This window comes from Mesorhizobium huakuii (genome assembly GCF_014189455.1).
Lineage (GTDB): Bacteria > Pseudomonadota > Alphaproteobacteria > Rhizobiales > Rhizobiaceae > Mesorhizobium > Mesorhizobium huakuii_A.
In genome coordinates, this window is sequence record NZ_CP050296.1 from 287119 (window position 1) to 402461 (window position 115343).

Sequence of the window (115343 nt, forward strand, 5' to 3'; positions counted from 1 at the left end):
ATGCCGAGCAGCTGCAACGCGGCTTGCGCGTCGCCATCAGCGACAAGGTGCGCATCCCGCCGGCCTCGATCGATCCGGCGATCAAGAACTACCACTGGCTCGATCTGGTGCGCGGCCTCTACGACGCCTATGACCAAGGTGCCGAGACCGCGCTCCTCCTCGACTTCAACGGCAATGTCGCCGAAGGCCCGGGCTTCAACGTCTTTTGCGTCAAGGATGGCAAACTGTCGACGCCGGCCATCGGCGTGCTGCCCGGCATCACAAGGCGCACCGTCTTCGATCTCTGTAACGAGGAAGGTCTTGCCGCCACTGCGGCCGATGTCAGTGTCGCCGCGCTCAAGGCGGCCGACGAAGTCTTCATCACCTCGACCGCCGGTGGCATCATGCCGGTGACTGAGATCGATGGCGCGGCGATCGCTGATGGCAAGGTCGGTCCGCTAACCAGCCGGCTGATGGCGCTCTACTGGCAAAAGCACGACGACCCGGCGTGGTCGTCTCAGGTGAATTATCCCTGATCAAAGGGTGTCCGTTCAAAAAGATTCCGCCTCGCCTCTGGAAAATCACGGCATAGACCGTATATGCGCGAAAGCGGAGAAGCCTCCGCTTTCACCCAAAATCACGCCCGCAGGGGCAAGGATTCCACATCATGACAAACAAGGTTTGGTTCATCACCGGATCGTCGAAGGGTTTTGGCCGCGTCTGGGCCGAGGCCGCATTGGCGCGTGGCGACCGTGTTGCCGCGACCGCCCGTGACGCCGGCACGCTCGCCGATCTGGTCGAAAAATATGGCGACAACATCGCCGCGATCAAGCTCGACGTCACCGACAAGAAAGCCGTCGATGCCGCTGTCGCCGAGGCGAACAAGCGCTTTGGCCGGCTCGACGTCGTCATCAACAATGCCGGCTATGGCCATTTCGGCGCCATCGAGGAAGTCAGCGAGCAGGAAGCCCGCGACCAGATCGAAACCAATGTGTTCGGCGCTCTCTGGGTCACCCAGGCCGTGCTGCCGATCATGCGGGCGCAGCGCTCCGGCCACATCATCCAGATCTCGTCGATCGGCGGCGTCAATGCCTTCGCCTCGCTCGGCCTCTACCACGCCTCGAAATGGGCGCTGGAAGCCTTCAGTCAGTCGCTCAGCATCGAGGTTGGGGAATTCGGCATCCATGTCACGCTGGTTGAGCCGGGCGGCTTCTCCACCGACTGGTCCGGCGCCTCTGCCAAGGTCTCCAAGCCGATCGAGGCCTATGCGCCTGCCCACGCCAAGATGGCCGAGCGCCGCGCCAACTCTGTCGCCGGCGATCCCGAGGCGACCGGTCCGGCGATGCTGGCCATCGTCGACGCCGCCGAGCCGCCGCTGCGCGTGTTCTTCGGCGACGGCGGCCTGCCGATGATCCGCCAGGAATACGCCAACCGCCTCGCCACCTGGGACAAGTGGGACCACGTTTCCGTCATGGCGCAAGGCGCGAGGAAGAACCGTAAGGGCTGAGGCCCAGCGCTTCTGCTACGCCGCTCAGTGGGCGGCGTAGCCCATCGGCCACGAGGAGGGCCCGCGGCTACGCCTAATAAATCCACTGTTCCGGCACCCGCGCCGAAATCTCTTCGCCGGCGCTGATCGTTCCCGGCTTCTCGACCCAGGCAACGACACCGCGCAGCCGCTTCGCCACTTTCGGGAACAACAGCGCGCCGGCTTCGATGTCGGCCATCCCGGCATTTTCGGCGATCGATCGCCCGGCGATTCGGCATGGTCCGTTCTGGGCGTCGACCTTGAGCGTCACGCCGTCCTTGAAGAACAGCAGCGTGCCCGCCGGCAGCATCGACAGATGCGGCACGCCTTCGATCACCAGATTGGCGCCGATCCATTCCGGCTTGATCTCAGGCAAACCCATCCGCCCGGCGACGATGGCCAGTTCATCCGCAGCCACGATCGACAGCTGCCGCTCGTTGCGCATTTCGGTGCCACGCGGATACCAGGGTTCGCGCCCGCCCGAGCGCCGCGTCGATCCGGCGTGGAAATCGCCCGTTATGCCATCGAAGCCAAGCCGCAACTCCTCCACCGGGCGCGTCTGGAAATGATCCGCCGGCGCTACATAGAGCGCTGCCGCGCGGGCGGAAAGTTTCTTGGCCGGGATGATTTCGACCGGTTTCTCGGCCTCGGGGAAGAGATCCAGCATGGCGTTCCGTCCTTGAATCATGCTTCCCGTTTTTGCTCTTCGGCCGGCAAGACCGCAAGAGCGGTTTGGGCCAAAATGCGCAGCTCTTCGACCGATGCGCCGTCCCGCGCCTGGATCGACATGCCGTTCATGACGCCGGCGAGATATTTGGCGAAGCCTTCGACGAAGAGGCCTTCCGGCAGATCGCCCACTGCCCTCCCCCTGGCCAGCCGCTCGGCGATCGCCGCTTCACTCGCCTTGCGATAGGCCTTGAGCTCATCGGCAATGGCTTGCGCCTGCGGTGAGGCCGCCAGGGCACCGCTAACGAAAAGGCATCCGCCGGGCTTGCCGGGCCTGGAATAGGCCTCCGCCGCCCCCAGCAGCAACCGCCGGATCGCCTCGCGCGTCGGCACCGGCGCGCTCAGCGCGTCCAGCGCAAAGCCGATCTCCGTCTCGTGGTAGCGCGTCAGTGCCTTGCGGAACAAAGTCTCCTTGTCGGTGAAGGCGTTGTAGATCTGCGGCGGCGTCAGCCCCATCGCCTCGCGCAGCATGGCGAGCGACGTCGCCTCATAGCCATGCTCCCAGAACAGATGCATCGCCGCATCCAGCGCCCGGTCGGGGTCGAACGCGCGGGGACGACCACCCCTAGCCTTTTCCGAATTATCCATAGTGATCGATACGAAACCTGTTGACTTGCTCGGCGGACATAACGTAACAATTGATACGAAACATGGCAAGCCGGAAGACGATCTTCCGGCAAGGCCGTGCAGCCCGAGGACAAGGAGAGACCGAATGCCCATCACCGTGACCGCGCCGGAAGGCGTACTGACAGAGGCCGGAGAACGCGAGATCCTGCCGCGCCTCAGCGCCGCCCTCATCGAAGCCTCCGGCGCCACCGGCAATTCCTTCTTCACCGCGATTGTCGGCGGCACGGTCCACGTCCTGCCGCCCCGCCACATCTATGCCGGCGGCGCCAACAGGCCCGTCGTCATGGTGGAGTTGAAATTGCCCAATATCGGCCTTGGCTCTGTCGAAGCCCGCAGGGCCTTCATCGACGCCGCTTCCGGGATTGTCGCCGAACTCTGCGTGCCCGAGCACAGGCCCGAAAACACCTGGATCAACATCGTCAACGCGCCTGACGGCGGCTGGGGCATCGGTGACAGGCAATTTACGGGAGACGCGCTCGTCGCTGCCGCCATGGCCGCCGCGCACTGATGATGGGGAAAGAAAGGATGCGGCTCTCCCCTTCGCTGTTCTTCACCACCAATTGCGAGCCGGCACTGGCTTTCTACGAACAATGCGGCCTTGGCCGGGGAACCATCCTGCTGCGCTGGGGCGATAACGGCATGCCGGTGCGAACCGAAGCCATGCGCGGAAAGGTCCTGCATGCACGCTTCGAAGGTCCAGGCGTTCTGTTCCATGCCTCCGACAATGACGATGCGGAGCCGATGAAAGGCTCCGCCATGATGCTGGAGTTCGATAACCTCGCCGCCATGCAGGACCTCTTCTCCCGCATGGCCGCCGGTGGCCGCATCACCGTGCCCCTGGCGCGGCAATATTGGGGGAGCAGTTTTGGCATGCGGGTCGACGCCTATGGCGTGCAGTGGATGTTCAGTTGTTCGAGTGAATGAGGATCACGATCTTCTTACCGGAAATGGAATTGGTGCCGCATTGCCGCCGCGTCGGATCGCTTTCATGGCGGTCTGATGCATGTCGCCCAAAAGTGACCTCGGTTTTGGGAAAACGACATGCATAAAAAAGACCTGACACTGCGGAGGTTTCTCATGCGACCGGCGACGGTAATCGGGCTGCTCTGGCTGATTTGGGTGGTCACCTGGCTTGCGGCCGCCATGTGGGCTGATCCGGCTCAAAAACGCGCCACAATCGGAGCGGAGGTTCGTTATCGTATCTTCTGGCTGGCAGGCACCGTCCTGCTGTTCGTTCCGGCGCACGGCTACGAAGGCAGGTTGAGATTGTGGACGCCAACCCTGGCCGAGGCCTGGGTTTGCATTGCCTTGATCGCCATCGGCCTCATCTTCTCGTGGTGGGCGCGCATTCATCTGGGCAGGCTGTGGTCGGCCTCGGTCACCGCCAAGGCAGACCACCGTGTGGTCGATACAGGCCCTTATGGGCTGGTCAGGCATCCGATCTACACAGGATTGCTGCTGGCGCTTCTCGCCACCATGGCGGCGAAAGGCACGGTCTGGGGCATTGCAGGTGTCGCACTGCTCACCATCGGCATCATCATCAAGGCAAAGCTCGAGGAACGTTTCCTGCGCGGCGAACTTGGCACCGCCTATGACGATTACGCGCGGCGGGTGCCGATGCTGGTTCCCTTCACGCCGGCCTGACACGGCAAGCAGCGCTGCGACGCCAGCTCAGTCCGATTTTTTCGCCCCGCTGCCTTGCCGAAAATGGTCGACGCCACCGTCGATTTGAACCCAATCATGTTTCGACTGTTCGAAGACCGACCGGATGGGAGGCGGATATTTCGGGTCGGCCAGCGCGCCGACGGCAACGCCGATCATCGACGGCAGCCTGTCGGCCTTCCAATAGACCGTCGAGCCGCAGTTGGGACAAAAATAGCTATGGACCTTGCCGCCGCTTGCCGCATCGCGGGTGAATTCCTTCGGGGTTCCGGAGATGGCGACAGCCTCGGCCGGATAAAAGGCGCCGACGCCAAAGGGCGCGCCGGTTCTGCGCTGGCAGTCGAGACAATGGCAGGCGACAACCAGTTTTGAGGGTCCTGGAAGCGTCAGCGTGAGAGCGCCGCAACTGCATCGGGCATCAACCATTGGAAACTCTCCTTTCTGAAACGGGATCGCGTTGATTCAAGCCCGCCCCGACACAGGCTGTGTCGAGGGTCAGGTCAGGCTGAACGGGAGTGGAAGACGGGCGCTAAGCGGTCCAACTGGGGACGAAAGTCCGATTGGCCTTTCAGGCCAGAAGTTTCGAAATGCCCTGACGTGTGTTGAGATTCAGGTCAGGCCGAGCCGAAAACGATGGTTTTCGAGAACCGGAGCGGAGCGTACTCAAGTACGCGAGCACCGGAAGCGCAGAAAGCCTTCGTTTGCAGGCCGGCATCACCTGAATATCGGCGCACGTTAAAGCATTCTGATAAGCGCGCCGCCGATCGAATACCCCGCGCCAAAGGCGCAGATCAAGCCGAAATCGCCGGGCTTCATGTCGGCATGGTTTTCCGACAGTGCCACGATGGCGCCGGCACCCGCCGTGTTGCCCAGCCGCTCCAGCACCATCGGCGCACGGTCGTGATCGACATCGTGGCCGAAGGACAGTTTCAGGATCATCGCATTCATGCGCGCATTGGCCTGATGCAGCCAGAATCGCCGGACGGCCTGAGGGGTCAGCCCGTGCTCGGCCAGGAACTCGACGATGAATTTCTGGCCGGCGACGGTGACTTCCTTGAACACCTTGTTGCCGACCTGTTTGATCAGATTGCCTTCCAGATTGATCATGTAGGGATCATCCTGGGCGGTGCGGCTGTGGTAGCCGAGATTGGTGCGGATGTTGTTCGACATCTGCGTCCACAGGCGGGTGTCCAACACCTCGAAACGCCCCGGCCGTTTGTCGCCCTGGGCAAGTCCCTCCACCACCATCGACACCGAGGCGTCGCCGAAGATGAAATGCGTCTGCCGGTCGCGGAAATTGAGATGGCCGGTGATGATTTCCGGCGTCGTCACCAGGATGCGCTTGTGCGCGCCCGAGCGCACCAGATTGACCGCCATATGCAGCGCGGCCGCCGCGGACGAACAGCCAAGCCCCATGTCGAAGCCGGCGCCCTTTGTCCCCAACGCCTCCTGCATTTCGATGGCGATCGCCGGATAGGGACGCTGGTGATGCGAGGCCGAGCAGATGATGAGGTCGATCTGGGACGATTCAATTCCGGCATGGTCGAGCGCCTTCCTGGCCGAGGCGATGCCGAATTCGGCTTCCAGCGACAGTGCATCGTCCGGCCGCGCCGGAATGCGCGGCGTCATCCGGGTCGGGTCGAGAATACCTTCGCGCTCGATGACATGACGGGATTTCACACCCGAGGCATGGACGATGAAGGCGCTGTCGGATTTCTGCAGCAGCGCCTCGCCGGTGCGCTGCCGGCGCGCGTTCTCCGTGTCGACCCAGCTGTTGAAGCTCTCGACCAGCTCTTCGTTCGTGATGACAGCTTCAGGAATTTCAGCGCCGATGCCGCTGATGATGACGCGATGCATGTTTCAGTCTGTCCCATCCGCGGGCGTTGCGGCTTCATGTGGGCGCCGAAACGCTTCGGCGCAACACTTTTCTCATCCGGCCGGTTTACGCCGGCTTAAACCAAAGGTTTTGCCGGCTTGAATCCGATCTTACCAGGCGCACAATTTGGTGTTCGTCTGCGGGTTGTTCCAGCAGGCGCCGTCGTCGCGGCTGCGCACAAACTGTCCCGGCAACGGCACGTTGCGGCGGCCGAGATTGACATAACCATAGGCAAAGCCCGGCCCGTCGATCTCCAGCACATAGGTCGGGTAGCCCGGCGCCGAGATGCGGAAGCTGCCGGCATCGTCGATCGCAAGGTAGGTGCACGCGAAATAGCCGTCATCCGTGGTGAAGCAGCGCGCCCGCTTGGCCTCGGCCGAAACCGAGAATGCCAGAAGCGCTGCCGCGCACGCGCCGCCACCATAAAGCAATCTTTTCAAAGTCATCATCCACCCCCTGCCATCATGGCCATCATGGCGCCACGCGATGAGTTGGCCATGGCCGCGAAACCGGGTCAAGCAGCGGCAACCGGCCGCTGGCGAAGTGGGTAATTCTTTCCTAGCCGGCCCGCTTGGCGATAATGAAAATTCGCGGGAAACGCAGCAGCACCTTGCCATTCGCGGTCTTCGGATAGGCCTTGGCGATCTTGGCTGTGTAGTTGTCCAGGAACATCTTGCGCTCGTCGACATCGAGCGGATCGAGGAACGGCTTCAGCCCCGTCGACTTTACCCATTCGACGATCGCCTCGGCGTCGGCAAGCGGATGATTATAGGCCGTGTGCCAGATATCCAGCCGGTCGGAGAGTGGCGACAAGAGGTCGTAATAGAACGACACCGGCGGCAACGGTCCGCGCGCCGCGCCTGCCATCTTTGCGGCGAACGGCATTTCGGCGGCGGTCTCGCGCATCACCTGATGTGAAGGCTCAAGCAGATTGTCAGGCATCTGAACGGCCAGCGCGCCACCAGGGGCGAGAAAGCCCATCAGCCGCTGGAAGACTGCCGGATGCTCGGGCAGCCACTGGAACACCGCGTTGGCGAAGATCACATTGACCGGCTCGGCCGGCTGCCAAGTCGCCGCGTCCGCCAGGTCGAAGCTGACATTGGGCAGGCGCGCCCTCGCCTTCTCGATCATGTCGGGAGAGGTGTCGAACCCGCTCACCTGCGCATCCGGCCAGCGCTCGACCAAAAGCTCGGTCGAGTTGCCCGGCCCGCAGCCGATATCGACGACCCGGCGCGGAAAATCGACCGGCACTTGCGCGACGAGGTCACGCGCCGGCCGCGTGCGCTCGTCTTCGAATTTCAGATATTGGGCGGCGGACCAGTCGGGCTTTTGTGAAGCAGCGGTACTGTTCATCGATAGACCTCGCGACGGTTGCCCACTTCCACGACCAGGACGACAAGCCTGCTGTCATGGAACTGAGTGATGATCCTGTAGTCACCGACGCGAAAACGCCAAGTCTCTTCCTTGGTCGCGGTCAGGCGCTTAGCAAGCGCCCTCGGATTGGGATGCGTCGAAACTCTCTGATTTAAGAACTCCAGGATGCGTCGTTGATCTTTCGTCGAAAGCTGCTCGATGTCTCGCTCGGCGCGCCGGGTGAACTCGACGCGCCAAGTCATTCAGCGGCAGGCTTCTTGGCGCGCTCCTCGACTTCACGACGTTCAAGCTTGCGGATCATCTCCTTCAGCGGAATGCGAACACCGTCATCATCTTTCAGGCGTTCGTCCGCGATCTTGGCATCCTGCCAATCCTCGATGGCCTCGAGGATAGCATCCACTGCGACCTGATCGGCCGTTCGACCGCTGGCCTTGGCCATGTCGGCCAGAAGCTTCTCGGTCTTGGGCGGCAATTTGATTGTGATCATCGAAAGCTCCGTCAGCCCAATTTAGGTCAAACGACGATCCCTCGCAACGATCCTACCGCGTCAGCCTCTTGTAGGTCATGCGGTGCGGGTTGACGGCTTCGGGCCCGAGCCGGCGGATCTTGTCCTGCTCATAGTCCTCGAAATTGCCCTCGAACCATTCGACATGGCTGTCACCCTCGAAGGCGAGGATGTGGGTCGCCAGACGATCGAGGAACATGCGATCGTGCGAGATGATGACCGCGCAGCCGCCGAAATTTTCCAGCGCATCTTCGAGCGCGGCAAGCGTTTCCGTATCGAGATCGTTGGTCGGTTCGTCGAGCAGCAGCACATTGCCGCCGGTCTTCAGCATCTTGGCCAGGTGCACGCGGTTGCGCTGGCCGCCGGAGAGATTGCCGACCTTCTGCTGCTGGTCACCGCCGCGGAAGTTGAACGACGCGCAGTATGCACGCGTGTTGGCCTCGAACTTGCCGAGCTTGACCACTTCGGCGCCGCCCGAGATTTCTTCCCACACGGTCTTCGAAGGATCGAGCGCATCGCGGCTCTGGTCGACATAGCCGAGCTTGACCGTCTCGCCGACGCGGACGGTGCCGGCATCGGGCTTTTCCTGGCCGGTGATCATGCGGAACAGCGTCGTCTTGCCGGCGCCGTTCGGGCCGATGACACCGACGATGCCGCCCGGCGGCAGTTTGAATTCCAGGCCCTCGATCAGCAGCGTGTCGCCAAACCCCTTCGACAGGCCGTCGACCTCGATCACCACATTACCGAGCCGCTCGCCATGCGGAATGACGATCTGCGTGTCGGTCGGGCGGCGCTTGTCGGCTGCGTCCAGCAGGTCCTGGAAGGCCTGGATACGCGCCTTGGACTTGGTCTGCCGCGCCTTCGGGCTCGACTGGATCCACTCGCGCTCGCGGCCGATGGCGCGCTGTCGGGCGTCGTCCTCGCGGCCTTCCTGCTTGAGGCGCTTGGCCTTGGCTTCGAGATATTTGGTGTAGTTACCCTCATAGGGAATGCCGCGGCCACGATCGAGTTCGAGGATCCAGCCGGTGACGTTGTCGAGGAAGTAGCGATCGTGGGTGATGATCATCACGGCGCCGGGATAGGCGCGCAGATGCTTTTCCAGCCACGCCGTGGTTTCGGCGTCGAGATGGTTGGTCGGTTCGTCGAGCAGCAGAAGGTCGGGCTGGCGCAGCAGAAGCTGGCAGAGCGCGACGCGGCGACGCTCACCGCCCGAAAGCTTGGTGACGTCGGCATCCTTGGGCGGGCAGCCCAGCGCTTCCATCGCCATTTCGACCTGCTGTTCGAGATCCCACAGGTTCAGCCGGTCCATCTCGTCCTGGAGCTTGGCCGACTCGTCGGCCGTCTCGTCGGAATAGTTCATCATCAATTCGTTGTAGCGTTCGATGATGGCGGTCTTGGCGGCGACGCCTTCCATGATGTTCTCGAACACCGTCTTGCTCGCGTCGAGCGCCGGCTCCTGCGCCAGGTAGCCGACGGTGGCGCCTTCGGCGAGCCACGCCTCGCCGCTCCACTCCTTGTCGATGCCGGCCATGATCTTGAGGATCGTCGACTTGCCGGCGCCGTTGGGGCCGAGAATGCCGATCTTGGCATCGGGATAGAAGGACAGATGAACGTTCTCGAGCACCTTCTTGGTGCCATAGGCCTTGTTGAGGCCGGCCATGTGATAGATGAACTGGCGTGCCACGCGCGCTTTCCCTGAAAACTTGACTGGATTGTCGAATTGAATGGAGGTTGGCCGCTATGTAGGCGATGCGGCGACGAACGGCAATCGCTTTTGCCAGATCAAGCCGAACACACGGACAAGTGTGCGCTGACCGGCGAAGTTTTCCACCGGTCTCAAGGCGCGTTGAAATCCCTGGTTAACCCTTCCGCGTCACAACAGGATCGGGGTGGAATCGCTGGCTGGCCGCGATTCCGGTAGAGAAAGCGGATCGACGGCATTGCTGAACAGTTTCCTGCTCATTGCCGAAGCGGTCGTCTACTTCAGCGTCATGGTGACGCTTTTCCGCTTTCGCAAGCGCATTGGCCTCGGCGTCTTCGTCTGCGCGCTCGGCGTCATGCATTTCCTGGAGACCTATCTCGCCAGCGTCTTTTATGTCGCCTTGCCGTTCGGCATGGTCTCGCCGGGCTCGGCGGTGCTGTTTTCGGGCAAGCTGGTGATGCTCCTCCTGCTCTACATCAAGGAGGACGCCGCCACCGTGCGCCAGCCGATCTACGGCCTGCTGCTCGGCAATGCGCTGATGATCGGGCTGGTGCTGCTCTTGCGCCTGCACGTCATCGCTCCCCTCCCCGACGGCAAGCTTCCCGATATCGGCTTCATCGACGAGATGGGCTGGCTGATGGTGTGGGGCACGACGCTGCTCGTCATCGACGCCATCCTGATCATCCTGCTCTATGAGAAACTTGGGCGCCATCTACGCAAGGCTCAGTTCGCGCGCATCCTGACCTCGGTTGCCTGCGTGCTGACCTTCGACCAGGCCGGCTTCTTCACTGCTCTGCATTTCGTCGCCGGCGCGCCGATCGCGGTGTTCTTCGGCGGCTGGTTCGCCAAGATGGCGGCAGCGCTTACCTTCAGCGCCATGCTCGTGGCTTACCTGAAATGGTTCGAGGCCCGCGACATTGCGCTGCCGCGCGGGCTGACCGATATTTTCGAAACCCTGACCTATCGCGAGCGCTATGAAGCGCTGGTCGAACATGTCGGCCGCGACGGCCTGACCGGCCTGCTGCACCGCGGCCGCTTCGACGCCGACGGTGAAGCCGCCGTCGAGGTCAGCCTGCGCACGGCGAGACCCCTCAGCCTGCTGATCGTCGATGTCGATCATTTCAAGTCGATCAACGACCGTTTCGGCCATGCTGAAGGCGACAAGGTGCTGAAAGCGGTCGCAAGCCTGCTTCGCGAAGTGGCGAGCGCCGAAGACCAGGTGTTCCGGATCGGCGGCGAGGAATTCGCCATCCTCAGTTCACGTCCGCATTCGGTCGCCAGGCTGTTTGGCGAAAGCATCCGCCACGCTGTCAAGGCATCGACGGTGACCAGCCGCTTCGAGTTGACCGTCAGCGCCGGCGTTTCAACCGTCGGCGAAACGACACGCTGCCTTGCCGATTTGTTCGCGCTCGCCGACCAGCGCCTCTACAAGGCGAAGTCGACCGGACGCGATCGCGTAATCGGCGAGCCGGGCGGCCACGAGCCCGACACCGCCCTCGCCTGGACGAAGTCGGCGCAGTTCTAGTTCTGATCTAGGATTTTCTCTGTCGCGCAATACCTGTCAGCGTCGAGCCCGCCATCAGCGCGATCGCCAGCCATTTCAGCGCGGTGATGATCGGTCCCGCCTGGATGTCATAGGCGATGAACAGAAGAATGCCCGGCACCAGCAGTCCACACATGATCAGCATGATGCGGTTGATCTGCCAGGACACTTTTGCGGCCAACGCCTCATCGCCGGCACCGGGGACCAGCGCCGCGCGCACCGTCTTGCCGCCCACCAGCATGGCCGAGAGGCGCATCGAGATCGGCAGGCCGAGCCCGATGATGAGGAAGGCGCAGGCGGCCAGCAACAGCGAAAACTTCAGCGCGCTGGTTTCAGCCGGCACCGGAAACAGCAGCGTCGCCAGCGGCAGGAAGACGCCGAAAATGCCGAGTGCGGCTATGGCGATGAAGATCACCGCGTTGACGATGGTGAACAGCTGGTAGGTGCCGGTGCCGATCGGCTCGGACAGCGTGCGCATGCGTGCCCACTCGGCATCGCTATAGGAAAAGCCCGGCCACTCCATCCGGGCGTCGTTGATCGAAACCATGCCCTTGGCCCAGAAAGCCAGCCGCGCCAGCGCCCTGTTTGTCATGCCATTCATTGCCGCCCCCGTTCAATGATGCCGCGACAGCATAGCACCACTTCACTGGCCGGCGACAGCCGCGACGGCGTATCGAAAGCCCGCTGCGTCCTTACTGGAACCCGATCGCGTCAACGGTGCCGGTCGGGCAACCCGCCTTGTTGGTCGGCACAGAGGCCAGCAGCAGGTCCTTGAGCGAAGCGTTCGGGCCAATCGGGCCGGCTAGGCCGAGCGTCAGTTCGCCGATCAGCCGCCGGCCGTTCGAAGGGTCGATGACGCAGGATACCCGCACGCGATCCCCTGCCCCGGCGCCGAAAGCCTGATCGAAGGCGCCACGGATCTGGTCCGCCGTCAGCTTGCCGCCAATGGTCTTGACGAAGAGTTCGCGCACCGGCGAGGCGTTCACCTGTCGCATCAGGCCGAGCGCATCGGAAAAATACTCCTGCTGGCTCTTGCCGTAGCAGGTACCGTGCTTGATCCATTCATGCCGTTCCAACTGGGAGGCCGTGCCCGGCATCACCTGATCGAGCTCCTTGCGGGTGCCGGCGTCGAGATTGACCGGCGGCAGGTCCTTCCAGTGGGCCGGATTGTCGTTGGCCTTGTCGCCTGCGGCCACCTGGCAATAGAAATTGCCGTTCGGCTGCGGCCACAGGCCGTGCAAGGTGAAGTTGGTGGCATCGAACTCGTTCGGGCTCTGCGCCCTGCATTCGGTCTTGTTCGACTTGGTCTCGCAAAAAGCCGGCTGCCAGCTCAGCGCGAAGACATATTCGGGTTTTCCCGAGGCGGCAGGCTTGCCTTGTCCGCCAGGTGCCGCCGGCACCGTCGCGGCATTGCTGCCCGACAGATGGCCGCAAGTGACCTTTACCCAGCGGCGTTCCGGATCGGCGCCCGGCACCAGGATCAGATAATGCGTCGGCGTATCCTTGTTGCCGGCAAGCAGCTGGTAGCTCTGTCCGGCATCGGTCGAAACATTGCCGGGGTTCTTGCCGTTCTTGATGGCCTGCGTTGCCGGACAGGCGGCGTCGGCAACGAAGGTGCCGCTCATCTTGACGTCGGCATGCGCAGCATTGACCAGCGACACCGCCAGCATGGCCAATCCGAAAACGACACCAATGCGCATGAGAAATCCCCGGCTGAGAAAGTGGGCGACAGACTGCCTCTGTCTCCATGTCAGAATTGCGATATTTTGTTGGTCAAACGCAAGAGACATCGTCGCGCGAAGCAGCTGGTGTGGATTGACGCCAAACCGGCGCCGGCGCAAACAAAGCCAACAACGATAAATGGGGGAGATCGGGCTGCCATGCCTTTCAATCAACAACGCATGGTCCGCTCACCGACCGGCGCCGACCTCAACCTCTTCGTGAGAAATGCCGAAGTCCGGCCACGCGCCGTCGTCCAGATCAATCATGGCCTGGCCGAGCACGCCGCGCGCTATGCCCGCTTTGCCGATTTTCTCTCCGCGCGCGGCTTCCATGTCTATGTCCACGACCATCGCGGCCACGGCGCGACCAAGGCATCAGATGCACCGCTCGGGAGATTCGCCGATAGGGATGGCTCGACCAAGGTGATCGCCGATGTCGATGCCATCCACGATCTCATCGCCGGCGAATGCACGGACCTGCCGGTCATCCTCTTCGGCCATTCCATGGGCGCGTCGGTGGCGCTGAACTATCTTTTGGAACACTCGCCACGCGTCCATGCCGCCGCGATCTGGAACGGCAATTTCTCGCAAGGGCGGCTTGGGCAGGTGGCGCTCGGCATTCTCGCCTGGGAACGCATGCGGCTTGGTTCCGATGTCCCGTCACGCCTGCTGCCCAAACTCACCTTCCAGGCCTGGGGCAAGGCGGTGCCCAACCACCGCACGCCGTTCGACTGGTTGTCGCGCGACGAAGCGGAGGTAGCGCAATACATCGCCGATCCGCTGTGCGGCTGGGATGCCTCGGTGTCGATGTGGCAGGACGTGGTCTCGATGGCGCTGAACGGCGGCAAGGATGCCGGCTTTGCCGGCGTCCGGCGCGACCTTCCCGTCGCCATCGTCGGCGGCGAGAAAGACCCAGCTTCGGAATACGGCAAGGGCATCACCCATCTTGCCAACCGCATGCGCAGGATGGGCTTTTCGAATCTCGTTTCAAAGGTTTACGATGACACCCGCCACGAAAGCCTGAACGAGGTGAACCGCGACATCATCATGGATGATTTCGCCGCCTGGGCCGACAGCGTGTTGAAATAACGACCCGCATCCTTTCGAACCGGCCCGTTGGCCCACTGCAAGGGCCGTGACAGCCGCTGCCGGGCTTGATAGAGGCTCTGCTTTCGCAGCAATCACGGTGATTTATGGCCGAACCACCCCTGAAAGGCGTCCGCGTCGTCGAACTCGCCCGCATCCTTGCCGGGCCCTGGGCCGGGCAATTGCTTGCCGATCTCGGTGCCGATGTCATCAAGGTCGAAAGCCCAGATGGCGGCGACGACACCCGCAAATGGGGTCCGCCCTTCGTCATGAGCCATGACGGGGAGAACCTGTCCGCCGCCTACTACCATTCCTGCAATCGCGGCAAGCGTTCCATCGCCATTGATTTTTCGACGCCTAAGGGTGCCGAGACCATCCGCCGTCTGGTCGCCACATCGGACGTGCTGATCGAGAATTTCAAGCTCGGCGGGCTGAAGAAATACGGGCTCGACTATGACAGCCTGCGCAAGATCAACCCGCGCCTCGTCTATTGCTCGATCACCGGTTTCGGCCAGGACGGACCCTACGCGCCACGCGCCGGCTACGACTTCATCATCCAGGCCATGGCCGGCATGATGTCGATCACCGGCGAGGCCGGCCGCGAGCCGCAAAAGGCCGGCGTCGCCATCTCGGACATCTTTACCGGGCTCTATTCCGTCATCGCCATCCAGGCCGCGTTGCGCCATGCCGACCAGACCGGCGAAGGCCAGCATATCGACATGGCACTGTTCGACACGCAGATCTCGGCGCTCGGCAACCAGAACCTCAACTATCTCGTCTCCGGCAAGTCGCCGGTGCAGATGGGCAACGCGCATATGAACATCGCGCCTTACGAGGTGGTGCCGGTCCGGGACGGCCACATCATCCTGGCGGTCGGCAATGACGGTCAGTTCGCCAAATTCTGCGCCGCCGTCGGGCTCGATGAACTGTCGACCAATCCCGACTTCGCCACCAATCCGGCTCGGGTCGCCAACCGGGTGAAGCTGCGCGAGCACATGATCGAGGCGCTAAGCACGATCGATCGCGATCCGCTGCTGGCAAAGCTGGAAGCAGCAAGCGTGCCGGCGAGCCCGATCAACACGATCGGCCAGATGTTCGCCGACCCGCAGACCATCGCGCGCGGCATGCGGCTCGACCTCGACGACGGCCATGGCAATCTTCTGCCCTCGGTGCGCGCGCCGATGGTGATGTCGGGCACCCCGCTGGTCTATGAGCGCCCCTCGCCGCGACTGGGCGAACACACCGACGAAATCCTTGCCGAACTGGAGAAATCAGCGAAATGAAGACCGGTGGACAACTGATTGTCGACGCGCTGGAAGCGAACGGCACCGACCGCATCTTCTGCGTGCCCGGCGAATCCTACCTCGCGGTGCTCGACGCGTTGCATGACTCGGCGATCCGCACCATCGTCTGCCGCCAGGAAGGCGGTGCGGCGATGATGGCCGACTGCCAGGGTCGGCTGACCGGCAAGCCCGGCATCTGCTTCGTCACCCGCGGCCCCGGCGCCACCAACGCCTCGGCCGGCATCCACATCGCCATGCAGGATTCGGTTCCGCTCATCCTGTTCATCGGCCAGGTCGCCAGCCACGCCAAGGAGCGCGAGGCGTTCCAGGAGGTTGATTACAAGAAGTTCTTTGGCGACATCGCCAAATGGGTGGTCGAGATCGACGACGCCGCGCGCATCCCCGAATTCGTCACCCGCGCCTTCGCCGTGGCGACGTCGGGCCGGCCAGGCCCGGTCGTCATCTCGCTGCCCGAGGACATGCTGACCAGCGAGGTCGAGGCGCCGCAAGCCCTTCCCCACACGCCGGTCGAGACCTATCCCGGCGGGGCCGAACTCGACGCGCTGGAAATGCTGTTTAACGGCGCCAAGCGACCGTTCGTCATCCTCGGCGGCACGCGCTGGAATGAGGAAGCGGTCGCGCGGATGCGCGCCATATCGGAGGCATGGTCGCTCCCCGTCGGCTGCTCTTTCCGCCGCCAGATGCTGTTCGACCATCTTCATGCGAACTATGCCGGCGACGTCGGCATCGGCATCAACCCCAAGCTGGCGGCGCAGATCAAGGCGGCCGACGTCGTGTTGTTGATCGGCGGCCGCATGGGCGAGATGCCCTCCTCCGACTACACGCTGCTGAAAAGCCCCTACCCCGACCAGGCGCTGGTGCATGTCCACGCCGACGCCGGCGAGCTCGGCCGCGTCTACCGGCCCACGCTGGCGATCAACGCCTCGCCCGCCGCCTTCGTCGAGGCCTTTGCCAAGCGTAAGCCGGCCGGCACGCCGACCTGGGCAGCTGAGACGGCGAAAGCACATAGCGTCTATCTCGAATGGTCGACACCACCGCAGACAGGTCCGGGCGACGTGCAGATGGGCCCGATCATGGACTATCTGGAAAAGGTCTTGCCGGATGACGCCATCCTCGCCAACGGCGCCGGCAACTATGCCACCTGGGTGCATCGTTTCCACCGCTCGCGCCGCTTCGGCACGCAAGCGGCACCGACCTCCGGCTCGATGGGCTATGGCACGCCGGCGGCGGTCGCCGCCAAGGCGCTTTATCCGGATCGTACCGTGGTCGCCTTCGCCGGCGACGGCTGCTTCCTGATGAACGGCCAGGAGTTCGCCACCGCAGTGCAATATGACCTGCCGATCATCGTTGTCGTCGTCAACAACGGCATTTACGGCACCATCCGCATGCACCAAGAGCGCGAATACCCCGGCCGCGTCGTCGCCACCGATCTCAAAAACCCTGACTTCGCGGCATTGGCGCGCGCCTATGGCGGCCATGGCGAGACCGTCGAGAAGACGGCAGACTTCGCGCCGGCCTTCGAACGTGCCCGCGCCAGCGGCAAGCCCTCAATCGTCGAGATCAGGCTCGATCCCGAAGCGATCACGCCAACCCGGACGATGACGCAAATCCGCGACAAGGCCTGATCCAACCCAAAAAGGGGGCGGTCGCCCGCCCCCTTTTTGTCGACGCGGTTTGCGCTACTTCGCTGCCTCGATCTGGCGCGGATCTCGCCGTCCTTGTTGGCGGCGGTGTGGACGTTGACATAGTAGTTGCCGGCCGCCAGGTCGGCGGCTTGCGCATCCGTCAGCGTCGCCGACCCCTTGATCGGGCTCTTGAGTTTACCTTTGAACGGGATGACGGGGCCGGCATTCGCCCCCATCGCCGCCGGGCCATGAATATGCGCCGCCGTTGCCGGTCCGCTGAGGCCGGAATATTTGACGTCCCAGCTGAGCTTCTTCTTGGTGGTGTCGAAGGTGAGTGTGGCGGTGCCTTTGCCCTTGGTGGTGACGGGCGGACTCTGCTGGCTGCCATCGAGCGTCGCCTTGTATTTCACCACCTCGGCCATGGCCGGGGATGCGAGCAGGAAAGCGGTCGAAATGGCCAGCGCCGAAAATACCGGCAGGAAAGAATGTGTGCGCATGAAGAACCTCCGATTGGCTGTCGCATGGGTCACGGTCCCCCGACGCGCGCATGCTCCAACGCAACGGCTGGGCGGCGCAATGTTTCCCTGCACACGTTTTTGTGACCGGGAAAGCAAAAAGGGGCGATCGCCCGCCCCTTCCAGCTTCGAGAAGAGAGCCGTCAGACCGCCGCCAGCGCCTGCGTCAGGTCGGCGATCAGATCGTCCGGATGCTCGACACCGATCGACAGCCTGACCGTGGTCTCCAGCACGCCGATGCGCTGGCGCACGTCGAAGGGAATGCCGGAATGGGTCATGGCCGCCGGATGGCTGGCGAGCGATTCCGTGCCACCGAGGCTTACCGCCAGCTTGAAGATCTGCAAGGCGTTGAGAAAGGCGAAAGCCGCCTTCTGTCCGCCCCTGATGTCGAAGGAGAAGGTCGAGCCGGCGCCGCTGCATTGCCTGATGTAGGCGCGGCCCGCCGGTGTGTCCTCGCCCAGGAACGGCAGATAATGCACCTTCTCGACCTTGGCATGATCGCGCAGGAATTCGGCCACCAGGCGCGCATTGTCATTGGCCCGCTCCATCCGGATCGACAGCGTCTCCAGCGAGCGGCCGAGCATCCAGCAGGAATGCGGATCGAGCTGCGTGCCGATCGCGCCGCGCAGCGCCTTGATCGGCTTGGTGACCGCCTTGCTGCCCATGGCCGCACCCGCGATCAGGTCGGAATGGCCGCCGACATATTTGGTCAGCGAATAGACGGAAACATCGGCGCCATGCTCGATCGGCCGCTGGAACACCGGGCCGAGCAGCGTGTTGTCGCAGACGATGATCGGCGTCGTCCCTTGCTTGGAGCCGATCTCGTCGGCGATCATCCGCATCAGCGCGATATCGACCAGGCTGTTGGTCGGGTTCGATGGCGTCTCGATCAGGATGACCGAAACGCGCCCCTTCGCAACCGCGGCATCGGCGGCCGCCCGCACCGCCTTCTCGTCGACGCCGTCGGCGAAGCCGACAGCACCGATGCCGAAGCCGGACAGCGTGCGCGTCAAGAGCGTCTCGGTGCCGCCATAGAGCGGCTGCGAATGCAGGATGACGTCGCCCGGGCGGGCATAGGCGAGCAGTGTGGTGGCGATCGCCGACATGCCCGACGAGAACAGGATGCAGGCATCCGTCCCCTCATAGATCGCCAGCCGATCTTCGACGATCTCGCTGTTGGGATGGTTGAAGCGCGAATAGACCAGGCCTGACGCCGTACCGCTCGGCGGCTCCTTGCGGCCGGATGTGTAGTCGAAGAAGTCTCGCCCCTCTTCCGCCGATTTGAACACAAAGGTCGAGGTCAGGAACACCGGTGGCTTGACCGCGCCCTCCGAAAGCTGCGGGTCAAAACCATAGCTCAGCATCAGCGTCTCCGGATGGAGCTTGTGGTTGCCGATATGGGTTTTCGACGGGCGTGGCGCGGTCATGGCTTTTCCTGCGTTCGAGGGATGTCGCGCCGCAATTTATGCCATCCCGATCAGCCAGTCCTTGCTATTCTTGGGCTCGCGTGGCTGCATATCGGCAACAAACTGCCGAGAGAGAGCAAAAGTGCAGCAGAAGATAGCCGATGATTTCGACCTCAGGATTCTGCGCGAACTGCGAGCGGACGCCCGCATCACCAACAACGAGCTTGCCGAGCGCATTGGCCTGTCGCCGTCGCCCTGCCTGAGGCGAGTGCGACGACTGGAGGAGACCGGCGTCATCAGAGGTTACACCACGCTGGTCGATCCCGCCGCCTTCGGCTGGAGCATGGTCGCCATCGCCACCATCCGGCTCAGCCGCCAGAACGAGGACGAGATCGTGATGTTCGAGGAGGCAATCCGCGGCTGGGAAGAGGTGCTGGAGTGCCACCTCGTCACCGGCTCGCGCGACTATGTGCTGAAGGTGGTGACAGGCAGCCTCGAACAGTATGAGCGCTTCATCAAGGAGAAGATCGCGCGGCTGAAATGCGTCGCTTCGATCGAAACCAGCTTCGTCATGAACACCATAAAGGAACGGCGCCTCTGAGGGCGCCGTTCCATTTTACGTTTGAGCATGATCTTTGCGGGATCGCGCTCTGCAAGGTTTACTTGATCGCCTTGTCGGTGATCGCGGTGGTGTAGGCGCCTTTCGGCTCCTTGGTGATGATCTTCTGGTCGAGCAGCGCCTTGGCGGTACGCTCATAGGTCGCCGGATCGAGCTTGCCGTCGGCATTGTCGACCAGCTTGGCGATTTCGCTCATCATCCGCTTCTGGTGGTTCTCGTCCTGGCCGCCGCCGTCCATGACGATGCCTGCCGCTTCGTCATTGTTGTCGATGGCATATTTCCAGCCCTTCATCGAGGCGCGCACGAAGCGCACCATCTTGTCCTCGAAGGCCGGGTCCTTGAGCTTGTCTTCCGAGGCATAGAGCCCGTCCTCGAGCAGGTCGTTGCCCATCGCCGAATAGTTGAACACGGTCAGCTGTTCCGGCTTGTAGCCGGCATCGATCAGTTGCCAGTATTCATTGTAGGTCATGACCGAAATGCAATCCGCCTGCTTCTGGATCAGCGGCTGCACGTCAAAGCTCTGCTTCAAGACGGTGACGCCGTCCGGGCCGCCGTCGGTCTTGAGGCCAAGCTTGTTCATCCAGGCATAGAACGGATACTCGTTGCCGAAGAACCAGACGCCGAGCGTATGGCCCTTGAAGTCGGCTTCGGTCTTGATCGGGCCGTCCTTCGGGCAGACCAGCTCCATGCCGGCCTTCTTGAACGGCTGGGCGATGTTGACCAGCGGCACGCCCTTTTCGCGCGCAGCCAGCGCACCGCCCATCCAGTCGACGATGACGTCGGCGCCACCGCCGGCGATCACCTGCTCGGGCGCGATGTCGGGACCGCCCGGCTTGATATCGACGTCGAGACCCTCGGCCTCATAGAAACCCTTGGCCTTGGCGACATAGTAGCCGGCAAACTGGGCCTGCGTGACCCATTTCAGCTGCAACGTCACCTTGTCGGCGGCCATTGCCTGGAAAGCGGCCAGCGACATCGCACCGGCCAGAACGGGAATAACAAGTCTTTTCATCTTTTTACCCTCTGAAGTTAGCACCCTTAAACCCACCGCCCCTATCCACCACGGACAGAGGGATGCCAAAACGTGACGGCTCTTTCGACAAGAGCGACCACGCCATAAAAGACCGAACCCGCAAGTGCTGCAACTGCGATTTCGGCCCAGACCATGTCGATGTTCATCCGCCCGACCTCGGTCGAGATGCGGAAGCCCATGCCGACGACGGGCGTGCCGAAGAACTCGGCGACGATGGCGCCGATCAGCGCCAGCGTCGAGTTGATCTTCAGCGCGTTGAAGATAAAGGGAGCGGCGGCCGGCAGCCTGAGCTTGATCAGCGTCGGCCAGTAGCCCGAGGCATAGGTGCGCATCAGGTCGCGCTCCATATGGCCGGAGGCGGCCAGCCCGGCGACCGTGTTCACCAACATCGGGAAGAAGGTCATGATGATGACGACCGCCGCCTTGGACTGCCAGTCGAAGCCGAACCACATCACCATGATAGGCGCCACGCCGATGATCGGCAGCGCCGAAACCATATTGCCGATCGGCAGGAGCCCGCGCCGCAGGAACGGCACGCGGTCGGCAAGCACCGCGGTGATGAAGCCGGCGCCGCTGCCGACGACATAGCCGAAGATCACCGCCTTGAAGATGGTCTGCCGCACATCGGCGCCGAGCACCGGCAGCGAACCGGCAATGCGCGCGCCGATGGCGCTCGGCGGTGGCAACAGGATGAAGGGAATGCCGGCGCCCCGCGTCACCGCTTCCCAGATGATCAGGATCCAGGCGCCGAAGATGGCCGGGATAATGAGGCGCAGTGCGTTCCGGAACGAACTCGCCATCGGGCGAAGCCCCGACAGCACCGCCACGCAGCGCCAGCCAAGCAGCCAGGCAGCCGTGAGCAGCAGGAAGTACGGTGCCAATGCCGTGCCCTCGAACCCTGCGATGCCCGAGATCAGCAGCCAGGCAACGAGATGGGCACCGACAAACAGCACAACGGCCTCGGCAAGGGGCGGAATCCTGATCATCGAAACCAGCGCCGCAACGATCGCCAGGCCGAGCATCACGCCCTTGGTTCCGAGATAGGGATAGTTGATGCTGGCCGCCGGGTCTGCAAGCGCCGCCGCTTCCGGCTTCGACATGGCGCCGAGCGCGATTGCGATCACGCACAACACGATCGCCAGGGCGGCTTGCCAGGAAGGTTTCAGCCAGTTCATGCCGGCCTCCCGCCCATTGCGCGGTCGACGAGGCGGCCGGCAATGCCGACCACCATGACCAGAAGCGCCGCCACGATCGAACCGGCGACCAGCGCCGACCAGATATCGATGGACTGGCTGTAATAGGCGCCGGCGAGCAGCTTGGCGCCGATGCCGGCGACCGCGCCTGTCGGCAGCTCGCCAACGATGGCGCCGACCAGGCTTGCGGCCACCGCCACCTTCATCGAGGTGAACAGGAACGGCACCGAGGCCGGCACGCGCAATTTCCAGAAGGTCTGCGGGCCGCTGGCATTGTAGGTATGCATCAGGTCGAGATGCATGATCTCGGGCGAGCGCAGCCCCTTCACCATGCCGACGGTAACCGGGAAGAACGACAGATAGGTCGAGATCATCGCCTTCGGGATCAGCCCGGTAATGCCGATAGCCGCCAGCACGACGATGATCATCGGCGCCACCGCCAGGATCGGAATGGTCTGCGAGGCGATGATCCACGGCATCAGGCTGCGGTCGAGCGTCGCCACATGCACGATGCCGACGGCAATGATGATGCCGAGCGCGGTACCGAAGGCAAAGCCGAGCAGCGTCGACGACAGCGTCACCCAGGCATTGTAGACGAGGCTGCGGCTCGAAGTGATGGGCCGCAGGAAAGTGTTTTCGAAGAAGTTCACCGCCACCTGATGCGGCGCCGGCAGTGTCGGCTTCGGCTGCGCCAGCGTCTTGCCGATGAACTCGACGGCGCCGGGGGTTTCGTTGGCACGGGTGTCGAGATCGCGCTGGAACGGCGCATTGAGGATGACGGCGAAGACGTACCAGAGCACGACCACGCCAGCGAGGATCGAGGTGACGGGGACGAGCTTGTCGCGGAAGGAGTCCATCTAGCGGGCCGCCTCAATCATCATAGCTGTGCCCTGCCCGCAGACCGTCACGCACGCGCGCTGCGATCGCCAAAAACTCCGGCGTCTCGCGGATGTCGAGCGGGCGCTCCTTCGGCAGCGTCGATTCGATGATGTCGCTGACCCGGCCGGGCCGCGGCGACATCACCACGATCCGAGTCGACAGATACACGGCCTCCGGAATGGAGTGGGTGACAAAGCAGATGGTCTTGTTGGTGCGCGCCCACAGTTCCAGCAATTGCTCGTTGAGGTGGTCGCGCACGATCTCGTCCAGCGCGCCGAATGGTTCGTCCATCAGCAGGAGGTCGGCGTCGAAGGCGAGCGCGCGTGCGATCGAGGCGCGCTGCTGCATGCCGCCGGACAGCTGCCAGGGGTATTTCTTTTCGAAGCCCGACAGGTTGACGAGATCGAGCGTGCGCTTGATGCGTTCCGCCTGCTCTGCCCTCGACAGGCCCATGATCTCCAGCGGCAGGCCGACATTGCGCTCGATGGTGCGCCAGGGAAAAAGGGCCGCGGCCTGGAAGACATAGCCATAGGCGCGTTTCTCGCGCGCCTGTTCAGGCGTCATGCCGTTGACCGAGATCGTGCCTGATGTCGGCTTCTCCAGATCGGCGATGACGCGCAAAAGCGTGGTCTTGCCGCAACCCGACGGTCCGATGAAGGAGACGAACTCGCCCTTGCCGATCGTCAGGTCGACATTGGACAGCGCCTGGACGGGGCCGTCATTGGTCTGGAAGGTGAGGCCAAGTTTGCTTGCCGCGACGACGGCTGGCGAAATCCCTGTCATCGGCCGTTGCCTGCCTGTTCCCGCCACAGCGGCGGCGGCCGGAATCCGATTGCTTTTATCGCGATGTTGTTTTCCACTTACCCTGTCCCATTTGGCCCTGTCCCACTGACCTTGTCCCACTCAGATCGACGCCCGGAGTTCCCCGATGTCGCCCAAACCCACTTGTCATCTTATCCGCCCTGAAAGCACTTATGAAGGCAAGCAGGGATTGACCTATTTCGCCGGCATCGCCACGGAGTCGGTCGGCTCCTCCGGCATCTGCATGCATGTGCTCACCATGCCGCCCGGCGCCCGCGCCAAGGCGCATCTGCATGAGAACCATGAAACCGCGATCTACGTGCTCTCCGGCGAGGTCCATACCTGGTATGGCGACCGGCTCGAGCACCACATCGTCGTCAAGGCCGGCGACCTCTTCTACATTCCGGCCGGCGTGCCGCATCTGCCGGCCAATCTGAGCAACGCTCCCTCTTCGGCCGTCATTGCCCGCACCGATCCCAATGAACAGGAGAGCGTCGTCCTGCTGCCGGAACTGGATGCGCTGGTCGCCTGACGCTGACGGGATCGCGGTCATTTGCACCGCGAGACTTCCCCCATGACGTTGCCGTCCGCATCGGTGATCGTCAGCTTCTTGGCGTTCTTGGCACTGCGCTTGATGGTGAAATTGGTCGGCGCCTGTCCGTCTTCGCCTTCGGCCTCACATGTCGCCGTCACCACCAGCGATCCGTCAGCTTGCGCTTGCGTCTTCGTGAACGTGCAGGCGCTGGCGGCGGTGATCAATTCCTTGTCGGTCAAAAGCAGCATCTGATCGGCGGCGACTTCCTGGCCGTTGCGGTTGATGCAGCCATATTTATCGCCATAGGGCTTCGACAGGTCGATGCCTGCCGCGAATGCCTGACCGGCAGCCAAAACGACGACCATCGCAACAGACAGACTAAAACCACGCATGCTCATTCCCCCATTGCCCAACGTTAAGAACATGATTGCAGCGGCCCCAGTTCTTCCAGGCCGGGAATGGTGACGAAGAAACCATCCCCTCCCTTGTTGGTGACCACAACGGTTTCGATCGTCGTTCCCGCCTCGCCCTCGGCGGAACAGGTAGAACGCAGCGATTGCGGGCCTGGCACTGAGGTCAATTTCTGCTCGAACCGGCAACCGCTGCCATAGGTCTCGATGCCTTCCGCGGTCAGCAGGATATAGGCATCGCTGTCCTGATAACCGGCCTTTACGCCGGCACAGCCGACATCATTGCCCCAGGAGCCGGCCAGCACACCGGCCGCGGTCGCCGGACCACCGGCAACTGCCGCCAGGACCACCGGGATGAGCGCGGCCGAACGCGCCAAGCCTAGACCCCCGTCGCCGGGATACCGGTCCGTTCCACCTTGCGCGGCGCGGTGATGTCTTTCCAGGTCGACAGCGCCCGGTTGACTGCGGCGTTCGGCTCGCGGCCGACGAACTGGCCATGGCCGGGCTTGGCCTTCACCTCGGCTTCCTCGATCGACAGCTCGCCGCGCGAGAAGACGAAGCGCGGCAGGCCGGTCACTTCGAAGCCTTCGAAGACGTTGTAGTCGATGACAGACTGCTGCTTCTTCGAAGAAATCGTCTTCTTCCGCTTCGGGTCCCAGACGAGGATGTCGGCATCCGCGCCTTCAACGATGGCGCCCTTCTTCGGGTACATGTTGAGGATCTTGGCGATGTTGGTGGAGGTCACCGCGACGAACTCGTTCATCGTCAGCCGACCGGTGTTGACACCCGTGGTCCACAGCATTGGCAAGCGGTCCTCGAGGCCGCCGGTGCCGTTCGGGATCTTGGTGAAGTCGCCGATGCCGTTGCGCTTCTGCTTGGTGGTGAAGGCGCAGTGATCGGTCGCCACCACTTGCAGCGATCCAGCCTGCAGGCCGGCCCACAGTGAATCCTGGTGCAGCTTGTTGCGGAAGGGTGGGCTCATCACGCGCCGCGCCGCATGGTCCCAGTCCTTGTTGAAATACTCGGTCTCATCCAGCGTCAGGTGCTGGATCAGCGGCTCGCCGAACACCCGCATGCCCTTCTGCCGCGCCCGGCGGATGGCCTCGTGGGCTTGTTCGCAGGAGACATGCACAACATAGAGCGGCACGCCGGCCATGTCGGCGATCATGATGGCGCGATTTGTGGCCTCGCCTTCCACTTCCGGCGGCCGCGAATAGGCATGGCCTTCCGGGCCGTTGTTGCCGGCGGCCAGCAGCTTCTGCGACAAAGCGGCGACCACGTCGCCATTCTCCGCATGCACCAGCGGTAGCGCGCCAAGGTCGGCGCAGCGCTGGAACGACGCATACATCTCGTCGTCATCCACCATCAGCGCGCCCTTGTAGGCCATGAAGTGCTTGAACGAGGTGATGCCCTTGTCGACGACGGTGGCCATCTCATCAAACACCTGCTTGCCCCACCAGGTGATCGCCATGTGGAAGGAATAGTCGCAGGCAGCCTTGGTGGTCTTGTTGTCCCACATCTGCAAGGCCTCGAGCAGCGATTGCTGTGGCGACGGCAGGCAGAAATCGACCACCATCGTGGTGCCGCCGGCAAGGGCGGCCCGCGTACCGGATTCGAAATCGTCGGCCGAATAGGTGCCCATGAACGGCATTTCGAGATGGGTGTGCGGGTCGATGCCGCCGGGCATGACGTAGCAGCCGGTGGCGTCATATTCATGGTCGCCATGCAGGTCCGAGCCGATCGCAACGATCTTGCCGTGGCTGAACAGCACATCGGCCTTCCAGCTGCGGTCGGCGGTGACGACGGTGCCGTTCTTGATAACTTTGGTCATTTTCTGTTCCCTTGTTCTCTTCGCGCTTCTTTATGAGCGGCGTTTGGAATCTAGATGTCTAAGTTCACTCCACGATGACGGCCGTCTCCACCACCGCGTGGAACAGAACGTCAGCGCCAGCCGAGGCCCATTCCTTGGTGATCTCTTCGGCCTCGTTGTGTGACAACCCGTCAACACACGGGCACATCACCATGGCGGTCGGCGCGACGCGGTTGATCCAGCAGGCGTCGTGGCCGGCGCCCGAGACGATGTTGCGGTGGGTATAGCCGAGGCGGTCGGCGGCATCGCGGATGGCCTTGACGCAGCCCGCATCGAAAGTCACGGGATCGAAATGGCCGACCTGCTCGATCTTATACTGAATGTCGAGTGCCTCGCAGATCGTGTCGATGCCTTCGCGGATGCGGCCGTCCATGGCATCAAGCACTTCCTTCTCGGGCGAGCGGATGTCGATGGTGAAGACGGTGCGGCCGGCAATGATGTTGCGCGAGTTCGGGAACACTTCCATGTGGCCGACCGCGCCGACGGCATCGGGCTGATAGTCCATGGCGATCTCGTGCACCAGTTCGATCACGCGGGCCATGCCGAGCCCGGCATTGCGGCGCTTGGGCATCGGCGTCGAGCCGGTATGGGCTTCCTTGCCGGTCAGCGTCACCTGCAGCCATTTCAGGCCCTGGCCATGGGTGACGACGCCAATGTCGATGCCTTCGTCCTCGAGGATCGGCCCCTGCTCGATATGCAGTTCGAAGAAGGCGTGAATCTTGCGATCACCGACCTTCTCGGTGCCCTTCCAGCCGATGCGCTCGAGCTCCTCGCCGAATTTCTTGCCTTGCTTGTCGGTATGCTCGTAGACATCGGCCTGGTCGAGCACGCCGGCGAACACGCCCGACGCCATCATCGCCGGCGCGAAGCGCGCACCTTCCTCGTTCGTCCAGTTGGTGACGACGATCGGATGTTTTGTCTTGATGTCGAGATCGTTGAGCGAGCGCACGATCTCCAGGCCGCCAAGAACGCCGAGCACGCCGTCATATTTGCCGCCGGTCGGCTGCGTATCGAGATGGCTGCCGACATAGACCGGCGGGAGGGTTGGGTCCGTGCCTTCGCGGCGGGCAAACATCGTGCCCATCTCGTCGACGCCCATTTCCAGCCCGGCGGCATCGCACCAGCGCTTGAACAGATGCCGGCCCTCGCCATCCTCATCGGTCACGGTCTGGCGATTGTTGCCGCCGGCAATGCCGGGGCCGATCTTCGCCATTTCCATCAGCGAATCCCACAAACGGTCTGAATTGATTCGCAAATTCTCGCCGGGTGCGGCCATTCAAAACCTCTCCAATTGCGCGGCGTCCCCCTCCCCCTCGAGGGGAGGGTGGCCGCGAAGCGGTCGGGTGGGGTCGCCTGACATAAGCTCGACCTTCCCCTTGACCGCCTGCGCGACATGCCAAGCGCTGTTTATGACATCGGGCTCGTCAACGCGAAAGATATCGAAGCCGAGCGAACGCAGATAGGCATCGCGGACGGCGTCGTGCCGCTTGCCCCTTTCATACTCGTGCAGATCGCCATCCACCTCGACCACCAGCTTCACACCAAAGCAGGCGAAGTCGACGATGTACGGCCCGATCGGGCACTGGCGGCGAAACTTTATGCCGATCGATTTGAGATCGCGCAGCTCATACCAGAGCAGGGATTCACCCTTGGTCGCGTGAACTCGAAGCGCGCGCGCCTTCTGGCGCATTTCGTAGCTCACACGAGTGCGGGGCATCAGCGGCGGCCTCGCGGCAAAAGATCAGGTCGGCGTCCGGTCGCACCGACCCCACCCGACCGCTTCGCGGCCACCCTCCCCTCGAGGGGGAGGGATATCCGCGCCCAGATCATCAATCGATCGACCTCAGCACTTCACGCACATGGTCGATCAATTCGTTGATCTGGCCCTTGGTGATGATCAGCGGCGGCGACAGCGCGATGATGTCGCCGGTGGTGCGGATCAACGCGCCGCGCTCGAACGCCTTGACGAAGGCCGAGAAGGCCCGCTTGGTCGGGCTGCCGGCGATCGGCGCCAGTTCGATCGCACCGATCAGGCCAATGTTCCTGATGTCGATGACATGCGGCTCGCCCTTCAGCGAATGCAGCGCGTCTTCCCAATAGGGCGCCAGTTCCTCGCCACGGGTGAGCAGGCCCTCTTCCTTGTAGGTGTCGAGCGTGCCGAGTGCCGCCGCGCAAGCGATCGGATTGCCCGAATAGGTGTAGCCGTGGAAGAACTCGATCATGTGCTCGGGGCCAGTCATGAACGCGTCGTGGATTTCCTTCTTCACGAACACCGCGCCCATCGGGATGACGCCGTTGGAGACGCCCTTGGCGGTGGTCATGATGTCGGGCGTGACGCCGAAATAGTCGGCGGCGAACGGCGCTCCAAGACGGCCGAAACCGGTGATGACCTCATCGAAGATCAGCAGGATGCCGTGCTTGGTGCAGATTTCGCGCAGCTTTTGCAAATAGCCCTTGGGCGGCAGGATGACGCCGGTGGAGCCGGCGACCGGCTCGACGATGACAGCGGCGATGGTCGAGGCGTCATGCAATGTGACGATGCGCTCCAGCTCATTGGCGAGCTCCGCGCCATATTCCGGCACGCCCTTAGAGAAGGCGTTCTTCTCCGGCAGATGCGTGTGCGGCATGTGGTCGACGCCGCCGAGCAGCGTGCCGAACATCTTGCGGTTACTGACGATGCCGCCAACCGAGATGCCGCCGAAATTAACGCCGTGATAGCCGCGCTCGCGGCCGATCAGGCGGGTGCGCGCCCCCTCGCCCTTCATGCGGTGATAGGCGATCGCCATCTTCAGCGCGGTCTCGACCGATTCCCGAACCGGAATTGGTGAAGAAGACGTGGTCCATGCCCTTAGGCGCGAGGTCGACCAGGCGGTTGGCCAGTTCGAACACGATCGGATGGCCCATCTGGAAGGCCGGCGCATAGTCGAGTTCGGCGGCCTGATGCTGGATCGCCTCAGTGATCTTCGGCCGGCAGTGGCCGGCATTGACGCACCAGAGGCCGGCGGTGCCGTCGAGCACCTTGCGGCCATCGCTGGTGGTGTAATGCATGTCCTTGGCGGACACGAACATGCGTGGCGCCTGCTTGAACTGCCGGTTTGCCGTGAACGGCATCCAGAATGCGCTGAGATCGTTCGGCGTGACTTTCAGCCGGTTGGACATGACCAAGACTTCCCCTTGTAACCTGTTTCGGTGCGTCCAACGCTTGGTCTTTGCGCCGTTTTCATGCTACGCAAATTTTTGACCGATTGGACAAACGTTAGCACCGCCCTGTCGGCGGTCAAGGGATTACTAGCGGAAATGCGGCTCCTGAAGTGCGTTCCACAGCCCAGAGAAAAACTGGTCCAGAGAATTGGTCCAGATGCCCCTGAACGCGAGATTTGGCAACATGAGGGTTCGCAACGGTGAACACCGGCACGGAAGCGCCTCGCCGCACCCGCATCCAGCAGGAAAAGCGCGAGCTCATTCTGGAGGCGGCGCTCGAAGTGTTCTCCACCAACGGCTTCCGCGGCTCGACCATCGACCAGATCGCCGAAGCCGCCGGCATGTCGAAGCCGAACCTGCTCTATTACTTCCGCCGCAAGGAAGACATTCACGAGACGTTGATGCAGCGCCTGCTCGACACCTGGCTGGCGCCGCTGCGCGAGCTCGACGACATCGGCGACCCCATGACCGAACTCAGGAGCTACATCAGGCGCAAGCTCGAAATGGCGCGCGATTTTCCCCGCGAGAGCCGGCTCTTCGCCAATGAAATCCTGCAAGGCGCGCCACGCATCATGCCGCTGCTGGCCGGCGAACTGAAGACGCTGGTCGACGAGAAGGCCGCCGTCATCAAGGGCTGGATGCGTGCCGGCAAGATCGCCCGGACTGACCCCTGGCACCTGATCTTCTCAATCTGGGCAACCACGCAGCACTATGCCGATTTCGACGTCCAGGTCCGCGCCGTGCTCGGACCGAACCGCGGCGGCGACGGCCGCTTCGAGGACGCGGCACGGTTCCTGGAGCAACTGTTTCTTGAGGGGCTGAAGCCGAGGGGCTGACCCCTCTCAGGCGCTGCGCCGCTCGGCCGGCAGCGCGTCCAGCAGCTTCTGCAGCTTGGCGATCGAGTTGTGCTCGGCGAGCGGCGTGTAGACGATCAGCTTCATATCGGAGCCGTCATCGATCGACAGGCTCATATGCTCGAACACCATCGGGCCGGCGATCGGGTGGCGCAGATGCTTCATGCCGGACAAGCGGTGCACGACGTCGCGTTGCGGCCACCATTCCCGGAACTCCGGACTTGAGCGCATCATCAGCGCGATCAATCGCTCGAAATCCGGATCGCCGACATATCTGGCGCTCTCGGCGCGGAACGCGGCAAGGGTTGCACGCGCCAGCTGCTCCCAGTCGACCAGCAAATGCCGCCGGTGCGGATCGGTGAACACGCCGTGGATGATGTTGCGGGCGTCGCCCTCGAGCAGGCCATAATCGCCGAAAATGGCGACGGCCGCGTCATTCCAGGCCAGCACGTCCCAGCGCGGACCGACGACATAGGCGGGCTGCAGGACAAGGCTTTGCAACATATGCAGCAAGGGGCCTTCGACCTTTCCTGCCGCGATGCGCCGCCGCTCCGGCTGCTGGCGGCCGGCAAGCGTGAAGAGATGCCGTTTCTCGGCGGCGTCGAGGCGCAACGCCCCGCACAGCGCCGTCAGCACCTCCACGGAAGGCCGCACGTCCCTGCCCTGCTCCAGCCAGGTGTACCAGGTGGCGCCGACGCCTGCGATCATCGCCACCTCCTCGCGGCGCAGGCCTGGCGTGCGCCGCCTGAGGCCGGTCGTGATGCCGGTCGCCGAGGGCGTCAGCCTTTCGCGGCGTGAGCGCAGGAAAGCGCCGAGTTCGCGCCGGCGGCTGTCTTCAGCGGAATGAGAGGGAGCGTCCATGATGTCTATTATAGCAGTACTGATACCAGGATAAAGTTTGAACTGTTTGAGATCCGTGGGACGTCCCATCTTGCGTCTGGAGCAACAGACAGGAGGCTCCCGACATGGACCTGAAAGACAAGACAATCCTCATCACCGGCTCGACCGACGGCGTCGGCCGCGTCGTCGCGCAACGGCTGGGTGCCGCCGGCGCCCGCGTGCTGGTGCACGGCCGCGATGCCGCGCGTGGCAAGGCCGTGGCAGCCGAAATCGAGGCCGTCGGCGGCGGAGCCGAGTTCTTCGCCGCCGACCTCGCCTCGCTGGCCGAAATTCGCCGCCTTGCCGAGGCCGTGCGTGCCCGAACGGACCGGCTCGACATCCTCATCAACAATGCCGGCATCGGCACGGCAGGCGCCAAAAGACAGATCAGCGCCGATGGCTACGAACTGCGTTTCGCGGTCAACTATCTCGCCGGCTTCCTGCTGACCTCGGAACTTCTGCCGCTGCTGAAGGCGAGCGCACCAGCGCGTATCGTCAATGTCGCCTCGGCAGGCCAGCAGGCGATCGACTTTGGCGATGTCATGCTGACCCATGGCTATAGCGGCGTGCGTGCCTACTGCCAGAGCAAGCTGGCGCAGATCCTGTTCACCGTCGATCTGGCGGAGGAACTGAAAGGCACCGGCGTCACCGTCAATGCGCTGCATCCGGCGAGCTACATGGACACGACCATGGTCAGGCAGGCCGGCGTGACGCCATGGAGCTCTGTCGAAACCGGCGCCGACGCCATCGTTAATCTGGCGACCTCATCCGCGCTCGCAGGGCGCAGCGGCCTCTATTTCGACGGCCTGCGCGAATCCCGCGCCGATGCCCAGGCTTACGACGCCAGGGCAAGGCAACAATTGCGAAGCCTGAGCCTCGACCTTGTCGGCCCAGCCTCCCCAGAATCCAGGGAACAGCACTCATGACCAACACCACCGAACACACAGTCATCATCGGCGGCTCCTCCGGCATCGGCCTGGCAACCGCGCGCAAGCTGATTGGGCCCGGCATGAAGGTGACGATCACCGGCCGCAACCAGGACAAGCTCAACGGTGCCTGGAAAAGCCTCGGCGGCGCCGCCGACAAGGCCGCCTTCGATGCTTCGAAGCCGGACGAGGTGCGTCAGTTCTTCGAGCGTCTCGGCCCGTTCGACCACCTCGTCCTGGCGGCGAGCGGCGGCAAGGGCCTCGGCCCGTTCGCGACGCTCGACCTTGCCGATATCGGCAGCGGCGTCGAGGAGAAGGTGCGGCCGCAACTGTCCTGCCTGCAGGCCGCCTTGCCGACGCTCAACAAATCGGGGTCAGTAACCTTCATCTCGGCGGTGTCGGCTCAGGTCACCATGCCCGGCGTCGCCGGCATCGGCGCCGTCAACGGCATGCTGCTGACCGTGACGCCGATCCTGGCTGTCGAACTGAAGCCGCTGCGCGTCAACGTCGTCGCGCCTGGTGTGATCGATACGCCGTGGTGGGATTTTTTGCCTGAGGACCAGCGGCAGGCGGTTTTTGCCGAATATGCCGGCAAGACCCCTGTGGGCAGGATTGGCCGCGCCGAGGACGTCGCCTCGGCGATAGCCTTCCTCGTCTCCAACGGCTTCATGACCGGCCAGGTGCTGACCTGCGATGGTGGTCTGCGGTTCGCGGCGTGACCTCAGCCTTTAAACGGACTGCGCGATCAGCGTCAGGAAACCACCGCTCAGCGCGACATTGCCGACGAAGCCGTTGATGCGCGCCGCGCGGTCCGGGCCTTGATGATCCCAGAAATTGTGGACCATCGGCGTCGCTGCGATCAGGAACAGCACCAGCACCGCGCAGGCGATCGCGGTCCACAGCCCAGCGATCACCAAGGCGCCGGCAAGGATCTGCAGGACAATGCCGGCCCACAGCGCCAGCCGCGCCTGTGGCACGCCGCGCGCGGCCATCAGCCCGGTGAGGAAGGCCGCGTTCTGGATGTTGCGCAGGCCGGCGAAGACGAAAGCGCCGCCGAGCAACAGGCGGCCGAGAAACAAGAAGGTCGATGGTAAATCGGCAGGCATAAAACACTCCCCTTGAAAACAGTTGGAGCGCCACCTCCTCGACGGCGCTCCAAAACACATCAGGACAAGTCAGGCCGCCTTGGCGGCCGGCATCGGATGAATGGCCTGGAACGGGATGCACAGCCGGTTCCAGGTGTTGATCATGCCCAGCGCAACGGACAGCTTGACCAGTTCCTCTTCCGAGAAATGCTCGAGCGTGCGGGCGTAGAGTTCGCCCGACACGCCATTGTTGGCGATCAGGGTCACCGCCTCGGTCCAGGCGAAGGCGGCGCGCTCACGCGGGGAAAACAGCGGCGATTCCTTCCAGGCCGCGACAAGATAGAGCCGCTGTTCGGTCTCGCCATCGCGCCGCGCCTCGCGGCTGTGCATCTCGACGCAGTAGGAGCAGCCATTGATCTGCGAGGCCCTGAGCTTGATCAGGTGCAGCAGGCCGACCTCAAGCCCGCATTCGTCGACCGCCTTGTTGAGCGCCGACACCGCCTTCATGATCTCGGGCGCCTTGGCGAAAAATTGCAGTCTCGGCTTCATCGTCTTTCCTTTCACATCTGCTTTGGGGTTTGCGGGGTTGAATTGGGTTTCTGCGGCCGCTGGTGGCGCGCAACGAAGGCGCAGCTGGCGGCAAAGGATCTCGGATCGCCCTCTGCCGCGTAGTCCGCCACGATGTCGGACAGCTTTGTTTCGGCGAGCGCTGCCCGATAGGCCCGCTCCGCCTTCAGCATCGCGGCATTGATGCCGCAGGGTTTGACATAGGCCGAGGCATCGATCTTGACCGGGCCGTTGCGGCGGATTTCGCCGCAGCGAAACGCCGGTTCGCGCCCTTCGACCGCCAGCACGATGTCGAGCAGCGTGATGCGTTCGGCCGGCCGCGCCAGCCGGTAGCCGCCAGCCGGACCCGATACCGATTCCAGGATGCGCTCGGCGGTCAGCATGTTGAGATGCTTCAAGAGATAGCTCGGCGACAGTCCGAAGGCTTCGGCGAGCGCCGCACCTGGCATGGTGCTGTTGCCCTCGACGCTCGCCAGCGTAGCAGCACAGTGGATGGCAGCTTCAACGCCCTCGCCCAGCTTCATGATGATGCCGATCTCCTATTTATGGATATCTTTTATCGTGGATAATTTTTATCTGCAATAGGGAAATGCGGAAATGCACATGTTCGCGATGGCTTCACAGGACTTGGGTTCCTCGCACCCCGCAAAGCGGGGAGAGGTGGCCCGGCGAAGCCGGGACGGAGAGGGGGACGACCTTTGTGAAGTCAAAACCGGTGAGGAATCAGGCGCAAGCAAGATGAAAGGCGATCTGAAGCCTGGGTAAGCTCCCAGTCGTCCCGAAAGTCCCTCTCCGTCCCGGCTTCGCCGGGCCACCTCTCCCCACTCCGTGGGGCGAGGAACCCAAGTTCTGCCAAGCAGCCCTACCTGCGCTGGAGCAAGCCCTACTCCGCAGCCACCTTGGCCATCGGGTTGTTCGGGTGCGTCGTCCAGTTGGCGTAGACCGGCGACACCGGCTTGCCGGTGCGCTGGTCCATCACGCCGGCGGCCAGCGGCTCCATGGTGATGCAATTCTCGACCGGGCAGACATTGACGCAGAGGTTGCAGCCGACGCATTCGGCCTCGATCACCTCGAAATGCCTGACGCCGTCGACCATGCTGGTGATCGCCTGGTGCGAAGTGTCCTCGCAGGCGATGTGGCAGCGGCCGCATTTGATGCAGGCGTCCTGGTCGATACGCGCTTTGGCGACATAGTTGAGGTTGAGATACTGCCAGTCGGTGACGTTGGGCGTGGCGCGGCCGACAATGTCGTCGAGCGAGCGGTGGCCCTTCTCGTCCATCCAGTTTTCCAGGCCGGCGATCATCTCCTGCACGATCTTGAAACCGTAGGTCATCGCCGCCGTGCAGACCTGCACATTGCCGGCGCCGAGCGCCATGAATTCGGCCGCGTCACGCCAGGTGGTGATGCCGCCAATGCCGGAGATCGGCAGCCCATGCGTTTCCGGATCGCGCGCGATTTCGGCCACCATGTTCATGGCGATCGGCTTCACCGCCGGGCCACAGTAGCCGCCATGCGAACCCTTGCCGTCGATGGTCGGCTGAGGCGCGAAGCTGTCGAGATCGACACCGGTGATCGAATTGATGGTGTTGATCAGCGACACCGCGTCGGTGCCGCCGGCGAGTGCGGCGCGCGCCGGCTTGCGCACATCGGTGATGTTGGGTGTCAGCTTGGTGATGACGGGCATGCGGGTGTTGGCCTTGCACCAGCGCACCACCATTTCGATATATTCCGGCACCTGGCCGACGGCAGCGCCCATGCCTCGTTCCGACATGCCGTGCGGGCAGCCGAAATTAAGTTCGATGCCGTCGGCTTCCGTCTCCTCGACCACCGGCAGGATCGCCTTCCAGCTCTCCTCGACACAAGGCACCATCAGCGAAACGACGATGGCGCGGTCGGGCCAATCCTTCTTGACCTGTTTGATTTCGCGCAGATTGACCTGCAGGTCGCGGTCGGTGATCAGTTCGATGTTGTTGAGGCCGAGCAGGCGCCGGTCGGCGCCCCAGATCGCGCCGTAACGCGGGCCGTTGACGTTGACCACCGGCGGACCTTCCTCGCCCAGCGTCTTCCACACCACGCCGCCCCACCCCGCCTTGAAGGCGCGGACGACATTGTAGGCCTTGTCGGTCGGCGGTGCCGAGGCCAGCCAGAACGGATTTGGCGATTTGATGCCGACGAAATTGTTGCGGATGTCTGCCATGACAGGTCCCTTTCAGCCGAGACGAAGAAGCAGTTCAACGGGTGCGAGAATACCGCCTTCAAGCGCGGCGGTGATATTGGCGATCTTGGTGCGGGCATCTTCGCCCATGACCAGGCCGACGCCGGGCGCCGGCTTTTTCCTTCCGCCTGTGCGGCGGCCATCCGGGCACGTATCGCGGCGAAGAATTCGACGGCGAAAGCACCACGCTGCCTCTCGGCGACGACGGAGAAGCCGGAAGCCGTGGCCGCCGAGCGATAGTCGTCTGGCGTGGCGACAAAGGACATGGTCTCGTTGGAGGCCCATGGCACGGGATAGGTCAGCGCGCCGTCCTTAAGCCGCATCACATCGTAGACCGCAAAAACGCCGCCCGGCCTGAGCACGCGCGCGGCCTCGCTCATCAGCCTTGCCTTGTCGGGAAGGTTCATGCCGACATGCAGGATCATGGCCGCGTCAAAGCTGGCGTTGGCGAACGGCATGTCCAGCGCGCTGCCTTGCACGAACCGGACTTTGTCGGCAATTCCCACCCGCTTCGACAGGCTGGTCGCGACGTCGACATAGCTTTGCGTGAGATCGATGCCGGTGACATCGGCGCCGGCATGGTTGGCGGCAAAGCGGGCCGGACCACCCACCCCGGAACCAATGTCGAGCAGCCTGGCTCCGGGCTTCAAACCCATCTGGCCAAGCAGTTCCCTGGTGGCGGCGATACCGCCAATGTGGAATTCGTCGACCGCTTCAAGATCGCCGGCACGCAGATGGGCAATGTCCACGCCGGTATCGGCGAGCGCGGCAAGGATGCGCTGCTCGAGACCAGCTATGTCGTAGTGACGGGCGACGCCCGGTTCCACCGTGGCCATGATCCTTATCCCCGCGTCAGACTCCTGTGTATGCTCTCCGCCGCATCGCGCCCCTGCGCCACGGCCGAGACGGTCAGGTCGTCGCCACCAAAGATGCAGTCGCCGCCGGCCCAGACCTTGGCCAGCGATGTCCGCCCTTCCGCATCGACCTTGATGCGGCCGGCTTCGAGCTCGATCGCGGCGCCGCTGCCATTGAGGGCGGCCGGGACAAAGCTCTGGCCAATCGCCTTGAATACCTGGTCGGCAACCAGCGTCAGCGTCTCGCCGGTACCGGCGAGCTTGTCGCCGTTGAGCGCTGTGTATTCGAGTTCGATGCCTGACACCTTCCCGCCTTCGGCAATGACCCGCTTCGGCTGCAACCAGTGGCGGATGGTGACGCCGTTGGCGGCGGCCAGATCCTGCTCGAACCCGGAAGCGTTCATATGCTCCTGGCCGCGCCGGTAGCAGATCGTCACCTCCTCGGCGCCGAGGAGTTTTGATTGCACGGCCGCGTCGATCGCCGTCATGCCGCCGCCGATGACGACGACGCGGCGGCCGACCGGCAGGCCGGAGAGGTCGCTGGCCTGGCGCAGTTCGGCGATGAACTCCACCGCATTGGTGACGCCGGCGGCATCCTCGCCATCGGCGCGCAGCGCGTTGACGCCGCCAAGTCCCATGCCGAGGAACACCGCATCGTAATTGCGGATCAGGTCGGAGAGCTGGTAGTCGCGGCCGAGCGCCTTGCCGTTCTGGATGTCGATGCCGCCGATCGCCGTGACATAGTCGACCTCGGCCTGGGCGAAATTGTCGACGCTCTTATAGGCGGCGATGCCATATTCGTTGAGGCCGCCGGCCTTCGGCCGCGCTTCCAGTATGGTCACGTCATGACCATGGCGGGCGAGCCGGTGCGCGGCGGCAAGGCCGGCCGGGCCGGCGCCGACCACGGCGACCGTCTTTCCGGTCGGCTCCGGGCGTGGATAAAACTGCTTGTTCTCGGCCATCGCGACATCGGTGGCGTAGCGCTGCAGCCGCCCGATCTGCACCGGCTTGCCCTCCGCCACCTCACGCACGCAGACCTCTTCGCACAGCGTTTCGGTCGGGCAAACGCGGGCGCACATGCCGCCAAGGATGTTCTGGTCGAAAATGGTCTTGGCCGAGCCGATCGGGTTGCCGGTCGAGATCTGGCGGATGAACAGCGGAATGTCGATCGAGGTCGGGCACGCGTTCATGCACGGCGCGTCATAGCAGAAATAGCAGCGGTCGGATCCGACCAGCGCCTCGTGATGATCGAGCGGCGGATGCAGGTCGGAAAAATTGTCCGCGTACTGCTCGGCCGCAAGCCGGCCGCCGACGATACCTTCCTTGAACTGGCCTTCTGGCATTGTCAGTTCCCCATGTTTTCGTTTTGGGGAAGGCTAGCACGTTTTATTTTTTTATCAATTGGTCAATTTTCACCGCAAGCTGCTGAAAAGGCTCGATAAAAACATGATTTTTTCACTCATGTTATGCAGTGGACGGCTGCTCTTGCCGGACTGGATGGTCCTCGCCGACCGGCCGGCCATAAATAGCCCGCACCTCGTCCGCCACCAGTTGCTGCAGCCGCCACAGATTGCGGTCGTGGATGCCGAACGCTTCGAGATGGCTGACCGTGTTGTAGAGATATTCGGCGCCGGAGCCGATATGGCCACAGGCTCTGGCAAGCACGCTTGCCACTCTGTCCAGCGGCTGGCCGAGTGACGTTCCCCTGCCCTTCACGCCAACCCAGAAACCGAGCGCCCGCAGCGTGCCTTGCGCCGTATGCACAGGCAGCCACCGGACCGAGCTGACGCTCTCATGGTCGCTGATCTCACGCCGCAGCAGCCTTTCGATCTGGGCCGGCTTTTCGCCCTCCGGCAAGCGGTAGATCACCCCATTGCAGCGCCCGCCGCGCTCGAGCGCCATCATCAGCCCCGGCTGCGCGGCGCTGCCGCGCCAGCGCACCATGTCGAGGCAGAAGGAGCGATGCCAGCCGAAGGCCGTGGCGAGCCGCTGCTCGACCGATCTGAATTCCGGTTTCCAGATCAGCGAGCCGTAGGCGAACACCCAGAGCGGCCCCTCATCCGCGTCGCCGGAAAGCCGCAAGGCAAGGCTCTGGAAATCCCCGTCCTTCAACTCGGTCCAGCTTGGGTCCGGGCCGGGATCGGCCTCTTCCCTGTGACACAGTGCGACAAGCTCTGGCGTGAGCGACATAAGGCGCATGAACAACCCCCTTGCCGTACAAAAATCGAAAACCGCGGGCGCGCAACCGGGGAACGCATGTCATGGGCAGACATTATTGTCCGGGCGGTTGTCGGATTTCCGCCGCCAGGATCGTCCTGGGGTGGATCGGACAACGATCGATGCTTGAACGGTGAGGAGACCGACCATGCCGAAATCCCCGATGCCCTTCTTCTGGTACGAGCTGATGACAACAGACCTCGACGCCGCCGAGGCCTTCTACACCAAAATTGTCGGCTGGACGGCGCAGCCCTTCGACAAGGCGCCCGGCATGCCGCGCTACATCGTCATGAATGTCGGCGAACGCGGCGTCGGCGGCCTGATGACGATGCCCGAGGATGCCGCTAAGATGGGCATGCCACCCGCCTGGCTCGGTTATATCCACACCAAAGATGTTGATGCTTCGACCAAGGCACTGAAGGCTGCTGGCGGCGCTGTTCATCGCCAGCCCGACGACATTCCGGGCGTCGGCCGTTTTGCCGTCGTCACCGATCCGCAAGGCGCTACCTTCATGTTCCTGCAGCCCAACGGCCCCGACCAGCCCGTCGTGCCGGCCAGCACGCCTGGCCATATCGGCTGGCACGAGCTCTACACCAGCGATTGGAAGGCCGCGTTCGATTTCTATTCCGGCCAGTTCGGCTGGGCCAATGCCGGCGATTTCGACATGGGTCCGATGGGCACCTACCAGACTTTCACGGCCGGCCCCGAATCCGGCGGCGGCATCATGAACAAGCCGGCGCAAATCCCCGTCCCGGTGTGGCAGTTCTATTTCAACGTGCCGGCCATCGATGCGGCGGCCAAGCGCGTCACCGACAATGGTGGCAAGATCCTGATGGGGCCTATGGAGGTCCCCGGCGGCAGCTGGATCGTGCAGTGCCAGGACCCGCAAGGCGCGCATTTCGCGCTGATGGCGCCGGTGCGTTGACGGCAACACCGCTGGTTCGAAGCGACGGCCTTTCATCGCACCTCCGATGAAAGGCCGCATGCCTCTGCCTGGCCGTCTTATTCCGGCGTCAGCACCGCGACCTTCAGCTCAGCCTTCTTCGCACCACTGAACTGGACGGTGGCCGGTCCGGCCGCGAGCTTGAAGCGCACGCTCTTGCGGATGCCGGGGCAGGTTTTCACGCCGCTATAGCCCGCCGATTTCACCGCCTTGCCGTCCTGGATGACATCGATCCAGGCCTCGCCCGACAGGCTGATCTGAATGGCGCCTTCGGCCGGCACCTCCACGCTGGCGACGGCACCGAACGTGCCCTCCGCCGGCGCGCGCTCGGGCGGCAGCGTGAAACCGGCTTTCTCCGCCGGGACCAGTGCCAGATCCGCGGCAGCGCCCACCGCCAGCGTCGCTCCAGGCGGTGCTGCGGGCGCCGCGGCAAACAGCGCCTGTTCGCGCGTCACCGGCCATTTGAAGGCCTCGCAGCCGGCGTCCTCCGCCATGGCGAAGCTGGTGCCTGCAAGGAGTGCGAATAGGCTGATGACGGCTTTTTTCATGGCAAGGGAATCCACATGTTTAGGGTGCCCATGTCAATACAACCATAGCGATACAAATGCAACCCAAGCGAGAACAATATCAAAGAGCATACCGGTGAACATTTCCAATCACCGATTGTTGATGGCACGCCATGGGAAGTGAATGGTCCATCGCCGGGCAACAATCTATGGCCGGATCGGGAGGGTGAAAATGGAGTTTTAGATGAAGCTTTTCGAAGGGCTCTCCCGATACCGACCGCAGGCGCTCGGCGTGCTGCGCATCATGACCGCGCTGCAGTTTATCGAGCACGGCAGCCAGAAACTGTTCAACTTCCCCATCAGCGCCGAGCCTCACGCCCTCACTGGGCTGACGACAACCGCTGCTATCCTCGAATTCGCCGGCGGCATTCTCTTGGCTCTTGGCCTGTTCACGCGCCCGGTCGCGTTCCTCCTGGCCGGTGAAATGGCCATCGCCTATTTCATGGCGCACTACCCGCGCGACTTCTTCCCGGCCAACAATGGCGGCGACGCGGCAATCTCCTTCTGCTTCATCTTCCTCTATCTGGTCTTCGCCGGCGCCGGCGCCTTCGCGCTGGACAACCGCAGCAAGGCCTGATGCTCCATGCGGGGGTGAGCCCTCATCCCCGCATCCGTTCGAAATTCGCATCGAACAGCGGCGCCGCTTGAATGCGCGCCGCATGGCGCTTGCCCAGCAGCTCGATTTCGAAGCCGTCGCTCTCATCGGCGATCTCCTTCGGCACATAGCCGACGGCGACCGACTTTTTCGAATGGTGGGCATGGCCGCCCGACGTCACCCAGCCGCGCACCGCGCCACCGAACCAGATCGGTTCGTCGCCGATGACATCGGCATCATCGGTGTCGACAATGAAGCTGCGCAGCCGCAATTTGCCGCCTTGCTTGCGCTCGGCCAGTGCCGCCGCCTTGCCGATGAAATCCGCCTCCTTGCCATAGGCGACGAAGCGGTCGAGCCCGGCTTCCAGCGGCCCGTAGATCGGCCGGTATTCGCGCCCCCATGAGCCGTAGTTCTTCTCCAGCCTGAGCGCATTCAGAGCCCGCGAGCCGAACAGGCCGATGCCGAATTCTTCGCCCGCCGCCATCAGTGCATGATAAGCCGCGCGCTGATATTCCGGCGCCACCCAGATCTCGTAGCCGAGATCGCCGGTATAGCTGACGCGGCCGACCAGGCACGGCGCCATGCCGATATCCATCCTGGCCATCGCCATGAACGGAAATGCCGCGTTCGAAACATCCGCGCGGCTGACCTTGGCCAGCACTTCCCGCGCCTTCGGCCCGGCAATCGCAAGGCCCGTGAGTTTCGCGCCCAGCGCCTCGACATGGACCGAGCCGTCTCCAGGCAGATGCGCCTCGAACCAGCGCATGTGATATTGCTCGGCAATGCCGGAGCCGGCGAGGAACCAGCCATCGCTGCCCAGATTGGCCAGCGTGAAATCGCCGATCAGTCTGCCATCGTCCTTCAGCATCGGCGCCAGCGTCATGCGGCCGGGCTTCGGCAGTTTGCAAGCAAGCATGCGGTCGAGCCAGGCAGCAGCCCCCTCGCCCGTCACCTTGTATTTGGCGAAGCTCGAAATCTCCGCCAGGCCGACGCCGTCGCGAACCGTCGCGACCTCCCTGGCGACATGCGTGAAATCGCTGGAACGCCGCCAGGAGAACTCGTCCGTGATGCCTTCCGGTGCATACCAGAGCGGCACTTCCAGCCCATAGGCGACGCCCCATTGCGCGCCCTTGGCCGACAGAAGATCGTAGACCGGCGTCGTCTTCAACGGCCGGCCGGCGGGCAGTTCCTCATTGGGGAAGCGGATGGAAAAGCGCCTGGAATAGTTCTCGCGCACCTTGGCGTTGGTGTAAGCCATCGTCGCCCAGTCACCGTAGCGCGCCACATCCATCGCCCAGATGTCAGCGCCGGGGTCGCCCTCGATCATCCAGTTCGACAGTGCCAGGCCGACGCCGCCGCCCTGCGAAAAGCCGGCCATGACGCCGCAAGCGACCCAGAAGCCGGGAAGGCCGCGCACCGGCCCCACCAGCGGGTTGCCATCGGGCGCGAAGGTGAACGGCCCGTTTATGATCTGCTTGATGCCGGTGTGCTGGAAGGCCGGGAAATGCCGGAATCCGACTTCGAGCGACGGCGCGATACGGTCGATGTCAGGCTCGAGCAATTCATGGCCGAAATTCCATGGCGTCTGGTTTTCCGACCATGGCTTGTTGGCCTTCTCATAGGTGCCCATCAGCATGCCGCCGCGTTCCTGGCGCAGGTAAAGTTCGCCGTCGAAATCGACAGCGTGGATGATCTCCGTACCCGTCTTGGCGTTCCAGGCGGCGACTTCCGGCATGTCCTCGGTGATCAGGTACATGTGCTCCATGGCCAGCACCGGCAGTTCGAGCCCGACCATGCGGCCGACCTCGCGCGCCCACAGGCCGCCGGCATTGACGACATGTTCGGCCACCACCTCACCCTTGTTGGTGATGACGCGCCACATCCCGTCGGGCCGCCGCACAATGTCCTCGACCTTGGTGAAGCGCTCGACCTCGGCACCCAGTTTCCGCGCGGCCTTGGCATAGGCATGGGTGACGCCCGACGGATCGAGATGGCCGTCCTCCTTGTTCCTGACGGCGCCGACGAACTGCTTGGGATCGAGCAGCGGCATCAGCTCGGCCGCCTCTCTCGGTGAGATCACTTCCAGGTCGATGCCGAGATAGCGGCCCTTGGCGACGACACCGCGCAGCCAGTCCAGCCGCGCCTCGGTCGCGGCAAGCAGCACACCGCCGGTCAGGTGCACGCCGGTCGCCTGTCCCGACAGCTCCTCGATCTCCTTGTAGAGGCTGATCGTGTATTTCTGGAGCTTGGCGACGTTGGGGTCGCCATTGATCGTGTGCATGCCGCCAGCCGCGTGCCAGGTCGAGCCGGAGGTCAGCTCGTCGCGCTCCAGAAGCACCACGTCGGTCCAGCCATGGCGGGCGAGATGGAACAGCACGGAACACCCGACGACCCCGCCGCCAATGACCACGACCTTTGCATGCGATTTCATGGATTTTTCTCTGATATCAACGGATTGGGTGGGTGAGATGAATCGGGATGGGAGGTTTCACGGCTCCCCCTGCCCGATCGCTTCCTTGCGCCTGGCCATGTATGCCTCCAGCGCCTCGCGCACGGCGATATCCATCGCCGGCTCGACATAGTCTTCCAGCGCCTTCTTCCACAGCCGTGTCGCGCGCGCGGTCGCGTCGAGCCCCCCGGCCTCCTGCCAGGCCTCAAAATTCTGCCAGTTGGACAGCATCGGCTGGTAGAAGGCGGTGGCGTAACGTTCCAGCGTGTGCGGCTCGCCGAAGAAATGGCCGCCGGTCGGCACCGCGCCCAGCGCCTCGACGGCAAGCTCGGCCTCGTCGACCACGATCGGCCGCAGGAACTCCATCATGTGCTGGATCATCTCGACATCGATGATGAATTTTTCGAAGGACGCCGTTAGCCCGCCCTCCTGCCAGCCGGCGGCGTGGTAGACGAGGTTGCCATGGCCGAGCACGGCGCCCCACAGCGCCATCAGCGTCTCATAGGCGCCTTGCGCGTCCGCCGCGTTGGAAGCCGAGCCCGGCGTCGTCCGGTAGGGCAGCCCGTAGCGCCGCGCCAATTGCCCCGAGGCGATGTTGGCCTTGGTGTTTTCAGGCGTGCCGAAGGCCGGCGCGCCCGACTTCATGTCGACATTGGAGGTGAAGGCGCCATACATCACCGGCGCCCCCGGCCGCACCAGCTGCGTCAGCACGACGCCGAACAGCGCCTCGGCATTCTGCTGCGCCAGAGCACCCGCCAGCGTCACCGGGCTCATCGCCCCCATCAGCGTGAACGGCGTCACCGCCACCGACTGGCCGAACTCGGCCATGGTCATCAGCCCCTCGGCCATCATCTCGTCGAAGCGGCGCGGCGAGTTGACCGAGATGATGGTGGCGATGCCGGGATCGTCGCGCAGCTGGTCCAGCGTCAGCCCGCGCGCGATCGCCATCATCTCGATGCCGTCCAGCGCCCTGCCCCGGCCGATCGCCGAGACATGGAAGCTCTTATCGGTCAGCGTCAGATTGGTGAAGTAGGTGTCGAGATGGCGCGAATTGGCCGGCAGTTCAACCGGTGCGCAGACCTGGTTGCCGAGCATATGGACGCAGTTGAAATGCTGCGCCAGCCGGGTGAGATCGGCATAGTCGCGCAAGTTTCCGGCGCGGCGGCCGCGTTCCATGTCATGCACATTGGGCGGGCCGGCGACCAGCGTGAAATTGATGGTGTTGCCGCCAAGATGGATCGTGTTGGCCGGGTTGCGGGGTGTCAGCGTATAGTTGGACCGCGTCGTCTTCAGCGCCTCGGCGACCATGCCGCGATCGATGCGGACATTCGCCGAGGCGTGATCAACCACAGCACCCGCCTTCTCGAACAGCGACAGCGCGCGCGGGCTCATCACCTCGATGCCGAAATTCTCCAAAATATGCATCGACGCCTGGTGGATCGCCTCGATCTGATCTGGCGACAGCAACGCCATCGGCGGATAGGGATTGGTCACGCGCCTGTGCGGCAGTTGCGGGATGGGCGCTGGCCCCCGGTTGCTGGTGCGCTCGGCGCCGCGCTTGCGTCTTGGTTCGTTCATGCCAGGCATCAAAGCCTCGGCAAGCCGGATGAGCTGTCAGAAATGCGTCGTCTACAGGCGCGATTTTAGCCACGGCGGCATTTGTGCAATATCATTTTATAAAAATCGACACCAAGCGTCGCAATATCGATATGGCATTTCCCCAAGCGCCGACTCCGGCGAAGCGTTAACGGCGGCAGCAAGATTCCTTTTATGATTTCGGCCTATTGCTCATCCCATGCGTAGGTCGAGTTTTAGTAAAATTGTAGCGGTTGGCGTGTTGCTGGCATTGTCGGCCTGCGCGACCGCGCCCAGCCACATCAACAATGTCTGCGCCGTCTTCGACCAGAATGATGGCTGGTTCGACAATTGGCAGTCGGCGGCCGAACGCACAGAGCAGAAATATGGCGTGCCGGTGCCGGTGCTGATGGCGACGGTGCGCAAGGAATCCGGTTTCAAGAGCAATGCCCGGCCGCCACGCACCAAGCTGCTTGGCTTCATTCCGTGGAAGCACGTCTCGTCGGCCACCGGTTTCTCGCAGGCACTGGACGGCACCTGGTCGCAATATCAGCGCGAAACCGGCAATTGGGCGGCGCGGCGCACCAAGTTCGCCGACGCCGTCGATTTCGTCGGCTGGTATCATTCCAAGACAGCAGATACCTACGGCGTCGCCCGCAACGACACCTACAATCTCTACCTCGCCTACTATCTCGGCTGGACCGCCTATGGCCGGGGCAACCGGGGCGATGCCGGCGTACAGGGCTATGCAAGGGCGACGGAGAAGATGGCGCGGGACTATGCCGTTCAGTTGCAACAATGCAGCAACTGAACGCGCCTCGGCCTTAGCCTCTCAACTCGGCTTCTTGCCGCGCGGACGCTTGGGCGCGGCGGCCGTCGAGCCTGCATCCGTGACATGCGGCGCGTCTTCCGGCACGCCTTCGTGGGCTGCATGCTCCTTGTCGAACTTGATCACCGGTTCCATCTTCGCCAGCACGTCGTCGGCCAGCCAGCACAGGCTCATATGGCCGTCGCCGAGATGCTTGACCGGCGGCACCTTGGTTTCGCACAGATTGTCGGGCACCAGCTTCTTGTAGCCGCAGCGCGTCTGGAACGGACAGCCGGTCGGCGGGTTCATCGCCGAGGGGATATCGCCCTCCAGCACGATGTGCCGTTTGACCACGCTGGTGTCGGCGATCGGGATCGCCGACAACAGCGCCTCGGTATAGGGGTGATAGGGCGGCGCGAAGATCTGGTCGGTCGTGCCTTGCTCGACGATGTAGCCGAGATACATGACGACGACGCGGTCGGCGATGTAGCGCACGACCGACAAATCGTGGCTGATGAACAGCATCGTCGTCTTGTTCTTGCGCTGGATGTCCATCAACAGTTCGGTCACCGCCGCCTGCACCGACACGTCGAGTGCCGAGACCGGCTCGTCGGCCACCACCACCTTGGCATCGCCGGCAAAGGCACGCGCCACGCCGATGCGCTGCTTCTGGCCGCCGGACAGCTGGCGTGGCTTGCGCGTCTCGAAGGCGCGCGGCAGCTTCACCAGGTCGAGCAGTTCGAGCATGCGCTTGCGCCGGTCGGCGACCGTCTTGCCGACATTGAATTTCTCCAGCGTGCGGATGATCTGCGAGCCGACCGAATGGCTGGGGTTGAGCGTGTCGAACGGGTTCTGGAACACCATCTGGATCGACGACACAGTTTCGACGCTGCGGCTCTCGATGCCGGTCGATTGGATTTCCTTGTTGCCCAAAGTCACCGTGCCGGCACTTGCCGTCTCCAGTCCAAGCAGCACCTTGGCCAGCGTCGACTTTCCGCAGCCGGACTCGCCGACGATGGCGACGGTCTCGGATTCGCGCGCCATGAACGAAATGGTCTCGTTGGCCTTGACGACACGACCTTCGCTCGAGCCGAACACCTCGCTGCCGCCGACCTTGTAGTATTTCCGCAGATCCTCGATCTTGAGCACCGGCGCGCCGGGCACGACGCGCTCATTGACCTTCTTGGCGCCGGGCGGCAGCGCCTCCCAGTCGATCTCGTTGAAGCGCACGCAGCGCGAGAAATGGCCCTCGTGGCCGGCGACCTCGATCATCGGGATTTCGGCGGCGTTGCAGACGCCCTCGACGAAATGGTGGCAGCGCGGGCCGAAATTGCAGCCCTTCGGCCGCTCATGCGGCAGCGGCAATTGCCCGGGTATGGCAATCAGCGGCCGCGAGTTCTTGTCGGCGCCCGGCAGCGGGATCGAACGGAACAGCCCCTGCGTATAGGGATGGCGCATCCGGTCGAACACGTCCTTGATCTTGCCGGTCTCCACCGCCTCGCCCGAATACATCACCGTGATGCGGTCGCAGGTTTCCAGGATGAGGCCGAGATTGTGCGACACGAAGATCATCGACGTGCCGAACTTCTCGCCCAGCCCCTTGACCAGTTCGACGATACCCGCCTCCACCGTCACGTCGAGCGCCGTCGTCGGCTCGTCGAGCAGCAGCAGCGCCGGCTTCGACAGCAGCGCCATGGCGATGACGATGCGCTGCTGCTGGCCGCCCGAGAGCTGGTGCGGGTAGGAGCGCATCATGCGCTCGGGGTCGGGAAGCTTGACCGAGCGCACCATGTCGAGGGCGCGTTTGTAGGCCTCTTCCTTCGACACCTTGTCGTGGATGAGCGGCACTTCCATCAGCTGCTGGCCGACCTTCATCGCCGGATTGAGGCTGGCCATCGGCTCCTGGTAGATCATGGCGATCTTGTTGCCACGGATGGCGCGCAGCTCCTCGTCGGAGAGCTCGCCCATGTCCTTGCCCTGGAACTTGATCTTGCCGCCGACGATCTTTCCGATGTTGGAGAGGTCGCGCATGATGCCGAGCGACACGGTCGACTTGCCGCAGCCGGATTCCCCGACAATGCCCATCGCTTCGCCCGGCATGACCGTGCAGGAAAAATCCATGACGGCCGGTATCTCGCCCTTACGGGTGAAGAAGGAGATCGACAGGTTTTCGATCTCGATGATCGGTGCCGCGGGATTTCGAACTGCCTCGTTCATGGGTCGCTCCAATCCAATTTTACCAGATGCGGGCCGAAGCCCGTCAATCAATCTTTCATCGATTGCTCACGCAACGAGTCGGCCAACAGGTTGAGCCCCAGCACGAACGACATCAGCGCGATCGTCGGCGGCAGCGCCGGATGGATGAAGGAGCGCAGCAGCCGGCTGGCGTCCTTGATCGCCGTACCCCAGTCGGGGCTTTCCGGCGCCAGGCCGAGGCCGAAATAACCGAGCGTGCCGAGCAGGATCGTCGTGTAGCCGATGCGCAGGCAGGCATCGACGATCAGCGGTCCGCGCGCATTGGGCAGGATCTCCCACAGCATGATGTACCAGGGCGATTCACCGCGCGTCTGCGCCGCCGCCACATAGTCGCGCGTCTTGATGTCCATCACCAGGCCACGCACGATGCGGAACACGCCGGGACTGGAGGCAAACACCACCGCCACGAAGATGTTGAGCTGGTTGGGGTCGATGTGGACGATGTGCAGCGGGTCCCTGTCGAAGACAAGCCCGAGGTAGATCCAGCCGCCAATGATCAGCGTCAGGCCGAGCAGGATGTAGATCCGGTCCGGCCGGTTCTTGAAGCGTGTCCAGAACAGCACGCAGAAGAAGATGATCGGAAACAGGAAGAAGACGCCGGCCAGCGCATAGGGGATCGGCGTGTCCATGATCCCCGGCGTCACCAAGAGGTAGAACAACAGGATAACCGGGAAGGCCAGCACCAGATTGGCCAGGAACGACAGCACGGTGTCGATCTTGCCGCCGTAATAGCCGGCCGGCAGGCCGAGGGTGATGCCGACCATCAGCGCGAAGCCGGTCGCCGCAGGCGCGATGATCAGCACGATCTGGCTGCCATAGACCATGCGCGAGAACACGTCGCGCGCCAGCTTGTCGCCGCCGAACAGATAGACCAGCCCCGATTGCGGCTCGATGGCGCCGGGCAGCGTGTCCTTCATGACGGGCACCTGCGCCAGCGGATCGAAAGGCGAGATGGTCGATGCGAAGATCGCCGTGAACAGCCAGAACAGGCAGATGCCGACGCCGACGATGCCGACGCCGCTGTCGAACAATTGGCCGTAGAGCGCGAGCTTCTTCTTGTAGGTGAAGCTCGCCCCCATGACGATGACGAGCGCGATCCACACCGGCCAGAAGCGCGAAAGCACTTCGAGGATGATGGTAAAGGCGCCGATATATTGGACCTGCATCCGCTTCGTCCCCTACTGAACCCTGATACGCGGATTGAGAAACGCGTAGCCGACATCGGAAATGAGCTGCGTAATCAAGACGATGAACACCGAGACCAGCGAGCAGCCGAGCAAAAGGTCGATGTCGTTGTTGCCGGCAGCTTCGACCAGCGTGTAGCCGAAGCCCTGGTAGCGGAACATCACCTCGACGATGACGACACCGGTGAGCAGCCAGGGGAACTGCAGCATGATGACAGTGAAAGGCGCGATCAGCGCGTTGCGCAACGCATGCTTGACCACCACACTGCCGAAGGAGAGCCCCTTCAAGCGGGCGGTGCGGATATATTGCTGCGTCATAACCTCGACCATCGAGGCGCGCGTCATGCGCGCGATATAGCCGATACCGTAGATCGCCAGCGTCATCACCGGCAGCGTGAAGTTGTAGAAAGTGATGCCTTGGCTGGCGGACGCCGCCGACCCGTTCAGCCAGCCGAGCCATGAGGCGAAGATGACGGTGAAGATGACGCCCGACACATATTCAGGCGTCGCCGTCGAGGCGATGGAGGCAACGGACAGCACCCGGTCGGTCCGCGAACCCTCGCGCATGCCGGCCAGGATGCCGATCAGGAGCGAGATCGGAACCATGACCGCCAGCACCCAGAACATCAGGATGCCGGTCGCGCCAAGTGCCGGAAACAGCTTGGAGGCTACCGTCGCCTTGAATTTGGTCGAGCAGCCGAAATCGCCCTGCAGGACGCCGGCGAAGGTCGGCACCACGGGATCGTTGCAGAAGGTGAAGCGCTGCGCCGGCTTGCCGGTCGCCGGATCGGTCACCGGTTGCTTGGGCAGGACGCCGAGCCACTGGCCGTAACGGATGAAGAAATTCTGCCGGTAGCCATGTTCGACCAGCCAGCTCTCGAGCTGCTCGGCCGATGTGTGCATTTCGGTCTGGCTGATCGCCAGCTTTTTCAGATTGGGCTCGAGGTTGATCAGGAAGAAGACGATCATCGTCAGGCACAGCATCGTCAATGCCATGGTGCCGAGACGCCTGATAATGAAAGAAAGCATGGCGGCCCCCTGCCGACGGGGTTGGGGTTTGAGCCGGCTCCAAAGCCTTGTCCACCGTTACCGGCGGGCTGGCTGTCAGACAGGCCCTCGGATGCAATCAGTTCCTGATTTATTGCATGACCTTATCCGGGGAGTCCGCAATTTTTTTGCAGTGCACACTCGTGGCTTCAGATCGCTGCAAGAGAACGAGGGGAAAGGGGCAACGCCCCTTCCCCTTCGATCCGGATCAGGCCTGGTCGAGCCAGACCTTGCCGTAGTCGTGCTCATAGGTCGGATGCATCTTGTAGTTCTGCACCGCCTTGACCGAGTGGCTGAAGAGCTTGCGCCAGTACGGCTGGATGATGATGCCGGAATCCTGCAGGATCTGCTCGATATCCTTCATCATCTCCTTGCGCTTGGCGGCATCGGCGACCGAAAGCGCTGCGTTGAGCTTGGCATCCCAGTCGGGATTCGACCAGGCCGCCTCGTTCCAGGCTTCACCGGTGCGATAGGCAATGGCCAGAACCTGGACGCCGAGCGGGCGCATGTTCCAGTTGGTCATCGACAGCGGATACTTCGTCCAGTCGTTCCAGAACGTCGAACCCGGCAGCACGGTGCGCTTCACCTTGATGCCAGCGTCGCGCAACTGCGCGGCGATGGCGTCGCCGGTGTTCTTGTGCCAGTCCTCGTCGACGGTGATCAGTTCGTGCTCGAAGTCGGCCTGACCGGCTTCCGCCATCAGTGCCTTCGCCTTGGCCGGATCGCGCTTGATCTTCGGCAGCTCGAAATATTCCGGATGAATGGCGCAGACATGGTGGTTCTCGGCGACAGTGCCGGCATTGCCGTAGCCAAGCTGGAGAACGACGGCGTTGTCGACACCGAGCTGCAGCGCCTGACGCACCTTCTGGTTGTCATAGGGCTTGTTCTTGATGTTGGTGCGGCAGACGATGGTCGCCGCGGTCACCACTTCCGACTTCACCAGGTTCATGCCATCGAGGATCGACACATAGTCGGCCGAGGTCTCGAAGTTGGTGTGCACTTCGCCGGCTTCGAAGGCACTGACCATGGCAGCCGGATCGGTGCCGTAGTCGATGAACTCGATACCGTCGAGGAACACCTCGCCGTCCCACCACTTGTCGTCGGCACGGCGCTTGTAGACCACCTTCTGGCCGACATCGTAGGAGACGAGTTCGAACGGTCCGGTGCCGATCGGGCAGGATTTGAAATCGCCGCCCTTCTCATCGAAACTCTTGTGGACGATGAGACCGGGATAGTCGCACATGTTCGGAATGAGCGCGATGTCGGGCTTGGTGAGCTTCAGCACGACCGTGTGATCGTCCGGCTTGGTCACGGCGCTTTCGTCGAGCTTGTCGTCCTTGACCAGCGAGCCGAGACGGCCGGGCATGGAATTGCCTTCGGCCTTCTTGTCGGCCCAGCGCTTCAGGTTGAAGATGACGTCATCGGCGGTGAAGGGATCGCCGTTCGACCACGTCACGCCCTTGCGCACATGCAGCGTGTACTGCGTGGCGTCGTCATTGACGTCCCAGCTTTCCAGGAGATAGGGGCGGAACGTGTATTCGGTGGTGTACTTGACCAGCGGCTCGAGCGCCTGGCGCTCGGCATCCGCGATTTCCGACCAGTCGGCCTTGCGCGGATCCTTCGGATCCTTGATCCATTGCGCGACCTTCAGCGTGCCGCCCTTCTTGCCCTTCACGTCCTCTGCCTTGGCCGGCGTCGGATCGGCGAGGCCGAGCAGGCCGTAGGCCATGGCCGTCGAGGCGCCGAAGACGCTGGCCATGGCCAGGAATTCGCGGCGGTCCACATTGCCTGCCTTGGCTTCTTCGGCCATGGCCAGGATGTGATCCGGAACGCGATCGCCGTTACTCTTGTAGATCGTCATGACTTAACTCCCATTGTTGGCTTTCCGCCTTTTAACATTCCGCATCCAGGCCATGATGTCAAAGACAGCGTGGGATGGGAACATGTTAGCGAATGTGCAACTTTGGAAGGGGGGCGGTTCGCGTGATAACGACAGTCTTGACGCAAATTTGCTAGTGCGCCCAGATTTCGCCTAAATCTCTTTTAGGCGATTAAACTGAAACATTTACATCAGTTACGACAGCACCAGTCTCGGCCATGGTGAGGGCCAGCCCCTCAATATTCCTTTTCGTAGAAGATGCCGCCCTTGGCCTCGCCGGCGTCGGTCGCCTCGCCACGCAACTTGACGCCGCGCCCGACATTGAGGTCGATGGTCGCCTTGCCCGAACCTGGCTTGTCACCCTTCTGGATGGTCACATAGGTACGGTCGTTCAGGTATTTGCCGGCCGAGACCGCCGTGCCGCCCTGGCTGTCCGTGGTCACATCGAGATAGTCGACGCCGATGGCGCTGCGCAGGTTTTCAAGCAGCGAGGTCGATCCGCCAACGCCGGCCAGCTGCGCGGCGGCTTCGGCCAGTTGCGCGATCTGCAGCGGCGACAGGTTCGACATCGAGCGGCCAAAGATCAGTTGTGCCAGCACCTCGTCCTCAGGCAGCGCTGGCACCGAGGAGAAGGTGAATTTCGGATTGGTCGCCTCGCCCGACACCACGATGGTGACGGTAGCGCTGGTTGTCGTCGTGGTCGCGGTCAGGTTGAGGTAGGGCACCAGCGAGCCGGAGAAGCCGACGGTACCTTCCGTGAAGGTCAGCCGCTTGCCGAGGATCGACAGCCGCCCGCGCTGCAGGGTGAAGGTGCCGACCGCCTGCGGCGACGAGGCCGGGCCGGTCAGTTTGAGCGAACCGCCGAGTTCTGCATCGACGCCCCTGCCCTGGATGAAGATCTGGTTCGGCGCGTTGACGGTGACGTCGAGCGCAAGCCCGCTGCCGCCGCTCTTGCCTGACGTCGTCGCCGGACGCAGCGCCTTGTCCTGCGCCCTGACGGTGCCGGGCGCGTTCTTGTGCTTGACGTCCAGAGCCGAGAGCGAGCCGGGCAATTTATCCGGAACCGTGATGACGGTCTTGGCGAGATTGACGGTGCCGGCAATCACCGGTGCCGATGTCAGCGGCCCCTTGATCGTCAGGTCGCCGCCAAGATTGGCGGTCACTACGCGTCCATCCGTATAGCGCCCGTCGGTGAGCTTGATCGACAGGTCGGCCGGAAAACCTTGCGCCGGGTTGATGCCGACCGTGCCGCTGGCCGACAGGCTGCCGCGCGTCGACAATGTTCCGGTCAGCCGGTTGATCCGGGCGACGCCGCCGCTGATCGACACATCGGCCGTGAGATCGTTGACGGCCAGCCCCGAACGCGCATCGACCAGCCGCGCACCCGAGGTGCTGACGCTGCCGCCGATGACGGGCGATGTCGCCGGACCGCGCACCTGGACATTGACATTGGCCGTCCCCGTCAGCGCCAAGCCCTGCGCGGCCAGCTTCTGGCTGAGCATGCCGAATGGCACGGCGCCGTTGAAGTCGAGCACCAGCGCCGGCGTGCCCGCCGTCGTCACCGTGCCGCCGCCCTTGAGGCCGAGGCCCGCGCCATCGCCGACATTGGCGTTGAAGGTCAGCTTGTTGCCGGCAAAGGTGCCGGACGAGGACACGCTCACCGCGCCGACACCGGCACCGCGGGTTTGCGACGTCTGCACGCCCGCCGCGTCTATGTTGAAGGCAACTGCAGGGTTTGCCGGCGCGCCCGTCACCTTCACCGTGCCGGAAATCGAACCGGCGGCATCGAGCCCGGGCGAGAAACTGTTGGCAAGCGACATCGGCACCTTTGCCAGCGTCGCATTGATGTCGAGCGCCTGCCCGACCTTGCCGGTCACCGTCGCCGTGCCGCCGCCAAGGTTGAGCACCAGCCGGTCCAGCGTCGTCGTGCCGTTGGCGATGCTGACGGTCGAGGCCTGGGCGATGGCCGCCTTAATGCCCTGCACGGTCGCCTGGCCGGAAGCGAGCTCGATGGTGGTGGTGCCATTGGCCACCTTCACGCGACCAACCGCCTTGGCCGGAATGCCCTTGACGGTGGCGCCACCGGAAAAGCCGGTCCAGTCGCCGTCGCGCTTCAGATCGACATCGATACCGCTGATCACTGTGCCACCCGACGTGACGGTGTCGGCGCGGATCTTGCCCGAGATCACCGGTGCAGCGAGATAGTTGGCGATCAGCGCGTCGATGGAGACCGCCTTCGCCTGCAAGTCGCCGCGCGTGATCGAACCGGTGGCTGCCTTGATGGCGACCTGAGGTGCGGTGCCGTTCTTCGTGAAGGCGATCGTGCCGCGCACGTCGCCTTCGGCCTTTTCCAGTGCCAGTGCGGCGAGCGGGCCGATATCGGGCAGGTCGAGCGAGATGGTGCCCTCAGGCACGAATTTGTCGTCAAGCGCCAGATCGCCGGAAATCCGGTTCTTGCCCAGCGACAGCAGCAGGCCATTGATGGCGCTCTTGCCGTCCGCCGTTGCCAGCACGGCGCTGCCTTGCAAGGCCTGTCCCGCGACATTGCCGGTCAGTTGCACATTCGCCGCCGGGTTGGCGGCATCCGCCTTGCCCGTGGCGGTGAGCTTCAACCCGGTGATCTCGCGCTCAGCCACCAGCAGTCGATCGCTGTTGACCGTCAGCGACAGATCGGGGGCGATCGCCGGCCCCTGGGCATTCACTGTAAAGGCGATGGCGCCCTTGGCGTCTTTAGACAACAGCGAGACATCGGCGAGAGCGCCGGTGATGTCGGCAGCCAGCTTGTTGTCGGCAAGGCTCGCCTGCCCCTGTGCGGTCAGTGCGCCCGACACCAGCTTCAGCCCATCGACATTGATACTGCCATTGGGGTCGCGCTTCAGCGTGGCGCTGATCTGCGCGCGTTCGCCAAGCATGCCGCGCGCCGCCGCCGGCAAGGCCGATGACGGGGCATCCGCACTCAGCGTGAGATCGATGGCACCGTCGCGCAGCGAGACCTGGCCGGCGACCTGGCTGTTCAGCGCATCGCTCTTGAGCGAGCCGCTGTCGATGGCGACGCCGTCCGGCGTCAGCCGGGCGTTTAGCGCGGCCGTAACCTTGCCGGCGATCAGCGGCGCGATCGCGGCATTGTCGAGACCGACCTTGTCCACCGACACCGTACCGGAAACCGGTCCGGCACGGTTCTTGAGATCGAACGCGTCCGAATGCAGCGCCAAGGCAAGCCCGTCCACTCTCGCCGGGCTGGTGGCCACTGAAGGCAGGATCGCGGAGACATCCAGGCGGGCCTGCGTGCTCTCACCCGCCACCTTTGCCGACAAGGACTTGACCTCGATCTTGACCGGGCTCTCAGCACTGCCGACCGTCAGCGGCAGGCTGGGGCCGGATGAGGTGAGATCCACCGAAAAGTCGCTGGCGCCGTTCGGATTGATGGTACCGGAGGCCGTGCCGGAAATCTTGTCGCCGGTCAGCGTCGCATGGTCGAGGGCGACGCCGCCGGCCAAGGTATAGCTGCCGGCCGCATCGACTGCGAGCGGCCCGAGCCCGGCCTGGCGGGTCTGGCTGGTTTCGGCGCCGGCAAGCTGCGCATCGAACCGAACCTCCGGAGCAGCCGGCATTCCCTTCACTTGCGCCGTGCCGCCGAGCGTGCCCACTGCATCGAGGCCGGGCGCAAAATCATTGGCCAGGGCCGCCGGCAACGCGGAAAACTGTGCCGCGAGATCGAGCGTCTGGCCGGCGGTGCCCGACAGCATCACCGAACCGCCACCGACATCGAGCGCCAGTTTTTCGATGCTGGTCGTGCCATTGGCGATGGTCAGCGTCGAGGGTGCCGCGATTGCAGCCTTGATGCCGCGAACCGTGGCTTCGCCCGAGGCGATCTCAACGCTGGTGGTGCCCTGGGCGATCTTGACCCGGCCGGCGGCGGTCGCTGGAATACCCGCGATCGTCGCGCCGCCGGTGAAATTGGTCCAGTCGCCGTCGCGCTTCAGGTCGACGCCGATGCCGCTGATTTCGGTGGCGCCCGAGGTAACCGAGTCGGCCTTGATGGTGCCCGAGATCGCCGGCGCCTTGAGATAGTTGGCGATCAGCGCATTGACGGCGATCGTTTTGGCCGTCACCTCGCCGCGCGCAATCGAGGTGCTCTTCGCATCAATAGTGACGGACGGCGCGTCGCCCTCCTTGGCGAAGTTGATGGTGCCGTTGATGTCACCCGTCACCTGCTGGCCAGCGAGTGCCGCCAACTGGTCGATTGCCGGTGCCGCCAGCGTCAGCGTGCCGAGAGGCATGAACTTGTCATCGAGCGCCAGGTCGCCGGAAACCTTGTTGTCGCCCAGCGAAACGAGGAAACCGTTGATCGAGCGCTTGCCCTCGCTCGTCACCAGCGCCGCCTTGACGTCGAGCGGCTGGTCGTTGACGGTCCCGGTCAGCGAAACGTCAGCCGAGGGGCTGGCTATGTCGGCCTTGCCGCTTGCCGTCAGCTTGATCGCCTTCACCGTCCGGCCCGAGGCCGTCAGGCTGTCGCTGTCGGCTGAGACGGTGAAATCCGGAGCCGAGCGTGGGCCGCTTGCCGACAGGGCGAAATCGACACCGCCGGCAACCGGCACGCCGACCATCGGCGACAACACCGAAACGTCGCCCAGCGTGCCCTTGATGTCGGCCTGGATGTCGCTGCCTTGCGCGCTGGCGGTGCCGCTGGCGCTCAGCGAACCGGAGGTCAACGAGATCGAATTGGCGGCAAACGCCCCTTGCGGATCGCGGGTGGCGGCGGCCGAGAATTTCACCCGCTCGCCGAGCACCGAGCTGATCTGCGGTGGCAAAGCGGTCGATACCGCATCGGCATTCATCTTGAGCTGCATCGACAGATCGGCAAGCGCCACCGTCATGGTCAGCGAAGCGTTCAGCGCATCGGAGCGCAACGTGCCCTGGTCGATGGTGATGGCGTCCTTGCTCAGCGATCCCCCGAGGTCGACGTCGACCTTGCCGGTGATCAGCGGCGCCAGCGTCGCCACATCGGTCTTCAGGCCACCCGCGGTCAGCTTGACGGCAAACGGCCCGGCGCGGTTCTGGATGTCGAAGCCGTCGGAATGGATCTGTGCTGAAATATCGTTCAGCTGCGTGCCGCCCGCAACCACAGAAACCAGCGAAGCACCGATGTCGATGATCGGCGCCTTGCCGTCGCCAAAGGCGCGGGCGGTGATGTTCCGGATGACCACCGTGATCGGCTGTGCCGCATTGCCCACGGTGATCGGCACAGGGGCGCCTTTGGCGGCAATTTCAACCGACAGATCGCTGGCGCCGGCCGGGTCGGCGATGCCGGTCGCTGCGCCATGTATGGCATCGCTTTCGATGCTGGCCCGGTCGATGCTGACGCCGCCGGCCGATGTGGCGGTGCCGGCGACATCGAAACTGGTCTTGCCGGCAAAGAGCGGCCGCAAATTTTCCGGCAGGAAAGGCGCGAACTCACCGTCGCCCTTGGCCTCGAGGTGATTGCCCTTGTCGGTGAGTTGATGACGGCCCGTCAGCTGCGTAACGATCTTGCCATCGACCATGAATGTGGCGATGCCGTTCCAGTTGGCAAGCGGTCCCGTGCCCGAGACGGCTATGTCGACCGGCGGCGTATTGGGCAGCTTGAGCAGATTGGCGATGATGCCGCCTGCCGGCTCCGACGCCTTGAGGTCGAGGTCGAGCCTGTTGTCCGCCGGCGCAAAATGGATCTTGGCGTCAACATTGCCTTGCTTGCCGTCATGGCGGGTGACGTTGAGCGTCGTTTCGACCGCCAGCGGCGCGGCGTCGGCCTTGAGCATCCCCTTGGCAGCGAGTTCGGCGATGCCACTGCCGGCCAGCTGCTGGCCAAGGGCAATTTCCGGCAGGTCGATCTCTTTGATGTCGATGGAAACCGGCAGCGTCGTCGTGCCGCCCTGCGCCGGCGGCTGCGTGCCGGCCACCGGCAGACGTGCCAGTTCGATGCGCTCGGCCGCGATGCGGTCGGCGCTGAAGCTTTTCGACAAAAGCGAAAGCGGCGACCAGTCGACGGCCACCTTGCGCGCCACCAGCCACGCGCCCTGGCGGTCTTCCAGCACGACATGATCGACGCTGAGCGCGCCCGACCAGATGCCGTCAATGCCGCTGACGGTGACCTTTCGGTCGTCGTTCGAGGCCAGCCGCGAAATGATGCCGGCGAGATTGTCGCGTCCGCGCTCGGTCTTGGTCAGCACAACGAGTGCGCCGATCGCGCCCGCGACCACGATCAGCAGCGTATAAAGAACAATGCGAAGGATGCGCCGGACCGTCTTCATGTCAAAACGCCTGCCCGATGCCGGCATAGATGCCGAAATGCGGATCACTGGGATCGCGGTTGAGCGGCACGGCGGCATCAATGCGCAGCGGCCCGAACGGTGTGACGTAGCGCAGGCCGACACCGGCGCCGACCTTGACGTCGGAGAAATTGGGCATCGACCTGGTCGACACCGTGCCGGCATCGACGAACGGCACGATGCCGATCGTGTCGGTGACGGCGATGCGCATCTCGACCGAGGTCTCGAAGAAGGACAGGCCGCCGATCGGCTGGCCGGTGAAGTCTTTCGGGCCGATACCCTGATAGGCATAGCCGCGCACCGAACCGCCGCCGCCGGAATAGAAACGCCGGTCGGCCGGAACGTTCTCCAGCCCGGTGCCGACGATCGAACCGACGGCGACGCGCTCGGCCAGCACGAACTTCGAGGCCGTATCCAGCGACTGATAGGCCGATCCCTCGCCCTTCAGCTTGAGGAAGGCCGCGCCGCTCATAATGTCGTAGCTCGGCTCGGCATAGGCCAGCAGCCGGAAGCCCGTGGTCGGATTCAGCCGGTTGTCCCTGTTGTCGTAGACATATTGCAGCGGAATGCTGGCGATCAGATATTTGTGTTTGCCGAACGCATCCGTGATCCTGGAATAGTCGAGCGCCACTTCCGCCGAAACGGTCTGCTTCTTGTCGAGTTCATAGGACAGGCCGGTGCTGCCCTTGACCGAGAAATGGTCGTAGGCGTCCGGATGCTCGAGCACTGTCTTGACGCTGGCGAAGAACTTCGACGCCGGTCCGATCACGCCGGGTTTCTCGAACATGATGCCGGCATTGTAGTTCAGCTCGGACAGTTTGTTGTTGCCGATGCCGCTGATGGCACCGTCGATGCGCAGCTTTTCGGCGTGGCCGAACAGGTTGCGATGCCCCCAATAGCCTTCCAGGCCAAGGCCCTCGGTGTTCGAGAAGGTGCCGCCCAGCCCGAAATAGCGCGGCTTGCGCTCGCTGACCTGGACGCCGATCGGAATGTTGCCGTCGGCGTCGAGCTTGTCGGCTTCCTTGAACGTCACGCTGTTGAAGACCTCGAGTGCCAGCAGCCTGTCGCGCGCGTCGCTGATCTCCTGCGGTGAGTACTGCTTGCCGCGCTTCAGCCCGGTCATGTACTCGGTGAAGTCGCGGTCGACCTTCTCGGTGCCTTCCACCGTCGTCGCGCCATAGCCGGCGACCGGACCGGCTGCCACCGTCAGCGTCACGTCGAGCGTCGAGGTCGCGTGGTCGGCGACGATCTGCCGGTCGGTCACCTTGGCCAGCGGCCTGCCCTGCTCCTTCAGCGTCCGCACGATCAGCGCCTCGGCCTTGAGCACCGCGCCCGACCCGGCGTCGCCGCCTGATATCAGGCCATAATCGGCGCTCATCAGCCCGGCCGCGTCGCCTTCCAGCCTGATGTTGCCAAGCGTGAATTTAGGCCCGGCGGCGATGTTGATCGCCACCGGAATCGGCTGCGGACCCTTGAATTCAGCGTCCGGCGGCAATTCGTCGATCGGCTTGCCGTCGATGGTGATGGTCACCACGCCTTCGTAGCGGGCATCAGCGTAGAGGGCGGCGACCAGCTGTTCACGGTCGCTGCGCGCCTTTGCCATCAGCCCGAGCGAGCCCGAAACCGGGCGGTCCTCGTCGCCTTTCAGCGACGAGGCGTTTTCAAGCTTCTTGATAAGGTCCTTGTCGGCATCGGGCACGGTGATGGTCACGGCATAGCGCAGCGGGTCGACAATGTCGGCGTCCTCGTCGTTGGACGATCCCCACAGCTTGATGCCGAAAAGCTCGAAAGCAGCCGCAGGCTGCGATTCGGCAACCAGCACGGTCGCGCAAATCATGGCCAAAAGCAGGGCGCGCGGAAGAGCGCGCCCTGGCGCGGTCCCTCCTGACATCTGCTCTTCATGCGCCGGCATTAAGACAACCTAGGTTACAAAACTAAAATTGGAATGAAGTTCTGAAGCGCTCGTAAAGGGGCCACAATCCAATTGTCTGAAATAGGACGGGCTTGGAATTCACACCTTTTGCGTCGCCGCAAGAATGCGTGATCCCCTGTCCTATGGAGGTACTACCGGTCATTGGCCGGAAAGGAAACCGTTGGCAGGCGGAACCCTGCCGCGTCCTTGTGTTGACAAGCTTGACTGAAGCTTGAACATGCCTGGACGTCTGCAATTGTCTGGAGGGTGTTATGGCAATGCGCGCGGCTCGTGGTCTGTCGATCCTGATCCTTCTCTTCTTCGCCTGGGCCAATGTCTTAGCCTGGAACAGCGTCGCGCAAGCGGCCGAGGCCCGGCGAATCGCAACGACCGACAATTCCGATTATTTCGGCTTTGATCTCAGATCCGACCAGAATGTCACCCTCGACCAGTGCAAGACGACATGCCTTGGCGATCCGGCCTGCCGCGCCTTCACCTACAACACCAAGGCCAAATGGTGCTTTCTCAAATCCGACTACAACCAGTTGAAGCCCTTCAACGGAGCGGTTGCGGGCAAGATCGTCAACATCGACGGCGATCCCGATATCGGCGCCCCGCCGGAACTCGCCTTTTTCCCCAACTGGATGGCCGATCAGGCCCAGCAATACCGCAACAGGCTGCTTGGCCCGGCCTTTGACAAGCCGACCGAAGGCATGGCCGCCCTGATCGGCTCCGCCGAACAGGCCGTTCTGACAGGCGACCATCGCTCCGCCATGCAGAAATACGAGTCCGCGGTCTCGGCAATGCCCGACGATGGCCAGCTCTGGCTCAATTTGGCGCGCGAAACGCTGGCCGTGCAGCCTGCCACCAATACCTCCGAAGCGTCCACCTTCCCGATGAACGCCACTTCGGCCGCCTTCAACGCCTATAAGTTGCTGCGCACCACCAAGACGCGCGCCGACGTTCTGGCGCTGCTCGGCGCCGGCCTCGACAAGCGCGATCTCTACCGCCCGGCGCTGCAGGCCTATGAAGCCAGCCTTGCGCTGGTGACGTCGCCGGCCGTGCAGGCCGACTATGCCGATCTGAAGGCCCGCAAGGGTTTCCGTGTCATCGACCACAGTGTCGATGCCGACACCAGCGCGCCGCGCATTTGCGCGCAATTCTCCGAGGAACTGGTCAAAACCGGCGTCGACTATGCGCAGTTCGTGACCGTCGACAACGCGCCGCCGAAAGGCGTCGAGGCCAAGGACAAGCAGATCTGCGTCGAAGGGCTCGAACACGGCCAGCATTATGACGTCACCTTCCGCGCCGGCCTGCCGGCGGCCATCGGCGAAGTGACCGCCGCTCCGGTGGTGCTGTCGATCTATGTGCAGGACCGCGCGCCATCCGCCCGCTTCACCGGCGACAGCTTCGTGCTGCCGGCCGGCGCACGCCGTGGCATTCCGGTCGTCACCGTCAACATGAACGCCGCCGAAATGAAGCTCTACCGCATCGGCGATCGTTCGCTGGCGCAGCTTCTGTCGGGCTACCAGTTCCTGCACCAACTCGACAGCTATGACATCTCCAACATTTCCGAGCAGATGGGCGCGCCGGTCTGGAAGGGCCAGCTCGACATCGTCAACGACCTCAACAAGGAGGTCACCACCTCCTTCCCGGTCGATGAAGCGCTGCCGCAGCGCAAGCCCGGCGTCTATGTGCTGACCGCCCAGGCCGTCAACGACAAGAGCGACGATTACGGTTCGCTGGCCACACAGTGGTTCGTCGTCTCCGACATCGGCCTGTCGACCTATACCGGTCAGGACGGTCTCAATGTCTTTGCCCGTTCGCTGGGCTCGGCCAAGCCTATAGCCGGCGCCGAACTGACGCTGGTTGCCAGGAACAACGAGGTTCTCGGCACCGCGACGTCGGATGCCGACGGCCACGCCGTCTTCAATCCCGGCCTGACGCGGGGCGACGGCGGCATGGTGCCGGCCGTGCTGATGGCCAAGCAGGGCGACAATGATTTCGTCTTCCTCGACATGTCCAAGGCCGGTTTCGACCTGTCCGACCGCGGCGTCACCGGACGCGCGGCGCCCGGCGCGCTCGACGTCTATGCCTGGACCGAACGCGGCATCTATCGTGCCGGCGAGGATGTCCATGTTGCCGCCCTTGCCCGCGATGGCGCCGCCAAGGCGGTGGAGAATCTGCCGCTGACCTTCATCTTCTCTCGTCCCGACGGCGTCGAGGACCGCCGCATCGTCAGCGACGGCGCTTCAGCCGGTGGCCATGCCGTCGACCTGCCGCTCGAACCCAACGCGATGCGCGGCACCTGGTCGGTGTCGATCTACACCGATCCCAAGCAGCCGGCCGTCGCCACGCAGATGTTCCTGGTCGAGGATTTCGTGCCGGATCGCATCGAATTCGACATGAAGGCCGACAAGCAGGAGATCGAGCGCGGCGAAACCGCCAACATCAACATTGACGGCCGCTTCCTCTATGGCGCGCCGGCGGCGGGCCTGGCGCTGGAAGGCGAGTTGACGCTGTCGACGGCGCGCGACTGGGACCGCTTCCCCAACTTCTCCTTCGGCCTCGCCGACGAGCAGTCGGCGGAGCCCACGGTCACGCCACTCACCGACCTGCCCGTGGTTGGCGATGACGGCAAGGCGACCTTTCCGATCACTGTCGACCAGTTGCCCTCGACCACCAAGCTGGTCAACGGTAAGGTGACGGTGCGCATGCGCGAAACCGGTGGCCGCGCCATCGAGCGCTCGCTCAATATCGGCATCCGCCCGCAAGGCCATATGATCGGCATCCGTCCGGATTTCGCCGATGATGAAGTGCCGCAGGGCGGCACGGCCAAGTTCAGCCTGATCGCCGTCGATCCGGCCGGCAAGCGCGAGGCGCTGAAAGGCGCGCAGTGGACGCTGGTCAAGGTCGAACGCAATTACCAGTGGTACCGTAACAACAATTCCTGGAACTACGAGCCGGTCTCCTTGACCAAGTCGATCGCCAACGGCCAGATCGACCTTAGCGCCGATGGCGACGCCACCGTCTCCGTTCCGGTCGACTGGGGCCAGTACCGGCTCGAGGTCGAAACCTCGGACCCCGAAGGGCCTGCCACCAGCTATGAATTCGATGCCGGCTGGTATGTCGCCTCGACCACCACTGAAACGCCTGACGGCCTCGAGATCGCTCTCGACAAGGACAATTATGCCGCGGGCGAGGTGGCCAAGCTGAAAGTCTCGCCGCATTTTGCCGGCGAACTTCTGATCAATATCGGCTCCGACAAGCTGTTGAAGACCATCACGGCCACCGTGCCGGCCGGCGGCAGCACCGTCGACATCCCGGTCGGTGATGATTGGGGCGCCGGTGCCTATGTAACGGCAACCCTGTTCCGGCCGGGCGATGCGCAGGAAACACGCATGCCGGCCCGCGCCATCGGCGTGAAATGGCTGACGGTCGATCCGGGTGCCAAGAAGCTCGCGGTCACGCTGGCGCCGCCGGACAAAACGATGCCGCGCCAGCAGCTGTCGATCCCGGTTTCCGTGGTCGGCGTGCAGCCGGGCACCAACGCCTATGTCATGGTTGCCGCCGTCGATGTCGGCATCCTCAATCTGACCAACTATAAGGCGCCGGATCCGGAGAACTGGTTCTTCGGCCAGCGCATGCTGGGCATGGAGATCCGCGACATCTATGGCCGCCTGATCGACGGCTCGCTCGGCACCACCGGCAAGCTCAGGACCGGCGGTGACGGCGCCAACATGCAGGCGCAAGGCAGCCCGCCCACCGAAAAGCTGGTCGCCTTCTTCTCCGGCCCCGTCCAGCTCGACGCCGACGGCAAGGCACGGATCGACTTCGACATCCCGCAGTTCAACGGCACCGTGCGCGTCATGGCCGTCGCCTGGACCAAGGAAGCGGTCGGCCATGCCCAGTCCGACGTCATCGTGCGCGATCCCGTCGTCATCACCGCCGGCCTGCCGCGCTTCCTGGCGCCCGGCGATGCCGCCGTCATGCGGCTCGACGTGGCCGACACCGACGGCCCAGCCGGCGACTATGCCTTCTCGATCGACACGACAGGCGACCTGTCGACCGGCGACAAGCCCCTGCCCCAGAAGCTGACGCTCGCCCAGGGCAAGCGCCAGACGCTGACCGTGCCGCTGATCGCAAAGACGCCGGGCAATGCCTCGCTCACCATCAAGCTGGCGCATGCCGACGGCACCAAGGTTGAGCAGACGCTCTACGTGCCGGTGCGCCCGGCGCAATTGCCGGTCACCACGCGCCTTGTGGTCGACCTCAAGGGCAATGGCGGTGCGCTGCGCATTGACAAGGAGCTGCTGGCGGCAAGCCTGCTTGACGGCGCTTCCGTCAGTGTCGGCGTTTCGCAGGCGGCTGCCTTCGACGTGCCGTCACTGCTGATGACGCTCGACCGCTACCCCTATGGTTGCGCCGAGCAGACGACCAGCCGCGCCATGCCGCTTCTCTACGTCAATGAGATGGCCTCTGGCATCGGCATGGAAAGCGACCCCGACCTGCATGGCCGTATCCAGGATGCCATCTACAAGGTCTTGAGCTACCAGTCCTCGAGCGGCAGCTTCGGGCTGTGGGGTCCGGGTTCCGGCGATCTGTGGCTCGACGCCTATGTCAGCGAGTTCCTGACCAGGGCGCGCGAGCAGAAATACGACGTGCCGGCGCTGGCCATGAACCAGGCGCTGAGCAACCTGCAGAACTCGCTCGGCTACGACCAGAGCGTACAGGACCGCGGCAGCGAGATCGCCTACGCCCTCTATGTTCTCGCCCGCAACAAGAAGGCCTCGATCGGCGATCTGCGCTACTATGCCGACACCCAGCTCGAAGCCTTCTCGAGCCCGATGGCCGTCGCCCAGCTGGCGGCGAGCCTTGCGCTCTATGGCGACACACAGCGCTCGGAGGCAACGTTCAAGACCGCGCTGCAGCTCGCCAAGTCGCAAACCGACTACGACTGGTACCGCTCCGACTACGGCTCGGCGCTGCGTGACGGCGCTGCGATGCTGTCGCTGGCGGCGGAATCGAAGCCGGTTTCGTCGATCGTGCCGGAACTGATCAAGCTGGTGACCAGGGAACGCGCCGAAGTCCGCTGGACCAGCACCCAGGACGATTCCTGGATGCTGCTGGCGGCCCGCGCGCTGAAGGAAGGCAATGACTCGATAACGCTGACCGTCAATGGCGCGCCGCATTCGGGCGGCTATTCCAACCAGGTCAACGGCTCCGAATTGGTCGACAGCCCGCTCGAAATCGCCAACACCGGCAAGACCCCGCTGCAGGCCGTCGTCACCACCGTGGCGTCGCCGATCCAGCCCCTGCCGGCCGGCGGTGACGGCTTCACCATCGACCGCACCTACTACAAGCTCGATGGCACCGAAGCCAATGTGATGGAGGCAACCCAGAACGAACGCTATGTCGTCGTGCTCAAGGTCACCGAGCAGAACAGCTGGCCGTCGCGCCTGCTGGTCACCGACCTGTTGCCGGCCGGCTTCGAGATCGACAATCCCGGCCTGGTCTCCAGCGCGCAATTGACGAACTTCTCCTGGCTGGCACAGACCGACGCCGCCCATCTCGAATTCCGCGACGACCGTTTTGTCGCGGCATTCAACCCTGCCGACGGCGACCACGACCACAATCTGACGCTCGCCTATGTCGTGCGCGCCGTGACGCCGGGCACCTACGCCCATCCGGCGGCAACGGTGGAAGACATGTACCGGCCGCAATTTTCGGCCCGCACCGCCACCGGCATGATGGAGATCAAGGCGCCGTAAGGCGCCGATGGTGACCATCATGCAAATGGCGATTGCGCAGACGACAGCCCCCTTCTCCCCGTCACTATACGGGGAGAAGGTGCCGGCAGGTGGATGAAGGGCAGCGCCATGCTTTCAAGAAAATTCCTGCGCCGCGCCGCCATAACCGCAGCTTCCTGCGTAGGCCTCTTGGCTCTTTCCGCCGCCGCACTCTGGGAGCTCGACCGCGCCTTCCCGCCGCCCTTGCCTGCGGAACTCACGGTCTCCACCGAAGTCCAGGACCGCGACGGCCAGCTGTTGCGCGCCTTCGCCACACCGGACGGTTACTGGCGGCTCGAAACCCGGCTCGACCAGGTCGACAAGCAGTTCGTCGACATGCTGGTCACCTATGAGGACAAGCGCTTCTGGGATCATCAGGGCGTCGACGTGCTGGCGCTTGGCCGCGCGGCGGGCCAGCTCGTCACCAGCGGCCACATCGTCTCCGGCGGCTCGACCCTGTCGATGCAGCTTGCCCGCCTGATCGAGCCGCGCGAAAGCCGCAGCCTCGGCTCCAAGATCAAGCAGATGCTGCGCGCCATCCAGATCGAGCGGCGGCTGTCGAAGAATGAGATCCTCGAACGCTATCTCACGCTGGCGCCCTATGGCGGCAATCTGGAAGGGGTGCGCGCCGCTTCGCTTGCCTATTTCGGCAAGGAACCGAAGCGGCTCACCGTCTCCGAAGCCGCGCTGCTCGTCGCCTTGCCGCAATTGCCGGAAAAGCGCCGACCCGACCGCAACCTCGAAATCGCCCACGCCGCCCGCGACCGCGTGCTGACCCGCATGGTCTCGTCGGGCCTGATCGGCGAACGCGAGGCCGCACGCGCCGCCCTTGACGATGTGTCGGGCCTGCGCCGCACCTTGCCGGCGCTCGCCGCGCACGCCGCCTATGCAATGCTGCCCAGGGCCGTTCCCGGCCAGCCGCTCAAACTGACCATCCGCAAAAGCGTCCAGGAAGGCCTGGAACAGGTGGCGCGCGATGCTGCCACCAAGCTTGGGCCGCGTCTCTCCGTCGCCATGGTGCTGGCCGACTCGCGCACCGGCGACATTCTGGGCGAAGTCGGCTCGGCCAATTTCTTCGACGCCAGCCGCTCCGGCTGGATCGACATGACCAAGATCGTGCGTTCGCCCGGCTCAACGCTGAAGCCGTTCATCTATGGCCTTGCCTTCGAACAGGGACTGGTGGCGCAGGAAACACTGATCGAGGACAGCCCGGTCGATTTCGCCGGCTACCGGCCAAAGAATTTCGACATGGGCTACCAGGGCGATGTCTCGATTCGCCAGGCGCTGCAATTGTCGCTCAACGTGCCGGCGATCCGCGTGCTCGACGCGGTCGGCCCGGCGCGGCTGACGGCGCGCTTCCGCCAGGCCGGCGTCAACCCGATCCTGCCGATCAACGAAGCGCCGGGCCTGGCCATCGGCCTCGGCGGCGTTGGCGTCACGCTGCGCGACCTCGTCCAGCTCTATACGGGGCTCGCCAATGGCGGCAAAACGCACACGCTGCATGACGGCACCGAGCCGGCGAACGCCGAACGCACCACCGCCACCATCCTCAACGACCAGGCGAACTGGCAGATCATCGACATTCTCTCAGGAGTAAAACCGCCGGAAGGCGCCTTGCAGCGCGGGATCGCCTACAAGACCGGCACCTCTTACGGCTACCGCGACGCCTGGTCGGTCGGCTTCGACGGCCGCTATGTGCTTGGTGTCTGGGTCGGACGTCCCGACGCCAGCGCCGTGCCGGGTCTTTCCGGTTATGTCTCGGCCGCCCCGATCCTGTTCGAGGGCTTTGTCCGCTCGGGCCTGGCCACCGTGCCGCTGCCGGGCAAACCGCCCGGCGCCTTCACCCCCAAGCGCGAGGACCTGCCGGTGACGCTCGCCCGCTTCGGCGCCGGCGCCGATGGCCTGGTGCAGGCGACACCGACCGAACCCGCGCCAACCATCATCTTCCCGCCGGACGGCGCCCGCGTCGACCTTGCCACCAATTCCGCCGATGCCACGCCGCTGGTGCTGAAACTGCAAGGCGGCCGTGCGCCATTCCGCTGGCTTGCGAACGGCAAGCCGCTGGTTGGCCTCGACCGCCGCCGCACCGCGACCTGGCAACCGGACGGTGCCGGCTACTCGACGTTGACCGTGATCGACGCGGCCGGGCGCGCGGCCAGCGTGAAAGTGTTCGTTGAATAGAGTGCGCCAGGCGATTCTGCGCGTTGGCTTTTACGCGCTGACGGTTGCCGCTTCCGTCCCGCCAGCACATGCCACCCCCCTCCCCACCGGCTTCGTCCGCCTCGCCGATATCGCCACGTCGATCCGCCAGGACATGCGCTACGCCGGATCGGGCAATTTCCTGCACCGCAAGGTCAACGGCTATGACGCACCGGTCTGCATTCTCACCCTGCAGGCGGCGCAAGCTCTTGCCGGCGTCCAGCAGGCAATCGCCGCAAAAGGCCTGACACTGGTCGTATTCGACTGCTACCGCCCTGCCCGCGCCGTCGCCGACATGGGCGAATGGACACGCCAGGGCGGCCCGTCCGATCCGCAATGGTATCCCAGGGTCCGGCGTGGCGATCTCATCGCCAAGGGTTATGTCGGTGAACTGTCAACCCATTCGCGTGGCTCGACCGTCGACGTCGCGATTGCGCGGGTCGACAGTCCATCCGTCTCCAAACCCGCTTGCGGCGCCATCGACGCCGATACACTCGACTTCGGCACCGGTTTCGACTGTTTCGACCCGATGAGCGAGACCGCGCACCGCCCGCTCGGCAGTCAAGCGACAGCAAACCGCAAGCTGCTTGTCGAGGCCATGCTTGCCGGCGGTTTCAAGAACTATGCCCGTGAATGGTGGCATTTCACGCTTGGGCACGAGCCCTTTCCAAAACAGCGCTTCGATTTCCCGGTGAGCGCCGAGTAAATGCCGCACCAAGCCCCCACGACCTTGCCGCGGCACCGCGCATCCCTAGAGCGGGATGAATTTAGGTTGGTACATACCCGGCCTCGGTGAAGTAATTTCTGCATTCGGTTGAAGTGACGGTGCCGAGGATCTGACCGATGGCTTCGCAGACGGTCTCGACTGTTCGTCTGGCAGCCTTGCGCAGCCAATGCTTGAGCTTGGCGAAGAGCTTCTCGATGGGGTTCAGATCGGGCGAGTATTTGGGCAGCAAGAACAACCTGGCGCCGGCCGCGCGGATGGCGCGGCGCACGGCCTTGCCTTTATGTGAGCCGAGATTGTCCATGATGACGATGTCGCCGGGCTTGAGGACTGGGACGAGAACCTTGTCGACATAGAGCTGAAAACGCTCGCCGTTGATCGGTCCGTCGATGAGCCATGGTGCATCGACGCAGTCATGACGCAGCGCCGCCAGGAAGGTCATTGTCTTCCAATGGCCGTGCGGCACCTTGGCCTTGATCCTCTCGCCGCGCGGCGCCCATCCCCTGAGCGGTGCCATGTTGGTTTTGGTCCATGTCTCGTCGATGAACACCAGACGGGAAGGATCGATGCGGTCCTGATACTTTGCCCACTGTGTCCGCCTGCGCGCCACATCCGGGCGATCCTGCTCAGCCGCGATCAGCGTCTTTTTTGTGACTGAGCTTCTCGGCGTGGACGAACTCCCACACCGAGCGGTAGTCGACCGCAAGGCCGCGCTCGGCCAGCTCGATCACAAGACCGCGCAGCGTAAAATCCGTGGCCCGGCAGCGCACCAGAAGCCAGTCCCGATGCTCACCGGCAATCTTCTTCGGCCGGTGCCCACCCATCTTGCCGGGTGCAAGGCTGCTCGTTTCGCGCAAGCGGCGCACCCACCTGATGACGGTGCTGATACCAACTCCATAGCGCACCGAGGCCTGCCGTCGCGACAGCCCCTCCCGCTCAACCGACGCAACAACCCGTTCGCGAAGATCCATCGAATAAGGCTTGCCCATCCTTACCAACCTCCTTGCCTAGCAAGAAGGTTGAATCAGATTTGCCACCCTAGGGGAATCCCTTCGATTCAGCCTCAATTCATCCCGCTCTAGATAGGGCATCGAATCCGCGCATCGCGCCGGCGAGGAAAATATTTCCCGATGCGGCGGAAGATCGTCCAAGATTTTCTTCAGGAGGGCAAAAAAGGCAACATTCGATGCATCTAATTTCTATCAATTCGCTAGATTTGGCGCGGGTTCAACGGAGGCAGAAATGACCAAACCTCATTTCAGGAAACTGCTCGGCGCACTGGTCGCCACATCTGTCCAGTTCGGCACGCTCGGTTTCGCGTTCGCCGACACCACCATACTCAACGTGTCCTACGATCCGACGCGTGAGCTCTACAAGGCCTATGACGAGGCTTTCGCCGCGCACTGGAAGGCCGAGACCGGCGAGACGGTGACCATCCAGCAGTCGCATGGCGGATCGGGCGCCCAGGCCCGCGCCGTAATCGACGGCCTCGACGCCGATGTGGTAACGCTGGCGCTCGAGGGCGACATCAACGCCATCGTCTCGAAGTCGAAGAAGATCAATCCCGACTGGCGCAAGAAATTCGAAAACAATTCAGCGCCTTACACCTCGACCATCATCTTCCTGGTGCGCAAGGGCAACCCCAAGGGCATCCACGACTGGAACGACCTGATCAAGGACGGCACCCAGGTGATCACGCCCAACCCGAAGACCTCCGGCGGCGCCCGCTGGAACTATCTCGCGGCCTGGGCCTATGCCAACGCCAACGATGGTGGCGACGAGGCCAAGACCAAGGAATTTGTCGGCAAGCTCTACGCCAATGCTCCGGTTCTCGACACCGGCGCGCGCGGCTCGACCGTCACCTTCGCGCAAAGGGAATCGGCGACGTGCTGATCGGCTGGGAAAACGACGCCTATCTGGCACTCAACGAATTCGGCGCCGATAATTTCGAGATCGTCTATCCGCCGACATCGATCCTGGCCGAGCCGCCGGTGGCGGTCGTCGACGCCAATGTCGATGCCAAGGGAACACGCAAGGTGGCCGAAGCCTATCTCGGCTGGCTCTATTCCAAGGAAGGCCAGACGATTATCGCCAAGAACCACTATCGTCCGGCCAAGCCTGAACTCGTGGCCCCGGCCGATCTGCCCAAGACCCCCGATATCAAGCTGATCTCCATCGACGACCCGCTTTTCGGCGGCTGGAAGAAGGCACAGCCTTATCATTTCGGCGACGGTGGTATATTCGACCAGATCTATAAGCCGGCCCAGTGAGGTTCGGTAACCCTGAAGAAGCCCGCGAATGGGCTTCTTCAGCCAAGTCTGGTTGAGTAAGAAGGGACGATCCAGAACTCCATGACCACAGCACCCGCGCAGGCGGGGTGGCGATTCAGACAGCCGAGTGTCATTCCGGGTTTCGGATTGACGCTCGGCTTCTCGCTTGCCTACCTCACCCTCATTATCCTCATTCCGCTGTCCGGGCTGGTCTGGCGCTCGGCGTCTCTCGGCTGGGCTGAATTCTGGGCGATCGCCAGCGACCGCCGCACCCTCAATGCGCTGGAAATCAGCTTCGGCACCGCCTTCCTCGCGGCGGCCTTCAATGTCGTCTTCGGCACGCTGGTCGCCTGGGTGCTGGTGCGCTACCGCTTTCCCGGCCGCCGCATTGTCGATGCCATGGTCGACCTGCCCTTCGCCCTGCCGACCGCGGTGGCCGGCATTGCGCTCACCACGCTCTATGCGCCGAACGGCTGGATCGGCAAGTTGCTGATGCCGCTCGGCATCAAGGTCGCCTACACGCCGCTCGGCATCGTCGTGGCGCTCGTCTTCATCGGCCTGCCCTTCGTCGTGCGCACCGTGCAGCCGATCATGGAGGAGATCGACAAGGAGGTGGAGGAAGCGGCCGCCACGCTTGGCGCCAGCCGCTTCCAGATCGTCACCCGCGTGCTGTTCCCGGGCCTGGCGCCGGCCATCATCACCGGCTTTTCGCTGGCCTTTGCGCGCGGCGTCGGTGAATACGGCTCGGTCATCTTCATCGCCGGCAATCTGCCCTACAAATCCGAGATCGCGCCGCTTTTGATCGTCATCCGGCTGGAGGAATACAACTATCCGGCGGCGACCGCGATCGCGGCGATCATGCTGGCGCTGTCGTTCGTCATGCTTCTGGTCGTCAATCTCGTGCAGACATGGAGCCGCAAGCGCTATGGCTGATCCCGAAATCAAATCCTACGAACCCTACCATGAGAGCCGCTCGGCGGCGGTGACCGAGAGCCGTCCCGCACAGGCCGTGTTGATGGCCATTGCTTTCGTCTTCCTCGGCGTCTTCCTGCTTTTGCCGCTGATCATCGTCTTCCACGAGGCGCTGGCGAAAGGCGTCGGTGCCTATACGCAAGCGCTGGGCGAGCCGGACGCACGTTCGGCCATCCACCTGACACTGCTTGTCGCCGCGATCTCGGTGCCGCTCAATGTCATCTTCGGCATCTCCGCCGCCTGGGCGATCGCCAAGTTCGAATTCAAGGGCAAGGCGTTCCTGACCACGCTGATCGACCTGCCCTTCTCGGTTTCGCCGGTCATTTCAGGCCTGGTCTATGTACTGCTGTTCGGCGCACAAGGGTTGCTCGGCGAGTGGCTGAAGGGACATGGCATCCAGATCCTGTTCGCGGTGCCGGGCATTGTGCTCGCCACCGTCTTCGTCACCTTCCCCTTCGTCGCCCGCGAACTGATCCCGCTGATGCAGGAACAGGGCAATGGCGATGAGGAGGCAGCGCTTTCGCTCGGCGCCAATGGCTGGCAGACCTTCTGGTATGTGACGCTGCCCAACGTCAAATGGGGTCTGCTCTACGGCGTGCTCCTGTGCAACGCGCGCGCCATGGGCGAATTCGGCGCGGTTTCGGTGGTGTCGGGCCATATACGCGGCCTGACCAACACCATGCCGCTGCATGTCGAAATCCTCTACAATGAGTACAACGCCGTCGGCGCTTTTGCCGTCGCTTCCTTGCTTGCCGGGCTGGCGCTGGTCACGCTGGTCTTGAAAACACTGCTCGAGATGCGCTACGGCGCCGAGCTTGCCGCGACGCGCGGACATTGACAGAGGGATTTGTATGGAAGTTCGCGTTGCCAACGTGCGCAAAGAGTTCGAGCGGTTTCCGGCGCTCCATGACGTGTCGCTCGACATCAAGTCGGGCGAACTGATCGCCCTGCTAGGGCCGTCCGGCTCCGGCAAAACGACGCTGCTCAGGCTGATCGCCGGGCTGGAGCGGCCGACGCGGGGAAAAATCTTCTTCGGCGACGAGGACGCTTCGCAGAAGTCGATCCAGGAGCGCAATGTCGGCTTCGTCTTCCAGCATTACGCGCTGTTCCGGCACATGACGGTGGCCGACAATATCGGCTTCGGCCTGAAAGTCCGGCACGGGTCCTCGCGGCCGCCGGCGGCAGAAATCCGCCGCCGCGCCTCCGAGCTTCTCGATCTCGTCCAGCTTTCGGGGCTGGAGAAACGCTATCCTGCACAGCTCTCCGGTGGCCAGCGCCAGCGTGTCGCGCTCGCCCGCGCCATGGCCATCGAACCCAAGGTGCTTTTGCTCGACGAGCCATTCGGCGCGCTCGATGCGCAGGTGCGCCGCGAATTGCGCCGCTGGCTGCGCGAGATCCATGACCGCACCGGGCACACCACCGTCTTCGTCACCCATGACCAGGAAGAAGCGCTGGAGCTTGCCGACCGCGTCGTGGTGATGAGCCAGGGCCGCATCGAGCAGGTTGGCACCGCGGACGACATTTACGACACGCCGAACTCGCCGTTCGTCTATGGCTTCATCGGCGAATCGAGCTCGCTTCCGGTCAAGGTCGAGAATGGCGAGATCTGGCTCGCCGATCGCCCGATCGGGCTGTCGGCGCCGCACGCACCCGAGGGCGACGCGACGCTCTACTTCCGCCCGCACGATGTCGAACTGCTCGACGGCTGCAGCGGCTGCATCGCCGGCACGGTCGCCGCCAGCCGCCGCGTCGCCGGAACACGGCGCGTCGAACTCGAGATCGGCGGCGAGCGCCAGCGGGTCGAGATCGAACTGCCGGTGGATCACCCCGCGGCGCAGAAAAGCCGGGTGGCGTTCCGCCCGGGGCGTTGGAAGCTGTTTCCGGCGGCGCAAGACCACGGGTGATCTTGGTGTGCCAAAAGGACATCTCGGTCCGATAGCAGTGACCTACCCTTTCACCAGCCCTTTCAACGACAGCACCAAGGTCATCGGATTTTTCGGCGAAGCCGCAAAGCCGTAGTGCTCATAAAAGGCTTTCGCCTCGTCCGATATGGCATGAACAAAAATGCCGCGAATCCCGAGGATCATCGCGGCATTGCCAGCGCGCAGGACGGCGTCTTGCAGCAGCGCTGCACCCAGCCCCTTCCCTTGCCAGCCCGCGTCCACGGCAAGACGCCCGAGCACAACCATTGGGATGGGATCCGGCATGTTGCGGCGGATGGAGCCAGGCGCCTCCGCAAGATCAAGCCCACCTGAAGACAGGCAGTAATAGCCGACAACGCGCGGGCCTTCCGCCACCACGTAGGTCCGCGACGCGCCACCGACCTGGTTGGCCCGTGCCCTGCGGCGAAGCCATTGGTCGAGGCTTTCCGTACCGCTTTGGAAAAGTTCGAGATCGTGGTTTTCGGCCAGGGGCGTGGGCGCCGAAAGCATCAGTCCTGCCATGGCTTGGGCGCGTTCATAAGGCGCGCAAAACCTTCCCCGCTTGGCGGTTCATCAAGGATGTCGAGATAATGCCGGTAACTCTCGGGATCCACCTTGATCAGGGTTTGGTCGAGCAGCGTGTCCTCGGCTGCACGGTAGGCGGCATCGATCATGAAGTCGGAACGGGTTTTCCCGCGTAATTTCGCGGCACGGTCAATCAGTATGCGTATATCCTCTCGGATGCGCAGATTGACAGGCTTGGCATGGGTCTCAGGGACGGCCTTTGTCATGGAAGACTCCTTTCCAACACCATAGCACTCCGCATACACAATGTGTATCTCCTTTGCCAAGGAGGGACTGAAGGGGTCGGCGAGACAGAGTGACTCCAGTTGAAAGAAAATCCTACGATCCGCCTGTTCGAGCAACGGTTTTTCTAGCAAGGAGCGCCAAGCTCTCGACCCCATACCTCGTCGCGCACCACACGCCACGGCTATGGTCTGGGCATAAACGCATTGCATCCGGAGCCTTTTTCATGAAGCGATTTTTTCTCGGTGTTGCCACGGTTGCCGGCCTGTTCCTCGCATCCTCCCAAGCCTGGTCGGCCGACAAGCTGCTCAACGCCTCCTATGACGTCGGCCGCGAACTGTTCGTCCAGGTCAACAAGGCTTTCGTCGCCGGGCATCCGGGTGTGAGCGTCGACCAGTCTCATGCCGGCACCTCGGCGCAGGCGCGCGCCATCGCCGAGGGCCTCGGCGCCGATGTCGTCACTTTCAACCAGGTCACCGACATCGATTTCCTGGTCAAGAAAGGGTTCGTCTCCGCCGACTGGCAGAAGGACTTTCCCAACAACGCCTCGCCCTTCTATTCGCTGCCTTCGTTCCTTGTCCGCGCCGGCAATCCCAAGCACATCAAGGACTGGAACGATCTGGTGCGCGACGACGTGCAGGTGATCTTCCCCAACCCGAAAACCTCGGGCAATGCGCGCTACACCTATCTGGCCGCCACCGCCTACGCCAAGGAAGCCTTCAAGGGCGATGACGCCAAGGTGAAGGAGTTCATCACCAAGCTGTTCAACAATGTGCCGATCTTCGACACCGGCGGTCGCGCCGCGACCACCACCTTCGTGCAGCGCGAGATCGGCGACGTGCTGATCACCTTCGAATCCGAGACGCGCGGCATCCGCAAGGAGTATGGCGACAACAAGTTCGAGCAGGTCACGCCCTCGGTCAGCCTGCTCGCCGAATTCCCGGTGGCGATCGTCGACAAGGTCGCCGACGAGCACGGCACGCGCGCTCTGGCCAAGACCTATCTCGATTTCCTCTACACGCCCGAAGGCCAGGACATCCTCGCCCAGAACGGCAACCGGGTGCGCGACGCAGCCGTCGCCGCCAAATACAAGGCTGACTTCCCGGACGTGCGTCTGCTGACGGTGGAAGATGTCTTCGGCGGCTGGGACAAGATCCAGAAAGAGCATTTCGCCGCCGGCGGCCTGCTCGACCAGGCCTATGGCAGCCGCTGACGGCTACAGCATACAAAGAACGGGTAAGGGAAAGCCGGCTATGAGCCGGCTTTCTTCGTTTTTGCCATCGGCCATGACAAATACGGCGCTATCCCCGCAAAACGTTACAAAGAATCAACGCGTTTGTGCCTAACGTGCCATTTGGCGTCTTGTTTTCGCGAAATGCCATGGCGCGGCGAAACCGTCATTATTTGCACACAAACAGCCGCCAGATGCGGGGTGGTTGGGGCTTCAACGGGTTGACTCGGGCATGCTGACAAAAAAGGCAAATACGGCCTCAAGGCCCTCGTGCATCTGTCTGGCCTACCGGCGGGCCAATTGGCCTTCGTCAACGACATCGCCGTCGCCAACAACATCCCGAAGAAATTCCTCGATGCCATCCTCGGCGAATTGCGCAATGCCGGCTTCGTCCTGAGCCGCAAGGGCAAGGAAGGCGGCTATCGGCTCGCCCGCCCGGCCTCCGAGATCAAGATCGGCCATGTCGTGCGCGTGCTGGACGGGCCGCTGGCGCCGATACCCTGTGCCAGCCGCACGCAGTACCAGCGCTGCGAGGATTGCGACGAGGCGACCTGTCAGGTCCGGCACATGATGCTGGAAGTGCGCCAGGCGATCGCCGAGGTGCTGGATAACAGAAGCCTCGCCGCCATGCGCGATGCCGACAACGACGATTTTCCGGTCGAGTTGTCGTCGCAAATCTGAGCCTCTGCGTGGCGCTCGGCGTCGCAAGGTTGCACGGTCCATGCCAACGCAGTAAAGCGGTCTTGGACAACAGGCTGGACCGATGAGGCTGTCGTGGTTCGCAAAATCCCGCAACCACAAGCCGCCATCCGCGGCCACCTTCCGCAGTGAAATCATCGCCGACATTCTCGTTCCGGAACGGGCAGAGGATGTACGCTTCTTCAGCCGCAAAATCGTCCACCCCGGCAGGGTGCGCCGGTTCTCGAACCAGGACCTGCGCGAAAGCCTGCTGGCCGCCTTCTATCTTGTGGTCGCGGCTTCGGTTCCGGTGCGCTGGTGGGCGTCGATCTGCGATCGGATGTCCAGGCTTCGCCTGAAACGCCATATGCGCAAGCAATTTCCTGGCTACGCTGCCGCGACGCGCGCAGTGCTTGGCGGCAGCATCGACGCGCGCAAGCTGTTCGAGGCATTGCTCGCGGCGCGCCACCGCCGTCGGCTGCAGCTTGCCGCACACCTCGCCGGCTTCCGATGGGCCCCGACAATCCGGCTGGAGGGACAGGAGGAATTGCAGGCTGCCTTGCAGCACGGCCACGGCGCCATCGTCTGGTGCGACCAGTTCACCTCGCAGACCATCATCGGCAAGCGCGCCCTGCACGAGGCGGGCATCGAGGCACATCAGGTGAGTGTCAATTCCCACGGCGTCTCGGAATCGATGTTCGGCCTGCGTTTCCTGAACCCACCGCTGGTCAAGGTCGAGAACCGCTACCTCAAGAGCCGCATCGTCTTCGAGCGCGACGACGCCTATCAGGTCACCATCCGCATTCAGAAGATCCTGAAGCGCAATGGCGTGGTGCTGATGACCAACACCATCCATGCAGGCTCGACCTTTACCGAGGTCGCGATCGGCGAAAGCGGCTGGACGCATCTTGCGTCGGCGCCAGCGAATTTCGCCGCAAGGGGCAGAGCGGCGCTCTTTGCCATGTCGACCTTCGAGACCGTTCCCTTCCGCGAATACCGGGCCGTCATCAGCCCGGAATTGTTGCCGGCTGAAGCGGAGACGGGATGGGATGGCGCCAAGGACATGGTGCTGCAGGCACGCTATATCCTGCTCAAGCGCGACCGGCTGCTCGAGGCGCTGAAACTGTTTCCCGAACAGATGCTGATCTGGTCCAGCAGTCGAAGGCTGACGGAAGCCTCGGACCATACGATGACAGGCGACGATACCGGCTCATGACCTGGCCAGCCGCCGGATCGCGTCGGCAATGGCATCGGCAACCGGACGCGTCGCATCGATTGTCAGGGCCCGCTCATCCCTTCCTGGCGGCTCCAGGATGGCGAACTGGCTGTCAACCAGGCTTGCCGGCATGAAATGGCCCTTGCGGCTGGCGACCCGCTCACGCGCCGTCGCTGGGTCGATCTCCAGATAGAGGAAGACGATGTCAGGGCAAAAACCGCGCAGGCGTTCGCGATAGCTGCGCTTCAGCGCCGAGCAGGCCGCGACCACGCCCTGTCCTTCGCCAACCGATGCCGCGATGCGCTCGCCGATCGCATCGAGCCAACCCATCCGCAACTGGTCGGTGAGCGGCTCGCCGCTCGCCATGCGGGCGACATTCTCGGGCGGGTGGAGCCGGTCGCCTTCGATGAAGACGGCGCCCATAGCAGCCGCCAGCGCGATGCCGACGGCGGACTTGCCGCAGCCGGCGACGCCCATCACCACAATGGCCGGAGGCACTGAGCCGGGAGCGCCTGTCGGCGCCTGTACTGCTTCTTCGTCCACAGTCAGCGGCTTGCCGGCGCGCGGCCGTAGAGCAGCAGCATGGCGACGATGACAACGCCATAGATGATCTGCCGCCCCGCCTCCGGCATCTGCATGACCGACAGGATGGATTGCAGCAGCGTGATCAGGATGACACCGGCGACGGTGCCGAGATAGGAGCCGCGCCCGCCGAGGATTGAGGTGCCGCCGAGCACCACGGCGGCGATGGACGGCAAGAGATAGGCATCGCCCATCGACTGCGCCGCCTTCGAGGCATAGCCGGCCAGAAGCACGCCCCCAAAGGCCGAGAGCCCGCCGGAGACGGCAAAGGCGATCATCACCACACGTCTTGTGTCGATGCCGGAGAGATAGGCGGCGCGCTCGCGGTTGCCGATGCCGTAGACGGTGCGGCCGAAACCGGTGCGGGTCAGCACGAACACCATTGCCGCGCCGATCAGGGCCCAGATGATGACGGCGTTGGGCACGCCGGGAATAGCAAAACCGGTGGCGAGGTAGCGCATGGCGCCAGTGGCCGAATCCTGCGGGGAGAAGCCGCCGGTGTAGACCACCATCAGCCCTTGCGCGACGGCATTGGTGGCGAGCGTGATGATCATCGAGGGAATGCGCAGATAGGCGACGCCGATGCCGTTGACGATGCCGATCAGCACGCCGCAGAAGATGCCGAACGGGATAGCCAACACCACCCCGGCCGGACCGTAAGCGGCCGCCGCGCAGGCCATCATCGCGCCGGCCGCCACCGACCATGGCACCGACAGATCGATCTGGCCGAGCAGCACGACCAGCATCATGCCGGTGGCGACGACACCGAGGAACGAGGCGACCTTGAGCTGCTGCAGCAGATACTCAGGCGACAGGAAGCTTCTGGAATAGAGGCTGCCGAGGAACAGCAACAGCACGATGCAGGCGAATGCGGTCAGCACCGCCGGGTCGGCGCGGCGGATGAATTTCGGCATGCGGCCGGCAATGCCGCCGTCGCTCTTCCCAACAATCGGCGTCGTTTCGCTCACAGGAACCACTCCAGCCGGTTGCGGACCCGAAACAGGGCGAAGGCGCCGAGGCTGACCGCGACCAGCAGGATAACGCCCTGGAACAGCGGCTGCCAGAGCGGATCGAAGTCGAACACGAACAGCAGGTCGCCAATGGTGCGGAAGGCGAGCGCGCCGAAGATGGCGCCGATGGCGCTGCCCTTGCCGCCAAACAGCGAGACACCGCCCAGCACCACGGCGGCGATCGAAAACAGCGTGTAGGCGTTGCCGCTGGCATAGGCCGCGTCGCCCGTATAGGTGAAGAAGGTGAGGAACAGCCCGCCGATCGCCGCCAGCAGCCCGGCCAGCGTGTAGGCGGCGAATTTGCCGCGCCTGATCGGAACGCCCGACATATAAGCCGCCGTCTCCGACGACCCCGCCGCGTAGGCAGCCCGGCCGAGCACCGAGCGGCTGAACGGCACCCAGATCACCAGCACGATGGCGAGCAGCACGACGAGGCTCGCCGGCACCACATCGAAGACGCGGCCGGTCATCGCGTCGGCCAGATCCTCATTGACCGAACCGCCCGGGAAGGGCCGCAGCAAAAGGCCGATGCCGTAATAGACGGCCCCGGTGGCGATGGTGGCGACGATCGGCTGCAGCCGGCCGTAGATGACGATGGCGCCGTTGATGGCGCCGCAGAGAAGACCGACCGCCAGCACGGCGATGACGCCGAGCGTCGTCTGCATCGGCGTGCCCACCACCAGCCAGGAGGCCAGGCAGTTGGTGAGGAGAAAAATCATGCCGACGGACAGGTCGATGCCGGCGGTGATCACCACCAGCGTCTGTGCCATGGCGACGAAGGCGAGCAGCACGCCCTTGTTCGCCGCCGTTTGCACCACATTGGCGGTGAAGCCGGCCGGATGGTTCGAGGTGTAGATGACGAACATGACGATGAAGATGCCGAGCGCCAGCAGCGTTCCGCGCTGCTCGGCCAGCCAATAGCGCCAATCCTTCACGCGTCTGCTCCCAGGCCCACCGGGCTCTCCTCGCCATGGATGTTGAGCGCGCTTGATATCAGCGCCCGCTCGGTGATCTCGGTGCCGACCAGCTCGCGCTTGACGGCGCCGTCATAGAGCACCAGCACGCGGTCGCAGCAACCGATCAACTCGTCATAGTCGGTTGAATAGAACAGGATCGCCGCACCGGCATCCGCCAGCTTGCGCATCAGTTGGTAGAGTTCCTGCTTGGTGCCGACATCGATGCCGCGCGTCGGATCGTTGAGCAAGATGATGCGCGGCTGGCGCATCAGCCATTTGGCGATCACCACCTTCTGCTGGTTGCCGCCCGACAGTGCGCCGACCGGAATGTCGAGACCCGCCGTCTTGATGGCCAGCAGGCCGACCATGTCGTCGATCAGCCGCTGTTCGGCGGCGCGGTCGATGATGCCGCCTTTGGACAGCCGGTCGAGCGCGGCGAAGGACAGGTTTTCGCGCACCGTCATCGGCAGCATCAACCCTTCGGTCTTGCGGTCCTCCGGGATCAGCGCCATGCCGATGTCATCATGCCGCGCCTTAGAGGGACTGCTGATCGTCACCGGCTTGCCATCGATCAGCACCTCGCCGGAAAGGCCGCGCAGCACGCCGAAGAAAGCGAGCAGCAATTCGCGCTGTCCCTGGCCGTCGAGACCGCCGAGGCCGACCACCTCGCCCGCCCTGACGGTCAGCGAGATGTTGTCCAGCCGGTCGGTCCACGAGAGCTTGCGGGCTTCAAGCCTGGGTGCGGCTGTCGCTGGCACGGCCGCCGGCTTGGGCGGGAAGATGTGGCTGTATTCGCGGCCGATCATCAGCTCGACCACCTCATTGTCGCTCTTCGAGCCGGCCTTGTAGCTGGCGACGTTGCGGCCGTTGCGGAACACCGTGCACTGATCGGCAAGCTCGGCGATCTCGTTCATGCGATGCGAGATGTAGAGCAGTGCCAGTCCTTCCCTGCGCAACCGCTTCAGCACACCAAAAATGTTCGAGACATCCGCCGCGGTGAGCGCGGACGTCGCCTCGTCGAGAATAAGGATACGCGGCTTTCTGGCCAGCGCCTTGGCGATCTCAACCATCTGCCGGCGCGACAAGGGCAAGTCCTTGACCAACGCCAGCGGGTGGATGTCGCCCGCGCCCGCGCGGGCAAGCGCTTCCTCCGCGATGCGGCGCTGCGCCTTGCGGTCGATCATGCCGAAGCGTTTGGGCGGGTCTGATATGACGATGTTATCGGCGACGCTGAGTTCGGGAACCAGCGACAGTTCCTGGAAGATGCAGACGATGCCTGCCTTGTTGGAGGCAGCCGGCGAAGCGAAGGTCACCTCGCGGCCATCCAGCATCATGCGGCCTTCGTCGGCCGCGACGACGCCCGCCATCACCTTGATCAGCGTCGATTTGCCGGCGCCGTTTTCGCCAAGGATGGCGTGAATGCTGCCGGACGTGACGACAAGCTCCGCCTTTTCCAGCGCCCGCACGCCACCGTAGCGCTTGGATATGCCTTCCATCTGGAAGAGCGGAACCGCAGCGTCCATAGGCCCTCCCGAGGCACTTTGACGACCAGAGATATCGAGTGGCCGGCGCCGTGGGGGATCCCACGGCGCCGGGAGTGCAGCCTACTGGTCCGCCTTGGTCTGCCCCATGATTTCCTGCGCGGTGAAATTGATGCCGCAGGTCGGGAAGGAATTACCGACGAAGAAATTGTCGGACTGGTCGGGGAAGAAATCCTGACCGGCCTTGAAGTTCGGATCCTCGACGATCGCCAGCGGCAGCTTGACCGACTGCGGGACGACATTGCCTTCAAGCGCTGCGATCGCCGTCTTGATGGCAACCGCCACCTGCGCCGGGCCGGTACCGGCTGACGAGCATTTCAACCCATCGGCCGCGTGGGCCGCGCAGAACTTGCGGAAGCCGTTCTCGGTCTCGCCGCCGAATGGCACGAACGGATGCTTGGCATCGATCATCGCCTGCACGATGCCGGTGTCACCGCCTTGTCCGGTGACGCCGTCGAAGGGGCCGTTGGTGGCGATCGCATCGGCCGAAGCCTTTTGCGCAACCCCGTCGTCCCACTTGCCGACGACCTCGGTGACCGCCCATTTCTTGCCGGACGCATCGAGAACTTCGTGGATGCCGTTGTGGCGGTCTGTGTCGACCGATGTGCCGGCAACGCCGCGCACCTCGAGCACCTTGCCGCCATTCGGCACATGGGTGACCAGCCACTTACCCCACAGCTCGCCAAGACCCTTCTGGTCGACATTGACGTTGATGGCGTCCTTGGTGTCGAGAATGTTGTCGAAGGCAACCAGCACGACGCCGGCTTCCTTGGCGCGCTTGATCACCGGCCCGAAGGCGGTCGGGTTCTGCGCGTTGACGACGATGGCATCATAGCCGGAATCAATGAAGTTGTTGATCGCCGAAATCTGCGCCGGCACGTCTTCGCCGGTCGAGACGACCTTGAATTCCTTCAGCTTCGCCGCGACATCCTTCTGCGCCGCATAGGCCTTCGCGGTCTGCACCATCTGGATACGCCAGGTGTTGGCGATGTAGCCGTTGGCGAGCGCAATGCGGTATGGGCCCGCCTTCTTGGGGAACTTGAAGAACAGCGTGTCCGCGGCCCAGGGTGCGAAGCAATCCGGCTCGGCAGCCGGGCCCTTGACAATTTCAGGGCCTGCGGCAATCGCCGACGAGCTCAACATGACGAATGCAGTGGCGGCAACGATGCCACCAACAAGTGACTTGATCATCGATAGTCCTCCCGATTGCAGTTCTGATTGTCGGTTCAGTTTTGTGGAATTTCCGCGTTTCTGGGCGGCTCCTCCGCCTTGCCCAGTCACGTCTGCCAGGTGCCGAAGACCTCCGCGATCCCTCCCCTTGCCGCTCCCCTTCAGCCGGGTGAAATCTATCATATTATCCATAATAAACAAGCTTGAGCTGTTGCTTATGTATAATAAACAGACCTAGCGCATAAATGGCGATACCCGCGCCGCGAAAATGGTAGCGCTACCATGACGTTGTGTAAAGCGCCATTTACAAGCCTTCTCGAAGGCGTGTTCAGCGGGCTGTGCTCTCGCGGCGCTTGAGCTCGAAGCCGAGGTCGACGATCCGCTGTTCCGGCCTGTCGCCGGCGATCGCCGCCAGCGCCATGGCGACCGCGCGCCGGCCGATTTCGTAGCGGTAGGTGCGGATGCTGGTGATCGAGGGAAAGGCCACCTGCATCATGTCGAGGTCGTTGAAACCGACGATGCCGATCGTCTTCGGCACGTCGATCGAGGCCCGATGGCATTCGAACAGCACGCCGAGCGCGATGTCGTCATTGTTGCAGAACACGCCGTCGAGCGTCGGCATTTTGGCCAGCGCGTCGCGGAACAATTCGCGGCCGAGCGGCACGCTGGACAGGACCGGCGTGGTGGTGACCAGGCGCGGGTCGAACAGGCCGGCTTTCTCCATCGCCGCGCGGTAGCCGGCAAGGCGCCGCTGCGAGCGCGGATCCATGCGCGCGCCGATGAAGCCGATCCGCCGGTAGCCCGCCTCGATCAGATGTTCGGTCGCCGTCCTGCCGCCGTCGAAATGCGAGAAGCCGACCAGCATGTCGACGGGATCGGGCCCGGTCTCCATCACCTGCACCACCGGGCAACCGGCATTCTCCAGCAGTTTTCGCGAGGTTGGCGTCTGGTCGATGCCGGCGACGATCAGCGCTGCCGGCCGCTGCGAGCCGAACACCTGTAAGAGCCGCTCTTCCTCGAGGCCGGAATAGTGCGTGTTGCCGAGCTGGATGCGGAACGGGCTGTCCGACAGGCTGTCATAGATGCCGCGCACCACCTCGGCGAAGACATTGTTGGTGAGCGAAGGCACCAGCACGCCGAACACCTCGGCACGCGCCGAGGCCAGCGCCCGCGCATTGGGGTCCGGCACATAGCCGAGCTCATCGACGGCGGCCTGGATCTGGCGGCGCAAATCCTGGCTGACGCGCTCCGGCTCGCGCAGCGCGCGCGAGACAGTGATGGCGCCGACGCCGGCCTTGCGCGCGACGTCCGCTATGGTCGGGCGGCCGCCGCCCCGGCGCGAGCGCGGCTTGATCAAGGCCACCGCCCCTGCGCGTGGCCGCCGAAGCGCGTCGGCAATACGATTATCTGAGCTTTCGCCATCTCACCGGCCCGTTGCCGCACCCCATGGCCTCTGGGGTCGCGCAGTGCCTGCCTATTGTCAAGCCGAGGTGTCTCAGGCTGCCACGACGGCCCGGTGCCTTGCCTTCCACATGAACAGCCCGACAGCCAGTATGTTCAGCAAATTCCACGCGATACCGTTGAGGAAGGCAGCGGCATAGGAACCGGTCAGGTCGTAGATCCAGCCCGACATCCAGCCACCTATCGCCATGCCGAAGATCGTTGCCATCATGACGATGCCGATGCGCTGGCCGGCTTCCTTGGCGGGCAGATACTCGCGCACGATGATCGCGTAGCAAGGCACGATGCCGCCTTGCGACAGGCCGAAGACCAGCGACACGACATAGAGCGAGGCGAGCCCGTCAAACGGGATGTAAAACAGCACCGACAGGCATTGCAGCACCGAGCCGATGACCAGGGTTTTCGCGCCGCCGATGCGATCAGCGATGAAGCCCGAGGCAAGCCGGCTGACGACACCCGCCGCCATCATGATCGACAGCATGTCGGCGCCATGCGCCATGCCGTAGCCCAGATCCATGCAATAGGCGACGATGTGCACCTGCGGCATCGACATCGCCACGCAGCAGCCGAGCCCGGCGATGACCAGCAGCACCTGTAACGCCGCCGGCGACATGGGAATAGGCTGCACCGACCGGCTTCCCGGCGAGCCGGCGGCCGCGGCCTCCGGCGCGCCGCGCCGCAACATCAACACCAGCGGCACCATGGTGACCAGGCAGAAGATGCCGATCGCGGCATAGGTGAAGCGCCAGCCTTCCGCCTTGATCAGCGTCGGCATGATGGTCGGCCAGAGCGCCCCGGCGAGGTAATTGCCGGCGGCCGCCGCCGTGACGGCGACGCCGCGCCGGCGGTTGAACCAGTGCGAGATGTCGGCGATCAGCGGCCCGAAGATCACCGACGTGCCGACACCGATCAGCACCCCCTGGGCAAGGGTGAATTGCAGGATCGAGGTCGACAACGCGGCAAGCAGCAGGCCCGCCGAGAGCGCCACCGAGGAGATCAGCGCCGGGATCCAATAGCCCATGCGATCGATGGCGCGGCCGACCAGAACATTGCCGGCGGCGAAGCCTACCATGGTCGCCGTGTAAGGCATGGATGCCGCGGCGCGGTCGACGCCGAATTCCGCCTGCACGGCGGGCAGCACCACGACGACGGCCCACATGCCGACCGCCCCGATCGTCGCCAGCACCATCGAGATGGCGAGCCGCGTCCAGGCATAGGAGCTGTCGATGCCGGAGCTCGGCCGGCTCAAATCGGGTCGGGTCAAAGGCGTTTTCCTGTCGGCGGCTACGAAAACCGGCCGCCGTTTGCGCCAATATCGGCGCATTCTGAGCGCGCAGCAACGCCACAGCCGGCAAATCCGTGGCTCCAGACCCGAAGTATGTGCAATGACCTTCCGCCGGGATTTGCGCGCCAATAGCCAGAGCAATCGTGCTGCTGGCTGATCAGCTGTCTAGCGCGACTTGATCACGTGGTCGGTGTTGGCCAGCAATTTCCGCACCGCGGCGCGCGCGGCGTCCGGGCGCTGCAGCCGGATGTTCTTCTCGATCGCCTCATGCAGCTTCTGCGCATGATTGAGGTCGTCGACCGCCCGCGTCGTAAAGGCGAACAGGTGGTCGAAAGCGGATTCGATCAGCACGCCGAGCGGCACCAGAAGATCGTTGCCGGAGGCCCGCAGGATGGCGAGGTGGAAGCGCGTGTCGGCGCGCGTGCGCTCCTGCAGGCTGGCCGCCTCCCCCATCTCGCGGCAAGCCTGGCTGATCTCGGCCATCTGCTCGTCGGTCCGCCGCAGGGCGGCGAAGGCGGTCGCTTCCGGTTCGATGATGTGGCGGAACTCCTGCACCGTCTTCAGGAACACCTCGCGGTCGGGCGACGTCGCGTACCAGGCGAGCACGTCGCGGTCGAGCAGGTTCCAGCGCTCCTTTGGCTCGACCCAGCTGCCGATCTTGGGACGTGAAGCCAAAAGGCTCTTGGCCATCAGCATCTTGATTGCTTCGCGCACCGCCGAGCGGCTGACGCTGAAGGTTTCCGACCATTTCGCCTCATTGGGCAGGATGGTGCCGGGCGGATAGTCGCCGCGCACGATCCGCAGGCCAATTTCGCTGGCCAGCGAGGTGTGCACGCTGGCGCCGGGAATGCGTGCGGCGTCGGGTCGACGAACGCCAGCCTGGCGCTCGCCGGATGCCGGCTTCTTCGGCGGTTTTTCCTTGTTCGGCTTTGCGTCCCGCATACGCTTCAGAAAGGCCGGTTTGCGGAAGCTGTCAAGCACCACGGGGCGGTTGGGCCGCAAAGCGCGCCGCTATGCACAAGCCAGCCTCATTTAGCCGCTTGCTCAGGCGGTTTTTACATATTTGCGCCAGCTGTGCTCCGGGCGGAAGCCGAGCATGTCGCGCGCCTTGCGGTTCGACAGCAGCGTCTCGTATTCGCCGAGTTCGGCCTTGACCGGCACGTTGGGATAAAACCGCTTCAGGAGTTCGGCCGTCGGCAGGTCGGACGAGGTGTCGTCATTGGCGGCGTTGAACACCTGGTAGCCGAGCCCATCCTTTTCAACGGCGCGCAGCGTGATCTGGCCGAGGTCGCGCGCGTCGACATAGCTCCAGGCGATGCGCTTGCGGAAACCGGGATCGGCGAACCATTTCGGAAACAGCGAATACTCATGCGGCTCGATGACATTGCCGATGCGAAGCGCGTAGATGTCGGTGCCGTTGCGTTGCGCGAAGGCGCGCGCGGTCTTCTCGTTGACGATCTTCGACAGCGCATAGCTGTCCATCGGGTCGACGTCATACTCCTCGTCGAGCGGGAAATATTTGGGGTCGCGCGGTTCGTTGGCGAACACCAGTCCGTAGGTCGTCTCGCTCGAGGCGACGATCACCTTGGGGATGCCGAGCTTCACCGCGGCCTCGATAACGTTGTAGGTGCCCATCGCATTGATGCGGAACACCTCATTGTCAGGCGTGATCATGATGCGCGGGATGGCGGCGAAATGCACCACCGCATCCACCGGCTGCGGGCGCAGCGACGGATCGAACTCATGCAGGCCCATATAGCTTGACAGCGCGTTGAACACCTGCCCGCTGTCGGTGATGTCGGTGATCAGCGTGCGCACCTTGGGATTGTCGAGCGGCTTGGTGTCGATGTTGAGCACCTGGCAGCCCTGCTCGACAAGATATTGCACGACGTGACGCCCAGCCTTGCCGCTGCCGCCGGTGAACATGATCCGCTTCGTCATTCTGGTCTCCACAACAGGCTCTGGAATAACCGTCTATTGTCAGACAATATTGCTTTCTGCAACCGCATATGGCTAAAACGCCAGTGCAATTATCGATAATCCGGGATAGGACGACGACATGAACACCACCACCGCGCGCGAAAAGATCGGCTTCATCGGCCTTGGCCTGATGGGGCATGGCATCGCCAAGAATATCGTCGACAAGGGCTATCCGCTGACATTCCTTGGCCGCAAGAACCGCAAACCCGCGGAGGATCTCCTTGGCCGCGGCGCCAAGGAGGCCGCCACCTCGCGCGATGTCGCGGCAGCGTCCGACATCGTCTTCATCTGCGTCACCGGCTCGCGCGAAGTGGAGGCGATCATTCGTGGCCCCGGCGGCCTCAAGGAAGGCTTGAAAAAAGGCTCGGTCGTCGTCGACTGCTCGACCTCGGATCCGGTCTCGACCGTGGCGCTTGCGGCCGAACTCAAGGCGCTGGGCATCGACTATGTCGACGCGCCGCTGAGCCGTACGCCGAAGGAGGCCTGGGAAGGCACGCTCGACGCCATGGTCGGCGCGCCAGACGCCCTCTTCGCCAGGGTCAAGCCGGTGATCGAAACGTGGGCCGGCCGCATCGTCCATATCGGCGACACCGGCGACGGCCACCGCATGAAACTGCTCAACAATTTCATCTCGCTCGGCTACGCCGCTATCTATTCCGAGGCCTTGGCTTTGGCCGAAAAGGTCGGCATCTCGCCGCCGCGTTTCGACAGTGTCATCCGCAACGGCCGCATGGATTGCGGCTTCTACCAGACCTTCATGCGCTGGACGCTGGAAGGCGACCGCGACGCCCATAAATTCACCATCGCCAACGCTTTCAAGGACTTGACCTATCTGGAATCCATGGCGGGTGCCGCCGGCATCGCCAACCCGCTCGGCAACGCCACCAAGAATTCCTTCGCCGGCGCCCATGCCACCGGTCCGGCCGAGCAGTTCGTACCGATGCTGGCAACGCATATCGCCAAGGTTAACGGCGTCGACCTGATGCCGACCAAGGATGGCAAGAAGCAGACGATTTAAGGCTCAAACTCTTTGTTTTGACGCAATTCCCAAGAGAAGCGTTTCACACTTCTCCTGGAATTGCTCTGGCGGCCGGACGGCTTACCGCCGCCGGCTTCCGATCCCCTCATCGGTATCGGCGAGCAGCTTGTGCACGGCGTTGCGCGCGGCCGCCGGCCTTTGCAGGCGGATGTTCTTCTCGATCGCCTCGTGCAGCTTCTGCGCCCGGTTCTGGTCGCCGACCTGGCGTGTCGTGAAGACGAAGAGATGGTCGAGTGCCGACTCGATCAGCACGCCGAGCGGCACCAAAAGGTCGTTGCCCGAGGCCCGCAGGATGGCGAGGTGAAAGCGGGTGTCGGCGCGGATGCGTTCCGGCAGGTTCGCCGCCTCGCCCATCTCGCGGCAGGCGAGGCTGATCTCGGCCATCTGCTCGTCGCTGCGCCGCATGGCGGCAAAGGCGGAGGCTTCCGGTTCGATGATGTGGCGGAATTCCTGCACGGTGCGCAGGAAGGCTTCGCGGTCGGGCGCGGTCGCGTACCAGGCCAGCACGTCGCGGTCGAGCAGGTTCCAGCGCTCCTTCGGCTCGACCCAGCTGCCGATCTTGGGGCGTGACGCCAAAAGGCTCTTGGCCATCAGCATCTTCATCGCCTCGCGCACCGCCGAGCGGCTGACATTGAAGGTTTCGGCCCATTTGGCCTCGTTGGGCAGGATGCTGCCGGGCGGATAGTCGCCGCGCACGATCCGCAGACCAATCTCGCTGGCGAGCGAAGCATGAACGCTGGATCCGGGAAAGTGTACCGCATCCGCCCTGCGCACTACCCCCGGATCGCGGTTGGCTTGCGCCTTGGCCCGGCTGGCTTGTTTCTTTGCCTTCTCGTCCGGCATTCACGTTCCAGTAGGTCGGCCGTCCGTCACCCGGATTGATCCGGAGCTGCACGGCGCCGATCCCGTTGCCGAAATCCAACCACGGACGCGTCAAGGCCGGAGCCTGTTGCCCCTCGCCACAGCGTCTTGTCCAGGAATTCAAAGGGACGGGGCGCCCGCTGCCGAGCGCCCCGAAATCATCAAGCTTACTTCTGGATGCAGGTGTCGACCGTGTCCTTGGTGCATTCGTCGAGGCCGGTGAACACCGGATCGGCGACCTTGGTACCCTTGATGAGATCGATCATCACAGAAGGCGCCTTGTAGCCCATTTCGAAGGGCCGCTGGCCAACCAGCGCGGTGACAAGGCCATCCTTGGCGATCGCCACTTCGTCGCCGATCGTGTCGGCGGCGCCGATGACGAAGTCGTTCTTGGCTATCCGGTCCTTGAGCGGCCCGAACAGATCGCGATAGGGCTGCGGCGCGCCGAACAGCGGCCAGCCGCCCATGATGCCGAAGGCATCGAGCTTGGGATTGGCGGCGAGGATGTCGGTCATCGCCTGCACGCCCTTGGCACCGTCATCATTGGTGAACACCGGACAGCCGGCAACTTCCGTCCAGCCGCCTTCGCCGGCAAGTGCAGCGAGGCCTTCCTTGCCCGACAGTGCGTCGCGCATGCCCTGGGCACGGCGCAGGATGTTGTCGGCTGCGGGATTGCCCTCGATGGTGCAGATCGTGCCGCCATTCGGCTTGCCCTTCTTGATATACTCGCCGATCTTGTGACCCATCAGATAGTTGTCGGTGCCGAGATAGGTTTTGCGAAGTGCTGCATCTTCCTTGCTGAGGTCGGCGTCGACGGTCATGATCGGGATCGTCGGATTGGCGGTCTTGATCGTCTGCGCGATCAGCGGCGCGTTGGACGGTGAAATCGCCATCGCCACCGTGTCGGCCTTGCTCAGCATATCCTGGACGATCTGTGCCTCGCCGGCCTCGTCGGAAGTCGACGCCGGACCGGTGTAGAAGCACTCATATTCCGAGCTGGCGTTTTCCTTGTTCCATTTCTCGCAGCCCTGATGGATGGCTTCGAAGAATGGATTGTCGAGACCTTTCACCACGATGACGAGCTGCTTCTTGGCCAAAGCCGGCCCGGCGCCCAGCGCCATGGCGGCGACGGCGGCGAGCAATACTGTTTTCCTCATGTCAGTCCTCCCTTGGAAACAGACGGGCACGGCGTGCCCGCCACACAAATCGACCTGATGCGAAATGGCAGAGCCAACGCTCGTGCCGCCAGGCATGGCCGATAAGCATTTTCAGATGCGACCGGACCGGCAACGAGCCGGAACGGCCGATGACCTCCCGCCGGTCCCGCTGCAACGACGGCTTGGGACCAGGTATCTTTCTCCGACCATCAACTAATAACGGCGCGGCGCCAACGTCAATTGCTATTTGTCCTACAAAACGGATTTTTCGGAACCGCATGTCACTATTCGTCTGACAAATAGCCTATTTCGACAATTGACGCATGCGCGAGCATTCGCGTAAATGCCGCTCAACGTTGCTTCCGGGAGGAATGGGGAGCACGATATTAGAGCTGCGACCTGGAACAGGCAGGCAGCAAGGCATGGGGAGGCTATAGGCTGGTGGCGGTTCTCGAACTCACCAATATCTCGAAGCATTTTGGCGCCATCCAGGCGGTCAACGACGTGTCGCTGTCGATCGAACCCGGCCAGGTCGTCGGCCTGATGGGCGACAATGGCGCGGGCAAGTCGACGCTGGTCAAGATGATCGCCGGTAATTTCCACGCGAGCCATGGCACCATGCGCATGGATGGCAAGGAATTGATCCTGAACAAGCCGTCGGAAGCCCGCCAGCACGGCATCGAGATCGTCCACCAGGATCTTGCGCTCTGCAACAATCTGACGGCCGCCGCCAATGTCTATCTCGGCCGCGAGCTGCGGCGCGGCGTCGGCCCGTTCCGCATCCTCGACTATGCCGCGATGTACAAGCGCGCCGGCCAGCTCTTTGCCGAATTGAAATCCGAGACCCGCCCGCGCGATCTCGTCAAGCAGATGTCGGGCGGCCAGCGCCAGGCGGTTGCGATCGCGCGGACTATGCTGTCGCAGGCCAAGATCGTGCTGATGGACGAACCGACGGCGGCGATCTCGGTCAGGCAGGTCGCCGAAGTGCTCAACCTGATCCGCCATCTGCGCGACCAGGGCATCGCGGTTGTGCTGATCAGCCACCGCATGCCCGACGTGTTCGACGTCGCCGACCGCGTCATCGTCATGCGGCGCGGACGCAAGGTCGCCGACAAGGCAATCGCCTCGAGCTCGCCCGAGGAAGTCACCGGGCTCATCACTGGCGCCATCGAGCAGGTCTCGTAAGCGCGGCTAATTTCACCAGGCTGGCGCGTATCGCAGCCGGCAGGAAAGGTCGATAATGGCAGTCACCCTTGACCAGACGATCGCACAGAAGCAGCACAGTTTCCTGTCGCGGCTGTTCTCCACCCAGACCTTCTGGGTGGTGATAGCCGTCATCCTCGCCTGCATTTTCCTGTCGTTCGCCACCGACGCCTTCGCAACGTCGAAGAACCTCTACAACATCACCCGCAACATCACCTTTGTTGCCATCATCGCGCTCGGCATGACCTTCGTCATCATCACCGGCGGCATCGACCTGTCGGTCGGCTCGGTTCTGTGCCTGTCGTCCATGGTGCTGGCCGTTACCATGCATGCCGGCTACTCGATCGAAATCGGCATCCTGGCCTCGATCGCCACCGCGCTCGCCATCGGCGCCTTCAACGGCGTTCTGATCGCCTATCTCGGCTTCCCGCCCTTCGTGGTGACGCTAGGCATGCTGTCGATTGCCCGCAGCCTGGCCATGGTCGCCTCCAACAACACGGTCGTCTTCCAGTTCGGGCCGGATCACGACAAGTTGCTGGCGCTCGGCGGCGGCGCCTGGGTGTTCGGTATCGCCAATCCCGTGCTCTACATGATCCTGCTGGCGCTGATCACCGGCTTCATCCTGCGCTGGACCAAATTCGGCCGGCACATCTTCGCCATTGGCGGCAATGAGCACGCCGCCACCCTGACCGGTGTTCCGGTGAAGCAGATCAAGGTCGCCGTCTACATGATCTCGGCGCTGTCGGCCGGCATTGCCGGCATCATCCAGACCGGCTGGCTGGGCGCCGTCACCACCAATCTCGGCACGGGCATGGAGCTGCAGGTCATCGCCGCCACCGTCATCGGCGGCGCGAATCTCGCCGGCGGCGTCGGCACCGCCTTCGGCGCCATTGTCGGCGCGGCCCTCATCGAGGTGATCCGCAACAGCCTTGGCCTGCTTGGCATCAACGCCTTCTGGCAGGGCGTGTTCATCGGCGGCGCCATCCTGCTGGCGGTGCTGTTCGATCGCATTCGCAATTTCAGGCGCAGCGACTGATCGGGTTTGCACCGAAGCGCTATTCGTTCCGGTGCCTATCGCTCAGTCTGAAAATCGGCAGAAGCGGTCCGCCATGGCTACCGGCCAACAGCCGATGTCTTGACGGAAACTGGAAACCGGCCGCACAATCCTCGATGCAGGCGAAGGGAGGCCAGTCGTCTGCGGGAGGATATACCCATGACGGACGCGATCAGGCTCTACTGGGGCCGGTTCGGACATGTTTCTGTCCTGAATGTCGCAAGCGACTTCGTCACCCATGCCCATGTCGAGGCACATCTGATCATCTGGCTCGAAGGCACCGCCGGCGAGATGACCATCGGCCGCGAGACGGTCCGGCTTGGACCATGCACCGCCGCCGGCATCAACTCCTTCCAGCCGCACAGCCACGTCCTGTCGCAAAACGGCAGGCCGGGCCTGTTCCTTGCCTTCTACATCGATCCCGACTGGGCGCGCCGCCGCCGCGACCTGCCCTCTTCCGCGCCACTGTTTGCCCAGGCCGCGATCACGCTAGAGCCGTGGCTGCACCAGGCCGCCGCCAGCCTGCTCGACCATCTGACAGACAATGAAAGCGTCGATGATGTCGCCAATTACGAGATCGAGCGCTTTATCGATTCGGTGCTCGATGCCGCCGATGCCTCGGCGCCGCAGGAAGCCCGCACCCGCATCAACACCATGCAGGATTTCCGCGTCCGCAAGGCGATCCAGCTGATGAAGGCCAATGTCTGTGAGCGCATCTCCTTCGACGACGTGGCGCGCAGCGTCGGCCTGTCGCGGCCGCATTTCTTCGCGCTGTTCAAGGAACAGACCAATCTGACGCCCAACGTCTACTGGAACACGCTGCGCATGGAGGAAGCGGTGCGGCAGTTGCAATGGTCGCAGGAGCCGCTGATTTCGGTCGCCTGCAATCTCGGCTTCACCACGCAGGGCAATTTCTCGCGTTTCTTCCGCGACCATGTCGGCGTGCCGCCGACGCTCTACCGCGAAGCCGCGCGGGCGAATGCCTGAGCCGGCCCGCCGGGCCCGCTTTTTCAGACTCCTTGATACGCCCACAAGACGCTTTGATAAGCGCCGCCGTGACCGGCGCCCTACCCTTGCCGCAACGATCATTCGCAAGGGAACGTCCTATGGCAAACGTCACCATCTCCAGCGTCATCGACGCGCCGGTCGAAAAGGTCTGGGCGCGCATACGCGACTTCAACGGCCTGCCGGGCTGGCATCCGCGCATGGTCGAAAGCCATATCGAGGACGGCAAGGACGCCGCGACGATCGGCTGCGTGCGCAATTTCGAGCTGATCACCGGCGCGCGGCTGCGCGAAAAACTGCTCGACTTCTCCGATGACAATTTCCTCGTCAGCTATTCCATCCTGGAAACGCCGCAGCCGTTGACCAACCACAAGGCGACGCTGCAATTGCGCCGCGTCACCGACGGCGACCGCACCTATGCCGAATGGACCGCCAGCTTCGATGCGGCACCCGAAGAAGCCGACAAGATCGCCGCCGGCATGGGCGCCAATGTCTTCCAGGGCGGCTTCAACGCCCTGAAGAGCCATTTTGCCGGCCAGAGCTGAATCGGGCTTCAGAATAGGAGCGTTCCATGGCGCTTGCCCTCCAGACATTCCCGACCGTGAAGGACGCCAATTCGGCGCTGAAGGCGGCCGGCACCCGCTATCTCGGCGGCGGCACGCTGGTTATCCGCGCGGCCAATGAAGGCGATGTCTCGGTCTCCAGCCTTGTCAGGTCGACCGACCCGGCTTTGTCGGCCATCGCGGTCGCCGGCGGCAAGGTCCGCATCGGCGCTTCGGTGACGATGGCGGCCATCGCCCGTCTTCCCGACCTCGGCGCGCTCGCCAAGGCCGCACGCGCTGTCGGCGGCCCGGCGATCCGCAACATGGCGACCGTCGGCGGCAATCTGTTCGCGCCCGCACCCTATGGCGATTTCGCCGTGGCCTTGCTGGCGCTCGACGCCACGATCAGCACCGATGATGGCGAACTACCCATCGAGACTTTTCTGGCCAAGCGGGACGGCAGCCGCGTCATCGTCACGTCCGTCAGCTTCACGCTGCCGAAGGCTGACGGCTTCCGCTTCCTGAAAGTGTCGCGGGTCAAGCCCAAGGGCGTCTCGATGCTCAGCATCGCCGCCGTTCTGGAGCGGGCGGCCGATGGCACCGTGTCTTCGGCGCGGATCGCGCTTGGCTGCATGGCTGACCGGCCGATACGGGCCAGGGCGGCGGAAAAGGCGATCGAGGGAAAGACGCTTGACCGGGACGGCATCGCACCGGCGCTGGCCGCCGCCACCGAAGGCATCGCGCCCATCACCGATCCGATCGCCAGCGCCTGGTACCGCGCTGAAGTCCTGCCGGTCCATCTCGGCCGGCTGCTGCTGACCTGAAATCACCCGTTGGGGGCGCGCGTCTGTCCGATCCGTCGGACAGGCGCGCAAGGGAGGAAACATGGCGAAGGTCCCGGTCCAGTTCACGCTCAACGGCTCGGAAAAAGCCGAATTCATCGACAGCGGCACGACGCTGCTCAACGCTCTGCGCGACAAGATCGGCGACACCTCGCCGAAAGGTGGCTGCCACCAGGGCACTTGCGGCGCCTGCTCCGTCATCATCGACGGTGAGCTCCGCTTGTCCTGCCTGACGCTGGCTGAAACTTGCAACGGGACAACAATCACCACGACGTCGGGACTGTCGGAAAGTGGCGTGCTGCATCCGCTGCAGCGCGCCTTCCTCGACACATTCGCCACGCAATGCGGCTTCTGCACGCCGGGCATGATCATGGCGGCCAAGGTGCTGCTCGACCACACGCCCAACCCGAGCCGCGATGAAGTTGTCGAGGCGCTGTCGGGCAACATCTGCCGCTGCACCGGCTACGAGCCGATCATCCAGGCGGTGCTGCTAGCCGCCCGCGCCAATTCGCAGAACGCGGCCTGAGGGGGAAGCAACATGGAACTGCGCAAGAACTACTTCGCCGATGTCCGCAAGGACGATCTGCACGAGGTCGGCCAGCCCCGGCCCCGCTCGGACTCGCCCGGCCATGTCACCGGCAAAACAGCCTTTTTCGCCGACCGCAACTTTCCCGGCATGCTGCACCTGAAGATGGTGCGCAGCCCGCACCACCATGCCCGCATCCGCTCCATCGACACGTCGGAGGCCGAGAAGCATCCGGGGGTGGTCAAGGTGCTGACGGCCAAGGACGTGCCGCACAATGTCTACACCATCCTGATCCTGATCCAGATTGGACCGGAGGACGAGACGGTGCTGGCCGACGGCAAGGTGCGCTGGAAGGGCGAGGCCGTGGTGGCGGTGCTGGCCGAAACCGAGCGCGCCGCGCAAGAGGCCGCCGCCAAGGTCAAAGTCGACTATGAAGTGCTGCCGGCCGTCTTCGACATGGAGGAAGCGCTGAAACCCGGCGCGCCTTTGGTCAACGAATATCACGGCCAGAACTATTATCTCTATGACAGCGGCGAGTGCCGCAAGGTGCGTTTTGGTGATGTCGAGGCGGGCTTTGCCGGCGCTGACCACATCCTCGAACAGAGCTATCAGTCCTCGCCGATCGAGCATGCGCCGACCGAGACCACCGGCTGCGTGGTGGCACCCGAGGGCAATGACCGCTTCACCTGCTACACCAACACGCAGGCGATGTTCTTCACCCTCGACAACACCTCGATCATCCTGCAGATGCCGGGCAGCAAGCTGCATTTCGTCGGCGGCACGGTGGGCGGCGGCTTTGGCGGCAAGGTCGACGTCATCGTCGAGCCGATCGCCATTCTCGGCGCCAAGCTCACCGGCCGCCCGGTGTCCTTCATCTACAGCCGCGAGGAGGAGATGCAGATCTCTTCGCCCCGCGCCGCCGAAAAGGTGGTCATCAAGGACGGCGTGATGAAGGATGGCCGCATCGTCGCCCGAAAAGTCACCGGCTACACCGATGCCGGCGCCTATTCGCGCCACTCGCCCTATGGCGCGCAGAAGGGCGCCGGGCACTATCCCGGCCCCTACACCATCCCCAATGTCTGGATCGACACCTACTGCGTCTACACCAACCGCACGCCGTCCTCGGCCATGCGCGGCTTCGGCGTCACCATCAGCGATTTCGCGCTGGAGGTGCAGATGGACAAGCTGGCGCGGCTGATCGGCATGGATCCGCTCGAATTCCGCTTCATCAACGCCTATCGCGACGGCGACATGAAGGCGCATCGCCAGCCAACGGAAGGGGCAGCACTGATCGAATGCATGCAGGAAGCCTCGCGCGCCGCCAACTGGCCGGTGGCGGAAAAGTATATGGCGATGTCCTCCTACAAGAAGGGAGCCTGATATGGCGATCCGGCGTGGACGCGGCGTTGCCGCGATCAACTATCCCACCGGCATGAATCTCGGCGGCGATCCGACCCAGGCCCTGGTGCATTCGACGCCGACCGGCAATTTCATGGTGACGCTGTCCTCGGTCGATCTCGGCCAGGGCATGAAGCAGATCATGGCGCAGATCTGCGCCGAGACGATCGGCGTGCCTACCGACCGCGTCGTCGTCGACACCGCCGACACCGACACAGGTCCACACTGCATGGGCACCTTCGCCTCGCGCGGCACCCACCGCGCCGGCAACGCCGTCATCCAGGCCGCCAGGGAAGCGCGCCAGGTGATGCTGGAAGTGGCGGCGGAAGAGCTGGAGGTCAACGCATCCGACCTCGAGACCGATGGCCAGGGCAACATTCTGGTCAAGGGCGCGCCGCAAAAATCGATCTCGATCTTCGATGTCGCGCTGTCGGCGCATTTCAAGCGCGGCCGCTCCATATCAGGCCGCGGCATGTTCCTGATCCCGCGCTCCTATCCCGAGAAGGAAACCGGCGCGATGAAGCCGTCGACCTGCTACGCGCATGCCTGCACCGTGGCCGAAGTCGAGGTCGATGACGAGACCGGCGAGGTCACCGTGCTGACGATCAAGAACGTATTCGAGATCGGCCGCGCCCTGAACCCGAAAATGGTCGAGCAGCAACTGGTCGGCGGCTCGTGGATGGGCATCAGCCATGCGCTCTACGAGACCACAGAGCCCTACTACCCCAACCGCGACCATGGCGGCACCGACTTCAACCAATATCTGATGCCGGGTCCGGGCGATCTCGCCGAGACCGAGATCATCGTCCTGGAGCGGCCATCGGCTGATGGCCCCTACGGTGCCAAGGGCCCAGGCGAAATGTGCGCCAACCCGCAAATACCGGCGGTCGCCAACGCCGTCTTCGACGCGGTCGGCGTGCGCATCGACACGCTGCCGATCACGCCCGAGCGCATCCTGCGCGCGCTCAAGGCGCAAGCGGCGAACTGAGAGACGAGATGCCTGGAGTGAATGCAGAGACTGTCGCGACCTCGCCCGAGGCGGTGGCGCAGCATCTCGCCGCCTCGCGCTATCTGGCCGATGACAGCCTGGCGACCGCCATCTTCCTGGCGATACGGCTCGGCAAGCCGCTGCTGCTCGAAGGCGCGCCGGGCGTCGGCAAGACGGAAGCGGCCAAGGCGATCGCCGAACTCCTCGGCCGCGATCTGGTGCGGTTGCAATGCTACGAAGGCATCGATGCCGCGCATGCGCTCTACGAATGGAACTACCAGCGCCAGTTGCTCGCCATCCGTCATGCCGGCGAGCATGAAATCGACATCTACGACGACCGTTTTCTCATCGCCCGGCCGCTGCTGCAGGTGCTGAAGGCACCGGAGCAGCGGGTGCTGCTGGTCGACGAGATCGACCGTTCCGACCATGAATTCGAGGCGCTGCTTCTGGAGTTCCTGTCCGATTTCCAGATCAGCATTCCCGAGCGCGGCACCATCCGCGCCGCCGCACAGCCGATCGTCATCCTGACCTCGAACCGCACCCGCGAGCTCGCCGAGGCCCTGCGCCGGCGCTGCGTCTACCACTGGATCGGCTATCCCGATGCCGAGCGCGAGGCCGCCATCATCATGCTGCGCGCTGGCGATGTGGCGCAGGCCACCGCGCGCGCCGTGGCGGCAGCCGTGCAGACCATCCGCGCCCGCCCGCTGGCCAAGCCGCCCGGCATCGCCGAAGCGGTCGAATGGGCCAATGCCGCGACCATCCTCGAAAAAGGCGGCAGCCCGTGGCCGGAAGCCTTCCGCCGCGCCATCGGTGTGCTGATCAAGGACGAGGAGGACTTGTCCTACATCGCGCCGGAGCTTGGCCGGATTGTCGAGGAGGCGCTGGCGTGAGCCGGGACGTCAATGACCCCTTCTCCCCGTTTACGGGGAGAAGGTGCCCCGAAGGGGCGGATGAGGGGCAGCGCCATCATGGGCAGAAGGTGGCGCCGCCCCTCACCTGCCTGCCGGCATCCTCTCCCCGTAAACGGGGCGAGGAGAGCCTACCTCCGGCCGCCGCGCCGTTCCTGGGTTTTGCCAGGCTGTTGCGCCGCCACGCCTTCGCCATCGCCCCCGAACAAGTCTCCTGCTTCATGCAAGCGGTAACACTGCTCGGCCCCCGCTCCATGGCCGACATCCGCGAGGCCGCGCTCGCAACGCTCGCACCGCCGCCCGACCGCCGCGGCGAATTCGAAGCGCATTTCCAGAGCCATTTCTACGGCAACACTTCAGCCGTGGTCGCAGGCGACGCCGATGAGGAAACCCGCATCAAGGATGATGGCGGCACCGACGACGAGCGCATCGAAGCCGAGCACAGCCAGGAAGGCGGCGAGCTATCCTCCGCCCTGGAGCAATTGAGCACCCGCGATTTCCAGCGCGGGGACGACAGGCTGACCGCCTTTCGCCGCAAGCTTTCGTCGGCCTTGCCCGCCCGCCGCTCCTTCCGCACCGTGCGCACCCCTTCGCGCGGCAAGCTCGATTTGCGCCGCTCGCTGCGCGAAATCGTCAGCGCCGATGGCGACGTCCCGTCGCCGTTGCTGCGCCGGCGCCAAACCGTGCCGCGCAAGCTGCTGCTCTTGATCGACGTCTCCGGTTCGATGAAGCTGCACACGGCCAATTACCTCCGGCTGGCGCATGCCGCCGTGCAAGGTGCCGACCGCGCAGAGATCTTCACCTTCGGCACACGGCTGACCCGCATCACCTCCGCGCTGCGCATCCGCGACCGCGACCAGGCACTGGCCCACGCAGCCGCACAGGTCGACGACTGGGACGGCGGCACCCGCATGGGACCGACACTGCTCGCCTTCCTCTCCGTTCCGCGATTTTCCGCCTTCGCGCGCGGTGCCGCGGTGGTCATCCTGTCCGACGCTCTCGAGCGCGGCGATCATGCCGAGTTGGAGATTGCGATGCGCCGGCTTAGCGCACGCGCCTTCCGGCTGTCGCTCGCCACACCTCTGGCTGGCGATCCACGCTTCCGGCCGGCCACCGCGGCGCTTCGCGCCATCCTGCCTGACCTCGACGATCTGGTCGACGGCTCCTCGCTCGCCGGCCTCACCGATTTCATCCTGTCGCTCGCCCGCCCTGCCCCCGCGGCATCGACAATCTGGAAAAGGGTATCGTGATGCAGAAAGCCATCGACGCGCATTTCCACATCTGGCGCCAGAAGGACCAGCCCTGGCTGGTCGGGCCGATGGTGCCGCGCATCTTCGGTCCCTACGAACCGATCCGCCGCGACTATCCGATTGGGGAATTCCTCGAAGACCAGAAGGACGCCGGCGTCGAGAAGGCCGTCTATGTCCAGACCAACTGGGCCAAGGAGGATTTCGAGAAGGAAGTCGCCTTCCTGCAGAAGACGGCTGACGAGACCGGCTGGCCGCATGCCATCGTCGGCTATGCCGACATGACGGTCGACGATTTCAGGCCGCAGATCGACAGGCTGAAAAGATATCCACTGCTGCGCGGGGTGCGCATGCAGTTGCACTGGCACGAAACGCCGGCCTTCCGCTTCGCCGCCTCGGCGGATCAGGTCATCGACCCCAAGGTGCGCGCCAATGTCGCCAGGTTGAAGGACTATGGCCTGTCCTTCGACCTGCAGCTCTTCCCCGCCCAGATGAAGGATGGGCTGACGCTGGTCGGCGAGAACCCGCAAACCAATTTCATCCTCACCCATGCCGGCATGCTGACCGGCATGGAACCGGAAGCCACCGAAGCCTGGAAGGCCGGACTGCGCACGCTGTCGGCAGCGCCCAATTTCTACGCCAAGCTCTCCGGTCTCGGCACCTTCGTCCACCGCAACGATCCGGCTCTGATCGCCTATATCGTCGACAACGCGATCGACATCCTGGGCTCGAACCATCTGATGTTCGGCTCGAACTTCCCGATCGAGAAGCTCTGGACCAGCCACGCCGAACTGATCAAGGCGCACCGCAATGCGGTGGCAAAGCACGGCGCGGCCGCCGAGGCCGATATCTTCTGGAACACGGCGGAGCGGGTCTACAGGCCGATGTAGCGCTCTTTTCCCTTCTCCCCTTGTGGGAGAAGGTGGATCGGCGCGCAGCGCCGAGACGGTTGAGGGGTGTTCCAGCGGAGTGAGGCGTTGGTGCTTTCTGGAGCACCCCTCATCCGTCGCCTTCGGCGACACCTTCTCCCACAAGGGGAGAAGGGAAGACCCGCAATGAGACGCCGTTACTGCGTCGGCAGCATGCCCTCGACATCGCTGGCTGCGTCATTGAGCGCTTCCTTGGGCGAGGCCGACTGGTCGACGATACGCGACAGATTGTCGACGATGGTCTGCGTTACCTTGACCCCGTTGGTGCCCGGGAAGGCATACCACGGAACCATCAGCGGCATCTGGCTGAGACCGGCCTGGAACAGCGGGTTCTTCTTGTAGAAATCGCCGAGATAGTCGGGAGATTTTGCCGCGAGCTCGTTGTTGGGAACATAGCCGGTGCCCGGCACGACGACCGAAGCGCCATAGGGGCCGGCCGCGAATTTCGCGAACTTCCAGGCCGCCTCCTGCTTGGCCGCGTCCTTGGTCAGGATGACCACGGCATTGCCGCCGGTCGGCAGATGGCCGTTGACCGGATCGATCAGCGGGATCTTGGCGGTGCGCAGCGTGAACTTGTCGCCGACATTCTTGATCGTGTTGACCAGCGCACCCGTGGTCTGGAATTCGAAGCCGACCTTGCCGGCCGCGAAAGCCTGCTCGCCCGCCGGCTTGGTGAAGACCGGCATGCCGCCCTCCTTCACCATCCGCTCGAGGATCTCGACCGCTTTCTCGCCTTCCGGTCCGTTGAAGGCGACCTTGCTTTCGTCCTCGTTCAGCATCTTGCCGCCGGCGCCGAACAAAAGCGCCGAGAACATCCAGTCGTCGCCCTGCCAGCGGAAGTCGATGCCGTCGACGCCGTTGCCGAGCGCCTTGATCTTGCCGCCGAGCGCGATGACCTCATCCCAGGTCTTGGGCGGATTGTCGGGTCGCCGCCGGCCGCTTTCACCAGGTCGGCGTTGTAGTACATGATCGGGTTGGAGGTGGCGAAGGCGAGGCCAACCTGCTTGCCGTTGACCTGCGCCAGCTTCAGGATCGTGTCGGAGAAGCCGAGCTCCGCCATATTGCCTTCCTTCTTGACCAGCGGGCCGAGATCGACGGCAACGTCGCGCTCATTGAGCATGCGCAGGCGGTTGAGGCCGATGAAGGTGATGTCGGGCATCTCGTCGGTGCCGGCCTGGCGAAGAATGGTCTGGATGCCTTCTTCATAGGTCGCCGACGGGCTGGCGAACTGGATCTTGATGTCGGGATTTTCCTCCATGAACTTCTTCGAGATCGTGTCCATCACGTTCTTGAAGAAGCCGGGCATCGGGTAGTGAACCGTCAGCGTCGTCTCGGCATAGGCCGGGAGAGCCGTCGCCAGCGACACCGCCGCCGCAGCAAGAATCCTGGAAATATGCTTCATTGGTCGTGCTCGTTGTTGGTCCGGTCAGCCTTTGAGACCGGTCATGGTGATGCCCTCGACGAAGCGCTTCTGCGCGAGCAGAAAGGCGGCGACGAGAGGAAGGGTGATGATCAGCGTGGCGGCCATCAGCGCGCCGTAGTCGTCGCCCGCTTCGGCGGCCCGGAAATACATCAGGCCGAGCGGCGGCGTGGCGTAGGCCTGCTTGCTGACGACGATCAGCGGCCAGTAGAGGTCGTTCCAGTGCGCAACGACGGAAAAGATGGCGAAGGCGGTGACCGCCGGCCAGGCATTGGGCACGATGACGCGCGCGACAATGCCGAGTTCTGACATGCCGTCGAGCCGCGCCGCATGCAGCAGATCGTCGGGCATGGCACGGAAGAACTGCAGGAACATGAAGATCGCGAACACCGAAATGGTGAAGGGCGCGACCAGCGAGGTGTAGCTGTTGAGCAGCGACATCCGGTCGAAGGCGACATAAAGCGGCAGCGCCGTTGCGTGGATCGGCACCAGCAGGCCGAGCATGACCAGCACCATCATCAGCCGCGCGGCGCGGAACTTCAGCTTGGCCATCGCGTAGGCGCAAGGGATCGCGACCACGACCTGGAAGAAGAAGATCAGGCCGCAGACGACGACGCCGTTCCACAGCAGCGTTGCCATCGGCACCTTGGCAAACGCCTTGGCGAAATTCTCGGCGAAGTAGAAATGCTGCGGGACGAGCGACAGCGACGAGGTGAAGATGTCGCTCTGCGTCTTGCCCGCCGTCGAGATCATGAAGATGTAGGGCGCAAGGATCATCAGCGCGCCGAGCGAAAGCAGCGCGAAGCGGATGATGCGGCCGGCCGGAATGCTCGTCATGTGTAGTGCACCCGCCGGTCGAGCACGCGGTATTGCAGGAGCATCAGCACGACCAGGATCGCCAGGAAGACGACCGTCATCGCCGAGGCGTAGCCGACGCGCAGATAGACGAAGCCTTCCTGGTAGATGGTGAAAAGCAGCACTTCGGAGGCCTTGTTGGGGCCGCCATCGGTCAGCATCTTCACCGTTTCGAAGACCTTCACCGCATTGGTGATGCTGATGGTGACGACGAACAGCGTCGTCGGTCCGAGCATCGGCCAGGTGACCAGGAAGAACCGGTCGAGCGCCGATTTCGCGCCGTCGACATGAGCGGCGGCATAGAGCTCGCGCGGGATCGCCGTCAGCCCCGCCAGGAACAGCACCATGTTGAAGCCGACCGACTGCCAGATGCCGATGATCGACAGGCTGTAAAGCACGGTGTTCGACGCGCCGAGCCAGTTCGGGCCGGGAATGCCGGCCAGCGAAAGCAGCGCGTTGAGCGGCCCGATCGTCGGGTGGAAGATGTATTGCCAGACCGTCGCCATGGCGACAATCAGCGAGGCGACGGGCAGGAAATAGACGGTGCGGAAAAAGCCGCGCGCCCGCCCCTCGCCTTCGATCAGCAGGGCAACCCCCAGGCCAAGCACGATCGAGACCGGCGCGACGATCGCCGTGTAGACCGATGTGTTCCATAGCGACCGGCGGAAGGTGCGGTCGTTCAGGAGATGCGCGTAATTCTCGAAGCCGACAAAGCGGAACTTGCCGTAGCCGAGTTCGAAATCGGTGAAGCCGAGGAAGATGACGGCAGTCACCGGCAAGAGCACGAACAGCAGCAACAGCACGATGGCCGGCGCCGCCAGCAGCCAGGCGGTCCGGTCCTCGCTGCGCGCACGAAGTGCGGCGGCGCTCGCCACATTGCCCGCCAGCGCGACGCTAGACATAGGCCGGCTCCTGCCGCGCGCCCGCCGCGATGCGCAGACGCTTTCCCTCCGGCCCGAAGACCATCGCCTGTTCAGAGGCCAGAAGGACACCCACCTTCATTCCCGCGATCAGGTCCCGCGCCTCATGCGGCACCAGCTTGGCGATGACGCTGTCGCCGGAGGCATCGAGGCGGCAATGCGCAATGACTTCCGAACCGAGGAATTCGAGGCGCTCAATCCGCCCGGCAAGGCCACTGCGCCCGCTGGGGGACAGTTTGACGAATTCCGGCCGGATGCCGAGGCTGACCGGGCCGTTCGCCACCTTCTCTAGCAAAGCCAGTCGGATGCTTTCGAAGCCGACGCGGCCGTTTTCGGCCTGCGCCTGGATGATGTTGATCCGCGGCTGGCCGACGAAACGCGCGACCTCGATATGGGCCGGGTCGTTGTAGATCACCTCGGGTGCCGCGAGCTGCAGCAGATTGCCGCCGATCATCACCGCCACCCGGTCGGCCATCGAAAGCGCCTCGGCCTGGTCGTGCGTCACATAGAGCGTAGGCACGCCGGCGCGGCGGTGCAGTTCGACGATCTCGCCACGGGCATGGACGCGCAGATTGGCATCGAGATTGGAGAGCGGCTCATCCATCAGGAAGATGCTGGGGTGGCGCACCATGGCGCGCGCCAGTGCCACGCGCTGCCGCTGGCCGCCCGACATCTGCCCCGGCTTGCGGTCAAGCAGGTGGTCGATCTTGAGCAGACCCGCCATCTCGCGGACATCGCGCGCGATAGCGCTGCGGATCTCCCTCTGACCGGGCAGCAGCGAGCCGACCAGCGGCAGGCGCTGCGACCGGCTCAGCCGTTTCATGGCGAGCGGCACGGCGATGTTTTGTCCTGCCGTCAAATGCGGATAGAGCGCGTAGGACTGGAACACCATGGCAATGTTGCGGTCGGCCGCGGCAACCGGCGACATGTCCTTGCCGCCGACGAAGATGTCGCCGCTGTCGGCATGGTCGAGCCCCGCCAGGATGCGCAGCAAGGTGCTCTTGCCGCATCCGGAAGGGCCGACGAGTGCGATGAATTCGCCGGCTTCGACATCGAGGCTGACGCCATTCAGAATGGCGTTGCCGCCGAAGGATTTTTTCAGGCCGCGAAGCGACAGCGCGCTCATGACGCGACCCGCTTTCGAACCTTGTGCGCCTCGTGCGGATAGACCTCCTCGACCACGTCATCGAGGACGTAAGCCGTCATGCCGGGGATGGCGACGATCTCGCTGGCGACGGTGTCGCCGAATTGATGGATCACGGCGCCAAGCAGCCGCTCGCCCGGCATCTCGCGCTCCATGTCGCCGACCACGAAGGCGGCCGACGGACCCCATATCAGCGACGTGTTTTCGTATTTGCCTTGCCAGGCCCGGTGCAGGTGGCCGCTTGCAAACAGCGCGACGTCGTGAGCGGCGATCAGATCGTAAAGGCGTTGGCGCTGCGCCGGCCTGACGCTCCAGTAGCCGGTATCGCCCTCGCCGGGCGCATCGACGAACAGCGGCTTGTGGGCAAAGAGCACGGTGCGCCGGCCGCCGCGGTTTTCCAGAGCCCTCCGCAGCCAGTCGAACTGCGCCTCCTCCTCGGCATCGTCAAAACCCATCAGCAGACTGTCGAGCCCGATGAGACGCCAGTTCCCGGCGTCCTCCATCCAGTAATCGGGGCCGACAAGCCGGCGCCAGCGCTCGAGGCGTCCGGCATTGACCGGCTGCAGCGAGCCCGGCAGATGGCCGACATCGTGATTGCCGGGCACCAGCAGCATCGGCGTGGAGACTTCCCGCATCAGATCCATGCAGAAGGTGATGTCGTCATCCTTGTCGGCACCGTCGACGCTGAGGTCGCCGGTATGGATGACAAGGTCGGCGCCGCTCTGCTCGATCCAGTCGGCCAGCGGCTGCCAATTGCCGTTGAAGTGCGGCTTGGTCGGGCTGAAATGGGTGTCTGTGATCTGAACGATTTTCATGCCGGCTCCACCATGCGAGCCGCGCCCCCAGGCGAGCGGCATCGCATGGGGCTTCCTTAGTGCCGTTCCATGTCACTTCCTTAACAGCGACTGGGATAAATTGTGCAATTGCGGGCAACGGTCACCGAAGAGTGCAAGCGGCCACCGTCGCAGCGCATAAAGCATTTAAATATCAGATATTTACCGTCGTTCTGCGACACATCGGCCGCACTCACAATCTTGTGACGGCGCGCGAAAAGCTCACTTCACCTCGAATTGCTGATCGACCGGGATCTGCATGGCCGTCACCAGATGGTTGGTCTGGCCGGCGAGCCCGATGATCGACACCAGCTCGCCATGTTGGGCGTCGGTCATGCCCTTGGCCCGCGCTGCCGCCGTGTGCGAATGGACGCAGTAGGAACAGCCGTTGGCGGTCGACACCGCGATGTAGATCATTTCCTTGGTCAACGGATCGATGGCACTGTCGGCAACCATCACCGCCTTGAGCTGCTCCCACACCCGCCTCAGCGACACCGGATCATTGGCCAGCCCGCGCCAGAAATTGTTGACGAAATCGGATTTTCGCGTTGCCTTGATATCGTCGAACACGGCCTTCACCGCCGGGATTTTTTCGACCTCTGCATCGCTGAGGAGTCTTGTGGTGGCCATGGCGTTTTCCTTCGTTGAATCGTAGCGTGAATTGAATCAGGTCTTGAGCAATCGCGGGCAATCCGCTCGCCCGATTCACTTTTCCAGCGCCGGCGTGGAGATTCAGGTCAGGCCGAGTCGAAAATGGTGGCTTCCGAGAACCGGAGCGGAGCGTACTTAAAGTACGTGAGCTCAGTTCTACTGCGACGCAGTAGAACGGGGAAGCGCAGGAAGCCGTCGTTTGCAGGCCGGCCTCACCTGAATCTAATGCACGGCCGCGTACATGATCTTCTCCTCCGTAGCCTCCGCCGGCGAAAACTCTTCAACAATGCGGCCCTGCCGGCACACCAAAATCCGGTCCGACAGGTTCATGATCTCCGGCAGATAGGACGAGATGACGACGACGGCCAATCCCTCGCCGGCCAGCCGGTTGATGATCTGGTGGATTTCGGCGATGGCGCCGACATCGACGCCGCGCGTTGGCTCGTCGAAGATGACGATGCGCGGCTGCTGCACCAGCCCCTTGCCGATCACCACTTTCTGCTGATTGCCGCCGGAGAGCTCGACGACGCGGGCATTGTCGTTGATCGCCTTGATGTTCAGCGTCTTCGTCCATTCGGCTGACAGCGCGCGCATCTCCTGCTGGTTGATCACCCAAGCCTTTTCGCGGCCGGCTGCCAAGAGCCCGCCAAACAGGTTCTCGGCAATACCCATCGTCTCGAAAATGCCTTCGCTCTTGCGGTCCTCGGTGACGTAGACGATGCCGTCGGCCACCGCTTCGCTCGGCACGAGATAGCGCACCGGCTTGTCGTCCAGCTCGATCGCGCCACCGCGCAAAAAGTCGCGCTTGTAGATGCCCGACACGATCTTGAACGTCTCGGTGCGGCCGGAGCCGATCAGCCCGAACACACCGGTGATCTGGCCCTCGAAGATCGAGAAGGAATTGTTGCGCACGACATTGCTCATCGAAATGTCCTGCACCGACAGCACCTTCTTGCCGGCCTTGCGCAATTTCGCTTCGTCGCGTTGGCGGTAGATCTGCCCCGACAAAGTGCGACCGACCATGGCGGCGACAATCTTGTCGCGATCGAAGGCGGATGTGTCGTCGGTGACGACCAGCTCGCCGTCGCGCAGGATGGTGATGCGGTCGGCGATGGCAAGTGCCTCTTCCAGTGCATGGCTGATGAAGACGATGGAGACACCGCTGGCCTTCAGCCGGCGGATCAGCGCGAAGAAGTGGCGCTTTTCCTCCGGCGTCAGCGTCGCCGTCGGCTCGTCGAAAATGATGATCTCGGCATTGTGGTGCACAGCGCGTGCGATCTCGACCATCTGCCGCTTGGCGGCGCCCAGCGTCGCCACCATGGCGTTCGGATCGACCGGGAAATTCAGCGACTGCAGGAATTGCTGTGCTGAAATATACGTGCCGCGCAGCCGGTTGAGGAATTTTTCAGTACCGAGATAGAGGTTTTGCGCCACCGTCATCGATGGCACCAGGCTAGTTTCCTGGAACACCATGGCAATGCCGGCTTCAAGAGCCGCATGCGGCGAGGCGTAGGCGATCTCCTGGCCCTTGTGGAACATCTTGCCGGAGGTGGCGTCGACGACGCCGGCGATGATCTTGGTCAGCGTCGATTTGCCGGCACCATTCTCGCCGAGCAGCGCGTGGATTTCGCCCTTGTGCAGTTCGAAGCTGACATTCTTCACGGCAGGCACGCCACGATAGTTCTTGGTGACGTTTTCCAGACGAACGATCGGTTCCATCAGAAACCTCCCGTATCGACGGCGAGCACACAGTCGCCGCCCCTGGAGGCGATGAACAGCTGGCCGTCCTTTTCCGCCACGCTGCAAATGCCGTGGCGCGTGCCGTTGGCGCGGCTGTGCAGGCTGAATTGCGGCTGCATTTTTGGATCGAGCCTGACCACGAGACCATAGGAGCGGCTCGGCGACCATGGCTTGTGGATGCCCATGGTGCGGATGCCGCCGCATTGCAGCGGTTCGAGGAAGCTGCGGCTGGAGGCCAGCGTCGGCGCGATCCAATAGGCCGGCGGCACTTGGTCGATCATGTCGCGCCGGTAATGCGTTTCCTGCAGCACGAATTCGATCAGCCGGTTGCGCGGCGCGAACAGGGTCAGCCATGCCCCGCCATCGCCGGCCGGCGCCAGCCGCGCCGGATAGCCGGGCAGATGCGTCAGCACCGTCGAGCGATTGCCTGTCACGCCGTCGAAACGGATGAGCTGATGGCGCCAGCTTTCGCTCACCAGCACATCCTTGCCCACGGGATGGAGCCCATAGGGAAAAGCGAGATCGCCGGCCACCTTGCGGAATTCGCCGCCTGCCACGTCCCGTTTCCAAAGCGAACCGGACGCGCCCTTCTTCATCAGATCCGCAGCCCATTGCGATGGCGCGTGCTCAGCTGACCCGTTGGCCAGCCACAGCGTGCCGTCCTCGGCATAGGCGAGCGCGGTGATGCAGCGGATATCAGCGGGCAGCGGAATCTCCTTGTCGCCGACCAGCAGCTTGCCGCTTTCCAGCCCAACCGTGAGCTCGCCCAACGGCGACAATGCCAGTGCCGTGATCGGGGACGGAAAGGTCTCAACAATTTTGGGCTCGGTTCCAGCGGCAAGCGAATAGACGGCGTTGCCGCTGGATGCCAGCAGCCGATCCCCAGAGACCAGCAGATTGTCCGGCTCGGTCAGTTCGGCAAATGCTGGCGCATCATCGAGCCGTGTGTTCGGACGAAAAGCGCCATCGAGCGGCGGGATGGTGACGGCCCTGCCGCGAAACATATCCAGGATCGGATCGAGGATCATGGCTTTGCTCCCCAATAGGAAGCAGGGCTGGTCCAGTTCGGGTCGGCGCCTGATATCCTGTAGCGGCCGATGCGGTTGTTGAGGATGCCGCCGACGAACAGATATCCCTTGTGTTCACGCATCGAGGTGACCATCGGATGCGCGTCGCCGGAGAGGTCGCCCATCGCCTCGACGATGCCGCCCTTCTCCGTAAATTTCACCACGCCGCCGGTGTTGATGTTGGGGAACAGCCATTCGTCCTGCGGCAGCCGGCGGGTCATGCGCTTGCGCATGTCAGGGTGGCGCAACGAAAGGTCGAAGCTCGGCGTGCGCATGCCGAGCCACGCCATCCAGTAATTGCCGTCCGACGCCCGGTTGATGTTGTCGGGATAGCCCGGCATGTCGCGGATGACGCATTCGGCGGTGCCGGCCTTCGGCCCATCCAGCCAGTAGCGATGCACGCGGCAGGCCCAGCTTTCGGCGAAGAACAGCGACTTGCCGTCATGCGCCATGCACACGCCGTTGGTGTAGCGGTAGCCATCGAGCAGCGTCTTCGTCGAGCCATCCTTCGGGTCGTAGACCAGCAGCCGGCCGGTGGCGCGGTTTTCGATGGAGTCCAGTGCCCAGTCATGGGCGTCATAGCGCTTGGTCGAGTCGGTGAAGTAGATGCGGCCATCGGGCGCGATGTCGCAGTCATTGGGATCGCGCAGCCGCGCATCGTCGACGATCGAGGTCCAGGAGCGCGCAGTCTCGGCCGAGAGACGTCTCACCTCACGCTGTGGCGAGACGGAATAGAGCCCCATGGCGCCGACGCAGCTGATCAGATTGCCCGATTTGTCGAAGGCGAGCCCCAGCGGGAAGCCGCCAATATGGGCAAAGACTTCCGACTTGACGTAATCCGGCGCGAAGAAGCGGACGATCTCGCCATGGCGGGTGCCGCAATAGAGATGGTCGTCGCGGTCGAGGATGACGTCTTCCGGCCCTTCCAGCTCGCCGAGCCCGATGTGGTCCGCCGCCGACAGCCGGTTGTCGAGTTCGTAAGGCGTCCCGGAGCCCGGCACCGCCGACTGCGTCTCACCCATCTTGAGATAGACCGGCGCGACATAGACTTCGTTGAGCACCTTATGGCGGTTCTTCAGCCAGCGGATGTCGATGGTCACCGCCACCGCCAGCATGATGCCGAGCACCATCTGGTTGGTGCCGGTGCCGTAGCCCAGCCGGATCAGCCCGTTGGTCATGGTCAGCACGATGATGGCGCCCATCAGCCCCTTGATCACCGAGCCGCGGCCGCCGCCGAGGCTGACGCCGCCGACCACCGCCGCCGTCAGCGCCATGATCTCGAGGTTGAGGCCGGTGCCCGGCCCTGCCCCGCTCAGCCGGCAGGCGATGAGGAAGCCGCCGATCGAAGCGCAGAAGCCGGAGAAGACATAGGTCATGAACACGGTTCGGCGCACGCGGATGCCGGCATTGTGGGCCGAGCGCCGGGAGCCGCCAACCGCCAGCACATGCCAGCCGGGCCGCGAGCGCGTCAGCGCGATATGGGTGATGATGGCGAGGATGATCGCCAGCCAGACAGAGACCGACAGGCCCCAGAAGGTGCTGTCGCCGATGAAATCGAGCACATCAGATGTGGCGGTCGAAAGCTGCACGTCGGCGGCGTAGGTGGTGACGAGGATATCGAACAGCGCCCGTCCGAAGATGAAGGTGACCAGCGTGGTGAGAAAGGCGCGCAGGCGCAGGTACCCAACGAGATAGCCATTGATGGCACCGAAGACGAGGCCGGTGGCGAGCGAGGCGGCCAGCGCCAGCCAGATCGACTGTTCGAGGATGAAGAAGACATAGACGGCGGAAAAGCACGACAGCGCGAAGATCGAGCCGACGGAGAGATCGATGCCGCCGCCCAGCATCACCACCGTCATGCCGGTGACCACCATCGAGAATTCGCCGAGCTGGCGGGTCGATTCCTGCAGCGCGTTCAGCTTGAAGAAGCCCGGAATGATCGAGCCGAAACTCGCCAATGTCACCACCAGCGCCAGGAACGGAATGGCGTTGTCGGTCCAGCGTTTGGTCAGGATCTCGCCGACCAGATGGTCGGGCACGAGATTGTAGCGCCAGGACTGGAGGCGTTCGCGAAAGGACATTGGCTGCCGTTGCTTAAGAGAAAGAGGTGGCCGAACTGATCCGGCCACCTCGTGGATTTTATTCGACGGCGTGGCTTACTTCGCCGCTGCTTCGGCCTGCAGCGCCTTCAGGTCCCAGCAGCTGTCGGGCTTGAGGTCGGCCTTGGTCGTCGCCTTCTCCAGCGTGTAGATGTAGGTGTGCGAGGTGCCGGCCGGCTGGCCGCTCTGCAGCAGGAACTTGATGATGGCGTTCATGTCGCCCGACTGGCGGGCTAGCTCTGTCATGACGACCGCGCCATAGGTGCCGTCGGCCAGCTTGTCGCAATCGGCCGCCTTCTCGCCGCCACCGGTGGTGACGAGAAACACCTTGCCGTCGAGCTTGGCATCGCGGATCGCGGCCGATGCGCCGGTGGCGTCACCATCCCAGAAATCGATGATCGAGCAGATGTCCGGGTTCTGCTGCAGCATGGTCGTCGTCACATTGCGCGAGGTCGTCGCGTCCCAGTTGGAGTCGGGCTTGGCCACCACCTTGAAGTCGGGATGCTTGTCCAGCACCTTCATGATGCCGGCATATTGATAGAGGCTGGAAGAGTTCGCCTGGTCGCCCTGTACCAGGCCGATCTTCTTGGAAGAATTCTCGCCGCAGCCCTTGATCGCCGCCTCGGCTTCGAGCTGGCCAAGCCGGTCCCAGTCGCTGCCGACGAAAGCATCGGCCGGGAAGTTGGCGGGATTGTCGACCAGCAACACGTAGGTGCCGGCGGCCTGCGCCTTCTTCATCAGCTTGGAATAGGAGTTGAGGTCCGGCGCATGGATGATCAGCACGTCGGGCCTGGTGTCCGACGAGATGGCGTCGGTGATCGCCTGGGCACCGGCATCGACCACCCAGTTCGGATCGCGCGTCTCGAACGTGCCGCCCCACGCGTCGACCTCCTTCTTCAGGTAATGCGCCCAGCCCTGCGCCAGGTCGAAGCCCATCGCCAGCGGCACCAGCATGACGCGTTTGCCCTTGAGCGCCTGCGCGTAAGCCGCCGGGCCGGGATCGTCGGCGGCGAAGGTCGGCGCCACGAAGGCGGTAACGGCGAGCGCCGTTGCGGCGGCCATGAGAGTTCTGATCAGTTTCATGTCACGTCCTCTGGTTCGGTTTTCATTGCCGACCGATCGTCGCGATCGCGCCGGGTACCCCGAGCAGATGGGCTAGCCCATCTGCTCTAAATGTCGCCCTGCTGCGCGGTCTGCTCGTCACGCGGATTGATGATGCCGTCGACGATGATGGCCCCGAGCAGGATCGCCGCCTTGATCAGGTTCTGGTAGAGCAGCGGAATGTCGATGATGGTCATGGCGTTGAGCAGGATGCCGATCAGCGCTGCCCCCACCAGCACATTGCGCACCCCGCCCCTGCCGCCCGACAGGCCGATGCCGCCGATCACCGCCACCAGCACGATGTCGTAGAGCAGCGTCGAGTTGACGATGCGGGTGTTGATCGAGTGCAGGCTGGCCGCCGTCAGCAGGCCGGCGATCAAAGCCACGAAAGCCGAGAGCACATAGCGCAGCACCAGCATCGGCCGCACCGGAATGCCGATGTTGCGGGCCGCGACCGGATTGTCGCCGGCGAAATAGATGTATCGGCCCCATTTGGTGTAGCGCAGGAACAGGAAGAACAGGAAAGCCAGCCCGGCGAAGACGAAGACCTCGATGGGAATGTCGAGGAAGCGCAGGCCGCCGAGCAGCTCGACCCAATGGCCCTGCGGCACCGGCACGGCATCCTGCGTGATCAGTTGCGAGCGCACATAGCCGAAGACGAAGGAGCCGGTCGCCAGCGTCACGAAGATCGCCGGCACGTCGGCGTAGGCGACGAGAAAGCCATTGAGTAGCCCGATGGCGAGCACGCCGGCCAACACATAGGCGAAGGCCAGCCCGTCCGAGGTCCCGGTGTTGAGCAATTGCAGATACCAGGCGACCGACATCGCCATGATCGCCACAGCCGACAGGTCGATGCCGCGCCCGATGATGACGACCGCCATGCCGAGCGCCAATATGCCCAGCACCGACACGGATCTGACGATGGCGACGAGGTTGTTGGGGTCGATGAAGCCCGGCAGGCCTATGGCCGCGGCAACGAACAGCACCACCGCGATGGCAAAGACAATGCCTTCCTGATTCAGGCTCCTGAGATTTAGCCAGCCAATCGCGTTCATGTCTGCATTTGCCCCGATGGCAGCGCTGCCATCCCTCAAAGAAAGCTAATCGGCTCGGCGCCGGTTCGTCAAATGAATCCGCGTTCAGAACGCGGCCTTGTGCCAATATTCGCCGAGTGGACGCATCGAT

99 protein-coding genes and 5 pseudogenes (1 of these 104 running past the window's edge) are annotated in these 115343 nt (G+C 63.6%); 39 read left to right on the forward strand and 65 right to left on the reverse strand.

Annotation, left to right across the window (positions count from 1 at the left end; genetic code table 11):
• Nucleotides 1–515: the 3' portion of a D-amino acid aminotransferase gene (locus HB778_RS01390; protein ID WP_183460861.1), read on the forward strand. It extends 448 nt beyond the left edge of the window; only the last 515 of its 963 coding nucleotides appear in the window; its start codon lies beyond the left edge, outside the window; the stop codon is at nucleotides 513–515.
• A 131-nt stretch (nucleotides 516–646) separates the two neighbouring features.
• Nucleotides 647–1486 (forward strand): SDR family oxidoreductase, encoded by an 840-nt coding sequence (locus HB778_RS01395; protein ID WP_183460863.1) that lies wholly within the window; start codon nucleotides 647–649, stop codon nucleotides 1484–1486.
• A gap of 73 nt (nucleotides 1487–1559) precedes the next feature.
• On the opposite strand, the gene HB778_RS01400 is transcribed toward HB778_RS01395, so the two are convergent.
• Both HB778_RS01400 and HB778_RS01405 read right to left on the reverse strand, forming a co-directional pair.
• The gene (locus HB778_RS01400) at nucleotides 1560–2171 is read right to left on the reverse strand and encodes an MOSC domain-containing protein (protein ID WP_183460865.1); all 612 of its coding nucleotides are present in this window, start codon (nucleotides 2169–2171) and stop codon (nucleotides 1560–1562) included.
• A gap of 17 nt (nucleotides 2172–2188) precedes the next feature.
• Nucleotides 2189–2746 carry a TetR/AcrR family transcriptional regulator gene (locus HB778_RS01405; RefSeq protein WP_244661758.1) on the reverse strand — a complete coding sequence of 186 codons (558 nt, stop codon included), beginning with the start codon at nucleotides 2744–2746 and terminating at the stop codon, nucleotides 2189–2191.
• Between the two features lie 196 nt (nucleotides 2747–2942).
• Between HB778_RS01405 and HB778_RS01410 the strand changes: the two genes are divergently transcribed.
• From HB778_RS01410 to HB778_RS01420, 3 genes are all read left to right on the forward strand, one after another.
• A complete protein-coding gene (locus tag HB778_RS01410; protein ID WP_183460869.1) occupies nucleotides 2943–3365 on the forward strand; it encodes a hypothetical protein in 423 nt (140 codons plus the stop codon).
• A gap of 17 nt (nucleotides 3366–3382) precedes the next feature.
• Nucleotides 3383–3781 carry a VOC family protein gene (locus HB778_RS01415; protein ID WP_183460871.1) on the forward strand — a complete coding sequence of 133 codons (399 nt, stop codon included), beginning with the start codon at nucleotides 3383–3385 and terminating at the stop codon, nucleotides 3779–3781.
• 153 nt (nucleotides 3782–3934) lie between these two features.
• A complete protein-coding gene (locus tag HB778_RS01420) occupies nucleotides 3935–4501 on the forward strand; it encodes a methyltransferase family protein (RefSeq protein ID WP_183460873.1) in 567 nt (188 codons plus the stop codon).
• A 27-nt stretch (nucleotides 4502–4528) separates the two neighbouring features.
• Here the strand turns inward: HB778_RS01420 and HB778_RS01425 are convergent, their stop codons facing one another.
• The 7 genes from HB778_RS01425 to ettA form a co-directional block, all read right to left on the reverse strand.
• The gene (locus HB778_RS01425) at nucleotides 4529–4945 is read right to left on the reverse strand and encodes a GFA family protein (RefSeq protein ID WP_183460875.1); all 417 of its coding nucleotides are present in this window, start codon (nucleotides 4943–4945) and stop codon (nucleotides 4529–4531) included.
• 309 nt (nucleotides 4946–5254) lie between these two features.
• On the reverse strand, nucleotides 5255–6376 hold the full coding sequence (locus HB778_RS01430) for a beta-ketoacyl-ACP synthase III (protein ID WP_183460877.1): 1122 nt from the start codon (nucleotides 6374–6376) through the stop codon (nucleotides 5255–5257).
• Nucleotides 6377–6505: 129 nt separating this feature from the next.
• Nucleotides 6506–6841: a hypothetical protein gene (locus HB778_RS01435; RefSeq protein WP_183460879.1), complete on the reverse strand. Its 336-nt coding sequence runs from the start codon at nucleotides 6839–6841 to the stop codon at nucleotides 6506–6508.
• Nucleotides 6842–6953: 112 nt separating this feature from the next.
• Nucleotides 6954–7748, reverse strand: a complete 795-nt coding sequence (gene tam, locus HB778_RS01440; RefSeq protein ID WP_183460881.1) for a trans-aconitate 2-methyltransferase — start codon at nucleotides 7746–7748, stop codon at nucleotides 6954–6956.
• The gene (locus HB778_RS01445) at nucleotides 7745–8011 is read right to left on the reverse strand and encodes a type II toxin-antitoxin system RelE family toxin (protein ID WP_183460883.1); all 267 of its coding nucleotides are present in this window, start codon (nucleotides 8009–8011) and stop codon (nucleotides 7745–7747) included. The genes tam and HB778_RS01445 overlap by 4 nt, the downstream gene beginning before the upstream one ends.
• Nucleotides 8008–8256, reverse strand: a complete 249-nt coding sequence (locus HB778_RS01450; protein WP_095202121.1) for a DUF6290 family protein — start codon at nucleotides 8254–8256, stop codon at nucleotides 8008–8010. Before HB778_RS01450 ends, HB778_RS01445 begins: the two co-directional genes overlap by 4 nt.
• A gap of 52 nt (nucleotides 8257–8308) precedes the next feature.
• Nucleotides 8309–9958 (reverse strand): energy-dependent translational throttle protein EttA, encoded by a 1650-nt coding sequence (ettA, locus tag HB778_RS01455; RefSeq protein ID WP_183460885.1) that lies wholly within the window; start codon nucleotides 9956–9958, stop codon nucleotides 8309–8311.
• 256 nt (nucleotides 9959–10214) lie between these two features.
• On the opposite strand from ettA, the gene HB778_RS01460 reads away from it, so the two are divergent.
• Nucleotides 10215–11501, forward strand: coding sequence for a GGDEF domain-containing protein (locus tag HB778_RS01460; RefSeq protein WP_183460887.1), 1287 nt, complete (start codon nucleotides 10215–10217; stop codon nucleotides 11499–11501).
• Nucleotides 11502–11508: 7 nt separating this feature from the next.
• Here the strand turns inward: HB778_RS01460 and HB778_RS01465 are convergent, their stop codons facing one another.
• A complete protein-coding gene (locus tag HB778_RS01465; protein WP_183460889.1) occupies nucleotides 11509–12120 on the reverse strand; it encodes a hypothetical protein in 612 nt (203 codons plus the stop codon).
• Nucleotides 12121–12211: 91 nt separating this feature from the next.
• Complete coding sequence (locus HB778_RS01470; protein WP_095202117.1) at nucleotides 12212–13219, reverse strand: ribonuclease T2 family protein; 1008 nt, start codon at nucleotides 13217–13219, stop codon at nucleotides 12212–12214.
• Between the two features lie 180 nt (nucleotides 13220–13399).
• Here HB778_RS01470 and HB778_RS01475 point away from each other — a divergent pair, with 180 nt between their 5' ends.
• The 3 genes from HB778_RS01475 (at nucleotide 13400) to HB778_RS01485 (ending at nucleotide 17255) form a co-directional block, all read left to right on the forward strand.
• On the forward strand, nucleotides 13400–14329 hold the full coding sequence (locus tag HB778_RS01475) for an alpha/beta fold hydrolase (protein WP_183460891.1): 930 nt from the start codon (nucleotides 13400–13402) through the stop codon (nucleotides 14327–14329).
• 104 nt (nucleotides 14330–14433) lie between these two features.
• Nucleotides 14434–15609 carry a CaiB/BaiF CoA transferase family protein gene (locus HB778_RS01480; protein ID WP_183460893.1) on the forward strand — a complete coding sequence of 392 codons (1176 nt, stop codon included), beginning with the start codon at nucleotides 14434–14436 and terminating at the stop codon, nucleotides 15607–15609.
• Nucleotides 15606–17255 (forward strand): thiamine pyrophosphate-binding protein, encoded by a 1650-nt coding sequence (locus HB778_RS01485; RefSeq protein WP_183460895.1) that lies wholly within the window; start codon nucleotides 15606–15608, stop codon nucleotides 17253–17255. The genes HB778_RS01480 and HB778_RS01485 overlap by 4 nt, the downstream gene beginning before the upstream one ends.
• A gap of 71 nt (nucleotides 17256–17326) precedes the next feature.
• On the opposite strand, the pseudogene HB778_RS01490 reads toward HB778_RS01485, so the two are convergent.
• Together HB778_RS01490 and HB778_RS01495 are read right to left on the reverse strand one after the other, a co-directional pair.
• A pseudogene (locus HB778_RS01490) lies at nucleotides 17327–17752 on the reverse strand (CHRD domain-containing protein); the annotation flags it as partial.
• A 161-nt stretch (nucleotides 17753–17913) separates the two neighbouring features.
• Nucleotides 17914–19197 (reverse strand): cystathionine gamma-synthase family protein, encoded by a 1284-nt coding sequence (locus HB778_RS01495; RefSeq protein ID WP_183460897.1) that lies wholly within the window; start codon nucleotides 19195–19197, stop codon nucleotides 17914–17916.
• 121 nt (nucleotides 19198–19318) lie between these two features.
• Between HB778_RS01495 and HB778_RS01500 the strand changes: the two genes are divergently transcribed.
• A complete protein-coding gene (locus HB778_RS01500) occupies nucleotides 19319–19777 on the forward strand; it encodes an Lrp/AsnC family transcriptional regulator (protein WP_056571969.1) in 459 nt (152 codons plus the stop codon).
• 58 nt (nucleotides 19778–19835) lie between these two features.
• On the opposite strand, the gene HB778_RS01505 is transcribed toward HB778_RS01500, so the two are convergent.
• The 4 genes from HB778_RS01505 to HB778_RS01520 are packed head-to-tail and all read right to left on the reverse strand — an operon-like array spanning nucleotide 19836 to nucleotide 23683.
• A complete protein-coding gene (locus HB778_RS01505) occupies nucleotides 19836–20807 on the reverse strand; it encodes an ABC transporter substrate-binding protein (RefSeq protein WP_183460899.1) in 972 nt (323 codons plus the stop codon).
• A gap of 41 nt (nucleotides 20808–20848) precedes the next feature.
• Entirely contained in the window at nucleotides 20849–22003 is a 1155-nt protein-coding gene (locus HB778_RS01510; protein WP_183460901.1) for an ABC transporter permease, read from the reverse strand.
• Nucleotides 22000–22878: an ABC transporter permease gene (locus HB778_RS01515; RefSeq protein ID WP_183460903.1), complete on the reverse strand. Its 879-nt coding sequence runs from the start codon at nucleotides 22876–22878 to the stop codon at nucleotides 22000–22002. The genes HB778_RS01510 and HB778_RS01515 overlap by 4 nt, the downstream gene beginning before the upstream one ends.
• Nucleotides 22879–22891: 13 nt before the next feature.
• The gene (locus tag HB778_RS01520) at nucleotides 22892–23683 is read right to left on the reverse strand and encodes an ABC transporter ATP-binding protein (RefSeq protein WP_096447544.1); all 792 of its coding nucleotides are present in this window, start codon (nucleotides 23681–23683) and stop codon (nucleotides 22892–22894) included.
• 145 nt (nucleotides 23684–23828) lie between these two features.
• On the opposite strand from HB778_RS01520, the gene HB778_RS01525 reads away from it, so the two are divergent.
• The gene (locus HB778_RS01525; protein WP_015317160.1) at nucleotides 23829–24233 is read left to right on the forward strand and encodes a cupin domain-containing protein; all 405 of its coding nucleotides are present in this window, start codon (nucleotides 23829–23831) and stop codon (nucleotides 24231–24233) included.
• 17 nt (nucleotides 24234–24250) lie between these two features.
• Here HB778_RS01525 and HB778_RS01530 read toward each other — a convergent pair whose 3' ends face one another.
• The 6 genes and pseudogenes from HB778_RS01530 to HB778_RS01555 form a co-directional block, all read right to left on the reverse strand.
• Nucleotides 24251–24628: a hypothetical protein gene (locus HB778_RS01530; RefSeq protein WP_183460905.1), complete on the reverse strand. Its 378-nt coding sequence runs from the start codon at nucleotides 24626–24628 to the stop codon at nucleotides 24251–24253.
• Between the two features lie 23 nt (nucleotides 24629–24651).
• Nucleotides 24652–25023: a hypothetical protein gene (locus HB778_RS01535; RefSeq protein ID WP_183460907.1), complete on the reverse strand. Its 372-nt coding sequence runs from the start codon at nucleotides 25021–25023 to the stop codon at nucleotides 24652–24654.
• Nucleotides 25024–25025: 2 nt separating this feature from the next.
• Nucleotides 25026–26477: a dihydropyrimidinase gene (gene hydA / locus HB778_RS01540; RefSeq protein WP_183460909.1), complete on the reverse strand. Its 1452-nt coding sequence runs from the start codon at nucleotides 26475–26477 to the stop codon at nucleotides 25026–25028.
• A gap of 64 nt (nucleotides 26478–26541) precedes the next feature.
• Nucleotides 26542–27792, reverse strand: coding sequence for a Zn-dependent hydrolase (locus tag HB778_RS01545; RefSeq protein ID WP_183460911.1), 1251 nt, complete (start codon nucleotides 27790–27792; stop codon nucleotides 26542–26544).
• The gene (locus HB778_RS01550; RefSeq protein WP_244661759.1) at nucleotides 27793–28206 is read right to left on the reverse strand and encodes an endonuclease domain-containing protein; all 414 of its coding nucleotides are present in this window, start codon (nucleotides 28204–28206) and stop codon (nucleotides 27793–27795) included.
• Nucleotides 28207–28345: 139 nt separating this feature from the next.
• Nucleotides 28346–29675: pseudogene (locus HB778_RS01555) on the reverse strand (aspartate aminotransferase family protein).
• A gap of 242 nt (nucleotides 29676–29917) precedes the next feature.
• Here HB778_RS01555 and HB778_RS01560 point away from each other — a divergent pair.
• Entirely contained in the window at nucleotides 29918–30553 is a 636-nt protein-coding gene (locus tag HB778_RS01560) for a TetR family transcriptional regulator C-terminal domain-containing protein (RefSeq protein WP_183460915.1), read from the forward strand.
• A gap of 6 nt (nucleotides 30554–30559) precedes the next feature.
• Here the strand turns inward: HB778_RS01560 and HB778_RS01565 are convergent, their stop codons facing one another.
• On the reverse strand, nucleotides 30560–31432 hold the full coding sequence (locus HB778_RS01565; protein ID WP_183460917.1) for a helix-turn-helix transcriptional regulator: 873 nt from the start codon (nucleotides 31430–31432) through the stop codon (nucleotides 30560–30562).
• A 104-nt stretch (nucleotides 31433–31536) separates the two neighbouring features.
• On the opposite strand from HB778_RS01565, the gene HB778_RS01570 reads away from it, so the two are divergent.
• Together HB778_RS01570 and HB778_RS01575 are read left to right on the forward strand one after the other, a co-directional pair.
• Entirely contained in the window at nucleotides 31537–32376 is an 840-nt protein-coding gene (locus tag HB778_RS01570) for an SDR family oxidoreductase (protein ID WP_183460919.1), read from the forward strand.
• Nucleotides 32373–33095: an SDR family oxidoreductase gene (locus HB778_RS01575; protein ID WP_183460921.1), complete on the forward strand. Its 723-nt coding sequence runs from the start codon at nucleotides 32373–32375 to the stop codon at nucleotides 33093–33095. Before HB778_RS01570 ends, HB778_RS01575 begins: the two co-directional genes overlap by 4 nt.
• A gap of 9 nt (nucleotides 33096–33104) precedes the next feature.
• Here the strand turns inward: HB778_RS01575 and HB778_RS01580 are convergent, their stop codons facing one another.
• The 7 genes and pseudogenes from HB778_RS01580 to HB778_RS01610 form a co-directional block, all read right to left on the reverse strand.
• A complete protein-coding gene (locus HB778_RS01580; RefSeq protein WP_183460923.1) occupies nucleotides 33105–33482 on the reverse strand; it encodes a DoxX family protein in 378 nt (125 codons plus the stop codon).
• A 69-nt stretch (nucleotides 33483–33551) separates the two neighbouring features.
• Nucleotides 33552–34010 carry a carboxymuconolactone decarboxylase family protein gene (locus tag HB778_RS01585; RefSeq protein WP_183460925.1) on the reverse strand — a complete coding sequence of 153 codons (459 nt, stop codon included), beginning with the start codon at nucleotides 34008–34010 and terminating at the stop codon, nucleotides 33552–33554.
• A gap of 11 nt (nucleotides 34011–34021) precedes the next feature.
• The gene (locus HB778_RS01590; RefSeq protein ID WP_183460927.1) at nucleotides 34022–34552 is read right to left on the reverse strand and encodes an RrF2 family transcriptional regulator; all 531 of its coding nucleotides are present in this window, start codon (nucleotides 34550–34552) and stop codon (nucleotides 34022–34024) included.
• 359 nt (nucleotides 34553–34911) lie between these two features.
• Nucleotides 34912–36225 carry an NAD-dependent dihydropyrimidine dehydrogenase subunit PreA gene (preA, locus tag HB778_RS01595; protein WP_183460929.1) on the reverse strand — a complete coding sequence of 438 codons (1314 nt, stop codon included), beginning with the start codon at nucleotides 36223–36225 and terminating at the stop codon, nucleotides 34912–34914.
• A 275-nt stretch (nucleotides 36226–36500) separates the two neighbouring features.
• A pseudogene (locus HB778_RS41135) lies at nucleotides 36501–37079 on the reverse strand (class I SAM-dependent methyltransferase); the annotation flags it as partial.
• A gap of 5 nt (nucleotides 37080–37084) precedes the next feature.
• Nucleotides 37085–38440 carry an NAD(P)-dependent oxidoreductase gene (locus HB778_RS01605; RefSeq protein WP_183460931.1) on the reverse strand — a complete coding sequence of 452 codons (1356 nt, stop codon included), beginning with the start codon at nucleotides 38438–38440 and terminating at the stop codon, nucleotides 37085–37087.
• Nucleotides 38441–38561: 121 nt separating this feature from the next.
• Nucleotides 38562–39296, reverse strand: a complete 735-nt coding sequence (locus HB778_RS01610) for a gamma-glutamylcyclotransferase (RefSeq protein WP_183460933.1) — start codon at nucleotides 39294–39296, stop codon at nucleotides 38562–38564.
• A gap of 166 nt (nucleotides 39297–39462) precedes the next feature.
• On the opposite strand from HB778_RS01610, the gene HB778_RS01615 reads away from it, so the two are divergent.
• On the forward strand, nucleotides 39463–40239 hold the full coding sequence (locus HB778_RS01615) for a VOC family protein (protein ID WP_183460935.1): 777 nt from the start codon (nucleotides 39463–39465) through the stop codon (nucleotides 40237–40239).
• 77 nt (nucleotides 40240–40316) lie between these two features.
• On the opposite strand, the gene HB778_RS01620 is transcribed toward HB778_RS01615, so the two are convergent.
• The gene (locus tag HB778_RS01620; RefSeq protein WP_183460937.1) at nucleotides 40317–40805 is read right to left on the reverse strand and encodes a hypothetical protein; all 489 of its coding nucleotides are present in this window, start codon (nucleotides 40803–40805) and stop codon (nucleotides 40317–40319) included.
• A gap of 202 nt (nucleotides 40806–41007) precedes the next feature.
• On the opposite strand from HB778_RS01620, the gene HB778_RS01625 reads away from it, so the two are divergent.
• Entirely contained in the window at nucleotides 41008–41400 is a 393-nt protein-coding gene (locus tag HB778_RS01625; RefSeq protein WP_183460939.1) for a DoxX family protein, read from the forward strand.
• Between the two features lie 22 nt (nucleotides 41401–41422).
• On the opposite strand, the gene HB778_RS01630 is transcribed toward HB778_RS01625, so the two are convergent.
• Both HB778_RS01630 and HB778_RS01635 read right to left on the reverse strand, forming a co-directional pair.
• Nucleotides 41423–43849 (reverse strand): GcvT family protein, encoded by a 2427-nt coding sequence (locus tag HB778_RS01630; RefSeq protein ID WP_183460941.1) that lies wholly within the window; start codon nucleotides 43847–43849, stop codon nucleotides 41423–41425.
• Between the two features lie 57 nt (nucleotides 43850–43906).
• Nucleotides 43907–45445: a trimethylamine methyltransferase family protein gene (locus HB778_RS01635; RefSeq protein WP_183460943.1), complete on the reverse strand. Its 1539-nt coding sequence runs from the start codon at nucleotides 45443–45445 to the stop codon at nucleotides 43907–43909.
• 217 nt (nucleotides 45446–45662) lie between these two features.
• Between HB778_RS01635 and HB778_RS01640 the strand changes: the two genes are divergently transcribed.
• The gene (locus HB778_RS01640; RefSeq protein WP_183460945.1) at nucleotides 45663–46253 is read left to right on the forward strand and encodes a transglycosylase SLT domain-containing protein; all 591 of its coding nucleotides are present in this window, start codon (nucleotides 45663–45665) and stop codon (nucleotides 46251–46253) included.
• A 21-nt stretch (nucleotides 46254–46274) separates the two neighbouring features.
• On the opposite strand, the gene HB778_RS01645 is transcribed toward HB778_RS01640, so the two are convergent.
• From HB778_RS01645 to HB778_RS01670, 6 genes are all read right to left on the reverse strand, one after another.
• Nucleotides 46275–48467 (reverse strand): dipeptide ABC transporter ATP-binding protein, encoded by a 2193-nt coding sequence (locus tag HB778_RS01645; RefSeq protein WP_183460947.1) that lies wholly within the window; start codon nucleotides 48465–48467, stop codon nucleotides 46275–46277.
• A 47-nt stretch (nucleotides 48468–48514) separates the two neighbouring features.
• A complete protein-coding gene (locus HB778_RS01650) occupies nucleotides 48515–49672 on the reverse strand; it encodes an ABC transporter permease (RefSeq protein WP_183460949.1) in 1158 nt (385 codons plus the stop codon).
• A 12-nt stretch (nucleotides 49673–49684) separates the two neighbouring features.
• A complete protein-coding gene (locus HB778_RS01655; RefSeq protein WP_183460950.1) occupies nucleotides 49685–50719 on the reverse strand; it encodes an ABC transporter permease in 1035 nt (344 codons plus the stop codon).
• A gap of 226 nt (nucleotides 50720–50945) precedes the next feature.
• Complete coding sequence (locus tag HB778_RS01660) at nucleotides 50946–52598, reverse strand: ABC transporter substrate-binding protein (RefSeq protein ID WP_183460952.1); 1653 nt, start codon at nucleotides 52596–52598, stop codon at nucleotides 50946–50948.
• A 254-nt stretch (nucleotides 52599–52852) separates the two neighbouring features.
• Nucleotides 52853–58906 carry a translocation/assembly module TamB domain-containing protein gene (locus HB778_RS01665; RefSeq protein WP_183460954.1) on the reverse strand — a complete coding sequence of 2018 codons (6054 nt, stop codon included), beginning with the start codon at nucleotides 58904–58906 and terminating at the stop codon, nucleotides 52853–52855.
• Nucleotide 58907: 1 nt separating this feature from the next.
• Nucleotides 58908–60836 (reverse strand): autotransporter assembly complex protein TamA, encoded by a 1929-nt coding sequence (locus tag HB778_RS01670; protein ID WP_183460956.1) that lies wholly within the window; start codon nucleotides 60834–60836, stop codon nucleotides 58908–58910.
• A 272-nt stretch (nucleotides 60837–61108) separates the two neighbouring features.
• Here HB778_RS01670 and HB778_RS01675 point away from each other — a divergent pair, with 272 nt between their 5' ends.
• The 3 genes from HB778_RS01675 (at nucleotide 61109) to HB778_RS01685 (ending at nucleotide 69530) form a co-directional block, all read left to right on the forward strand.
• The gene (locus HB778_RS01675; RefSeq protein WP_183460958.1) at nucleotides 61109–66607 is read left to right on the forward strand and encodes an alpha-2-macroglobulin family protein; all 5499 of its coding nucleotides are present in this window, start codon (nucleotides 61109–61111) and stop codon (nucleotides 66605–66607) included.
• Nucleotides 66608–66715: 108 nt separating this feature from the next.
• Complete coding sequence (pbpC, locus tag HB778_RS01680) at nucleotides 66716–68806, forward strand: penicillin-binding protein 1C (protein ID WP_244661760.1); 2091 nt, start codon at nucleotides 66716–66718, stop codon at nucleotides 68804–68806.
• Nucleotides 68799–69530 carry a M15 family metallopeptidase gene (locus HB778_RS01685; RefSeq protein WP_183460962.1) on the forward strand — a complete coding sequence of 244 codons (732 nt, stop codon included), beginning with the start codon at nucleotides 68799–68801 and terminating at the stop codon, nucleotides 69528–69530. Before pbpC ends, HB778_RS01685 begins: the two co-directional genes overlap by 8 nt.
• A gap of 61 nt (nucleotides 69531–69591) precedes the next feature.
• Here the strand turns inward: HB778_RS01685 and HB778_RS01690 are convergent.
• Nucleotides 69592–70537 (reverse strand): IS630 family transposase gene (locus HB778_RS01690; protein ID WP_183455851.1). Its coding sequence is split into 2 segments (ribosomal slippage): nucleotides 69592–70197 and nucleotides 70199–70537, totalling 945 coding nucleotides; the frame shifts between segments, so codons are not numbered across the junction.
• Nucleotides 70538–70790: 253 nt separating this feature from the next.
• Here HB778_RS01690 and HB778_RS01695 point away from each other — a divergent pair.
• From HB778_RS01695 to HB778_RS01710, 4 genes and pseudogenes are all read left to right on the forward strand, one after another.
• A pseudogene (locus HB778_RS01695) lies at nucleotides 70791–71818 on the forward strand (sulfate ABC transporter substrate-binding protein).
• Between the two features lie 81 nt (nucleotides 71819–71899).
• Nucleotides 71900–72751: a sulfate ABC transporter permease subunit CysT gene (cysT, locus tag HB778_RS01700; RefSeq protein WP_183460964.1), complete on the forward strand. Its 852-nt coding sequence runs from the start codon at nucleotides 71900–71902 to the stop codon at nucleotides 72749–72751.
• A complete protein-coding gene (cysW, locus tag HB778_RS01705; protein ID WP_183460966.1) occupies nucleotides 72744–73628 on the forward strand; it encodes a sulfate ABC transporter permease subunit CysW in 885 nt (294 codons plus the stop codon). The genes cysT and cysW overlap by 8 nt, the downstream gene beginning before the upstream one ends.
• A 13-nt stretch (nucleotides 73629–73641) precedes the next feature.
• On the forward strand, nucleotides 73642–74694 hold the full coding sequence (locus tag HB778_RS01710; RefSeq protein ID WP_183460967.1) for a sulfate/molybdate ABC transporter ATP-binding protein: 1053 nt from the start codon (nucleotides 73642–73644) through the stop codon (nucleotides 74692–74694).
• A gap of 42 nt (nucleotides 74695–74736) precedes the next feature.
• Here HB778_RS01710 and HB778_RS01715 read toward each other — a convergent pair whose 3' ends face one another.
• Both HB778_RS01715 and HB778_RS01720 read right to left on the reverse strand, forming a co-directional pair.
• Nucleotides 74737–75222: a GNAT family N-acetyltransferase gene (locus HB778_RS01715; RefSeq protein WP_183464955.1), complete on the reverse strand. Its 486-nt coding sequence runs from the start codon at nucleotides 75220–75222 to the stop codon at nucleotides 74737–74739.
• Complete coding sequence (locus HB778_RS01720) at nucleotides 75222–75503, reverse strand: DUF1778 domain-containing protein (RefSeq protein WP_183460970.1); 282 nt, start codon at nucleotides 75501–75503, stop codon at nucleotides 75222–75224. The genes HB778_RS01715 and HB778_RS01720 overlap by 1 nt, the downstream gene beginning before the upstream one ends.
• Nucleotides 75504–75745: 242 nt before the next feature.
• Between HB778_RS01720 and HB778_RS01725 the strand changes: the two genes are divergently transcribed.
• The 3 genes from HB778_RS01725 (at nucleotide 75746) to HB778_RS01735 (ending at nucleotide 78644) form a co-directional block, all read left to right on the forward strand.
• The gene (locus tag HB778_RS01725; protein WP_183460972.1) at nucleotides 75746–76732 is read left to right on the forward strand and encodes a sulfate ABC transporter substrate-binding protein; all 987 of its coding nucleotides are present in this window, start codon (nucleotides 75746–75748) and stop codon (nucleotides 76730–76732) included.
• A 288-nt stretch (nucleotides 76733–77020) separates the two neighbouring features.
• Nucleotides 77021–77431: an RrF2 family transcriptional regulator gene (locus HB778_RS01730; protein WP_183460974.1), complete on the forward strand. Its 411-nt coding sequence runs from the start codon at nucleotides 77021–77023 to the stop codon at nucleotides 77429–77431.
• Between the two features lie 82 nt (nucleotides 77432–77513).
• Nucleotides 77514–78644: a hypothetical protein gene (locus HB778_RS01735; RefSeq protein WP_183460976.1), complete on the forward strand. Its 1131-nt coding sequence runs from the start codon at nucleotides 77514–77516 to the stop codon at nucleotides 78642–78644.
• Here the strand turns inward: HB778_RS01735 and HB778_RS01740 are convergent.
• The 9 genes from HB778_RS01740 to HB778_RS01780 form a co-directional block, all read right to left on the reverse strand.
• Nucleotides 78639–79187, reverse strand: coding sequence for a gluconokinase (locus HB778_RS01740; RefSeq protein ID WP_183460978.1), 549 nt, complete (start codon nucleotides 79185–79187; stop codon nucleotides 78639–78641). The two genes, HB778_RS01735 and HB778_RS01740, sit on opposite strands and share 6 nt — an antisense overlap.
• 2 nt (nucleotides 79188–79189) lie before the next feature.
• A complete protein-coding gene (locus tag HB778_RS01745; protein ID WP_183464956.1) occupies nucleotides 79190–80140 on the reverse strand; it encodes an ABC transporter permease in 951 nt (316 codons plus the stop codon).
• A 50-nt stretch (nucleotides 80141–80190) separates the two neighbouring features.
• Complete coding sequence (locus HB778_RS01750; protein ID WP_183460980.1) at nucleotides 80191–81171, reverse strand: ABC transporter permease; 981 nt, start codon at nucleotides 81169–81171, stop codon at nucleotides 80191–80193.
• Entirely contained in the window at nucleotides 81168–82715 is a 1548-nt protein-coding gene (locus tag HB778_RS01755) for a sugar ABC transporter ATP-binding protein (protein ID WP_183460982.1), read from the reverse strand. Before HB778_RS01755 ends, HB778_RS01750 begins: the two co-directional genes overlap by 4 nt.
• Nucleotides 82716–82796: 81 nt before the next feature.
• Complete coding sequence (locus HB778_RS01760; protein WP_183460984.1) at nucleotides 82797–83924, reverse strand: sugar ABC transporter substrate-binding protein; 1128 nt, start codon at nucleotides 83922–83924, stop codon at nucleotides 82797–82799.
• Between the two features lie 307 nt (nucleotides 83925–84231).
• Nucleotides 84232–85260: a LacI family DNA-binding transcriptional regulator gene (locus HB778_RS01765; protein WP_183460986.1), complete on the reverse strand. Its 1029-nt coding sequence runs from the start codon at nucleotides 85258–85260 to the stop codon at nucleotides 84232–84234.
• A 138-nt stretch (nucleotides 85261–85398) separates the two neighbouring features.
• The gene (locus HB778_RS01770) at nucleotides 85399–86628 is read right to left on the reverse strand and encodes an MFS transporter (RefSeq protein WP_183460988.1); all 1230 of its coding nucleotides are present in this window, start codon (nucleotides 86626–86628) and stop codon (nucleotides 85399–85401) included.
• Nucleotides 86629–86814: 186 nt separating this feature from the next.
• Complete coding sequence (locus HB778_RS01775; protein WP_183460990.1) at nucleotides 86815–87591, reverse strand: FadR/GntR family transcriptional regulator; 777 nt, start codon at nucleotides 87589–87591, stop codon at nucleotides 86815–86817.
• Nucleotides 87592–87693: 102 nt separating this feature from the next.
• Nucleotides 87694–88590 carry an NAD-dependent epimerase/dehydratase family protein gene (locus tag HB778_RS01780; protein ID WP_183460992.1) on the reverse strand — a complete coding sequence of 299 codons (897 nt, stop codon included), beginning with the start codon at nucleotides 88588–88590 and terminating at the stop codon, nucleotides 87694–87696.
• Between the two features lie 118 nt (nucleotides 88591–88708).
• On the opposite strand from HB778_RS01780, the gene HB778_RS01785 reads away from it, so the two are divergent.
• Nucleotides 88709–89647 (forward strand): NAD(P)-dependent oxidoreductase, encoded by a 939-nt coding sequence (locus tag HB778_RS01785; RefSeq protein ID WP_095202059.1) that lies wholly within the window; start codon nucleotides 88709–88711, stop codon nucleotides 89645–89647.
• An 81-nt stretch (nucleotides 89648–89728) separates the two neighbouring features.
• On the opposite strand, the gene HB778_RS01790 is transcribed toward HB778_RS01785, so the two are convergent.
• Nucleotides 89729–90511, reverse strand: coding sequence for a FadR/GntR family transcriptional regulator (locus HB778_RS01790; RefSeq protein WP_183460995.1), 783 nt, complete (start codon nucleotides 90509–90511; stop codon nucleotides 89729–89731).
• Nucleotides 90512–90696: 185 nt separating this feature from the next.
• Nucleotides 90697–91686, reverse strand: a complete 990-nt coding sequence (locus HB778_RS01795; protein WP_095202057.1) for a sugar-binding protein — start codon at nucleotides 91684–91686, stop codon at nucleotides 90697–90699.
• 441 nt (nucleotides 91687–92127) lie between these two features.
• On the opposite strand from HB778_RS01795, the gene HB778_RS01800 reads away from it, so the two are divergent.
• The 11 genes from HB778_RS01800 (at nucleotide 92128) to HB778_RS01850 (ending at nucleotide 102289) form a co-directional block, all read left to right on the forward strand.
• Nucleotides 92128–92871 (forward strand): ATP-binding cassette domain-containing protein, encoded by a 744-nt coding sequence (locus HB778_RS01800; protein ID WP_183460997.1) that lies wholly within the window; start codon nucleotides 92128–92130, stop codon nucleotides 92869–92871.
• A gap of 55 nt (nucleotides 92872–92926) precedes the next feature.
• Nucleotides 92927–93925, forward strand: a complete 999-nt coding sequence (locus HB778_RS01805; protein ID WP_183460999.1) for an ABC transporter permease — start codon at nucleotides 92927–92929, stop codon at nucleotides 93923–93925.
• A 177-nt stretch (nucleotides 93926–94102) separates the two neighbouring features.
• Nucleotides 94103–94930, forward strand: coding sequence for an AraC family transcriptional regulator (locus HB778_RS01810; RefSeq protein ID WP_095202055.1), 828 nt, complete (start codon nucleotides 94103–94105; stop codon nucleotides 94928–94930).
• Between the two features lie 119 nt (nucleotides 94931–95049).
• Nucleotides 95050–95493 (forward strand): SRPBCC family protein, encoded by a 444-nt coding sequence (locus tag HB778_RS01815; RefSeq protein WP_183461001.1) that lies wholly within the window; start codon nucleotides 95050–95052, stop codon nucleotides 95491–95493.
• A 26-nt stretch (nucleotides 95494–95519) separates the two neighbouring features.
• Nucleotides 95520–96314 (forward strand): FAD binding domain-containing protein, encoded by a 795-nt coding sequence (locus HB778_RS01820; RefSeq protein ID WP_183461003.1) that lies wholly within the window; start codon nucleotides 95520–95522, stop codon nucleotides 96312–96314.
• Nucleotides 96315–96375: 61 nt separating this feature from the next.
• Nucleotides 96376–96858, forward strand: coding sequence for a (2Fe-2S)-binding protein (locus HB778_RS01825; protein WP_183461005.1), 483 nt, complete (start codon nucleotides 96376–96378; stop codon nucleotides 96856–96858).
• A gap of 12 nt (nucleotides 96859–96870) precedes the next feature.
• Nucleotides 96871–98238 carry a xanthine dehydrogenase family protein molybdopterin-binding subunit gene (locus HB778_RS42720; RefSeq protein WP_183461007.1) on the forward strand — a complete coding sequence of 456 codons (1368 nt, stop codon included), beginning with the start codon at nucleotides 96871–96873 and terminating at the stop codon, nucleotides 98236–98238.
• Between the two features lies 1 nt (nucleotide 98239).
• Entirely contained in the window at nucleotides 98240–99244 is a 1005-nt protein-coding gene (locus HB778_RS42725) for a xanthine dehydrogenase family protein molybdopterin-binding subunit (protein ID WP_183461009.1), read from the forward strand.
• Between the two features lie 8 nt (nucleotides 99245–99252).
• Nucleotides 99253–100134 (forward strand): AAA family ATPase, encoded by an 882-nt coding sequence (locus HB778_RS01840; RefSeq protein ID WP_183461011.1) that lies wholly within the window; start codon nucleotides 99253–99255, stop codon nucleotides 100132–100134.
• Nucleotides 100131–101402, forward strand: a complete 1272-nt coding sequence (locus HB778_RS01845; RefSeq protein ID WP_244661761.1) for a vWA domain-containing protein — start codon at nucleotides 100131–100133, stop codon at nucleotides 101400–101402. The genes HB778_RS01840 and HB778_RS01845 overlap by 4 nt, the downstream gene beginning before the upstream one ends.
• A complete protein-coding gene (locus tag HB778_RS01850) occupies nucleotides 101402–102289 on the forward strand; it encodes an amidohydrolase family protein (RefSeq protein ID WP_183464957.1) in 888 nt (295 codons plus the stop codon). Before HB778_RS01845 ends, HB778_RS01850 begins: the two co-directional genes overlap by 1 nt.
• Before the next feature lie 176 nt (nucleotides 102290–102465).
• Here HB778_RS01850 and HB778_RS01855 read toward each other — a convergent pair.
• The 11 genes and pseudogenes from HB778_RS01855 to HB778_RS01905 form a co-directional block, all read right to left on the reverse strand.
• A pseudogene (locus HB778_RS01855) lies at nucleotides 102466–103730 on the reverse strand (ABC transporter substrate-binding protein).
• Between the two features lie 24 nt (nucleotides 103731–103754).
• On the reverse strand, nucleotides 103755–104585 hold the full coding sequence (locus HB778_RS01860; RefSeq protein ID WP_183461013.1) for a carbohydrate ABC transporter permease: 831 nt from the start codon (nucleotides 104583–104585) through the stop codon (nucleotides 103755–103757).
• The gene (locus tag HB778_RS01865) at nucleotides 104582–105505 is read right to left on the reverse strand and encodes a carbohydrate ABC transporter permease (protein ID WP_183461015.1); all 924 of its coding nucleotides are present in this window, start codon (nucleotides 105503–105505) and stop codon (nucleotides 104582–104584) included. Before HB778_RS01865 ends, HB778_RS01860 begins: the two co-directional genes overlap by 4 nt.
• On the reverse strand, nucleotides 105498–106649 hold the full coding sequence (locus HB778_RS01870) for an ABC transporter ATP-binding protein (RefSeq protein WP_183461017.1): 1152 nt from the start codon (nucleotides 106647–106649) through the stop codon (nucleotides 105498–105500). The genes HB778_RS01865 and HB778_RS01870 overlap by 8 nt, the downstream gene beginning before the upstream one ends.
• Entirely contained in the window at nucleotides 106646–107482 is an 837-nt protein-coding gene (locus HB778_RS01875) for a metallophosphoesterase family protein (RefSeq protein WP_183461018.1), read from the reverse strand. The genes HB778_RS01870 and HB778_RS01875 overlap by 4 nt, the downstream gene beginning before the upstream one ends.
• A 240-nt stretch (nucleotides 107483–107722) precedes the next feature.
• The gene (locus HB778_RS01880; protein ID WP_183461020.1) at nucleotides 107723–108130 is read right to left on the reverse strand and encodes a carboxymuconolactone decarboxylase family protein; all 408 of its coding nucleotides are present in this window, start codon (nucleotides 108128–108130) and stop codon (nucleotides 107723–107725) included.
• A 243-nt stretch (nucleotides 108131–108373) separates the two neighbouring features.
• The gene (locus HB778_RS01885) at nucleotides 108374–109870 is read right to left on the reverse strand and encodes a sugar ABC transporter ATP-binding protein (RefSeq protein WP_183461022.1); all 1497 of its coding nucleotides are present in this window, start codon (nucleotides 109868–109870) and stop codon (nucleotides 108374–108376) included.
• Nucleotides 109870–110919 carry a hypothetical protein gene (locus HB778_RS01890; RefSeq protein WP_183461024.1) on the reverse strand — a complete coding sequence of 350 codons (1050 nt, stop codon included), beginning with the start codon at nucleotides 110917–110919 and terminating at the stop codon, nucleotides 109870–109872. The genes HB778_RS01885 and HB778_RS01890 overlap by 1 nt, the downstream gene beginning before the upstream one ends.
• A complete protein-coding gene (locus HB778_RS01895) occupies nucleotides 110916–113039 on the reverse strand; it encodes an ABC transporter permease (protein ID WP_183461026.1) in 2124 nt (707 codons plus the stop codon). The genes HB778_RS01890 and HB778_RS01895 overlap by 4 nt, the downstream gene beginning before the upstream one ends.
• A gap of 75 nt (nucleotides 113040–113114) precedes the next feature.
• Nucleotides 113115–114140, reverse strand: coding sequence for a sugar ABC transporter substrate-binding protein (locus HB778_RS01900; protein WP_183461028.1), 1026 nt, complete (start codon nucleotides 114138–114140; stop codon nucleotides 113115–113117).
• A gap of 86 nt (nucleotides 114141–114226) precedes the next feature.
• Nucleotides 114227–115213 (reverse strand): ABC transporter permease, encoded by a 987-nt coding sequence (locus tag HB778_RS01905; RefSeq protein WP_140892781.1) that lies wholly within the window; start codon nucleotides 115211–115213, stop codon nucleotides 114227–114229.
• Between the last annotated feature and the right edge of the window lie 130 nt (nucleotides 115214–115343).

Excerpts from the sequence above, each read along its gene's own strand:
- HB778_RS01395 (WP_183460863.1), top strand. The coding sequence starts at position 647 with ATGACAAACAAGGTTTGGTTCATCACCGGATCGTCGAAGGGTTTTGGC.
- HB778_RS01400 (WP_183460865.1), bottom strand. The coding sequence starts at position 2,171 with ATGCTGGATCTCTTCCCCGAGGCCGAGAAACCGGTCGAAATCATCCCG.
- HB778_RS01405 (WP_244661758.1), bottom strand. The coding sequence starts at position 2,746 with ATGCATCTGTTCTGGGAGCATGGCTATGAGGCGACGTCGCTCGCCATG.
- HB778_RS01410 (WP_183460869.1), top strand. The coding sequence starts at position 2,943 with ATGCCCATCACCGTGACCGCGCCGGAAGGCGTACTGACAGAGGCCGGA.
- HB778_RS01415 (WP_183460871.1), top strand. The coding sequence starts at position 3,383 with ATGCGGCTCTCCCCTTCGCTGTTCTTCACCACCAATTGCGAGCCGGCA.
- HB778_RS01420 (WP_183460873.1), top strand. The coding sequence starts at position 3,935 with ATGCGACCGGCGACGGTAATCGGGCTGCTCTGGCTGATTTGGGTGGTC.
- HB778_RS01425 (WP_183460875.1), bottom strand. The coding sequence starts at position 4,945 with ATGGTTGATGCCCGATGCAGTTGCGGCGCTCTCACGCTGACGCTTCCA.
- HB778_RS01430 (WP_183460877.1), bottom strand. The coding sequence starts at position 6,376 with ATGCATCGCGTCATCATCAGCGGCATCGGCGCTGAAATTCCTGAAGCT.
- HB778_RS01435 (WP_183460879.1), bottom strand. The coding sequence starts at position 6,841 with ATGACTTTGAAAAGATTGCTTTATGGTGGCGGCGCGTGCGCGGCAGCG.
- tam (WP_183460881.1), bottom strand. The coding sequence starts at position 7,748 with ATGAACAGTACCGCTGCTTCACAAAAGCCCGACTGGTCCGCCGCCCAA.
- HB778_RS01445 (WP_183460883.1), bottom strand. The coding sequence starts at position 8,011 with ATGACTTGGCGCGTCGAGTTCACCCGGCGCGCCGAGCGAGACATCGAG.
- HB778_RS01450 (WP_095202121.1), bottom strand. The coding sequence starts at position 8,256 with ATGATCACAATCAAATTGCCGCCCAAGACCGAGAAGCTTCTGGCCGAC.
- HB778_RS01465 (WP_183460889.1), bottom strand. The coding sequence starts at position 12,120 with ATGAATGGCATGACAAACAGGGCGCTGGCGCGGCTGGCTTTCTGGGCC.
- HB778_RS01470 (WP_095202117.1), bottom strand. The coding sequence starts at position 13,219 with ATGCGCATTGGTGTCGTTTTCGGATTGGCCATGCTGGCGGTGTCGCTG.
- HB778_RS01475 (WP_183460891.1), top strand. The coding sequence starts at position 13,400 with ATGCCTTTCAATCAACAACGCATGGTCCGCTCACCGACCGGCGCCGAC.
- HB778_RS01480 (WP_183460893.1), top strand. The coding sequence starts at position 14,434 with ATGGCCGAACCACCCCTGAAAGGCGTCCGCGTCGTCGAACTCGCCCGC.
- HB778_RS01485 (WP_183460895.1), top strand. The coding sequence starts at position 15,606 with ATGAAGACCGGTGGACAACTGATTGTCGACGCGCTGGAAGCGAACGGC.
- HB778_RS01495 (WP_183460897.1), bottom strand. The coding sequence starts at position 19,197 with ATGACCGCGCCACGCCCGTCGAAAACCCATATCGGCAACCACAAGCTC.
- HB778_RS01505 (WP_183460899.1), bottom strand. The coding sequence starts at position 20,807 with ATGAAAAGACTTGTTATTCCCGTTCTGGCCGGTGCGATGTCGCTGGCC.
- HB778_RS01510 (WP_183460901.1), bottom strand. The coding sequence starts at position 22,003 with ATGAACTGGCTGAAACCTTCCTGGCAAGCCGCCCTGGCGATCGTGTTG.
- HB778_RS01515 (WP_183460903.1), bottom strand. The coding sequence starts at position 22,878 with ATGGACTCCTTCCGCGACAAGCTCGTCCCCGTCACCTCGATCCTCGCT.
- HB778_RS01520 (WP_096447544.1), bottom strand. The coding sequence starts at position 23,683 with ATGACAGGGATTTCGCCAGCCGTCGTCGCGGCAAGCAAACTTGGCCTC.
- HB778_RS01525 (WP_015317160.1), top strand. The coding sequence starts at position 23,829 with ATGTCGCCCAAACCCACTTGTCATCTTATCCGCCCTGAAAGCACTTAT.
- HB778_RS01530 (WP_183460905.1), bottom strand. The coding sequence starts at position 24,628 with ATGCGTGGTTTTAGTCTGTCTGTTGCGATGGTCGTCGTTTTGGCTGCC.
- hydA (WP_183460909.1), bottom strand. The coding sequence starts at position 26,477 with ATGACCAAAGTTATCAAGAACGGCACCGTCGTCACCGCCGACCGCAGC.
- HB778_RS01545 (WP_183460911.1), bottom strand. The coding sequence starts at position 27,792 with ATGGCCGCACCCGGCGAGAATTTGCGAATCAATTCAGACCGTTTGTGG.
- HB778_RS01550 (WP_244661759.1), bottom strand. The coding sequence starts at position 28,206 with ATGCGCCAGAAGGCGCGCGCGCTTCGAGTTCACGCGACCAAGGGTGAA.
- HB778_RS01565 (WP_183460917.1), bottom strand. The coding sequence starts at position 31,432 with ATGGACGCTCCCTCTCATTCCGCTGAAGACAGCCGCCGGCGCGAACTC.
- HB778_RS01570 (WP_183460919.1), top strand. The coding sequence starts at position 31,537 with ATGGACCTGAAAGACAAGACAATCCTCATCACCGGCTCGACCGACGGC.
- HB778_RS01575 (WP_183460921.1), top strand. The coding sequence starts at position 32,373 with ATGACCAACACCACCGAACACACAGTCATCATCGGCGGCTCCTCCGGC.
- HB778_RS01580 (WP_183460923.1), bottom strand. The coding sequence starts at position 33,482 with ATGCCTGCCGATTTACCATCGACCTTCTTGTTTCTCGGCCGCCTGTTG.
- HB778_RS01585 (WP_183460925.1), bottom strand. The coding sequence starts at position 34,010 with ATGAAGCCGAGACTGCAATTTTTCGCCAAGGCGCCCGAGATCATGAAG.
- HB778_RS01590 (WP_183460927.1), bottom strand. The coding sequence starts at position 34,552 with ATGAAGCTGGGCGAGGGCGTTGAAGCTGCCATCCACTGTGCTGCTACG.
- preA (WP_183460929.1), bottom strand. The coding sequence starts at position 36,225 with ATGGCAGACATCCGCAACAATTTCGTCGGCATCAAATCGCCAAATCCG.
- HB778_RS01605 (WP_183460931.1), bottom strand. The coding sequence starts at position 38,440 with ATGCCAGAAGGCCAGTTCAAGGAAGGTATCGTCGGCGGCCGGCTTGCG.
- HB778_RS01610 (WP_183460933.1), bottom strand. The coding sequence starts at position 39,296 with ATGCGCCTTATGTCGCTCACGCCAGAGCTTGTCGCACTGTGTCACAGG.
- HB778_RS01615 (WP_183460935.1), top strand. The coding sequence starts at position 39,463 with ATGCCGAAATCCCCGATGCCCTTCTTCTGGTACGAGCTGATGACAACA.
- HB778_RS01620 (WP_183460937.1), bottom strand. The coding sequence starts at position 40,805 with ATGAAAAAAGCCGTCATCAGCCTATTCGCACTCCTTGCAGGCACCAGC.
- HB778_RS01625 (WP_183460939.1), top strand. The coding sequence starts at position 41,008 with ATGAAGCTTTTCGAAGGGCTCTCCCGATACCGACCGCAGGCGCTCGGC.
- HB778_RS01630 (WP_183460941.1), bottom strand. The coding sequence starts at position 43,849 with ATGAAATCGCATGCAAAGGTCGTGGTCATTGGCGGCGGGGTCGTCGGG.
- HB778_RS01635 (WP_183460943.1), bottom strand. The coding sequence starts at position 45,445 with ATGAACGAACCAAGACGCAAGCGCGGCGCCGAGCGCACCAGCAACCGG.
- HB778_RS01640 (WP_183460945.1), top strand. The coding sequence starts at position 45,663 with ATGCGTAGGTCGAGTTTTAGTAAAATTGTAGCGGTTGGCGTGTTGCTG.
- HB778_RS01645 (WP_183460947.1), bottom strand. The coding sequence starts at position 48,467 with ATGAACGAGGCAGTTCGAAATCCCGCGGCACCGATCATCGAGATCGAA.
- HB778_RS01650 (WP_183460949.1), bottom strand. The coding sequence starts at position 49,672 with ATGCAGGTCCAATATATCGGCGCCTTTACCATCATCCTCGAAGTGCTT.
- HB778_RS01655 (WP_183460950.1), bottom strand. The coding sequence starts at position 50,719 with ATGCTTTCTTTCATTATCAGGCGTCTCGGCACCATGGCATTGACGATG.
- HB778_RS01660 (WP_183460952.1), bottom strand. The coding sequence starts at position 52,598 with ATGACGATCTACAAGAGTAACGGCGATCGCGTTCCGGATCACATCCTG.
- HB778_RS01665 (WP_183460954.1), bottom strand. The coding sequence starts at position 58,906 with ATGAAGACGGTCCGGCGCATCCTTCGCATTGTTCTTTATACGCTGCTG.
- HB778_RS01670 (WP_183460956.1), bottom strand. The coding sequence starts at position 60,836 with ATGCCGGCGCATGAAGAGCAGATGTCAGGAGGGACCGCGCCAGGGCGC.
- HB778_RS01675 (WP_183460958.1), top strand. The coding sequence starts at position 61,109 with ATGGCAATGCGCGCGGCTCGTGGTCTGTCGATCCTGATCCTTCTCTTC.
- pbpC (WP_244661760.1), top strand. The coding sequence starts at position 66,716 with ATGCTTTCAAGAAAATTCCTGCGCCGCGCCGCCATAACCGCAGCTTCC.
- cysT (WP_183460964.1), top strand. The coding sequence starts at position 71,900 with ATGACCACAGCACCCGCGCAGGCGGGGTGGCGATTCAGACAGCCGAGT.
- cysW (WP_183460966.1), top strand. The coding sequence starts at position 72,744 with ATGGCTGATCCCGAAATCAAATCCTACGAACCCTACCATGAGAGCCGC.
- HB778_RS01710 (WP_183460967.1), top strand. The coding sequence starts at position 73,642 with ATGGAAGTTCGCGTTGCCAACGTGCGCAAAGAGTTCGAGCGGTTTCCG.
- HB778_RS01715 (WP_183464955.1), bottom strand. The coding sequence starts at position 75,222 with ATGCTTTCGGCGCCCACGCCCCTGGCCGAAAACCACGATCTCGAACTT.
- HB778_RS01720 (WP_183460970.1), bottom strand. The coding sequence starts at position 75,503 with ATGACAAAGGCCGTCCCTGAGACCCATGCCAAGCCTGTCAATCTGCGC.
- HB778_RS01725 (WP_183460972.1), top strand. The coding sequence starts at position 75,746 with ATGAAGCGATTTTTTCTCGGTGTTGCCACGGTTGCCGGCCTGTTCCTC.
- HB778_RS01735 (WP_183460976.1), top strand. The coding sequence starts at position 77,514 with ATGAGGCTGTCGTGGTTCGCAAAATCCCGCAACCACAAGCCGCCATCC.
- HB778_RS01745 (WP_183464956.1), bottom strand. The coding sequence starts at position 80,140 with ATGCCGAAATTCATCCGCCGCGCCGACCCGGCGGTGCTGACCGCATTC.
- HB778_RS01755 (WP_183460982.1), bottom strand. The coding sequence starts at position 82,715 with ATGGACGCTGCGGTTCCGCTCTTCCAGATGGAAGGCATATCCAAGCGC.
- HB778_RS01760 (WP_183460984.1), bottom strand. The coding sequence starts at position 83,924 with ATGATCAAGTCACTTGTTGGTGGCATCGTTGCCGCCACTGCATTCGTC.
- HB778_RS01775 (WP_183460990.1), bottom strand. The coding sequence starts at position 87,591 with ATGCGGGACGCAAAGCCGAACAAGGAAAAACCGCCGAAGAAGCCGGCA.
- HB778_RS01780 (WP_183460992.1), bottom strand. The coding sequence starts at position 88,590 with ATGACGAAGCGGATCATGTTCACCGGCGGCAGCGGCAAGGCTGGGCGT.
- HB778_RS01785 (WP_095202059.1), top strand. The coding sequence starts at position 88,709 with ATGAACACCACCACCGCGCGCGAAAAGATCGGCTTCATCGGCCTTGGC.
- HB778_RS01790 (WP_183460995.1), bottom strand. The coding sequence starts at position 90,511 with ATGCCGGACGAGAAGGCAAAGAAACAAGCCAGCCGGGCCAAGGCGCAA.
- HB778_RS01795 (WP_095202057.1), bottom strand. The coding sequence starts at position 91,686 with ATGAGGAAAACAGTATTGCTCGCCGCCGTCGCCGCCATGGCGCTGGGC.
- HB778_RS01805 (WP_183460999.1), top strand. The coding sequence starts at position 92,927 with ATGGCAGTCACCCTTGACCAGACGATCGCACAGAAGCAGCACAGTTTC.
- HB778_RS01810 (WP_095202055.1), top strand. The coding sequence starts at position 94,103 with ATGACGGACGCGATCAGGCTCTACTGGGGCCGGTTCGGACATGTTTCT.
- HB778_RS01815 (WP_183461001.1), top strand. The coding sequence starts at position 95,050 with ATGGCAAACGTCACCATCTCCAGCGTCATCGACGCGCCGGTCGAAAAG.
- HB778_RS01820 (WP_183461003.1), top strand. The coding sequence starts at position 95,520 with ATGGCGCTTGCCCTCCAGACATTCCCGACCGTGAAGGACGCCAATTCG.
- HB778_RS01825 (WP_183461005.1), top strand. The coding sequence starts at position 96,376 with ATGGCGAAGGTCCCGGTCCAGTTCACGCTCAACGGCTCGGAAAAAGCC.
- HB778_RS42720 (WP_183461007.1), top strand. The coding sequence starts at position 96,871 with ATGGAACTGCGCAAGAACTACTTCGCCGATGTCCGCAAGGACGATCTG.
- HB778_RS42725 (WP_183461009.1), top strand. The coding sequence starts at position 98,240 with ATGGCGATCCGGCGTGGACGCGGCGTTGCCGCGATCAACTATCCCACC.
- HB778_RS01840 (WP_183461011.1), top strand. The coding sequence starts at position 99,253 with ATGCCTGGAGTGAATGCAGAGACTGTCGCGACCTCGCCCGAGGCGGTG.
- HB778_RS01850 (WP_183464957.1), top strand. The coding sequence starts at position 101,402 with ATGCAGAAAGCCATCGACGCGCATTTCCACATCTGGCGCCAGAAGGAC.
- HB778_RS01860 (WP_183461013.1), bottom strand. The coding sequence starts at position 104,585 with ATGACGAGCATTCCGGCCGGCCGCATCATCCGCTTCGCGCTGCTTTCG.
- HB778_RS01865 (WP_183461015.1), bottom strand. The coding sequence starts at position 105,505 with ATGTCTAGCGTCGCGCTGGCGGGCAATGTGGCGAGCGCCGCCGCACTT.
- HB778_RS01870 (WP_183461017.1), bottom strand. The coding sequence starts at position 106,649 with ATGAGCGCGCTGTCGCTTCGCGGCCTGAAAAAATCCTTCGGCGGCAAC.
- HB778_RS01875 (WP_183461018.1), bottom strand. The coding sequence starts at position 107,482 with ATGAAAATCGTTCAGATCACAGACACCCATTTCAGCCCGACCAAGCCG.
- HB778_RS01880 (WP_183461020.1), bottom strand. The coding sequence starts at position 108,130 with ATGGCCACCACAAGACTCCTCAGCGATGCAGAGGTCGAAAAAATCCCG.
- HB778_RS01885 (WP_183461022.1), bottom strand. The coding sequence starts at position 109,870 with ATGGAACCGATCGTTCGTCTGGAAAACGTCACCAAGAACTATCGTGGC.
- HB778_RS01890 (WP_183461024.1), bottom strand. The coding sequence starts at position 110,919 with ATGATCCTCGATCCGATCCTGGATATGTTTCGCGGCAGGGCCGTCACC.
- HB778_RS01895 (WP_183461026.1), bottom strand. The coding sequence starts at position 113,039 with ATGTCCTTTCGCGAACGCCTCCAGTCCTGGCGCTACAATCTCGTGCCC.
- HB778_RS01900 (WP_183461028.1), bottom strand. The coding sequence starts at position 114,140 with ATGAAACTGATCAGAACTCTCATGGCCGCCGCAACGGCGCTCGCCGTT.
- HB778_RS01905 (WP_140892781.1), bottom strand. The coding sequence starts at position 115,213 with ATGAACGCGATTGGCTGGCTAAATCTCAGGAGCCTGAATCAGGAAGGC.